General features: G+C 61.4%; 119 protein-coding genes, 1 pseudogene and 1 riboswitch (2 of these 121 only partly in view). Of the genes and pseudogenes, 65 read left to right on the forward strand and 55 right to left on the reverse strand.

Features of this window, described 5'->3' with window-relative positions; genetic code table 11:
• From AC1DZE_RS12670 to AC1DZE_RS12845, 36 genes are all read left to right on the forward strand, one after another.
• Window positions 1–194: the end of a hypothetical protein gene (locus AC1DZE_RS12670; RefSeq protein ID WP_477700126.1), read on the forward strand. 241 nt of this gene lie to the left of the window's left edge; the window shows 194 of its 435 coding nt (coding positions 242–435); its start codon lies off the left edge, out of view; the stop codon is at window positions 192–194.
• A gap of 90 nt (window positions 195–284) precedes the next feature.
• On the forward strand, window positions 285–752 hold the full coding sequence (locus tag AC1DZE_RS12675; RefSeq protein WP_477700127.1) for a nuclear transport factor 2 family protein: 468 nt from the start codon (window positions 285–287) through the stop codon (window positions 750–752).
• Window positions 753–860: 108 nt separating this feature from the next.
• Complete coding sequence (locus AC1DZE_RS12680; RefSeq protein ID WP_477700128.1) at window positions 861–1,109, forward strand: hypothetical protein; 249 nt, start codon at window positions 861–863, stop codon at window positions 1,107–1,109.
• Between the two features lie 325 nt (window positions 1,110–1,434).
• On the forward strand, window positions 1,435–1,941 hold the full coding sequence (locus tag AC1DZE_RS12685) for a hypothetical protein (RefSeq protein ID WP_477700129.1): 507 nt from the start codon (window positions 1,435–1,437) through the stop codon (window positions 1,939–1,941).
• A 17-nt stretch (window positions 1,942–1,958) separates the two neighbouring features.
• Window positions 1,959–2,420, forward strand: a complete 462-nt coding sequence (locus AC1DZE_RS12690) for a methyltransferase family protein (protein ID WP_477700130.1) — start codon at window positions 1,959–1,961, stop codon at window positions 2,418–2,420.
• A gap of 476 nt (window positions 2,421–2,896) precedes the next feature.
• On the forward strand, window positions 2,897–3,640 hold the full coding sequence (locus tag AC1DZE_RS12695; RefSeq protein ID WP_477700131.1) for a hypothetical protein: 744 nt from the start codon (window positions 2,897–2,899) through the stop codon (window positions 3,638–3,640).
• Between the two features lie 76 nt (window positions 3,641–3,716).
• Complete coding sequence (locus AC1DZE_RS12700; protein ID WP_477700132.1) at window positions 3,717–4,031, forward strand: 1-deoxy-D-xylulose-5-phosphate synthase; 315 nt, start codon at window positions 3,717–3,719, stop codon at window positions 4,029–4,031.
• Between the two features lie 130 nt (window positions 4,032–4,161).
• Window positions 4,162–4,614, forward strand: coding sequence for a hypothetical protein (locus AC1DZE_RS12705; RefSeq protein ID WP_477700133.1), 453 nt, complete (start codon window positions 4,162–4,164; stop codon window positions 4,612–4,614).
• Window positions 4,615–4,960: 346 nt separating this feature from the next.
• A complete protein-coding gene (locus tag AC1DZE_RS12710; protein ID WP_477674358.1) occupies window positions 4,961–5,353 on the forward strand; it encodes a hypothetical protein in 393 nt (130 codons plus the stop codon).
• A gap of 78 nt (window positions 5,354–5,431) precedes the next feature.
• The gene (locus AC1DZE_RS12715) at window positions 5,432–5,806 is read left to right on the forward strand and encodes a hypothetical protein (protein ID WP_457279018.1); all 375 of its coding nucleotides are present in this window, start codon (window positions 5,432–5,434) and stop codon (window positions 5,804–5,806) included.
• Window positions 5,807–6,053: 247 nt separating this feature from the next.
• Window positions 6,054–6,563, forward strand: coding sequence for a hypothetical protein (locus AC1DZE_RS12720; RefSeq protein ID WP_477674357.1), 510 nt, complete (start codon window positions 6,054–6,056; stop codon window positions 6,561–6,563).
• An 82-nt stretch (window positions 6,564–6,645) separates the two neighbouring features.
• Complete coding sequence (pyrF, locus tag AC1DZE_RS12725; protein WP_477700134.1) at window positions 6,646–7,341, forward strand: orotidine-5'-phosphate decarboxylase; 696 nt, start codon at window positions 6,646–6,648, stop codon at window positions 7,339–7,341.
• A 209-nt stretch (window positions 7,342–7,550) separates the two neighbouring features.
• A complete protein-coding gene (locus tag AC1DZE_RS12730) occupies window positions 7,551–8,003 on the forward strand; it encodes a DUF3592 domain-containing protein (RefSeq protein ID WP_477674621.1) in 453 nt (150 codons plus the stop codon).
• A gap of 68 nt (window positions 8,004–8,071) precedes the next feature.
• A complete protein-coding gene (locus tag AC1DZE_RS12735; protein WP_477700135.1) occupies window positions 8,072–8,533 on the forward strand; it encodes a hypothetical protein in 462 nt (153 codons plus the stop codon).
• A gap of 32 nt (window positions 8,534–8,565) precedes the next feature.
• Window positions 8,566–8,964 carry a DUF6678 family protein gene (locus AC1DZE_RS12740; protein ID WP_477700136.1) on the forward strand — a complete coding sequence of 133 codons (399 nt, stop codon included), beginning with the start codon at window positions 8,566–8,568 and terminating at the stop codon, window positions 8,962–8,964.
• Between the two features lie 685 nt (window positions 8,965–9,649).
• On the forward strand, window positions 9,650–10,090 hold the full coding sequence (locus AC1DZE_RS12745) for a hypothetical protein (protein WP_477700137.1): 441 nt from the start codon (window positions 9,650–9,652) through the stop codon (window positions 10,088–10,090).
• A 90-nt stretch (window positions 10,091–10,180) separates the two neighbouring features.
• On the forward strand, window positions 10,181–10,495 hold the full coding sequence (locus AC1DZE_RS12750) for a hypothetical protein (RefSeq protein WP_477700138.1): 315 nt from the start codon (window positions 10,181–10,183) through the stop codon (window positions 10,493–10,495).
• An 86-nt stretch (window positions 10,496–10,581) separates the two neighbouring features.
• Window positions 10,582–11,022 (forward strand): tetratricopeptide repeat protein, encoded by a 441-nt coding sequence (locus tag AC1DZE_RS12755; RefSeq protein ID WP_477671191.1) that lies wholly within the window; start codon window positions 10,582–10,584, stop codon window positions 11,020–11,022.
• A gap of 51 nt (window positions 11,023–11,073) precedes the next feature.
• Window positions 11,074–11,703 (forward strand): glutathione S-transferase family protein, encoded by a 630-nt coding sequence (locus AC1DZE_RS12760; RefSeq protein ID WP_477700139.1) that lies wholly within the window; start codon window positions 11,074–11,076, stop codon window positions 11,701–11,703.
• 522 nt (window positions 11,704–12,225) lie between these two features.
• A complete protein-coding gene (locus AC1DZE_RS12765; protein ID WP_477700140.1) occupies window positions 12,226–12,714 on the forward strand; it encodes an SMI1/KNR4 family protein in 489 nt (162 codons plus the stop codon).
• A gap of 144 nt (window positions 12,715–12,858) precedes the next feature.
• The gene (locus tag AC1DZE_RS12770; RefSeq protein ID WP_477700141.1) at window positions 12,859–13,611 is read left to right on the forward strand and encodes a transglycosylase domain-containing protein; all 753 of its coding nucleotides are present in this window, start codon (window positions 12,859–12,861) and stop codon (window positions 13,609–13,611) included.
• Between the two features lie 104 nt (window positions 13,612–13,715).
• On the forward strand, window positions 13,716–14,063 hold the full coding sequence (locus AC1DZE_RS12775) for an iron chaperone (RefSeq protein ID WP_477674432.1): 348 nt from the start codon (window positions 13,716–13,718) through the stop codon (window positions 14,061–14,063).
• 656 nt (window positions 14,064–14,719) lie between these two features.
• Window positions 14,720–15,217 (forward strand): hypothetical protein, encoded by a 498-nt coding sequence (locus tag AC1DZE_RS12780; RefSeq protein WP_477674433.1) that lies wholly within the window; start codon window positions 14,720–14,722, stop codon window positions 15,215–15,217.
• A gap of 85 nt (window positions 15,218–15,302) precedes the next feature.
• Window positions 15,303–15,986 carry a hypothetical protein gene (locus AC1DZE_RS12785; RefSeq protein WP_477700142.1) on the forward strand — a complete coding sequence of 228 codons (684 nt, stop codon included), beginning with the start codon at window positions 15,303–15,305 and terminating at the stop codon, window positions 15,984–15,986.
• A 113-nt stretch (window positions 15,987–16,099) separates the two neighbouring features.
• Complete coding sequence (locus AC1DZE_RS12790) at window positions 16,100–16,492, forward strand: hypothetical protein (RefSeq protein WP_477671184.1); 393 nt, start codon at window positions 16,100–16,102, stop codon at window positions 16,490–16,492.
• Between the two features lie 165 nt (window positions 16,493–16,657).
• Window positions 16,658–17,479, forward strand: a complete 822-nt coding sequence (locus tag AC1DZE_RS12795) for a DUF4261 domain-containing protein (RefSeq protein WP_477671183.1) — start codon at window positions 16,658–16,660, stop codon at window positions 17,477–17,479.
• A 97-nt stretch (window positions 17,480–17,576) separates the two neighbouring features.
• Complete coding sequence (locus tag AC1DZE_RS12800; RefSeq protein ID WP_477671182.1) at window positions 17,577–18,254, forward strand: DUF1444 domain-containing protein; 678 nt, start codon at window positions 17,577–17,579, stop codon at window positions 18,252–18,254.
• Window positions 18,255–18,351: 97 nt separating this feature from the next.
• On the forward strand, window positions 18,352–18,846 hold the full coding sequence (locus tag AC1DZE_RS12805) for a hypothetical protein (protein WP_477671181.1): 495 nt from the start codon (window positions 18,352–18,354) through the stop codon (window positions 18,844–18,846).
• 150 nt (window positions 18,847–18,996) lie between these two features.
• Window positions 18,997–19,536 (forward strand): hypothetical protein, encoded by a 540-nt coding sequence (locus tag AC1DZE_RS12810; protein WP_477674425.1) that lies wholly within the window; start codon window positions 18,997–18,999, stop codon window positions 19,534–19,536.
• 981 nt (window positions 19,537–20,517) lie between these two features.
• A complete protein-coding gene (locus AC1DZE_RS12815; protein WP_477671178.1) occupies window positions 20,518–21,366 on the forward strand; it encodes a DUF1444 domain-containing protein in 849 nt (282 codons plus the stop codon).
• A gap of 104 nt (window positions 21,367–21,470) precedes the next feature.
• Complete coding sequence (locus AC1DZE_RS12820; protein ID WP_477671177.1) at window positions 21,471–22,049, forward strand: pyridoxine/pyridoxamine 5'-phosphate oxidase; 579 nt, start codon at window positions 21,471–21,473, stop codon at window positions 22,047–22,049.
• A 130-nt stretch (window positions 22,050–22,179) separates the two neighbouring features.
• On the forward strand, window positions 22,180–22,623 hold the full coding sequence (locus tag AC1DZE_RS12825) for a DUF4826 family protein (protein ID WP_477673519.1): 444 nt from the start codon (window positions 22,180–22,182) through the stop codon (window positions 22,621–22,623).
• Between the two features lie 96 nt (window positions 22,624–22,719).
• Entirely contained in the window at window positions 22,720–23,157 is a 438-nt protein-coding gene (locus AC1DZE_RS12830; protein ID WP_477671175.1) for a hypothetical protein, read from the forward strand.
• A 34-nt stretch (window positions 23,158–23,191) separates the two neighbouring features.
• Entirely contained in the window at window positions 23,192–23,764 is a 573-nt protein-coding gene (locus AC1DZE_RS12835) for a hypothetical protein (protein ID WP_477671174.1), read from the forward strand.
• Between the two features lie 39 nt (window positions 23,765–23,803).
• Complete coding sequence (locus AC1DZE_RS12840) at window positions 23,804–24,004, forward strand: hypothetical protein (protein ID WP_477646891.1); 201 nt, start codon at window positions 23,804–23,806, stop codon at window positions 24,002–24,004.
• Window positions 24,005–24,051: 47 nt separating this feature from the next.
• Window positions 24,052–24,753: a hypothetical protein gene (locus AC1DZE_RS12845; RefSeq protein WP_477671173.1), complete on the forward strand. Its 702-nt coding sequence runs from the start codon at window positions 24,052–24,054 to the stop codon at window positions 24,751–24,753.
• 33 nt (window positions 24,754–24,786) lie between these two features.
• Here AC1DZE_RS12845 and AC1DZE_RS12850 read toward each other — a convergent pair whose 3' ends face one another.
• From AC1DZE_RS12850 to AC1DZE_RS12860, 3 genes are all read right to left on the reverse strand, one after another.
• Window positions 24,787–25,398 carry a hypothetical protein gene (locus tag AC1DZE_RS12850; RefSeq protein ID WP_477673518.1) on the reverse strand — a complete coding sequence of 204 codons (612 nt, stop codon included), beginning with the start codon at window positions 25,396–25,398 and terminating at the stop codon, window positions 24,787–24,789.
• 164 nt (window positions 25,399–25,562) lie between these two features.
• A complete protein-coding gene (locus AC1DZE_RS12855; RefSeq protein WP_477674194.1) occupies window positions 25,563–25,856 on the reverse strand; it encodes a YciI family protein in 294 nt (97 codons plus the stop codon).
• 64 nt (window positions 25,857–25,920) lie between these two features.
• Entirely contained in the window at window positions 25,921–26,832 is a 912-nt protein-coding gene (locus tag AC1DZE_RS12860; RefSeq protein ID WP_477674195.1) for a LysR family transcriptional regulator, read from the reverse strand.
• A 168-nt stretch (window positions 26,833–27,000) separates the two neighbouring features.
• Between AC1DZE_RS12860 and AC1DZE_RS12865 the strand changes: the two genes are divergently transcribed.
• A complete protein-coding gene (locus AC1DZE_RS12865; protein ID WP_477700143.1) occupies window positions 27,001–27,243 on the forward strand; it encodes a hypothetical protein in 243 nt (80 codons plus the stop codon).
• A 46-nt stretch (window positions 27,244–27,289) separates the two neighbouring features.
• Here AC1DZE_RS12865 and AC1DZE_RS12870 read toward each other — a convergent pair whose 3' ends face one another.
• From AC1DZE_RS12870 to AC1DZE_RS12880, 3 genes are all read right to left on the reverse strand, one after another.
• On the reverse strand, window positions 27,290–28,393 hold the full coding sequence (locus tag AC1DZE_RS12870) for a lipocalin-like domain-containing protein (RefSeq protein ID WP_477700144.1): 1,104 nt from the start codon (window positions 28,391–28,393) through the stop codon (window positions 27,290–27,292).
• Between the two features lie 17 nt (window positions 28,394–28,410).
• A complete protein-coding gene (locus tag AC1DZE_RS12875; protein WP_477700145.1) occupies window positions 28,411–29,490 on the reverse strand; it encodes a PLP-dependent cysteine synthase family protein in 1,080 nt (359 codons plus the stop codon).
• A 71-nt stretch (window positions 29,491–29,561) separates the two neighbouring features.
• A complete protein-coding gene (locus AC1DZE_RS12880; RefSeq protein ID WP_477700146.1) occupies window positions 29,562–29,834 on the reverse strand; it encodes a DUF1127 domain-containing protein in 273 nt (90 codons plus the stop codon).
• A 61-nt stretch (window positions 29,835–29,895) separates the two neighbouring features.
• On the opposite strand from AC1DZE_RS12880, the gene AC1DZE_RS12885 reads away from it, so the two are divergent.
• Window positions 29,896–30,789 carry a LysR family transcriptional regulator gene (locus tag AC1DZE_RS12885; RefSeq protein WP_477671165.1) on the forward strand — a complete coding sequence of 298 codons (894 nt, stop codon included), beginning with the start codon at window positions 29,896–29,898 and terminating at the stop codon, window positions 30,787–30,789.
• A gap of 196 nt (window positions 30,790–30,985) precedes the next feature.
• Window positions 30,986–31,651 (forward strand): glutathione S-transferase family protein, encoded by a 666-nt coding sequence (locus AC1DZE_RS12890; RefSeq protein WP_477671164.1) that lies wholly within the window; start codon window positions 30,986–30,988, stop codon window positions 31,649–31,651.
• A gap of 86 nt (window positions 31,652–31,737) precedes the next feature.
• On the opposite strand, the gene AC1DZE_RS12895 is transcribed toward AC1DZE_RS12890, so the two are convergent.
• From AC1DZE_RS12895 to AC1DZE_RS12905, 3 genes are read right to left on the reverse strand one after another with little or no spacing between them, the layout of a single operon-like run.
• The gene (locus AC1DZE_RS12895; RefSeq protein WP_477700147.1) at window positions 31,738–32,100 is read right to left on the reverse strand and encodes a hypothetical protein; all 363 of its coding nucleotides are present in this window, start codon (window positions 32,098–32,100) and stop codon (window positions 31,738–31,740) included.
• Between the two features lie 56 nt (window positions 32,101–32,156).
• Entirely contained in the window at window positions 32,157–32,834 is a 678-nt protein-coding gene (locus AC1DZE_RS12900) for a glutathione S-transferase family protein (RefSeq protein ID WP_477671162.1), read from the reverse strand.
• 21 nt (window positions 32,835–32,855) lie between these two features.
• Window positions 32,856–33,278, reverse strand: coding sequence for a DoxX family protein (locus AC1DZE_RS12905; RefSeq protein ID WP_477671161.1), 423 nt, complete (start codon window positions 33,276–33,278; stop codon window positions 32,856–32,858).
• Window positions 33,279–33,358: 80 nt separating this feature from the next.
• Between AC1DZE_RS12905 and AC1DZE_RS12910 the strand changes: the two genes are divergently transcribed.
• On the forward strand, window positions 33,359–34,267 hold the full coding sequence (locus tag AC1DZE_RS12910; RefSeq protein ID WP_477671160.1) for a LysR family transcriptional regulator: 909 nt from the start codon (window positions 33,359–33,361) through the stop codon (window positions 34,265–34,267).
• Window positions 34,268–34,284: 17 nt separating this feature from the next.
• Here AC1DZE_RS12910 and AC1DZE_RS12915 read toward each other — a convergent pair whose 3' ends face one another.
• From AC1DZE_RS12915 to AC1DZE_RS12925, 3 genes are all read right to left on the reverse strand, one after another.
• Complete coding sequence (locus AC1DZE_RS12915) at window positions 34,285–34,500, reverse strand: hypothetical protein (RefSeq protein ID WP_477671159.1); 216 nt, start codon at window positions 34,498–34,500, stop codon at window positions 34,285–34,287.
• A gap of 297 nt (window positions 34,501–34,797) precedes the next feature.
• Window positions 34,798–35,250, reverse strand: a complete 453-nt coding sequence (locus AC1DZE_RS12920) for a hypothetical protein (RefSeq protein WP_477700148.1) — start codon at window positions 35,248–35,250, stop codon at window positions 34,798–34,800.
• A 218-nt stretch (window positions 35,251–35,468) separates the two neighbouring features.
• Window positions 35,469–38,057: an ABC transporter permease gene (locus tag AC1DZE_RS12925; protein ID WP_477700149.1), complete on the reverse strand. Its 2,589-nt coding sequence runs from the start codon at window positions 38,055–38,057 to the stop codon at window positions 35,469–35,471.
• A 194-nt stretch (window positions 38,058–38,251) separates the two neighbouring features.
• Here AC1DZE_RS12925 and AC1DZE_RS12930 point away from each other — a divergent pair, with 194 nt between their 5' ends.
• Window positions 38,252–39,223 (forward strand): threo-3-hydroxy-L-aspartate ammonia-lyase, encoded by a 972-nt coding sequence (locus AC1DZE_RS12930; RefSeq protein ID WP_477700150.1) that lies wholly within the window; start codon window positions 38,252–38,254, stop codon window positions 39,221–39,223.
• Window positions 39,224–39,238: 15 nt separating this feature from the next.
• On the opposite strand, the gene AC1DZE_RS12935 is transcribed toward AC1DZE_RS12930, so the two are convergent.
• The 4 genes from AC1DZE_RS12935 to nudK form a co-directional block, all read right to left on the reverse strand.
• On the reverse strand, window positions 39,239–39,886 hold the full coding sequence (locus AC1DZE_RS12935; protein ID WP_477700151.1) for an ABC transporter ATP-binding protein: 648 nt from the start codon (window positions 39,884–39,886) through the stop codon (window positions 39,239–39,241).
• Entirely contained in the window at window positions 39,883–40,857 is a 975-nt protein-coding gene (miaA, locus tag AC1DZE_RS12940; RefSeq protein WP_477674734.1) for a tRNA (adenosine(37)-N6)-dimethylallyltransferase MiaA, read from the reverse strand. Before miaA ends, AC1DZE_RS12935 begins: the two co-directional genes overlap by 4 nt.
• Window positions 40,835–42,076: a multidrug effflux MFS transporter gene (locus tag AC1DZE_RS12945; protein ID WP_477700152.1), complete on the reverse strand. Its 1,242-nt coding sequence runs from the start codon at window positions 42,074–42,076 to the stop codon at window positions 40,835–40,837. The genes miaA and AC1DZE_RS12945 overlap by 23 nt, the downstream gene beginning before the upstream one ends.
• A 77-nt stretch (window positions 42,077–42,153) precedes the next feature.
• A complete protein-coding gene (gene nudK, locus AC1DZE_RS12950) occupies window positions 42,154–42,792 on the reverse strand; it encodes a GDP-mannose pyrophosphatase NudK (protein WP_477700153.1) in 639 nt (212 codons plus the stop codon).
• Between the two features lie 95 nt (window positions 42,793–42,887).
• Here nudK and AC1DZE_RS12955 point away from each other — a divergent pair, with 95 nt between their 5' ends.
• On the forward strand, window positions 42,888–43,646 hold the full coding sequence (locus tag AC1DZE_RS12955; RefSeq protein WP_477672460.1) for a DeoR/GlpR family DNA-binding transcription regulator: 759 nt from the start codon (window positions 42,888–42,890) through the stop codon (window positions 43,644–43,646).
• A gap of 43 nt (window positions 43,647–43,689) precedes the next feature.
• Here AC1DZE_RS12955 and AC1DZE_RS12960 read toward each other — a convergent pair whose 3' ends face one another.
• The 4 genes from AC1DZE_RS12960 to mutL form a co-directional block, all read right to left on the reverse strand.
• Window positions 43,690–44,058 carry a hypothetical protein gene (locus tag AC1DZE_RS12960; RefSeq protein WP_477671150.1) on the reverse strand — a complete coding sequence of 123 codons (369 nt, stop codon included), beginning with the start codon at window positions 44,056–44,058 and terminating at the stop codon, window positions 43,690–43,692.
• A gap of 26 nt (window positions 44,059–44,084) precedes the next feature.
• Window positions 44,085–45,416, reverse strand: a complete 1,332-nt coding sequence (locus AC1DZE_RS12965) for an ammonium transporter (protein WP_477671149.1) — start codon at window positions 45,414–45,416, stop codon at window positions 44,085–44,087.
• Window positions 45,417–45,522: 106 nt separating this feature from the next.
• Entirely contained in the window at window positions 45,523–46,482 is a 960-nt protein-coding gene (locus AC1DZE_RS12970) for an alpha/beta hydrolase (protein ID WP_477671148.1), read from the reverse strand.
• A gap of 32 nt (window positions 46,483–46,514) precedes the next feature.
• Complete coding sequence (mutL, locus tag AC1DZE_RS12975; RefSeq protein WP_477700154.1) at window positions 46,515–48,437, reverse strand: DNA mismatch repair endonuclease MutL; 1,923 nt, start codon at window positions 48,435–48,437, stop codon at window positions 46,515–46,517.
• 190 nt (window positions 48,438–48,627) lie between these two features.
• Here mutL and AC1DZE_RS12980 point away from each other — a divergent pair, with 190 nt between their 5' ends.
• Entirely contained in the window at window positions 48,628–49,281 is a 654-nt protein-coding gene (locus AC1DZE_RS12980) for a DedA family protein (RefSeq protein ID WP_477672462.1), read from the forward strand.
• A 126-nt stretch (window positions 49,282–49,407) separates the two neighbouring features.
• Window positions 49,408–51,258 carry an AMP-dependent synthetase/ligase gene (locus tag AC1DZE_RS12985; RefSeq protein ID WP_477672463.1) on the forward strand — a complete coding sequence of 617 codons (1,851 nt, stop codon included), beginning with the start codon at window positions 49,408–49,410 and terminating at the stop codon, window positions 51,256–51,258.
• Here AC1DZE_RS12985 and AC1DZE_RS12990 read toward each other — a convergent pair.
• From AC1DZE_RS12990 to AC1DZE_RS13010, 5 genes are all read right to left on the reverse strand, one after another.
• Complete coding sequence (locus AC1DZE_RS12990) at window positions 51,242–52,498, reverse strand: ROK family transcriptional regulator (protein ID WP_477671144.1); 1,257 nt, start codon at window positions 52,496–52,498, stop codon at window positions 51,242–51,244. The two genes, AC1DZE_RS12985 and AC1DZE_RS12990, sit on opposite strands and share 17 nt — an antisense overlap.
• Window positions 52,495–52,947, reverse strand: coding sequence for an RbsD/FucU family protein (locus AC1DZE_RS12995; protein WP_477671143.1), 453 nt, complete (start codon window positions 52,945–52,947; stop codon window positions 52,495–52,497). The genes AC1DZE_RS12990 and AC1DZE_RS12995 overlap by 4 nt, the downstream gene beginning before the upstream one ends.
• Before the next feature lie 185 nt (window positions 52,948–53,132).
• Window positions 53,133–53,942, reverse strand: coding sequence for an ATP-binding cassette domain-containing protein (locus AC1DZE_RS13000; RefSeq protein ID WP_477700155.1), 810 nt, complete (start codon window positions 53,940–53,942; stop codon window positions 53,133–53,135).
• On the reverse strand, window positions 53,942–54,898 hold the full coding sequence (locus tag AC1DZE_RS13005; protein WP_477671141.1) for an ABC transporter permease: 957 nt from the start codon (window positions 54,896–54,898) through the stop codon (window positions 53,942–53,944). The genes AC1DZE_RS13000 and AC1DZE_RS13005 overlap by 1 nt, the downstream gene beginning before the upstream one ends.
• Before the next feature lie 85 nt (window positions 54,899–54,983).
• Window positions 54,984–55,973: a substrate-binding domain-containing protein gene (locus AC1DZE_RS13010; RefSeq protein WP_477671140.1), complete on the reverse strand. Its 990-nt coding sequence runs from the start codon at window positions 55,971–55,973 to the stop codon at window positions 54,984–54,986.
• A 118-nt stretch (window positions 55,974–56,091) separates the two neighbouring features.
• Here AC1DZE_RS13010 and AC1DZE_RS13015 point away from each other — a divergent pair, with 118 nt between their 5' ends.
• The 3 genes from AC1DZE_RS13015 (at window position 56,092) to AC1DZE_RS13025 (ending at window position 59,034) form a co-directional block, all read left to right on the forward strand.
• Window positions 56,092–57,102, forward strand: a complete 1,011-nt coding sequence (locus tag AC1DZE_RS13015; RefSeq protein ID WP_477700156.1) for a PfkB family carbohydrate kinase — start codon at window positions 56,092–56,094, stop codon at window positions 57,100–57,102.
• A gap of 118 nt (window positions 57,103–57,220) precedes the next feature.
• Complete coding sequence (locus tag AC1DZE_RS13020; RefSeq protein WP_477671138.1) at window positions 57,221–58,543, forward strand: SRPBCC family protein; 1,323 nt, start codon at window positions 57,221–57,223, stop codon at window positions 58,541–58,543.
• A 29-nt stretch (window positions 58,544–58,572) separates the two neighbouring features.
• Complete coding sequence (locus AC1DZE_RS13025) at window positions 58,573–59,034, forward strand: aromatic-ring-hydroxylating dioxygenase subunit beta (RefSeq protein ID WP_477671229.1); 462 nt, start codon at window positions 58,573–58,575, stop codon at window positions 59,032–59,034.
• Between the two features lie 72 nt (window positions 59,035–59,106).
• Here AC1DZE_RS13025 and AC1DZE_RS13030 read toward each other — a convergent pair whose 3' ends face one another.
• The 3 genes from AC1DZE_RS13030 to tsaE all read right to left on the reverse strand — a co-directional run bounded on the left by AC1DZE_RS13030 (window position 59,107) and on the right by tsaE (window position 61,407).
• Window positions 59,107–59,322, reverse strand: a complete 216-nt coding sequence (locus tag AC1DZE_RS13030) for a glycine zipper 2TM domain-containing protein (RefSeq protein ID WP_477671137.1) — start codon at window positions 59,320–59,322, stop codon at window positions 59,107–59,109.
• Between the two features lie 190 nt (window positions 59,323–59,512).
• Window positions 59,513–60,904, reverse strand: a complete 1,392-nt coding sequence (locus AC1DZE_RS13035) for an N-acetylmuramoyl-L-alanine amidase (protein WP_477700157.1) — start codon at window positions 60,902–60,904, stop codon at window positions 59,513–59,515.
• Complete coding sequence (gene tsaE, locus AC1DZE_RS13040) at window positions 60,901–61,407, reverse strand: tRNA (adenosine(37)-N6)-threonylcarbamoyltransferase complex ATPase subunit type 1 TsaE (protein ID WP_477674090.1); 507 nt, start codon at window positions 61,405–61,407, stop codon at window positions 60,901–60,903. The genes AC1DZE_RS13035 and tsaE overlap by 4 nt, the downstream gene beginning before the upstream one ends.
• Before the next feature lie 15 nt (window positions 61,408–61,422).
• On the opposite strand from tsaE, the gene queG reads away from it, so the two are divergent.
• Window positions 61,423–62,475: a tRNA epoxyqueuosine(34) reductase QueG gene (queG, locus tag AC1DZE_RS13045; RefSeq protein WP_477674092.1), complete on the forward strand. Its 1,053-nt coding sequence runs from the start codon at window positions 61,423–61,425 to the stop codon at window positions 62,473–62,475.
• 80 nt (window positions 62,476–62,555) lie between these two features.
• On the opposite strand, the gene AC1DZE_RS13050 is transcribed toward queG, so the two are convergent.
• Entirely contained in the window at window positions 62,556–63,461 is a 906-nt protein-coding gene (locus AC1DZE_RS13050) for an AEC family transporter (protein ID WP_477700158.1), read from the reverse strand.
• A 109-nt stretch (window positions 63,462–63,570) separates the two neighbouring features.
• Between AC1DZE_RS13050 and AC1DZE_RS13055 the strand changes: the two genes are divergently transcribed.
• Window positions 63,571–64,551, forward strand: a complete 981-nt coding sequence (locus tag AC1DZE_RS13055; protein WP_477671133.1) for a tripartite tricarboxylate transporter substrate binding protein BugE — start codon at window positions 63,571–63,573, stop codon at window positions 64,549–64,551.
• Window positions 64,552–64,640: 89 nt separating this feature from the next.
• Window positions 64,641–65,543, forward strand: coding sequence for a site-specific tyrosine recombinase XerD (gene xerD, locus AC1DZE_RS13060; RefSeq protein WP_477671132.1), 903 nt, complete (start codon window positions 64,641–64,643; stop codon window positions 65,541–65,543).
• 12 nt (window positions 65,544–65,555) lie between these two features.
• Here xerD and AC1DZE_RS13065 read toward each other — a convergent pair whose 3' ends face one another.
• Together AC1DZE_RS13065 and AC1DZE_RS13070 are read right to left on the reverse strand one after the other, a co-directional pair.
• Window positions 65,556–66,830 (reverse strand): class I SAM-dependent methyltransferase, encoded by a 1,275-nt coding sequence (locus tag AC1DZE_RS13065; protein WP_477700159.1) that lies wholly within the window; start codon window positions 66,828–66,830, stop codon window positions 65,556–65,558.
• Between the two features lie 98 nt (window positions 66,831–66,928).
• Window positions 66,929–67,741: a ferritin-like domain-containing protein gene (locus tag AC1DZE_RS13070; protein ID WP_477671130.1), complete on the reverse strand. Its 813-nt coding sequence runs from the start codon at window positions 67,739–67,741 to the stop codon at window positions 66,929–66,931.
• Window positions 67,742–67,891: 150 nt separating this feature from the next.
• Here AC1DZE_RS13070 and AC1DZE_RS13075 point away from each other — a divergent pair, with 150 nt between their 5' ends.
• Together AC1DZE_RS13075 and hslO are read left to right on the forward strand one after the other, a co-directional pair.
• Window positions 67,892–68,416, forward strand: coding sequence for a gamma carbonic anhydrase family protein (locus AC1DZE_RS13075; RefSeq protein ID WP_477674166.1), 525 nt, complete (start codon window positions 67,892–67,894; stop codon window positions 68,414–68,416).
• 158 nt (window positions 68,417–68,574) lie between these two features.
• Window positions 68,575–69,543: an Hsp33 family molecular chaperone HslO gene (gene hslO / locus AC1DZE_RS13080; protein WP_477646843.1), complete on the forward strand. Its 969-nt coding sequence runs from the start codon at window positions 68,575–68,577 to the stop codon at window positions 69,541–69,543.
• 32 nt (window positions 69,544–69,575) lie between these two features.
• Here the strand turns inward: hslO and AC1DZE_RS13085 are convergent, their stop codons facing one another.
• From AC1DZE_RS13085 to AC1DZE_RS13110, 6 genes are all read right to left on the reverse strand, one after another.
• Complete coding sequence (locus AC1DZE_RS13085; RefSeq protein ID WP_477671129.1) at window positions 69,576–70,082, reverse strand: hypothetical protein; 507 nt, start codon at window positions 70,080–70,082, stop codon at window positions 69,576–69,578.
• Between the two features lie 29 nt (window positions 70,083–70,111).
• Window positions 70,112–70,387 carry a septum formation initiator family protein gene (locus AC1DZE_RS13090; RefSeq protein ID WP_477671128.1) on the reverse strand — a complete coding sequence of 92 codons (276 nt, stop codon included), beginning with the start codon at window positions 70,385–70,387 and terminating at the stop codon, window positions 70,112–70,114.
• Between the two features lie 116 nt (window positions 70,388–70,503).
• The gene (gene eno / locus AC1DZE_RS13095; protein WP_477700160.1) at window positions 70,504–71,787 is read right to left on the reverse strand and encodes a phosphopyruvate hydratase; all 1,284 of its coding nucleotides are present in this window, start codon (window positions 71,785–71,787) and stop codon (window positions 70,504–70,506) included.
• Between the two features lie 27 nt (window positions 71,788–71,814).
• Window positions 71,815–72,120, reverse strand: coding sequence for a DUF1330 domain-containing protein (locus AC1DZE_RS13100; RefSeq protein WP_457278940.1), 306 nt, complete (start codon window positions 72,118–72,120; stop codon window positions 71,815–71,817).
• 33 nt (window positions 72,121–72,153) lie between these two features.
• Window positions 72,154–73,011, reverse strand: a complete 858-nt coding sequence (kdsA, locus tag AC1DZE_RS13105) for a 3-deoxy-8-phosphooctulonate synthase (protein ID WP_477700161.1) — start codon at window positions 73,009–73,011, stop codon at window positions 72,154–72,156.
• Window positions 73,012–73,013: 2 nt separating this feature from the next.
• Window positions 73,014–74,705: a CTP synthase gene (locus tag AC1DZE_RS13110; RefSeq protein WP_477700162.1), complete on the reverse strand. Its 1,692-nt coding sequence runs from the start codon at window positions 74,703–74,705 to the stop codon at window positions 73,014–73,016.
• A gap of 280 nt (window positions 74,706–74,985) precedes the next feature.
• Between AC1DZE_RS13110 and coaBC the strand changes: the two genes are divergently transcribed.
• The 4 genes from coaBC (at window position 74,986) to AC1DZE_RS13130 (ending at window position 77,873) form a co-directional block, all read left to right on the forward strand.
• Entirely contained in the window at window positions 74,986–76,275 is a 1,290-nt protein-coding gene (gene coaBC, locus AC1DZE_RS13115; RefSeq protein ID WP_477700163.1) for a bifunctional phosphopantothenoylcysteine decarboxylase/phosphopantothenate--cysteine ligase CoaBC, read from the forward strand.
• A complete protein-coding gene (locus AC1DZE_RS13120; RefSeq protein ID WP_477700164.1) occupies window positions 76,272–76,697 on the forward strand; it encodes a hypothetical protein in 426 nt (141 codons plus the stop codon). The genes coaBC and AC1DZE_RS13120 overlap by 4 nt, the downstream gene beginning before the upstream one ends.
• A gap of 3 nt (window positions 76,698–76,700) precedes the next feature.
• The gene (gene dut / locus AC1DZE_RS13125; RefSeq protein WP_477674353.1) at window positions 76,701–77,147 is read left to right on the forward strand and encodes a dUTP diphosphatase; all 447 of its coding nucleotides are present in this window, start codon (window positions 76,701–76,703) and stop codon (window positions 77,145–77,147) included.
• A gap of 216 nt (window positions 77,148–77,363) precedes the next feature.
• Window positions 77,364–77,873, forward strand: a complete 510-nt coding sequence (locus tag AC1DZE_RS13130; protein ID WP_477671121.1) for an outer membrane lipoprotein — start codon at window positions 77,364–77,366, stop codon at window positions 77,871–77,873.
• A gap of 83 nt (window positions 77,874–77,956) precedes the next feature.
• Here the strand turns inward: AC1DZE_RS13130 and AC1DZE_RS13135 are convergent, their stop codons facing one another.
• Complete coding sequence (locus tag AC1DZE_RS13135) at window positions 77,957–78,481, reverse strand: FKBP-type peptidyl-prolyl cis-trans isomerase (RefSeq protein WP_457278933.1); 525 nt, start codon at window positions 78,479–78,481, stop codon at window positions 77,957–77,959.
• A 14-nt stretch (window positions 78,482–78,495) separates the two neighbouring features.
• Here AC1DZE_RS13135 and AC1DZE_RS13140 point away from each other — a divergent pair, with 14 nt between their 5' ends.
• The 3 genes from AC1DZE_RS13140 (at window position 78,496) to AC1DZE_RS13150 (ending at window position 80,736) form a co-directional block, all read left to right on the forward strand.
• Window positions 78,496–79,725 (forward strand): JmjC domain-containing protein, encoded by a 1,230-nt coding sequence (locus tag AC1DZE_RS13140; RefSeq protein WP_477671119.1) that lies wholly within the window; start codon window positions 78,496–78,498, stop codon window positions 79,723–79,725.
• A gap of 30 nt (window positions 79,726–79,755) precedes the next feature.
• On the forward strand, window positions 79,756–80,271 hold the full coding sequence (locus AC1DZE_RS13145; protein ID WP_477671118.1) for a hypothetical protein: 516 nt from the start codon (window positions 79,756–79,758) through the stop codon (window positions 80,269–80,271).
• Window positions 80,272–80,490: 219 nt separating this feature from the next.
• Window positions 80,491–80,736: a hypothetical protein gene (locus AC1DZE_RS13150; protein ID WP_477671117.1), complete on the forward strand. Its 246-nt coding sequence runs from the start codon at window positions 80,491–80,493 to the stop codon at window positions 80,734–80,736.
• 105 nt (window positions 80,737–80,841) lie between these two features.
• On the opposite strand, the gene AC1DZE_RS13155 is transcribed toward AC1DZE_RS13150, so the two are convergent.
• The 6 genes from AC1DZE_RS13155 to AC1DZE_RS13180 all read right to left on the reverse strand — a co-directional run bounded on the left by AC1DZE_RS13155 (window position 80,842) and on the right by AC1DZE_RS13180 (window position 86,666).
• Window positions 80,842–81,615 (reverse strand): MBL fold metallo-hydrolase, encoded by a 774-nt coding sequence (locus AC1DZE_RS13155; RefSeq protein ID WP_477671116.1) that lies wholly within the window; start codon window positions 81,613–81,615, stop codon window positions 80,842–80,844.
• 48 nt (window positions 81,616–81,663) lie between these two features.
• On the reverse strand, window positions 81,664–82,809 hold the full coding sequence (gene bamC / locus AC1DZE_RS13160; protein ID WP_477671115.1) for an outer membrane protein assembly factor BamC: 1,146 nt from the start codon (window positions 82,807–82,809) through the stop codon (window positions 81,664–81,666).
• 31 nt (window positions 82,810–82,840) lie between these two features.
• Window positions 82,841–83,725 carry a 4-hydroxy-tetrahydrodipicolinate synthase gene (gene dapA, locus AC1DZE_RS13165; protein WP_457278927.1) on the reverse strand — a complete coding sequence of 295 codons (885 nt, stop codon included), beginning with the start codon at window positions 83,723–83,725 and terminating at the stop codon, window positions 82,841–82,843.
• Window positions 83,726–83,830: 105 nt separating this feature from the next.
• The gene (locus tag AC1DZE_RS13170) at window positions 83,831–84,442 is read right to left on the reverse strand and encodes a class I SAM-dependent methyltransferase (RefSeq protein ID WP_477700165.1); all 612 of its coding nucleotides are present in this window, start codon (window positions 84,440–84,442) and stop codon (window positions 83,831–83,833) included.
• Window positions 84,442–85,254, reverse strand: a complete 813-nt coding sequence (locus AC1DZE_RS13175) for an SDR family oxidoreductase (RefSeq protein ID WP_477700166.1) — start codon at window positions 85,252–85,254, stop codon at window positions 84,442–84,444. Before AC1DZE_RS13175 ends, AC1DZE_RS13170 begins: the two co-directional genes overlap by 1 nt.
• Before the next feature lie 191 nt (window positions 85,255–85,445).
• A complete protein-coding gene (locus AC1DZE_RS13180; protein WP_477671112.1) occupies window positions 85,446–86,666 on the reverse strand; it encodes an MFS transporter in 1,221 nt (406 codons plus the stop codon).
• A gap of 192 nt (window positions 86,667–86,858) precedes the next feature.
• On the opposite strand from AC1DZE_RS13180, the gene AC1DZE_RS13185 reads away from it, so the two are divergent.
• The 3 genes from AC1DZE_RS13185 (at window position 86,859) to parC (ending at window position 92,192) form a co-directional block, all read left to right on the forward strand.
• A complete protein-coding gene (locus AC1DZE_RS13185) occupies window positions 86,859–88,829 on the forward strand; it encodes a DNA topoisomerase IV subunit B (protein ID WP_477700167.1) in 1,971 nt (656 codons plus the stop codon).
• Window positions 88,829–89,704, forward strand: coding sequence for a lytic transglycosylase domain-containing protein (locus AC1DZE_RS13190; protein WP_477700168.1), 876 nt, complete (start codon window positions 88,829–88,831; stop codon window positions 89,702–89,704). The genes AC1DZE_RS13185 and AC1DZE_RS13190 overlap by 1 nt, the downstream gene beginning before the upstream one ends.
• Window positions 89,705–89,834: 130 nt before the next feature.
• Window positions 89,835–92,192: a DNA topoisomerase IV subunit A gene (gene parC / locus AC1DZE_RS13195; protein ID WP_477673461.1), complete on the forward strand. Its 2,358-nt coding sequence runs from the start codon at window positions 89,835–89,837 to the stop codon at window positions 92,190–92,192.
• A gap of 94 nt (window positions 92,193–92,286) precedes the next feature.
• Here parC and AC1DZE_RS13200 read toward each other — a convergent pair whose 3' ends face one another.
• From AC1DZE_RS13200 to AC1DZE_RS13220, 5 genes are all read right to left on the reverse strand, one after another.
• The gene (locus tag AC1DZE_RS13200) at window positions 92,287–92,799 is read right to left on the reverse strand and encodes a 6,7-dimethyl-8-ribityllumazine synthase (protein ID WP_477673460.1); all 513 of its coding nucleotides are present in this window, start codon (window positions 92,797–92,799) and stop codon (window positions 92,287–92,289) included.
• A gap of 127 nt (window positions 92,800–92,926) precedes the next feature.
• Window positions 92,927–93,088: riboswitch (FMN riboswitch) on the reverse strand.
• A 113-nt stretch (window positions 93,089–93,201) separates the two neighbouring features.
• The gene (locus AC1DZE_RS13205; protein WP_477700169.1) at window positions 93,202–93,921 is read right to left on the reverse strand and encodes a hypothetical protein; all 720 of its coding nucleotides are present in this window, start codon (window positions 93,919–93,921) and stop codon (window positions 93,202–93,204) included.
• A gap of 4 nt (window positions 93,922–93,925) precedes the next feature.
• Window positions 93,926–94,378, reverse strand: coding sequence for a RidA family protein (locus AC1DZE_RS13210; protein ID WP_457278917.1), 453 nt, complete (start codon window positions 94,376–94,378; stop codon window positions 93,926–93,928).
• Window positions 94,379–94,602: 224 nt separating this feature from the next.
• Window positions 94,603–95,568 (reverse strand): tripartite tricarboxylate transporter substrate binding protein, encoded by a 966-nt coding sequence (locus AC1DZE_RS13215; RefSeq protein ID WP_477671107.1) that lies wholly within the window; start codon window positions 95,566–95,568, stop codon window positions 94,603–94,605.
• Window positions 95,569–95,610: 42 nt separating this feature from the next.
• The gene (locus AC1DZE_RS13220; RefSeq protein WP_477700170.1) at window positions 95,611–96,807 is read right to left on the reverse strand and encodes a pyridoxal-phosphate dependent enzyme; all 1,197 of its coding nucleotides are present in this window, start codon (window positions 96,805–96,807) and stop codon (window positions 95,611–95,613) included.
• An 81-nt stretch (window positions 96,808–96,888) separates the two neighbouring features.
• Here AC1DZE_RS13220 and AC1DZE_RS13225 point away from each other — a divergent pair, with 81 nt between their 5' ends.
• Window positions 96,889–97,863 (forward strand): LysR substrate-binding domain-containing protein, encoded by a 975-nt coding sequence (locus AC1DZE_RS13225; protein ID WP_477671105.1) that lies wholly within the window; start codon window positions 96,889–96,891, stop codon window positions 97,861–97,863.
• On the opposite strand, the gene AC1DZE_RS13230 is transcribed toward AC1DZE_RS13225, so the two are convergent.
• The 3 genes from AC1DZE_RS13230 to AC1DZE_RS13240 all read right to left on the reverse strand — a co-directional run bounded on the left by AC1DZE_RS13230 (window position 97,829) and on the right by AC1DZE_RS13240 (window position 105,332).
• Complete coding sequence (locus AC1DZE_RS13230) at window positions 97,829–98,743, reverse strand: transglutaminase family protein (RefSeq protein ID WP_477673096.1); 915 nt, start codon at window positions 98,741–98,743, stop codon at window positions 97,829–97,831. The two genes, AC1DZE_RS13225 and AC1DZE_RS13230, sit on opposite strands and share 35 nt — an antisense overlap.
• Before the next feature lie 18 nt (window positions 98,744–98,761).
• Entirely contained in the window at window positions 98,762–101,551 is a 2,790-nt protein-coding gene (locus AC1DZE_RS13235) for a circularly permuted type 2 ATP-grasp protein (RefSeq protein WP_477671103.1), read from the reverse strand.
• Window positions 101,552–101,726: 175 nt separating this feature from the next.
• A complete protein-coding gene (locus AC1DZE_RS13240; protein WP_477700171.1) occupies window positions 101,727–105,332 on the reverse strand; it encodes a transglutaminase family protein in 3,606 nt (1,201 codons plus the stop codon).
• A 262-nt stretch (window positions 105,333–105,594) separates the two neighbouring features.
• Here AC1DZE_RS13240 and AC1DZE_RS13245 point away from each other — a divergent pair, with 262 nt between their 5' ends.
• Window positions 105,595–106,488: a ComEC/Rec2 family competence protein gene (locus AC1DZE_RS13245; protein ID WP_477700172.1), complete on the forward strand. Its 894-nt coding sequence runs from the start codon at window positions 105,595–105,597 to the stop codon at window positions 106,486–106,488.
• Window positions 106,489–106,557: 69 nt separating this feature from the next.
• Window positions 106,558–106,983 (forward strand): hypothetical protein, encoded by a 426-nt coding sequence (locus AC1DZE_RS13250; RefSeq protein ID WP_477700173.1) that lies wholly within the window; start codon window positions 106,558–106,560, stop codon window positions 106,981–106,983.
• Window positions 106,984–106,985: 2 nt separating this feature from the next.
• Here AC1DZE_RS13250 and AC1DZE_RS13255 read toward each other — a convergent pair whose 3' ends face one another.
• The 3 genes and pseudogenes from AC1DZE_RS13255 to AC1DZE_RS13265 form a co-directional block, all read right to left on the reverse strand.
• On the reverse strand, window positions 106,986–107,462 hold the full coding sequence (locus tag AC1DZE_RS13255; RefSeq protein ID WP_477700174.1) for a hypothetical protein: 477 nt from the start codon (window positions 107,460–107,462) through the stop codon (window positions 106,986–106,988).
• Between the two features lie 267 nt (window positions 107,463–107,729).
• Window positions 107,730–107,831: pseudogene (locus AC1DZE_RS13260) on the reverse strand (hypothetical protein); the annotation flags it as partial.
• A gap of 22 nt (window positions 107,832–107,853) precedes the next feature.
• Window positions 107,854–108,103 carry the 3' portion of a hypothetical protein gene (locus tag AC1DZE_RS13265; RefSeq protein WP_477700175.1) on the reverse strand. The gene runs 17 nt beyond the window's last position, so only the last 250 of its 267 coding nucleotides appear in the window; its start codon lies off the right edge, out of view; its stop codon occupies window positions 107,854–107,856.

Below are 108,103 nucleotides of genomic sequence, written 5' to 3' on the forward strand. Positions count from 1 at the left end.
GCACCGGGAAGCTTATCCGGCTGACATACGAATTGCCGGAAGAAGATTACTCCCGGGAAAAGTCTTCCTATAAATCAATTTCCGGTTACGTCATCGCACCCATTGGGCATGTTCAGATTTCTGCTTACTTTGATACGCCTGCCGCTCGCACCCTCGGGTACAAGATCATTCATTCAGTGCGCAATGTTGCTTAACCCTTCCTTTATGCGCACGTGCCCCCGGCGCGCCGCTTAATTCAAACGTTAGGCGCCGCAAGATGCGGCGCGTTCATTCGGAGGTTCCAAATGTCTCTCACTTTGTCTGCATCTGACTTGGCCACGCGCCTGGCAGTCGAGGACGCCGTCGTTCAGATGTTCGTTGCCACCGACGAACGAGACTGGCCAGCGCTGGAGAGTTGCTTTACCAGCCCCTTTACGCTCGACATGACCTCCATGGTCGGTGGAGCGCCGACCGAAATGACGCCAAACCAGGTGGCTCAGGCATGGGCTGCCGGATTCAAGCCGCTCGACCACGTTCACCATCAGATTGGCAACCTTCGAACCGAGGTCAGTGGTAATCAAGCGCTTGTCAGATGCCACGGCGTGGCCTTCCACCACCGGGGCAAAGCAATCGGCCTGAAGAGCCGCATCTTCGTGGGTACGTACGAACTGCAGTTGCTGCCGTTCCCTGACAGATGGCGCATCTCCCGGCTTGTCTTCAAGCTCAAGTTCATCGATGGCAACCTGGAACTTGAGAAGTCGGCATCGCTGTGAGAACGACGCATACCCTCTGTCGAGCGGACGTCTTGCCCGTCACTTCGCGTCGGTCAGGACGCCCCTCATGTCAAACGTTAGATTTCACACAATCCTCAGGGGAAAACATTGATTCCATTGCACTTTCAGCCATCCGTCGAAACAGTAGATGGATATGCCAACGATGCCATTCGGATGACGCAAAAGATCTACGCCGTCGACATTTCCTCCTTTGCCCCATCCACACTGCGCCGAGTCGACTCCGTTCTGGAAGAATGGAAAACCGGCGGTGCCAAGATGGAACAGGTAGCAAAGTCCATCTATGCCTTCGGTTCGTTTGCTGGTGAGGTTTTGCTTAAGGCCAGGCATGGCGAGTAGTTTAAGCCAGATCAACCCTCAAATGACGAGGACTTCTTCGACTATCCGTTCCTGGCTGTTCGCCTGACAGGCGGAGCAGTTTGGCGCCCCATTAATCTTGGCTTTCAAATGATGGACTCAGTGCCAAACTCAAGCTATTGGAACTCAATCGTCGATCTTCTTGGAAGAGTACCAGGTGAAGCCTGACCTATCAATCGACACGGACCCACAACAGCAGGAGGCGGCCTCGCCGCGAAGTGTTGTGCGCCGGTTATCTAACGGCCGGCTATCTAACGTTAGGCGTCACAAGGCGCATAGCCGAACTGCTTACACTGGGAGATCCTGAATGAGCTATGACTTGCTTGTCTTTGCACCCGCTAAGGCGCCGAATGAACGCGAGGCATTTCTTTCCTGGTGGGAAGAGACATCCGAATGGTCCGAGAATCACAGCTACGACGATCCAAAGGTCTCTACACCAGAGCTTCAGGCTTGGTTCCTTGAGATGATCAAGTCGTACCCGGCAATGAATGGCCCCTTCTCTTCGGAAGAGTTTCCAGAAGATGATTCGGCTGTCACTGACTATAGCGTCGGGAAGGAAGCAATCTACGCCGCGTTCGCCTGGTCCAAGGCAGAAGCCGCATATGAGCAGGTCTTTAGCCTTGCAGCCAAGCATCAACTTGGGTTTTTGATGCAAGCTCAGAAACCGGGGCAGTGTGGCTACCGGACGGGAAAGGTGGGCTCAAGCTTTCTCATCAAGGTGAGTCATCAGACACTGACGACAGTGACGCCTAGCCCTTCCATCGAGAGAACGTGGCCCGGCAAGCCGGGCGCCCCCTCTCATGTCAAACGTTAGACCTCAGAGTACAAGCTATGCGCGCCCTAGAACTCAAGATCCCACCGCCGCTCGTGGCGCTAATCATCGCGGTCACCATGTGGATCGCTAGAAATGTTGCGCCGACGCTTGAACTGTCGCCCGCCACTCGTATCGTCGCAGCCGGCGTCGTCGCGGTCATTGGTGGCTACTTCAGCATCGCTGGCACTGTCGCGTTTCGGCGAGCCAGGACCACGGTCAATCCGTTGAAGCCGGAGAGGGCATCGTCACTCGTCACGTCTGGTGTCTATCGGATCACTCGCAATCCAATGTACGTCGCACTCGCCTTGCTTCTGGTGGCCTGGGGCTTCTACTTGTCTGCACCTGCGCTCCTGGCCGGCTCTGCGCTCTTCGTTCTCTATGTCACTCGCTTCCAGATCCAACCCGAAGAGAGGGTACTGCGGCGCATGTTTGGTAACGAGTACACGTCATACACACAGAGGGTGCGAAGGTGGCTGTGAGACCTAACCCTCCTTCAGGCGGACTTGCCCTCGGTGGGCGCATAAGTCAAACGTGAGTGTGTCCATGAGGCCGACAATAGCTGCATCCTGGAAATTTCTGACGCTAGCCGTCTTATTCGGCCCTATGGCGCTCGGCGTATGCGTGCTGCTCCTTCCCCGGTTTCGCTCGTTGCATGGCACAGTTGCCGAATGGATACTCCTGGCCGTACTGTTACTGCTTCCGTTTGTCGGCGCGTTCGGCCTGATCAAATACATGCCGTGCTCGCTCAGGGTTCGAATTGCAATCGCCGTGGCTTACATATTGGCCATGGCTATGCCGGTGCTGCTCACAGCCATCTTCATCGGATGTTCATGGGCGGGCACGTGCTTCTAGGCGCATGCTCTAACATGCTGGGCGATACGGACGCCCAAGGGCGTCCGCGCTTACGGCGCTCCTGTTCTCTGGTCGCTGGTCCTCTCCAACGTTAGGTGTCAATATGCGCTCACCACCCAGAACACCCAAGCCTCTGCGCGACATTCGGTACCTCGAGAGCATCGATCCCCCTCAGCTCGATCTTCCCATGCCGCACTACGCATCGAAGCTCTATGGTTTCCCACGCGCATGTGTAGCTCTTGGCCAGCGCGTCGGAATGAAGTGCGAAGAACTTGGAATGTCTATCGGCCACGCTGATCATCTCTACCTGTGCTTTACACCATCTCTGCCCGATGGGGCAGTCAGGATGACCGAATACGCCACGGAGCATTGGCATCGATTCGTGCTCTGCGGAATGGATCCAGCGTTCAATTCCCTGCCGGACGAAAGAAAACTGGCTGTAGTTACCGAGGCAACGTTTTCAGCACTGCGCATGCTTGCGCCAACCGAGGCGCCAGCGCTTGAAGTGCTTCGACACTCGGTCGAATCAGAAGGCGAGGCGCTCAGAGTGTGCCTTAAGGTCAAAGCGACGAAGCAATACCGTGTACGCGTCGAGCAAACGGTTCCCGTGCATCCACAACCCGCCGAAGTATTCGTTGAAGTCACAAATCTGAGAACGCAGCGCTCGAAGATGATTAGAGTTGCGGAGGTGAAGTTCTACGATGATGCGCCAAGCTTGGTCGATCGCATTGCCATCGTTGATCACAAGCTCACGATCCATCCTCGAAAGTCCTTTCGAGCCAGCCTCATTGGCGCGGACTACCAAGTTCCAATTCAACTTGGCTTGACCGACCTGAGTGGCGCCTAATCCTTCCTTCAAGCGAACCTGCTTGCGGCGGTCCGTTTAAGTCAAACGTTAGACATTAAGAGTAGAGAGCCGGAGCATGAAGCGCATCATGTACATCGAGAACAAATCAGGTGGTTTGAGCGGTTCCGGCCGCATTGGCTGGGTGGAGATGTCGCGCTCGACGCGCTCGTACACGTACGCCGGGAGGCGTTTTCTGAAAACGAAGTCCGGCTACAAATACAACTGCATCGAGGAAGAGACGGGAGCGCGTTACTGGATCTCTGGTCCCAAGAAGAAAGGTGGCGACACGATGTACGGCGGTATTATCGACATTGATGACGATGCAAGGCTTGAGTACTGGGCCAAAGTCCGAGGCCAGCCGGAGTGTATTCATCTAAAGCAAACCAGGTAACCAGACATGTCTGACATTCCGCTTGGCTCGGACACGCAGCAGCAGGATGCTGCTACGCGGCGCTTGCTGCGCACCGGGAAGCCCGAACGTTAAGCCGCATCAGCGGCGCATCTTTCATCATCAAACAAGCATGACAGCACTTCGCGAAATTCACAGGCACAAAAGTACCTTGCAGTTGGCACGCAAACTCCTCACTGCGGCAATAGTGCTTCAGCTCCCGTTTCTGATCGAGATCGCGCTCAGACAAGCCGATTTACTGCTTCACCTGAACATCCTGGGCGACAGGCAAATGCCGGCAAAGGCGTTTTGGTTTTTGAGCTTCACGGCGTCCGCCCTGGCGATCTTCGGGTTCACAATCGTTTGTCGCCAGCTATCGCTATGGGAAGGCGATCTGGAAAACACCGAATTTGTGCAGCGAACCCGGCTACTTGGATCAATGAAAATTGCTGCTGGCATTCAACTCTTCTTCTATCTCGTCTTTCTGCTTCCACTGTTCAGCCTCATTCCAGTAGTTTGGGCCAGGTCGAAAGCCACCGCCGCCATTCAAGATCTTGAGGTCTTGATGCCTGCTCGTCGGCGCTAGGCGGAGGAGCAGTAAGGATGCATATGCCTTCATGTCGCGCGGATGCGTCATGTGGCCGTTCTGACCATGCCAGCGGACAAAAATCGGACCCAATACAGGTAAGTTTTCTCGGTGCCAAGGCTATAGTGCAAATACCGAACCCGCTCCCGGACCTGATCCAGCAAGCGGGCAGACTGCAGTGGGGGATTGCGGGGTTTCGCGGAATTTTTATAACAGTATGAATTTCAGAGCATTGCCTTGAAATCCAGCGTGCAAGCGGCTTACCAAAGGTTCTGATGTCCAGATTAGATTGCAAGCGTCAGGTTATGTCGCAGGTTTTACGAAATACATTACGTTAGGCAGTGCAATGGCTGAGTTTCGTCGCATCACCAAGCGAGACAACAAGGCGAAGTTGTCTGAAATGGCAGTCAAGTACGAGGCGTTACTCTCTGAGGCGCTGGAATTTGCCAAGCGCAAAGCCGAATCGAAGCCACAGGCCGTTCGCGACATTCTCGCCACGGGCACCGTCGAAGGCATTGCATCAAACCTGAACGCCAAGGTGGCTGCAGTGTGCTATCGGGCAGAGCAGTACAGGCGTACGTGGCACAGTCTGACTCCCTGGCAGTATCTTGAGCACACAACCGTCGAAGAACAAGCCGACTCCATGCTCCAGACTGTCGAGGACAACCTCCATATGACGGAAACAAACTCCTGGCCTTCGCCCCCGTCGAATCCCAAACGGACCAAGGCAACTCCGTGAGCGGCGCAGCGCTGCCTAACCTCTCCGTCAAGGGGACGTCCCGCAAGCGGGCCGCTCCTTACGTCAAAGGGTAGGCAAATGCAAACAATCTTGAGTGTTGCGTTCGGCTTCATGGCGGTGTTAGCTGCCACGGCGATTACGGTGTTGGCAGGTTCCCCGTCCGCTGGACACCCAGCTCAGTACGCCGCAGCATTTATAGTCGCGGGGGTGATGCTGTCCGTGCCATTTGCCCTTGTATCCCTTTGGCTCGCTTTGGCTGACCGAGGCATCGAACGTGGCGAGAGGCTACGGATTCTGGGGATCACGCTTTTGGTGATCGGGGCGGCCCGGTGGCTCGGAATCCTCGTGGCGATCGGCCCCGTGTTTGCGGAAGGAAGTCTTCTGCTCATGGCACTTGGCGGGGCCTTTCATATTCGGAGCAAGCAGCTAACCAAAGGGACGGGCAATGCATAACATGGCAGTCGACACGGACGTCCTCGAGGCACGCTGTCGCGCATATGGTCTGCCGATCACTTCTACGTTAGGCCGCAGCAAACTCCCTAGCCCCCAGCACAGATGACATCCCAAAAAAAACATGCCTAGTTTCACCATTGCCGGTCGCTTGGGCCCTGCACTCCTAGGCGGAGCCCTCGTTGCTCCGCTTGGTTGGGTGTCCTTCGGATCACTCCTGCCAGGTGCTGCGGCGCCTGTTGGCGCCTGGATGCTCGCTGCCGCCGTAGCGTTTGGCGCGCCGAGTACATCCAAGGCATGGCGTAGGGTTCTGCTCCTGGCAGGGCTGCTTTCATTTGTGGCGGCCTGGGCAATGTGGGTTGCGGTTTTAGGCGGCACGCAGGGTGCCGTTCAGGCCACACGCGCAGAAAACGCGCCAGGCTTCTCCCTTCTTGTCCTGGTTGGCGCCGTGTTGTTATTGTTCCTTGGACCTCCATTCTTCATCTTGCTCGGTCTGGGACTCATCGTACTTGCCCACTTTGTGGGCCGAGAAGAGACTCTTGACGAGAACTATAACGATGGGTCTTACTACAGGGCCAGCAACAATTACTTGACGAAAACTGCCATTCATTCACGCCACACGGGCAAGAGGCACAAGGACGTCAACGTTCGCCTCAACGGCTTTCCGATACTCAGATTGCAAGGATTTGACTGTTCGAACCGTGGCTCGTCTGATTCGACCGTCCACATTGACGAAAACTTCAAAGTGCAATCCCGATGAAGGGCAAGACAGCTAACAAATCGACCCGATGGCGACGATCTGCGGCGGCGTTTGGCCTCCACCGTTAGACTCCATTTCACATATGCCATCGCCAGTCATCATCGCGCTTGACCTCGAATCCTCGGCTGAGGCGTTGGCGTTGGTCAGTCGGCTCGGCCCCGAAGCCGATCACTACAAAGTTGGCCTTCAACTGCTCACAGAGGCTGGACCGCAGGTAGTTCGAGAGCTGGTGTCAGCAGGCAAACAGGTCTTCCTTGATCTCAAACTTCATGAGATACCGAACTCCGTAGCCAATGCAGTCAAGGCCGCTGGCAAGCTTGGAGTTTCAATGGTCACGGTCCATGCGTCGGCGGGTTCGACCGTTCTACGAGCGGCTGCCAGTGCTGCCGAGTCATACCCCAATCTAAAAGTTCTTGGCCTTACGGTCATCACAAGCCTTTCCGACGCCGAGCTCCCAGAGATCGGGCTCGCACCATCAGTCAAAGACCAGGTTTTCCGCCTCGCTTCGCTGGCTTGCAAGTCAGGCTGCCACGGTATCGTGGCTTCCGCCCAGGAGGCCGCCTGCTTGCGTGGTTCCTTGCCTGCCGGGGTACTCATCGTCTGCCCCGGCATTCAGCTTTCCCAGCCGGCAGCCACAGACCAGGTGCGCATCTCCACTCCTGCTGCGGCGGCCAGGGCAGGCGCCACTCACATCGTCATCGGCCGCGCCATAGCAGGTGCTTCGGAGCCACTGGCCGCGTATCGGACAGCAGTCGAGTCGTTTAGCAATGGCGTCTAACCCTTCAATGAACCGGACATACCCCGGCAAGCCGGCATCTTGTTTTTCGGCGTCGTCCTGGCTACATTCCTGGTTTGGGTAGCATATGAAGTCGCGACACGCCACGCCGCATAAGATATCAACCGGCGCGGAGCCACAACAGCAGGACGTGGGTCCGCCGCATTTGTTGGTGGTCCGATCATTTTTACGTTAGGCCTAAGGAGCCACCGATGTTTCGAATCTTAGGTAGCCGAGTTGTCGCGATCTGTCTTGTTGTGTTTGGCATCTTTCTCATGTATGCCGGTCACAGGAACGCCACCAAGTTTTCGGCATTGCGCGATCACGGCAAGACGACAAAAGCCGAGGTAACCAAGCTGGAGTGGAAGGAGAAGAAGAATAGCCATGCTGACAGCCTGTACACAGCGCATGTTCGCTTCACGACGGAAGACGGTCGCGAAATTCGGACTGAAGTCGGCGTTGCTGCGGAGCTTGGCCGTGCCTTGCGCAGCAACTCTGTCCCATCCACCATGACGGTCCGCTACCTGCCTGAAGCACCCAGCACGCTTCAAGACATCAACCAGGACGACTCCTCTGATGCCCAGAAGGGAGTTGGTCGCTATATGCTGCTTGCGGGACTGGCAATGCTGGTCATCCGCTTCTTCTTTTCAGGGCGTGCGAAATGATGCCTGGCCCTTCCTTCAAGCGGACCTGCCTGCGGCGGTGCAGTTAAGTCAAACGTCAAGTTGCAGAGATGTCTCGTCCGTTACCTCAAATTTCGCCAGCGCAGAAGCAGAATCTTGCGAACCTTTCGCGAGCGCAATCGCATGATGAAGCCACAAGACGAAATCTTGAGGCCATGGGCGAGGAGTTGGACCGGAGCTTCGCCGAGGCCAGGGAGCAACTCGATAGAAATTCGGAAAACCTTGCCAGGCATTACGCTTGGTCTAATCGATACGGACACTGGCTTGCACGAGTGGCACTGATTCCAATTCTTGCTTTGGCAATCGGAATGGTCGTGGTCGTCGTTTTTGGCCTTTGGACTGGCGAAATCAAGGAGCTTCAAAAGTTCAGCAAGCTCTATGTGACTCGTACTGGCAATCCCATTGGCTATTGGGCATCTGTGATTTACCACAGCGCGCTCGCAGCGTTCATTGCGTGGCTCACCGTGGTTGTGTTTCGGGCCGCAAAAATTGGGCGAAACAATGCAACTTAACAGCTTGCTCGGCGTGGACACACAACCAAACAATGCCGCTTCGCGGCGCTGGCTGCGTGCCGGGTAACGCCCACATTAGAGGACAGAGCATGCATCCGGTGATGAACGACACAAAATGGGAGGAGATTCGCCTCGCCATGTACAGCCTCGGTGAGCTTGCTCCGCGCTGGAGAACGCTCGATTTGGAGAATGGGCGTGTTTCCGAATGGGACGGAGAATGGTTTTATCACTTCAGCGTAGGAGGCTATCGGTTCATTGAGTCGCTCGAAATCACTGTTGTATCGCATGCCCAGAAGGAGGCTGTCCTGAGTGCGTTGATTCGAATCCGTGTTCCTGGCGAGCACGCCGAGTACGGGTTTAAGGTGTTCGGCTACGTCGCGGACGGGGCCGCAGTTGACTACCTGGAGCGCTCCGACAGGTCGGAACACTGAAGCTCGGCCTTCCCGCCCCACTGATCCATGTCGGAGGCGACCGTCCTGACGAGGAGAAGCTGCTTGGTACTGGCGGCATCATCATTGGTGGGTATGTCGGGTCGCCAGGTTGTGAAAGGTAGTGCAATGCAATGTAACTGGTGGGCCAACACGGACCCGCAACTGCAGGAGGCGGCTTCGCCGCAAGTGTTGCGGTCCGGTTGCTTTCAACGTTAGGCGTCAGGAGTCCGTGTGCAAGGCAACGAAAGACATCCTCTCAATGTTCCGGGTGACTTCTATGTCCAGGACGGTTGCTGCGTCTCTTGTTTGGTGCCATTCGAGGCTGCGGGAGACATGCTGCGCTTTGACGATGAAGTACGCCACTGCTATGTCTGTCGCCAACCGGCAAGCTCCGGGGAAGAACGGTCTATGGCAGAGGCAATCGGTCTGTCTGAGGTTCGATGCATTCGATACGGCGGCACAGATGCATCAATCCTGAGATTGCTCTCTCAAGCTGGTGAACAAGACCAATGCGATGCAATTTCAAACATCGCCAGCTCACTGCACAATGCCCAAGATCCGAGGCTCAAGAGTGAGGGCGCTCCCGGCAAACGAGTTTGGTGGCTTCGGTGGCGCAAATGACGCCTAACCCTTCCTTCGAGCGCACCCGCCTGCGGCGGTCCGGTTTAGTCAAATGTTATGCCTCATGAAAATGCGATCTCCTCACCTGGCCATTGAGCATATCTGGGAAGACGAATGGATGCTCGAGTTGCGCGTTTCCGCTGACGATGGCTTGTTTTCCGGCGTGACTCAGGTCTATACGACCTGGGAGAGTCTGCGAGACCTCCGGAGCCGGCTTCGAGGCTTTCCTCGCTCGACGAACGACGTAGTTGATGAACTAATCGGTGCGCCTGGGGGGTATTCTTATCTTCGGTTGCGGTTTCATTGCATCGATGGATCCGGACACGCGAAAGTGGAGGTTGAATTGCAGAAAAGCGAGCAGCAGGACGGTGCACTAGACTGTCGGCCACAACTCAAGACATACGTACTTTTTGAACCTGCGGCAATGGACAACTTCGTTTCTCAAATCGACGTCATGATTAGTGCGAAGGGCGGGGCGGCAAAGCTGGTAGGTCATGATGCATAACTTGTCAGTCGACACGGACCCACAACAGCAGAAGGCGGTATCGCCGCAGATGTTGATGGTCCGATCATCTCTACGTTAGAACGTCCCTCAATGTTTCGCTCTGCCACCATCGCTGAAGTCACTGACCTTTTGGAAGACGGCCTTCGCAGGTTGCATCCAGAGCATCGGGCAGCTTTAGGGAAGGCCTGCATAGCTCCGCGTGAGCTGTCGATCGCGGATTCACCGGGTGAGTATGTCGTTGCCGTCGCTGCTTTTGGCGATAAGCTGCTGTACTGGTCCGACGTAGAAGAGGGGTGGGAGCTCGAACGCCCAGACGACGAGGGCGGCATTGCGTCGCGTGGCTGCAACCAATTTGAGCTAATTCATGTCATGTATCAAACGCTGGGAGATCCCGATGCGGTCTAACTGGTCGGCCAACGCGGATCCGCAACTGCAAGAGGCGGCTCCGCTGCAAATGTTGTGGTCCGGTCACCCTCTACGTTAGGCATCACGTGACGGCCGCCGAGGACATTTATTACGATCTGGCGCCCGAAGAGGCGCGGGAACGGCTGCTCGAACTCGCCGGAGATGGGGACCACGAGGCAGAGTTTTATCTTGGTCACTTGGCGGACGAAAGCTCGCCCAGGAACCCGGTCGAAGCACTGGTCTGGTACAAGAAAGCTGCCGCCGGCGGCCTGTTGGAGGCAAAGCATTGGGTTGCGAGCTTCACGTATCACGGCATGGGCACAAGTCAGGACGTCTTGGCTGCCGTCCGCCTTCTCCGTGAATGTGCGGAGGCGGGGCTGGATTCATCCCAGTGGAAACTCGGCCAGCACCTTCTGCAGTTCCCGGAGAACACAACCGAGGCTCTCCGGTGGTTGACGGCGGCGGCAAGCCAGGGGCACACGGGGGCAATCGAGTTGTTGGCTGAAGCCGGTCAACTTCAACGTTAGGCGTCACTTGAAGCACTTCCTTGCATCGTCAATTCAAAATTGAGAGGTCACATGCTCACGCTTTACTACACCCCCAATACTTGTGCGCTGGCAACGCATCTGGCGCTGGCTCATGCAAATGCAGAGTACGAACTGGTACGGATCGACTTTTCGAAGAACGAACAACGGGCGGCCGGCTATCTGAAGGTCAATCCGAAGGGCCGGGTTCCAGCGCTGGTGACTGCACGCGGGGTTTTGACGGAAACACCGGCCATGCTCATGTTCATCGCCCAGACGTACCCGGACGCGCATCTGGCTCCGCTTGATGACACGTTTCGGTTTGCGGAGATGAACGCTTTCAACAGCTATTTGTGCTCCACGGTTCATGTCGCCCACGCCCACCGAATGCGAGGTCACAGATGGGCAGACGAACCTGAAGCGTGGGACGCCATGCGAAGGAAGGTTCCTCAATCTGTGGGTGATGCCTTCTCACTTATTGAGAGTGAGTATTTGCGTGGGCCGTGGGTTCTGGGAGAGGATTTTTCTGTGTCAGATCTGTATCTTCTAACCCTTGCCCGTTGGCTGGAGGGTGACGGGGTGGACCTCTCCCGCCTTCCCCGAATCCTCGATCACCGGGCGCGAATGCTGGCGCTTCCTCTCGTCGAAAAGGTCATTGCTCAAGAGGAGGGGTCGCCGAAATGACACATGACTCTTCCGCCGGGCGGACCCTCCAGAGGTCGCTTCGTGCGTCCTTTGACGCGCCTTTCATGTCAAACGCTAGAAGGCATCAGCATGGGTTTCGATAGCACATGGCAGTTCCTCGGAGGTATCGCAATTGGGCTCGCGGTGGTCGGGTCGTTGTGCCTTCGCGCTGTCGCGTCGTATGTGCTCGAGCGCTGGGGCCGCAGCACGAAAGGTGCAGTGGTACGTTCAGTAGAGAGGAGTGACGTGTACGTTGTGTTTTATGAGTTCACAGCTACTTCGACCTCCGGTGCGCCTCAGATTCAAGCGGGGAAGCAGACGACCCGCTATAGCTTTCACGCCAGGGACAGTGTTGCCGTTCGATATTGGCCGAAATGGCCGAAGCTCAACCGAATTGCGGAGCGCGCCGTCTGAAGGCGGCAAGGACACGGGAGATGCCGTCTAACATATCAATCGACGCACACCCACAACGACAGGATGCGGCTTCGCCGCAATTGTTGATGGTCCGGTCATCTTTACGTTATGTCGCAAACGCCACCGCCTCCTGACGTCGGCAATCTCTGGCAGCGCGTGCACAAGCAATGGCGCGACGCTGGAGTGGGCGTAAGCGCTGGCGCAACTGAGGAAGCGATTGCGGAATTTGAGCGCCGGTACGAAGTAGCTTTGCCTGAGGATGTTCGAGCCTATTTCGTTGCTGAAAACGGAACTGGCCATGAGATGGATGATGTGTATTTCCGCTTTTGGCCGTTGGCGGAGATCAGGCCCGTGAAAGACGAACTGGATGATTCAGGCGGTGTCATCTATCCGGATCGCTTCTCGTATCCCGACTGCTTCGTGTTCGTTGATCATCTTATGAACAGTTGGCTCTACGCCGTCCGACTTACGAGCGACCGGAATCAACTCGCCCCGGTGTACCGCGTCACAGCCTCAGACGAGGGTGGGGAACAGATGACCCCAACATTTCGTCTATTCATGAGCCGATACGCGGATCGGCCGGAGAGCATTCTTTGAGGCCGTTGCGACATAATCTGTCGTTCGAAACGGACGCCCAGCGGCGTTCGCTCCCTTCGGTCGCAGCTTTGCCGGGTCGCCAGTCAACGTCGCGTTAGGCGTCACGAATTCCCTCGCACATCACCCTCCGAGATCAGCCACAACATGAAGATCGGTCAAGCAGTCATTCGCACGATCCTGGGGCTCTCAGGTGCAGGTGCACTTGCCCTGGTTCTCGCAGCCAGCTACTACGCCAACGAAGTGAGGGCTGCCAGAGTTGCAACACCATCTCTGGTTTCCGAAACCTGGAAGCGCTTTGGGGCGCAGCTGAAACCCACAGACTTGTCGAAAGACAGGCAAGCGATGTTGTTGGCAATCGAAGACCCGGCGTTCACCCGGCATCACGGCGTCGATCTTGAAACCCCAGGCGCAGGAATGACGACCATCACGCAAGGTTTGGTCAAGCTCATTTACTTCCCGGACGGGTTCAAGCAAGGTATCGCCAAAGTTCGCCAGACGCTGATCGCGCAATACGCTTTGGATTCGCTGGTTTCCAAAAACGATCAAATGCAGCTGTTCCTGAATATCTGCTACCTGGGCAGCAAGAATGGCCAGCCTGTTCATGGTTATGCGGCCGCCGCACAGGCATATTTTGGCAAGAGCTTTGCTGAACTCACTGACGAAGAATTCCTGTCGCTCGTCGCGATGCACATAGCCCCCGATAACCTGAAGCCCGGGACGCCCGAAAACACCCAACGCGTTCAACGTATTCACGCCTACCTCTCTGGCAAGTATCGGCCTGCGAGCCTGCTGGATGTTGAGTACAACGGAAAGCAACACGGAACACTGGCGGAAGAAGCCCTCATGTCATTCTTGCGGCTTGTCACTGACGCAAGGCCTGAGCGCGCTGGCAGCTAACGCACTTGACTTGCCGTGGTGCCCAGCCTTTTAATTGAGAGAACGCGTCCCGGCAAGCCGGGTCACGCCTCACATCTCAAGCGTTAGGCAACACAAATTACGCCATGGCTTTCGCATCACATGAAGAGTACTTCGCGAGCGTGCCCGCTGACTCGCGCCTTCTGCTTCAATCTATTCAGAAAAAGGCTGAAGCGCTGGTGCCTGACGCCTCGCGTTGCATAAGCTACAACATGCCCGCGTTCAAGCGCGGGCGGGTGTTCTTTTACTTCGCTGCATTCAAGAAGCACATTGGCGTCTATCCGCCCGTCACGCAAGATGCAAGCCTCATGCAGGAGCTCGCGCCATACCGTGGCGAAAAGGGCAACTTGTCCTTCCCGTTGAAGGAGGAACTTCCAATCGAGCTCATTGGCCGGGTTGCCCTGGCGCTGTCGCGAGAGTACGGCTGCAAGTGAGCGGCGAGCGTGGTCTCTGACCTTTCGTTGCTTCCTGGAGTTCCCCACGCCGCAGGTAGGGCAGTGTTGTCCGCGCCGACGCTGCAGCATGCGCGCGTCGAAGCCGGCCTCTGTATGAGCTGGAACAAAGACTGCGCCTTGTTCGTCGTCTTTGCTTTGCTATCAAATCAGTAGCTGCTTGCGCTCATCCGCATTGGTCTGGGGGCCTGTTTCGCATATGAAAATGCCCAAAAACAATTGATTTTGGCGCTGCCATACCTCGCAAAAGACCCTGTAGTGGCCTCCAAAGGGCGGTTTTGACCTCTTTTTAAGCATAAAAACTGGCTGTAGCCCAATGTGGACAAGCGCAAGCAGCTATTAAATCAATAGCATTTCGAGCGGGAAGGGGGCTTATCTGACGACCGGACTCGTGCGCACGCCTGTGCTTGTCTGTCGCATCCACGCCATAGATTCCAAAGCGTTCTTGGCGAGGTCGATTCTCATGGTGATAATCGCCGTGATTTGCCTTCCCAGGTGAACTGATGAAGCCGCAGGTCTCACGACCGGAGGCCCGCCTGGGATGGGGATCCTCGCATTCATGCGAGACAAGCGGCGAGCACTGGATAAGGACCCCGTGCGTTCGTCACTGATGTACTTCTGATATTGGGGGGATTGCTTTGAGCCTGACAAAGATTTCACTTGTGCTGTTCATTGGGGGCCTGGTATGGCTCGGTGCCGAGTATGCGGAGGACCGCAAGCGCCCGTCGCGCCACAAGGTCCCTTCTGAGGCTGAATTGAGCACTGCCACAGGCAAAGCCCTGAGCGCCCGCGTTGTCGAGCGCAAGACCAAAAAGGGTGTACTGGCGAGCCGCTATGCGGAGCTGGACATACAGACCTCCGCAGGCATCGAGACTGTGCGCGTGGGCGAGCCGAATTCTGAGCGCGCGCTGGACGGGCTGGGCGGCGAAACCGTGACAGCCAGGTTCGATCCGAAGGATGAGAAGTCGGTGTTCAGTCTGAGCACCCCAAACCGCCAGGTAATCGCGTACCGGGATACAGCTGCGTTCAAGGCCAAGCTTGTCGAGGGCAACAGCGGCGGCTACACCATTGGCTGGATCGCAGTAGCGTTGGGCGTTCTTGGCTTCTGGTTCGGCCGTAAGGTGGCCGCGAGTTGACCAGAAGTGCAGTGTCTTGGTCGGGGCCGCGCAGCTCAAACGGGGGCACGGTATTTCTGCTACTCAAAACAGCCACCCCAATCTCATGAGTCATGTCGCCGAGCCCATTTCTCCCCAGTTCGCAGCGAGCGCGCTGCGGAATTTGCTGGCGCCGGCGTTCGAACCCCTTCAGGGCTGGAAGGGCGGACGCGGCCACAGCTGGTTCACGAGCTCCACCAAGCTGTTCAAGCTTGAGTTCTACGGGCGCGTACCCAGTTGGTCGTTCGAGTTCGCATTGAATCTACGCCCCAGGTATCCGGCCCCTATGAAAGCCGCTGTCTCGTCGATGGCGAGCTTCGATCTGGAGATTGACCTCAAGCGATTGGCCGACGCGCGCAACCTGCCATTGAGCCTCACTGGCGTGCTGCCGGGTGGCGAGAACCAATACACCATGGCGATGAACAACGGCCCGGCAACGGAGCACGCCGCGGCTGAGCTTGCCGCTGTGCTGGCGCATGCACTGCCGTTGCTGGCAGGGATCGACAGTTGGCAGGCGCTGGACCATTGGGCCAACCGCGTACCGGATGCCGACTGCCCGTTTCGGTTCTTGCGTCGGCCCACCACCTGGACACCCATGAACCACCATGCCGACCTCGCCATCGCCAGGGCAGCAGATGCGCCTGACTTTGCCGCCCGGGCATCGGGCAAGCTGTCTCGCTACCGCGAGCGCGGCACGCCGATGGTTGGCTTTCTGGAAACGTTTATCGCCGCATGCGGCCTGCCCACATGAGCCGGCGTGGCGCCCGGAACCCTCCATTCAATGGTGTAGCCGCCATTGTTGGCCTTGGCCGCCTCGCCAAGCAGGGTTGTACCGGGTATCTCAAACCTTAGGCGTCACCGGCCATGCAAAAACTTCTACTCGTCGGTGCGTGCTGGGCCTTCTGGCTGATTTATGTCGTCGCGACCGTCAAGACCGATCTGAGAGCCGGCATCTCCTTGTGGCCATTCGTCAAGATGGCAGTCGCTGCCGTTGTTGCCGGATACGTCAGCTCAGTCCTTCTGCGCCCTTCGACCGAAGCTCAGGATGAAGCCGAAGAATCCCACTGGCGGCCCATGCCGCTGTTGATCAGGGTTGTCCTGGCCGTCGCAATCTTCACTGGAGGCCTTGGGCTGATCGCCATGAGCCTGGCTACCTCTTTGTTCGGTGTCATCGGAGTGGTGATCGGGATTGCCTGCTTGCCCATAGCGCTCTACTTTCTTGTCGCCGGCAAATACAATCCGCACGATGTGCCTTGAGTACTCTAAAAAGGGCACTGAACCCTTCTATCGGGAGGTGCTGATCGGAAAACCGGTCAGCACGGCCCTTCCAAAGCGTTAAGCTGTGCACGTGACGGCAATTCCACTCTTGCTATCTGACGCGGACCACAGGCTTAATACGCGGAAAGCATCACACACAACACCATGCGTTCACTTTTAGCCCTGCTTGCGTTTGTCATCACCTCAACACTCGCCACGGCTGCAGAGCCCAGCAAGGTCAGGACTAGCTCGTTTGTACTTCTTGCTGAATCAAGGCTTCCCGATGCAGCGGCCTTTCGTGCACAGCTTGAGGTGCGGCTCAAGGGAAGGGTCAAGATTGATGACATGGAAACAGACGGCCAAAAGGTCATTCTTCTTCGATCGCGGGGTGGCACCGTGATGATTGGGCTGATCGATGCGCCCCTGCCAAAAGGCCAGATTGACGACTTGTGCCAAGGCGCCTGGTACTGGAGGAGGGCCTGCGAAGAGACTGCCCGGCACAAAGCCCATGTCTACGTCAGTATTCTGGACACGAATCTCGATCAGCTGGACGCTTATCTCTTGCAGACCGATGTGGTGGCCACGCTGATGGACCAGAATGCCATCGCAAGCTATTGGGGCGCGAGCCTGCAGTCCCGAGAAGCGTTCCTGAAACAGAGCGGGCAGGCCAGTCGTGCGGGGCCGCCCGTTTGGCTCTGGACTAACTTTCGTATCTCAACCGATGTGGAGAAGGGGTTCTCGCTGTCCACACAAGGAATGGAGAAGTTTGACCTGCGGGAGATCGAAGCCAAGGACGTGAACCGAAATGGCCTGGAAGTTTTCTCCCTGCTCATGAACATGGCCCAGTATCTCGTCAGCAGCGGACCGGTGATTAAAGACGGGGAAACGATAGGCGCTTCACCAGCGTTGAACATCAGGGTTCACCAGGGACCGTCCTACTGGCGGGAAGGTGTCACAGTCTACAGAGTGACGTACCCAAAAGAATGATTTGATGTCCGGATTAGATTGCAAGCGCCAGGCTATACCGCAGGGTTTGCGGCATACATTACATTCGGCGTCACTATCTAACTTTGCGTACCCAGTCATGATTCGAAAACTCCTGTCACTTCTCATCTCCTTTGCCGCATCTTCCGTCGCTTTCGCACAACCGGCTCAGTCGTTCGACAACAGCTCCTCGAACCTCATGGTGGTGTTACGGGAGTCTGTTGGTTCGAACAGGCAGGACGAATCGCTGGTGCCAATGGGTAAAACCAAGGTCAAGCTTGCGGACGGCAAGGAAATCGAAATCGAAACGGGATGGTACTCGTACATCGGAGACATGCACGTTCGTTTTGTCTTCGATACACCCACGTCAATGCCGAACGCCTCTCCGAAAGACCTGGAGCGCTTGAGGCTCACGCCGGAGGCCGCGCTCGAGCTTGCGGTCAGCAACATCAAGCGTGTGTATGGAGAGCCCAAGGCGACTCCCTGGAACGATCTCATGCAGGTCAAGGGAACGTCGCCCGATCTCGACAGCAGCTATTTCCTCGACCGGGAGTTTTGGCTGGGTCTGCTCAAACAACATCCTGAAGGTGTTGTTGCCCTCGTTGCGAAGCGTGGTGGGTTACTCTACTCACCCTTGTCGGACCAAAAGGCCGTCGAGGGAATGCGAAAGGGAGTTGAGTATTTGCACTCCAGCAGCGAACGTCTTCGTGTCTCTTCTGCGCTGTATCTTTTCAAGGACGGAAAGTGGTCAGTCTTCCAGGCTCCAGTGGCGAGGTAGTGGAGCGCCGCGTGACGCCTAACCCTTTCAGCGGGAGGGCGTTCAACATTGGGCTTCGCCTGCTGTCGGCCGCCTCTCATGTCAAACGTTAAGCCGCATGAAACGCTTTACCATCACCCTCATCCTTTGTATCGCAGCGTCTGGTGCATCGACCCATCAAGACAGACGACTTTCGCTGTCTTCGGGAGGAGCAATTCCCGAACTGCCTCCCCGGTATGCAGCAACGCGCGTTCAGATCGAGTTCTCGAAGGGCAGAGCAGGAAGGCTCACGAAGCTGACACTAACTTCCGTCGGAAAGAGCACTGTCGTAAAAGGCTGCTTGCTCGAACTTGTCCCTGCCAGTTCGCGGAAAGGAGTTGCCCTGGCTGGGTCCTGGTATCACGACAAGCAATTCCTGCCCGACTACATCCAGGTTCTGTTCAAGACGTCGCCATCACCTCGCGGCCTTCCAGAAGAGCCTGGCGTCTTGTTCCTATTCAGCCTGGAAGACGCACGACTACTTGAGGTCAAGAAGATAGTTCCGCTTCCCCAAGAACACGCGGTCGAGTATCAAGAAATCGCGCTACATGATGGTTGCCCCGGCAAGCCGTAGGCCACGTCGCCGTATGCGGCCTAACCCCTTGCTCAAGCGCCGACGCGCTACGGCAAGCCGTCTCGCCTCCGCGCGTGTCTTTGCTCAAGCGTTAGGCCTCACATGACTATCTGGCGATTCATCTTGCTTGGACTCGCATGGGGCTTGGCCATGTTGGCCTTCTTTCTTTATGATTTTCGAGGCGGTTCGAATCCAGTCCTCACGCTTCTTCTGGTGACGGGCCTATTTTTGATTGGTGGCATCCTGTTTGGTGTTTCCATGTTCCTCTTAACGAAAGTCGCAGCTCGTGTTGCCGGTTTCGACATATCGAAGACTCAAAAGACCAAGCTTGGACTTCGGAACTCGATTCTCATCGCTGCGGGTATCGTGCCTTCTGTGGCAATCATCGGGGTCGTATTCACGCTTCAATACGAATTCTTGTGGGTAGCACTGGCGGCATGCTTGGGGCCCACACTTGTTCTCTTGCCGGGCTCGGCCAAGTCAATCAGTGGCCGATTGCTGTTCGTTCGATGCATTGGTTCGGTGACAGTGGGTGCACTCGCCGCCGCTACAGCCGGTGCATTGTTCATGTCCTTCGAGTTGGCTCCGGTGTTCATGTTGACGTGCGTTGCGTATGCGGCGGCTTGGACTATCGCTCAAGTTATTTCTATATTGGTTCGTCCGCATTTCAGTCAGGAGGCAGGGCAGTGACGGCGAAATCCAACATGTCGCTCGATGCCGACCCACAGCTGCAGAAGGCCGATTCGCCGCGAGTATTGCCGTCCGGTCAGCTCCAACGTTGTCCAGCATCGATCCGCAGCGCAGGCATGCGAACCGAAATGGCATGAGAGCTTCGACCTGGCTTCGGTGCGTTGGCTACTCTGTCGTAGTCATTGCTTTACTGCTGCTTTTGAGGGTTGGCGACCTGTTGCCATTTGACCTTTCTCTTTGGTTTCAAGTTCTCTGGTCTGGCGCTTCGACTCCGCGCTACATGCGTGTCGTTCCCACGAGGGAGTCGAGTATGCTCGCGTGGGGTTTGCTGGCATTTGGCCTCATCCTGATTGCGACGGGTTGGGCGCTAAAGCCGAAACGAGAGGAGAAGTGACTTATGGTGACTTATGCATAACATGTCAATCGACACGGATCCACAACAGCAGGAGGCGGCTTCGCCCCGGGTTTTGGTGGTCCGGTCATCTTCACGTTAGGCTCCTTCTTCCCTACCTCATGCTTGCAAAGCTATTCGCAGCACTCCTGGCACTCTCTGGAGTACTGCTGGTCCTTGTCGGGAGCGCGGCTATCATCCAGGCCGAACCCAACTCACCCATGTTCTTTGGAATGCTATCTGCCATCGTCGCGTTCGGAGTGGGCTGCCTCATCGCCTCCATCGGTGTCTTCAGAATGCGGCGATACGGCTTCGTTTTATGCATTGGCCTGGGCGTAAGTGCCGCCGGCCTCGCGCTTATCGTTTCTGAATCTGCAGGCCAGGGAGTACTCTGGCCAATCTTTGCGTTCATGACGGCCAGCGGCGCTGCCGGCTTGTTTGTAAAGTCAGGCGCCGATGTTGCGGGATGAACCGCGCCGTGACCAAGTGTTCAATTTTCTTGACGGCATATTGCCTTCGCTCTACAGCCTGACAGCTCACGTCGAACTTTCGGCGTCTTTCAGCGTCATCAATTTGCAAGGGAGCTAGTTTTGAACAAAGCATGTGCAGTATCGGCAAGTTTGTTGGCCTTCTTCTCAGTTGAAGCCGCAGCCCAAGCCATACCAATGGAGGAACAGACATTTACTGAATTTGCCGCACAAGCAGTACGGCGCGAGGTTGGCGACACGCCTGTCTCAATAAAGGGGCCACTTACATTGTCGGTTGGCGCCTCGCAGGCCAATCTAGAGAGGGTTTTCGGTTTTTGCCGCTCTAATAATTCTGGTTGCGTATCCGAAATCGACCGGTATGCCAAGGGTGTGGCGCAAGTGCTAAAACAACAGAATGCGCCGGTAGATAAAAGCTCAGTGCGCCTCGTTGTCCGGTCAAGCGAATATATCAAGCGAGCGCAGGAATCTTTGGGTAGTGATGGCCCGACGCTTCAGGCGAAACCACTCGTTGAAGGGCTGGTATCGGTAGCCGTGCTCGATACGCCGCGCGCGGTGAGACCGCTTGATGATCGCGACCTGAGAAAGCTCAACATATCACAGAATCAGCTATTTGAACTTGGTGGTGAGAATCTGCAAGCCACACTGAAACCTCTCGCTGACAGTGCGAAGCCCGTCGGAAACGGGCAGATTGGAGCTATTCCAGGTAGTGTGTATGAGGTCGGCCGCGTCGCCATTCTTTCTCAGTGGGCATCTCTTGCAAATGCTCAGCAAGGTCTCCTTGTTATAGCTCTGCCAACAACGGATATGGTCTTGTACATATCGGAATCCACTCCGTCAGCAATAGATGCGCTTCGGGCGCTCTCCAAAGACACCGCTGCAAAATCATCCAATCCTCTTTCGCCAACCACCGTACTCAAATGGACCGCTGAGCGATGGATGCCAGTGCAGTGAGTGCCAAGGTGGCCGCATCAATGCCTGACCCTTCCATCAAGAGGGCGCACCCCGGCATGCCGGGTCGAGCCGCTCATCTCAAACCTTAGACGTCAAGAGAAAATATGCGCAGTCCCATTGAGCGTTTCAAAACTGTATGGCTCGACGCCAGGAGCCGTGGGTCGTCCAAACACAGGAACGCTGTTTGTGTTTCCACCATCGATGCGGATGGATACCCTAGTTCGCGATTTGTCGATTTGAAGGAAGCGGAAGAGACGGGTTTCGTCTTTTGCACGCATTTGGACTCTGGCAAGGCCCTGGACATCGCTCGCAACCCCAAGACCGGCATTACGCTGTGGTGGGAGCATATCGCCACGCAAGTACGCATCAAAGGCGTTTGTACGGTAATACCGGAACAGGAGGCCGAAGTACATTGGGCTGGCCGTCTGCGGGATGCCCAAATTGCCACAGCGACATTTCAGCAGAGCCGCCCGCTCGCAAGCCTCGAGTCGCTTTCGGATCAATACGGACGCGCCGTAGCTGCGTACGATGGCAAGCCAATCCCTCGCCCCGCGAACTGGGGCGGATTCAGGCTCCAGGCGGAGCACATTGAGTTCCTGGAGTTCAAAGAGAGCCGCCTGCATGCGCGCACGACCTATTCCCGCATTGGTTCCCGCTGGGAGCAAGCGTTCCTGCAACCTTAGGGTATCTCGCCGGGAGTAACCCATCATCTGAGCGGACCGCAACAGCAGGCCACGTGACACCGCGCTGTTAGTTCCGGTTCCGCGCGGCCTGCTGCTACAGTCCACTCAGCTCAAATGTTAGGCCCTAACAATGCCCGATTACGACAACCCCGAAGTTGAAGCCCAGTGGTGTGCAGAGCGCCGTGCTGAAGTATCCGAATACTTGCAACGCGAAGGCTTGGTGCATGGCCGAATCGGCTTAGAGCCTGCGTGGCACCTTGCCCCCTATGTCTCAATTTGGACCGTCGAAAGCCTTGAGAGCCCTGGTTCAGTGGGCTGGTGGGCTATCTCTGGCGATATGCCGAACGACTATGTTTCCTCAAGCAAGGCTGGAACTCCGCGGGAGGCGGTACATGCCATCGCTTCACTCTGGCAGGACGCGGCTCGATGCATGGCGCGTGGGGAGCGCCACCCAACGTTTGTCATTGGTACGGGAGAGAACATGGAAGAGCTCGCCCCCATGCTTGCATCGAGGGCCGGGTTACTGCTGGAATGGGCCGATGACCCTGCGGTATGGGAAGAAGATGAGCTTTAACGCGCTTCAAGTTTTTTCTCTAATGACCTCGGTCTGCTCGCATCACAGGCCTGAGCCTTGCTTCGGGTGGGTACACAAACCTTAAGTTCTTCGCATATGCCATCAACAACTCAAGCCCTGTTCATTTTTCTCGCGTGGTCTGGCGTTCAGGCCGTATTGCTTCTTGCGTCGCTACGTTCCAGGCAACCTTTGCCGGAATTGCTCGCAGCTGTAGAGACAGTCGAGCCTTCGATGGCGCCGGCGGAAAAAGGTGACATGGCCAGAGGATTCCTCTGGATCAGCGTTGTCTGGTTCGCCCTGGCCACAACCATTGCGGCGGTTTCTTTCAGTTCGGCATCAAAAGGAAGCCTGTGGGGCCTGGCCGTTTTTACCGCCATAGGTGGCTGGTCGCTCTACGACGCAGCGTCAAGCCCTGTCGTTCTGGGCCGCATGTACCCGGGGAGCATTAAATGGACAAACTGGCTTACAGCTGTGTTGAGCTCAACGGTCTGGTTATTGCTCTTTGTGATGCTGGCCATTCAATGGCTCTCCTGATGCCACCTGGCTCTCATCTCAAACGTCAGGCGTCATGATGACCATTTATGCAACAAGTAAGGTCGTACACGCTGCGCTGAAGCGCGCGCTCAGTCCGTGGTTTACGGCCAACGGCTGGAAGCGGCGGCCCGGTTACTCCTGTGCGTTTATTCGACCTGCCGGGCCGGGTTATTGGTGTCTGTGGTTTCAGGTCAGTTCCTGGGGAGGCCAACTCTCGGGAAGTTCATTCACACTGAATCTGGTTCATCAGGAGTCTGCGGAATCGTCACTCTGCAGTGGGCCAAATGCCCGCGTGCTGCGTACCCTGAGTGCAGCTGATATAGAGCTCGGCTTTTCCATCGCAGCGGAGCTGTCGAAACGCATTCCAGAGCCCGCGGCATCGGATCCAGTACACGAATGGGCAAAACTTCCGGGCTATCAGGGCGAGATGTGGCGCAAGAGAATCGCTGATCTTCAGAAAGTGAATCCTGACGCATGGAAGCCGGATGTCGATGTCTGGCTGCCGTATTACGCGGTGGCTGACCTGGCTCTTTGGGTCGATTTTCTGCTTCCGAGGTTTCCGCACCTTCTGCGCCAGAGCCAAGGGCAGGATTTCACCGCACAATGACGCTCATCATCCATACGCCTCCAACTACCCGGTTCACCCATGGAATCTCCCAAACTCAGAGTCGGTCAACCAATTACGCCTGAACAGTTCGACGAACTCACGGACGCGCAGCTGTCACGGCTCGTTCCCAAGGCGTATCGCGAATTTTTCCCCGGCAAAGATTTTTGTGCCGATGGGTACTTCTATCTTCACGACGGAACTGCCTGGAGCTTTTACCGAGGGGATTTTCTTGATGAATAGTGTTTGCCCGTCGCTGAGTGGCTTGGCAAACCTTTAAGGCGCCACAAATGCCGTTTCACCATAGAAGATGGCTCGTCCTGGTCGCGTTCCAGCTCGCCGTCACGCCGGCCCTGGCCATGGACTTCAATCTCATTGGCGAAACACTGATCATGTCCGGACCGGTTGTTGGCGGCGACGTTGCCCAGCTTAAGGATCAGCTTGCCACGAATCAAGTGAAACTCGTTTTGCTGCACAACAGCCCCGGGGGAGATCTCTGGAATGGGCAAGAACTTGCAAGGCGCATTCGGGATGCAGGCCTCGACACTGCAGTCTCAGGAAAATGCGAGTCCGCATGCGGCCTTGTTTTTCTCGGAGGGGTACACCGCTATTACAGCGACGGCACTCCTCTGGCGAAAACCATGATTGGCCTGCACGGGGCGCACAACAAGGAAACCAAACAGGCGATCCCGCAACTTGGGGCCCGGATGGCCTATCTCATCAGGGAAATGACCGAGAAGAAATTTCCGGACGATCTTCTGGATCGCACCGTCTATCCAAAAGATCCCTCGGATCTCACCTACATCTTTCATCCTGCGCGTTTCAAGGTGGATGGCAAGTCTCGTGGTGTCATGGAATGCAACAAACAGGCGGATGCGACTTTCAAATGCACGATGGTCGACGGCCTGGACGCGATATCTGTCGGGGTGACAACAAGCCCGGAGGTTCTTCGCCTCAGCGAGGAAGTGAAAGCCATGGTTGCAAGACCGTGAGGCGTCGTGCGTGAAAGTGCCTCACACGCTTATTTATCTGCCGCCGCTGATCAGCACGCTATAAGCCTCACGCGTCTCCGGCGACACCGACTCCACCAGTTGCGCATGCGGCGTCTTGTGACGCACCAGCACGCGGGCTGAGGCGATGGCTTTTGATTTGCAAAACCAGTGGCAAGTGTGCTGCATCAGGAAGAGTTCGGCTGACATCGTGAAGGCCTTGGCCTTGGGGCTGAGCCCGGCCGCGTTTTGGGCCACGCGCGCAATACCGGCGGCGTGAATCGCCAGCGCAATGCGCATGTCGAAGCTCATGGCCGGCAGGATCAGGGTCGCAAAGGGAAAGCTGATGGGCAGCCGGCTGACGCGGGCCTCGGGTTCAGGCACCCTGGCAAACTCCGTCGCAAATTTGCTGAACTGTACGGCCAGTTGCGCTTCGGAGTTGGCCAGTTGTTGCCAGATCTGTTCGCGGCGCTCGGGTTCTTTTTCGCCGAGTGCCCGCAGGTAGCCGTCGGCCAGGATTTCCATGAGTTTTTCAATCTGGTAATTGCCCAGATGGCTGCCCAGCAGCGCTATGCGTTGGCGTTCTTCCCTGGCTTTCAGGAGGTAGGTGCCGATGGCGACAAAGGTCACCAGGAGAAAAAAGTCCATTTCAGTTCCGTTTGCATGTGTCAAGCGCTGGCAGGGTTCTTGCCAGCTTGGGTTGAGTGTAGTCACGCAACCCTTTCCCGCGCTGACTGCCGCGTAACACCCCTGGCTCCTGATTCCCTTCTGTCGTTGACAGTGAAACCGGTGCAACGATTCGTGGTTTCTGCTTACAAAATCACCTGCCTGTCGGCCAATGCCTTGCCCCAGGCCAGCAGCCGGTAGCTGCGATGAGCCGGTACGTAGTAGGGGTCACTTTCGACCAGCTCCGCGGCACGCGCCCTGGACGCAACCTCCATCACCCAGAGGCCTCCTACAAAGCTTTCGCCGGGCGTTTCACGCAAACCGCCTGCGATGAGGATTTCGTCCTGGTGTTGCCGAAGGTAGGCAAGATGAAGGGGTTCACGCTCCTGCCGGATCGCCAGCATGGCGGGTGTGTCGTCAAATAGGGCTATCCAGCGCATTGGGCCATCCTGATTGAAGTGATGAATGAAGTGGTGAAGATGAGGGACTTGGGGCTGTGATGTATCACGATGAGGGTTGTTTGCCCTTGCCGGGAGCCTTTGCCGGCTTGGCAGTGCGCACCTTGCCGCCCTGGCTTCCCGCCGCGGCTTGCCTTAAGCCTGCCAGGGCGGGCTCCAGTACTGTCATGTCTGCGTTGGCTGCGTAGACGGCATAAGCGGGGTACAAAAACTCCGGCTTGCCTGGCACGCGAAACAGGCGGCCTTCCTTGATGTGGTTGCTCACCACGTTTTGCCGGAAATAGCCGGCGCCGCCCACTGCAAGCAGGTACTCCAGCCCCAATGGCCCCAGGCTGGAGGAGACCCCGACGCTGGAAAGCTCCGGGAACGCCAGGCTATGCTGTGCCGAGAATTCGCGCCCCCAGTCCACGTAGACGTAGTCGGCGGGCTGCGGCATCTCGAGCCTGGGCGAGGTGGTGACCAGCACCAGCTTTTCTTCGATCAGCAGTTCGATCCTGAGGCCGGGGCGCTGCCGCGGTGCATAGGCAATGACGATGTCCAGTGTTCCGTGGGCGACGCGTTCCAGCAGGTCTTCTGCAACACCCACCTCGGTCCGCAGGGCCAGGTCGGGCGCGTTTTTTCGCATCCAGAACAGCCAGTCGAGCATCAGCGGTTGCCAGAGGCTGATTTCACAGCCAACGGTCACCAGCGCGCGGCGCCCGGGTGGCACGGCCATCTGGTGGCGGGCGCGCTCCCAGACTTGCACCAGCGTCATGGCGTGCCGTACAAACTGCTCGCCTGCGGGTGTGAGCGACGCGCCGGCCTTGTTCCTGACGAAGAGCGTGCGTCCCAGCAGTTCTTCCAGCGTTTTCACACGAGCGCTGACCGCGGTCTGGGTAACGTGCAGCCGTTCTGCGGCCTGGACAAAGCTGTGGCAAGACACGATTTCCAGGAAGGTGCGGGCGAGGTTGATATCCATGGCGTGTCTCCCATTTGTCCGGCCTTAGAGGCCGTGCTCTAAATGCAATTTTTCTGCATTCAAACGCAATATAAGTCGTTTTACTTTTATACTCGTAAACCCTATATTCTCGTCACGACCTCTGTTTTGGCAATCGTTGCCGCTCACGTCACTTCGAAAGAACCTTCCATGACACGCACCGCATTTTTCACTGAGACCGCTTCCGCCACCCCCTCTGTCGGCGGCCGTTCGTTGCAGGCTTCTTCCTCGTTGTCTTCCTTGCTGCGCAAGGTGATGGATGCTGCGCAATTTCTGCTGCCCGGTGCACCATCTGTCGCCGCTGCGCCTGGCCAGCCCTACCCATGGTTGACGGCAAATATCCGCCGCAACATGAGCCCTCGTGCCCAGCGCCTGATCCGCGCCGACTATTGATCCCTTTGGGCGCTGCGCCGCAACTGCGGCCGGCGTCAGGCTGGCGCTACATCTTCAGGCGCTGCGCATACCCCGTCATCTCCAGGTAACCCATTCCCACGCGCTTGCCGTTGCTGTCGATCAGCTCGCTCAAGCCTTCCCAGTAAATCGCACCCGTCGACTGGCGGCTGTCCAGCTCCTGGTTGTCGATGACGGCGCGTACGGTATAAAAATCAGCCGGTGTTCGCACTATCCATTCCACGGGATAAGTGGCTTGCGTCAGTGGGCTTTTCCAGTGGCGTACGGGTTTAAAAATGACCTCGCCACGGCTGAAGGTGTACAGCCCTCCCTTGGTTGAGCGGAACGAGCCGCCATCCCACAGCGTGTTGCCGTCTTTGCCGCGCAGCCTGAAAGCGGTGAGGGCGCTGCCGTCCAGCAGGTTCATGCCTATCCAGTCCCAGCCCGTGGCGTCTGAATGCAGGATCTCTTCGCTCCACTCGTGGTCCAGCCAGGCTGTTCCGGTAACGGCAAAGCTTTTTCCTTTGACTTGCAGGCTGCCGCGCGTGGCGAGCTGCGGCTGGCTGTAGTAGTAGCTGGCCTGCTTTTCGTCAGGCCCTTTGCGCGACAAGCCCTTGTTGCCTTGCAGCAGCACCCCTTGCGTTTCTTCAAACTGCAGCTTGAGCGCAAAGTCGCTGGCCGGTAGCTCTGCGGTGTACCTGGCGCCTTCGGCTTTCAGGGACCAGTCGCGCAACTTGACGGCCATGTCCTGCTCGCTGGCCATTGCAACGCCAAAACCTTCCCGTGCGATGCGCTGGTCGTGCCAGAGTTTGTTGCCCTGCACATCGGTGATGGCGGCATGCGCAAAAACCAGCTGCCTTGCGGCGAATTTTGACGACATGCCCTGCGTATCGTCCACGCGTGAACGGAAAAAGGTCAGCTGAAAGCCGAAGAGGCGCCCACCCGCTGCACCACCCGCAGCGCTGGCCGTGGCCTGGCCGGTGATGTACCACCACTCGGTGCGAAAGCCGGGATGGGCACCGCGGTCGCGTGGGAACGCCAGTGTTTTGGCCGGCAGGGCGTGGGCTTCCAGGCCAGCCAGGCTCGCCAGGCCGGCCGCGCCTCCCAGCAACAGCTGGCGTCTTGGCAAACCGGCGGGCAGGGGCGGGCGCATGCAGGCTCCGGGGTTCTTCAGGCCGGCACCGGCCGCATCAAGCGGTTGATCTGCTCGTTCGCTGCCGTGCAGTCCCCCATTTTTTCAGCGACCCAGCTGGCGTTGTAGTACGTGGGCAGGTAACGCTCGCCGGAGTCGCACAGCAGCGACAGGATAGAGCCCTGTTCTCCGCGCGCCAGCATTTCATGCGCCAGTGTGAGCATGCCCACCAGGTTGGTGCCGGTCGAAGGCCCGACCCTGCGGCCCAGCAGCTGCGACAAGGCCTGCATGGCGGCCAGCGAGTCCACGTCGGCCACTTCCACCATGCGGTCTATCACCGTGCGGATAAAGCTGGCTTCCACGCGCGGGCGGCCAATGCCTTCAATGCGCGAGCCTGCGCCGGTGAGGCCGGCATCGCCGGTGCGGTGATAGGCGCTGAAAACAGACCCCATCGGGTCAGCCACGCACAGCTGGCTGCCGTGACGCTGGTAGCGCACGTAGCGCCCGATGGTGGCGCTGGTGCCACCCGTGCCGGCGCCCACCACAATCCAGCGTGGCACCGGGTGCCGCTCGCGGGCCATCTGGCTGAACATGCTTTCGGCGATGTTGTTGTTGCCGCGCCAGTCGGTGGCGCGTTCGGCATAGGTGAACTGGTCCATGTAGTGTCCGCCGGTCTCGAGCGCCACCTTGCGCGCTTCGTCGTACACCTGCACCGCGCTTTCCACCCAGTGGCAGCGCCCGCCATAGAACTCAATCTGCGCCACCTTCTCGGGCGAGGTGCTGCGCGGCATCACCGCGACAAAGGGCAGGCCCAGCAGCCGCGCGAAGTAGGCTTCGCTGACTGCGGTGGAGCCACTGGACGCTTCAACGACAGTGGAGTTCTCGTGGATCAACCCGTTGCACAGCGCATACAAAAACAGCGAACGTGCCAGCCGGTGCTTGAGGCTACCGGTGGGATGGGTGGATTCGTCCTTGAGGTAAAAATCAATGCCGCGCGCAGCGAACTCCGGCAGCGGCAGCGGAATCAGGTGCGTGTCGGCGCTGCGCAGGTAGTCGGCCTCAATGCGGGCGATGGCGGCGCTGAGCCAGGAGCTGCTGGAAGTCTGGAGGGAAGTCATTGCCTGATTCTCGCAGCAAGACCTGTTGGCGTAAAACGTCTTTTACCGGCTTGCCGGCCGGCGCAGGGGCTTCAGCGCCATTCCCAGTGGCGGGGCCCAAGGTCATTCATCAGGCCGGGAATTTCACTGCGGCCAATGCCGATGTCATTGAGCTGGTGGTCGTTCATCAGCCGCAGCTCATTCAGGTTCCGTCGCCTCTGCGCGTTTTTGCGCAGGGCGGCCAGAAACCTTTGGCCCAGCTCTGTGACTGGAAAGCTGGGCAGGGCTCCCGGAAAAATTCTCATTGTCTTCGTCAGCATTTCGCGCACTCCTGGTAGGAAGTGCCCTATGGTGCTGAAAATCATGATATTGTGGAAGTTGAATTTTCTGATCGAAATTATCAGGATTACTGATAGATACACTTCCATGCGCGAACTGAACCTAGACCAATTAAGAACGCTGGTGGCCATTACCGACCTGGGCACCTTTTCTGCCGCAGCGCAGGGCCTGCACCTGGCGCAGCCCACCGTGAGCCTGCATGTGAGCGAGCTTGAAAGCCGTTTGGGCACGCCGCTGGTGGTGCGCGGCGGTCGGCGCGTTGAGCCCACACCGGCAGGCGCCGTGCTGGTTGAGCGGGCCCGCCGCCTGCTGCGCGACGCCGACGATGCGGTCGATGCGGTGAAGCGCCACGTCGAGGGCCGCACAGGCCGGGTCCGGCTGGGCACCACCACCGGCGTGCTGGTGTACTTTTTGCCGCAGGTGCTCAAGGCCATGGAGCAAGCCCACCCCGACATCGATGTCGAGGTCAGTATTCTTGGTTCCGCCGACACGCTGCAGCGATTGCTGGACGGCACGCTCGATGTCGGCCTGGTCGCCACACCGCCGCCTGCGCAGCGCGGCATGGTGATCACCCACTGGCGCAGCGACCCGATGATGGCGTTTGTACCCAAGCGCTGGAAGGCACCCAAACATGCCACGCCCGCATGGCTGGCCACCCGCCCGCTGATCTTCAACGAAACCCCGACCCACATGTACCGCATGACCATGGCCTGGTTTGCCGACGCGGGCTTCACGCCGCGCGCACGCATTGAGCTCAACTACTCAGAGGCCATCAAGAGCCTGGTGGCCGCCGGTTACGGCGCTGCGGTGCTGCCGAGGGAACAGTCGCTGGAAGAATCCAACGTGCGGCATGACGTGCAGCTGGTGCCGCTCAAGCCCGCACTGACTCGCCACACGGCCATGGTCCACAGGCCGCTCGATACGCTCGACGGCGCCACCCGCAACCTGCTCAAGACACTGGCGAGTTTTCGGCAGGCCTGAGCAGGGGCGTGGCCGCGACAACGGGACGCTGCTGACGGCACTCAATTTCGCCTTTTTTTCAGAGTTCACAAAAAAAGTTGCGCCAGGATGTCGATTGGGGACTATCCCGAACGTCGTGAGGTAGGTGACCGGTCAATCGCATGTCCGGCATCAACAAAACACTCAACCAGGCATCTCAGCAAAAGGAGAAACCACCATGACCCTTCCGACGACCCCTACCATGACGGCCTTTGAGCGTTCGCCCGACCGCGGCCGTGGGCTGGCGCGTGACATGCGCGTTCGCTGGGCGCTTGAAGAAGTGGGGCAGCCTCACGAGGTTCGTCTTGTTTCGTTTGCGGCGATGAAGGAGCCCGCGCATCGCGCGCTTCATCCTTTCGGGCAGATTCCGACCTATGAAGAAGGTGATCTCGCGCTGTTCGAGTCAGGGGCCATCGTGTTCCATATTGCTGAGCGCCATAAAGGCCTGCTGCCAGACGATGCAAATGCCCGCGCTCGCGCCGTCGCATGGATGTTTGCCGCGCTCAACACGGTAGAGCCGCCCATCATTGACCGCTCAATGGCGGTGCTCTTCGAGCGTGACAAGCCCTGGTATGCGGACCGCCTGCCCGCCCTTGAGGACAGCGTCCATGCGCGGCTGGGCGACCTTTCCAGCCGGCTGGGCAATTCCGACTGGCTTGACGGTGCATTCAGCGCAGGAGACCTGCTGATGGTGACGGTGCTGCGCAGGGCGGCCGTATCGGGGCTGCTGGAGAAATACCCGAACCTTTCGGCCTATGTGGCCCGTGGTGAAGCGCGGCCAGCGTACCAGCGTGCTTTTGATGCGCAATTGGCGGTTTTCACTGGCGGGTCATCGGCCGCCTGAGGAGGGTCAGCCTTTGGGGCCGGTTGTTTTACGGGCTGATGAGAAAAAGCGCTTCCGTTTGGGTCATTGCCGACACTGCAGCAAGCTCATTTCATCTTGGAAAAGTATTCCCAGAATCTTCCGGTGTGGATCCAGTAGAGCGTTGGGCTTAAAAAATGCAGGTGTTGCGCTGTTTCTTCACCGATGCGGCCAAACACAACAACCATGCTTGTTTCTGACTTCCAAATAACCCGATACGGTGTGACGGACTTGGCGTCCTCGAACATCGAGGTGAAGCGTGTTGGAGTGAATAGCAACTCTGTCTTGCCGAGTGTCCGAAGCATAATCGCCTGAAACTCTATAGAGCCTGGGGGATGCTTACCCCATCCGTCAACGGTCAACCCTTTGTCAGAGCGCCAACGGCCCAGCAACCAATCGGCGGGGCCGGAGGAAGGCGTTTTGGATGGCATCGATTGAGGTGACGAATTTCGACTTCTGGCCAAAAGCGGCCATCCGCTTTATAGCATCAGGCTCTACTTTCACACCCCGCAATGCGACGCGAGAGTTCGGAGCTGCGGGCCAGGAAGAAGCGATGCAGCTCGCGGGCATAGCCGCTGCCCACCGCTTGCTGGACAGAGGGACGCGCAGCGAGAGCGGCGCGCCAGGCCTGCACTTTTGGCAAATGTTCAAAGAATCCTGTTTCGCCCACGTCGTCCAGCACATCGAAATAACGAAACACCGGACCAAACACCGCGTCCACCATGCTGAAGGATGCTCCGGCGAAATAAGGGCCTCGATCCGGCAACACCGCCTCAAGCTGGGCAAGCCGGCGCCCAATATCTTCACGGTGCCGCGCCAGCGACGCCGCATCGGCCGCGTTGTAGAACGCGCCTATCGCATTGAGCAAGGCAGATCCGAACTCCATCCAGGCACGATGCTGTGCGCGCTTGAGGGCATCCGCGGGATGCAGGCGTGGCAACAGGGTGTCGTCCAGGTATTCGCAGATCACGGCCGATTCAAAAATCGCATCGTCATCTACCCGTAGCACCGGCGTCTTGCCCAGCGGCGAGATCGCCTTGAACCAGTCGGGCTTGTTGGCGAGGTCGACGTTGATTCGCTCGAAGGCGACGCCTTTTTCCGCGAGCACGATGGCTGCGCGCTGCACGTAGGGGCACAGGGTGTGGCTGATGAGGGTGAGCTTCATGGTGATGTCTTTCAGCGCAGATCAGCGCAGCACCAGCAGGCGGCTGCGGCGCGCGGCCCAGGCGCCGTCACCCAGCAGCCATTGGGCGAGCGAGGCGACCAGCAGAAAGAGCGGGTATTCCCAGCCGCCCTTGGGGCTGGTAAACACCCAGCCGTTGGGCCAGTGCACCCAGACGACCACCAGCAGCACCGGCGCCAGCAGCAGCGATGCCTGGCGGCCATAAAAGCCCAGCAGAAGCGCCGCGCCGCCGGCCAGCTCCACTGCCACGACAACGTAGGCCATGAAGCCGGGCAGGCCGACCGATTCAAAAAACAGCGCCGTGCCGGGCAGGGTGAAGACGAAGATTTTGAGCAGCGCGTGGGTGACCCACATGGTGCCAAGGGCCAGGCGCAGCAGGGTGGCGCCGTGGCTGGCGCTGGAGGTTTCGGAGGTTTCGATGGTCATGGTGTAAAGCCCGGCGAAGGGCGTAGCGTTGAAGGAGCCGCCACTTTACGATTGCAAAAATACAATGTAAATTGGCAATCATGAAACCATCTATTGCAAAAACGCAATACGCGCTGACGGCCTCTGACCTGGAAATTTTGCTGGCCATGGTGCGCGGCATGACGCTGGCCGAGGCCGCGCGGCGGCTGGGCGCGGATGCGTCCACGGTGTTCCGCTCGGTGCAGCGCATCGAAAAAAATCTGGGCCAGCGGCTGTTCGAAAGGTCGCGCCTGGGCTACCTGCCCACAGAGCCCATGCTGGGCCTGGTGCCGCATGCGGAGCGCGTGGAGGCCGAGCTTGAAGCGGTGCGCGCCAGCATGCAGCGGCCGCATGAAGGCGTTTCAGGCCTGGTGCGCCTGACCACGACTGACGCGGTATTGCGCGGGCTGGTGCTGCCTTCGCTCAAGCCGCTGCTGGCGCAGCATCCGCTGCTGCAGCTGGACATGCGCACCGGCAATGAACTCGTGAGCCTGAGCCGGCGCGACGCGGACCTGGCGCTGCGTGCAACACGCAAGCCACCCGACCACCTGGTGGGCCGCAAGCTTGGCACCGTGCGCTTTGTGCTGTGCGGGTCCAAAGCGCAAGCGAAGATGGCGTCGTCCAAAAAAATCCCCTTGCTTGATGCGCTGGCGAAACTGGACTGGATAGCGCCTGATGAATCGCTTCCGGAACACCCCTCGGTGCTGTGGCGGCGCAAGCAGTTGCCCAAGGTCACGCCGCGGCATTATGCGGACGGCATTGTGGCGGTGATGGATGCGATCAAGGCGGGGTTGGGGGTGGGCATTGTGCCGCGCTTCATGCTGGCGGGAGAGCCCGGGCTGGTGCCGCTGGCGGACACCCTGGCCGACTGCGAGTCAGACCTGTGGCTGCTGGCGCACGCGGAGTCGCGCCACCTGCGGAGAATTTCCGTGGTGTATGACCACTTTGCAAACAGCATCAGGCTGGCCTGATGCGGCGGGCCCCGGCGTCAAAACGCTGAAGTCCGGAAGACGACTTCCCCGCTGGGAACGTGCACGACGCGCACTTCCTGTCGCGTGGGGTCGGCCACACTTTTCACGGCCACCGCCACGGCCAGCGAATAGTCGGCGAAAAGATGGTTCGAGCTCGACGGCAGCAGGCTGCCTTCGGCCGGATCGACATTTTCAATGCGGTAGTCGTGCGGCGGTGCTTTAGCAGGTCTCATGATGCAAGCCCTCTCTGGTGAATGCCTCCATGGTAGGAGTTCATCCCGGCGCTGTGATGACAATCGCGCGTCAGAAACGTGACCATGAGTAAGCAAACGAAAACGCCTTTCGGCGTGGTCGCCTGCATTGGAGAAAGCTAAAAATGGGAAGGCGGCAGGTGCTGTACCGTGCAGCGTGGAGGCCCTGAATTCATTGGCCAACCCGCGGAGCGCCTCGTATCAAGATGTACAGCACGATAAACAGGATGAGACGAGGCTCGCACAGGGAAGCGGCCATTGCCTGGCAGGCAGCAATTCTCAGTGCAGGTCGCGCCTGGGATCGCGGTCGGAGAGCTCCAGGTTTTTCATCTCGACGGCCACCGACTTCAGCATGTCGAGCGCGGTCTCCGGCGTTTGCACAATGCCCAGCCAGCCGAACAGGTGGTGGCGCAGGAACAGCAGGATCTTGCCGGTCAGCGGGTCGCAGGCAACCCAGTGCCGCGGGCTGTAGCTGGGCTCCAGCGCACTCAATGGCGGGCAGTCCAGCGGGTAGGGCGGGTCCATGTCGGCGCGCAAGCCGGCAAGGCTGGCGACGAGTTCTTCGAGTTCTTCGGCCTGCAGCCTCAGGGGCTGGTTGAGTGCCAGGGTCACGCTGCCGTCGTCATTGCGGGTGAGCTGCAAGCCGTGGGACGGCGGGGAGGAGGCATGCCGTGCGAACTTGCCTGTCGGGTTCGCGTCGGCGCCGGTCAGGGGGCTGGTGTTGGTGGTCATCGCGTTCTCCGCAGGCATTTGAAAGAGAAAAAGGGCGTGGGAGACAAGGGCTGGCAAAACACCTGCGCACTTGACGGCCACCGCATGAGCCACAGTGTGATGCCGGGAGCGGCCGGATGGCGTCGGAAACCGGCCTCCACGCCTGTAGGACGGTGCACGGGCACCCCTTGCGCGTGGCGCACCTTTTCGCGGCAGCGCTGCAAAGGGGCAAGGAAGGCTTACCAGTCTTCTTTCACCGCCAGCACGGCGTCCCGGCCTGCGGCCGCGCGGCCCGCCAGCCAGGCCGTCACGGTGCCGGCCACCACCACCGCGGCGCACAGCAGGGCCAGGCGCAGCCAGGGCACCATCAGGTCCATGGTCCAGTGAAAGCTTTGTGGGTTCACCACGTACACCAGTACGGTCGATACCGCGAGTCCCAGGGCCAGCCCCGCAAGCGCGCCTATCACCGTCCAGGCCGCGCCTTCGCCGGCCACCACGGCCAGGATTTGCCGGCGTGTCAGCCCGAGGTGCGCCAGCAGGCCAAACTCCTTGCGGCGCGCCAGCACCTGGGCGCTGAAGCTGGCGGCCACACCGAAAAGGCCGATGGCGATCGCCACGCCCTGCAGCCAGTAGGTGACGGCAAAACTGCGGTCAAAAATCCGGAGCGATGTGGCGCGCAGCTGGCTGACGGAGGCCAGCTCCAGCAGCGCGCCGGCGCCGGACTGCTGTTCGGCAAGGCCGCGCACGGCCTGCTGCACCTGGCTGTCGCTGGCGCCTTCCTTCAGCCACAGCGCGAGGTCGTTGGTGCGCCGGTCACCGGTCAGGCGTTCGAAGTCCGCATGGGCGATGGCGATGGCGCCGAACTGGCGTGCGTAGTCGCGCCAGACGCCCGCCACATAAAACACGGGCGTCCCGGATCCCACCTTGCTTGCTATCAAATCAGGAGCTGCTCGCGCAGACCCTGATTGGGCCAGAGCCATAAAAGCTTGCGAAAGTGGGCGAAAGACGGTGCCTGGGCGTGCCCCGTACAGGTCCACCATCGGCTCGCTCACGTAGATGCCGATGTGCCCGGGCGGCACCGGCAATGCCTGGCCCACCAGCGGCAGCGCGGTGGCCGGGTTGTCCAGCGGGCGGGCGATCAGGGTGACGCTGGGCCTGGCGGTATCCAGCAACAGCTGCGTGGTGCGCAGGCTGCCCACCCGCGCCACGCCGGGCAGGCGGCCCAGCGCGTCCACAAACTCCGGCGAGAAATACGCCGTATCGCTGGCGGAGGTTCCCAGCGCCGTGCGCACATACAGGTCTGCCGGCAGCACCACGTCCAGCCAGTGCGTGACAGACTCGCGAAAGCTGGTCACCATCACCGTGAGCGCCACGGCCAGGCTCAGTGATGCCACCACACCGCTCACGGCCACCGCGGCGCTTTCGCGCACGCGGCGCGCACGCTCCACGGCCAACAGCGGCAGCAGCCGGTGGGCCACCCGGGGGCTGAGCCGGTTGTAGATCAGCGAAATCAGCCAGGGCAAGGCGGTGATGCCGCCGACCAGCAGCAAGCCCACCGACACGTAGGCCGCCAGTGGAATGCCAAACAGCGGTGGAACCAGCGCCAGCAGAGCGCCGGCAGCTATCAAAATGATACTGAACCAGTGGCCGCTGCCGGTGCCTGCCGCGGCGCCGAGGCCCTTGAGGGTTTGCGCGGGCGGCAGTTTTTGCGCCGCACGCGCTGGCCACCAGCCGCCCACGCCGGCGGCGGCAATTCCCAGCGCGCCGTAAGTGAGTGCGGCCCAGCTGTTCCACTGCAAGGTGGGTGCGACGCCGGAAAAGTAGCCGCCCCCCAGGTCGCCGCCCAGCAGCCGCAGCGCCAGCGCGGCCAGGCCGGTACCCAGCGCGATGCCCAACACGCTGCCGGCCACGCCCAGTAGCAGCGACTCGGCCAGCACCAGCTGCAGGCGTTCGCGGCCGGTGAGGCCCAGCACGCCCAGCAGCGCGAATTGCTGCGCACGTTTGGCCACACTCAGCGAGAGCACCGAGAACACCAGGAAGGCGCCCGTGAACAAGGCCACCAATGCCAGCACCGTCAGGTTGACGCGGTAGGCGCGCGACAGGTTGCTGACGCGTTCGGCCGCGTCCCCTGGCGCTGTGGCGGTGATGTTGGACGGCAGCTGCAGCGACTCGATCACACGGCGCGCATCGGCGCCTGCGCTGAGCCTGAGGTCAATGCGGGAGAGTTGTCCGGCCTTGCCGAAGAGCTCCTGCGCGGCGGCAATGTCCATCACGGCCAGGGGCCCGCCACCGGCGCCGACGCTGCCGGCCACAGAAACCCTGCGCAGTTCAAGGCCGCTTTGTAGGCGCAACTCCGGCGAGTGCAATGCTTGCTGCGCGGCGGGGTTCAAGAACACCTTGCCAGGCGCAAACAGGGCGAAGCGTCCCGCGTCGGAAGACGGCACCGGCATCAGCGACGGCGCGATGGCGGCCACCGCCAGCGCGTCGATGCCGATGATGCGCAGCGGCAGGCGGCCGGTGGGGGAGGTGCCGTCCAGCGCATACGTGCTGATTTCAAGCACCGGGCTGGCCAGCGCGACTTGCGGATGGTTGGCCACGCGCGCGTACACCGCCTCGTCAAAGCTGCCCTGCACGGCACGCAGCTCCAGGTCGGGTTGACCGTTGACCGCGCGCACCGCCTGTGAGAACTCACTGAGTGCCGACGCATTGATGAGCTGTACTGAAAACGCCAGGGCCACGCCCAGCATCACGGCCACTACGGCGGCGGCGTTGCGCCAGGGGTGGTGTTGCAATTCCCGCCAGGAGAAGCTTGAGAGCAGGGCGCGCATGCGCTCATTGTGCCTTTCAGCGCCGCAGCGAAATCAGGCCCTGGGCAGATGAACGAACCCGCCATCTGTATCGGTACAGAATCAGGCTTTCTGGCTCTGTCGGGAAAACGCCTGGTCATTTAAGCTTGCGGTCTTCCGGATGCCCTGGACCCGGATCTTTCTGATTTCTCACCCGGAATGAAAGCGTATTCACCATGCAACTTCCTACTTACGACGACGTCACCGCCGCTGCCGCGCGGCTTGAAGGCCATGCGCACCGCACGCCCGTGTTGCGGTCCAGTACGGCCGATGCCCGCTGGGGCGCGAATTTCTTTTTCAAATGTGAAAACTTCCAGCGCATGGGCGCTTTCAAGTTTCGCGGCGCCTTCAATGCGCTGTCGAAGTTCGACGCGGCGCAGCGCCGGGCCGGTGCTATCGCGTTTTCGTCAGGCAACCATGCGCAGGCGATGGCGCTTTCGGCGAGGCTGCTCGGTATGCCCGTGGTCATCGTGATGCCCAAAGATGCACCCGCTGCCAAGCTGGCCGCCACGCAGGGCTATGGCGCGGAAGTGGTGCTGTACGACCGCTTCACCGAAGACCGCGAGGCCCTGACGAAACGGCTCGCCACCGAACGCGGCATGACGTTGATCCCGCCTTATGACCACCCCGACGTGATCGCCGGCCAGGGTACGGCAGCGAAAGAGCTGATCGAAGAAACCGGCCCGCTGGACCGTCTCTACATATGTCTGGGCGGCGGCGGGCTTACCAGCGGCTCGGCGCTTGCAGCCCGCGCCCTGTCGCCGCAGTGCAAGGTCTATGGCGTAGAGCCTGAAGCGGGGAACGACGGCCAGCAGTCGCTGCGCGCAGGCCGCATCGTGCATATTGAAACGCCAAAAACCATTGCCGACGGCGCACAAACCCAGTACCTGGGCGAGTACACCTTTGCCATCATCCGGCGCGATGTGGACGACATCCTCACGGTAAGCGATGCGCAGCTGGTCGAGTCCATGCGCTTTTTTGCCGAACGCATGAAGATGGTGGTGGAGCCGACAGGCTGCCTGGCGTTTGCCGGGGCATGCGCCGCGCTGCAGGCCAACCCGCCGGCGCCCGGTGAAAAAGTGGGCGTCATCATCAGCGGCGGAAATGTTGATTTGACGCGCTACGCAGAGTTGCTCGCCCGGGCCTGAGCAGGGGAGCGCAGCCTACGGAAGAATCCCGTCAGCGCTCAGATGCAGTCGGCGGTCTGCGCGTGCGGCGGCGGCTTCCGAATGGGTGACCAGCACCAGCGAGGCGCCGTGTTCGCGGGTCTGGGCAATCAGCGCATCCATTACTTTGGCGGCCGTCGTTGGGTCCAGGTTGCCGGTGGGTTCATCGGCCAGCAGCAGGCTGGGCCGGTGTACCAGGGCACGGGCAATCGCCACGCGCTGCAGCTGGCCGCCGCTGAGTTGCTGGGGCAGCCGCCCGCCCATGCCCGACAGGCCGACCGCATCCAGCAGTGACTGCACGCGCGCGTCGTCCGGCTCGCCGAGCAGCAGCAATGGCAGGGCCACGTTCTGCGCGACATCCAGGTGCGGCAGCACATGAAAGGCCTGAAACACAAAACCCACATGGCGGCGGCGTAGCAGCGCACGCTCGTCGTCGGTCATGGCACCCAGGTCCTGGCCGTTCAGCAGTACCGTGCCTTCGTCCCAGGTATCGAGCCCGGCCATGCAGTTGAGCAGCGTTGATTTGCCGACGCCTGATTCGCCGATGATGGCGACGAACTCGCCGGGCTCAACATCCAGCGTGACATGGCTGAACACGGCGGTTGTGCCGTAGCGCTTGGCGAGGTTCCTGAGTTGAAGGCTCATGTCGTCTGCCCAACAGAAGCGTCAACCAGTGCAAGCACCTGCTGCAACGCATCGGCCGCATCGCAGGCCACGACCTGGCGCTGCGGCATGGAGCGCAGCCAGGTGATCTGGCGCTTGGCCAGCTGGCGCGTGGCGAAAATGCCTTTGTCGCGCAGCTCGGCCAGCGGGTAGTTGCCGTCCAGTGCTTCCCACGCCTGGCGGTAGCCGACGCAGCGCATCGAAGGCAAGTCGGGGTTGAGGTCGCCGCGTGCGCGCAGGGCTTTCACTTCGTCCATAAACCCGCCGGCCAGCATGGCGTCGAAGCGTTGGGCAATACGCTCGTGCAGCCAGCTGCGGTCTTGAGGTTCAAGGGAAATAAGGGCTGTAGCCATTGATGGCTGTGCGCCAGCAGCTATGGTTTTTGTAGCGTTTTGCTGGTGGAAGAACGACAGCGGCTGGCCTGACACGCGGAAAACCTCCAGCGCACGCGAAATGCGCTGCGAATCGTTCGGTGCGAGCCGGGCGGCGGTGACCGGGTCCACCCGGGCGAGTTCGGCATGCAGAGCCGGCCAGCCGTTGGCGGCTGCTTCGTCGGCTATCACGGTGCGCGCGGCGGGGTCGGCTTTGGGCATGTCGTCCAGCCCGTCGAACAGCGCCTTGAAGTACAGCATGGTGCCGCCCACCAGCAGCGGCAGTTTGCCGCGTCCGCGGATGTCTTCCATCAGCCGGTTGGCGTCGGCCACAAACTCGGCCGCGCTGTAGGCGTGCAGCGGGTCGCGGATGTCAATCAGGTGATGCGGCACAGCGGCCAGCTCGGCCGCTGTGGGCTTGGCAGTGCCGATGTCCATGCCGCGATAGACCAGTGCGGAATCGACGCTGATGATTTCCACCGCGTGGCGCTGTGCAATCGCCATGGCGGCGGCGGTTTTGCCGGAGGCCGTCGGTCCGGCCAGTGCGATGCCGCGCATGTCAGGCCCTGGCTGCGGCCTCATGGGCAGGCTCTCCGTATTTCTGGATCACGGTCCAGGCCGTGGCGGCGATCAGCGCGCTCCAGAACCAGACGCCGTTGGTCAGCGGCCGCACCGTGCCGTCCATGTGGGTTCCCAGCCAGCCGCCCATGCCGAAGGCCACGACCATCATGAGAAATCCGTTGAGGGCCGAGGCAGCGCCCGCCGCCTGGGGGAAGGGACTAACGGCGCCGCTCTGCCCGCAGGGCTGGTGCACGCCATGCCCCAGCATGAACAGGTAGTAGGGCAGCATGATGGCCCAGACGTTCTGGATGCCGGCCCAGGCCAGCACGCCCATCAGGGTTCCGCCGGCCAGTGTGAGGCAGGCGGCCACGGCCACCGAGCGCCGCACGCCAAAGCGCGGCAGCAGCCGACGACAGATGAAGGTGCCGGTGAGGTAGCAAAAACACATCGAAAACATGATGAGGCCGTAGTGTGTTTTGGTCAGGCCCAGCACCTTGATAAACACGAACGACGAGGTGGCCAGAAAGGTGAAGAGGCCGCCGTAGGAGGCCGCGGTCAACACCGAAAACGCCAGGAACGTGGGGTTGCGAAGAATATGGACCCAGGTGCGCAGCAGTGTGGCCGGCTGCAGCGCACGCGGGTTTTTCTGTGCCAGGGTTTCTTCAAACCGCAGTGAGATGAGGGCCAGCGTGGCCGCGCCGAACACGGCCAGCGCCATCAGTGCCATGCGCCAGCCGAAAAGCTCCGACAGCAAGCCGCCCAGCGGTGCACTGATGCAGGCCAGCACGCCCAGGCCGCTCAAGCCTTTGGACATGGCGCGGGCGCCTTCAAGCGGCTGGTACAGGTCGCGCACAATGGCGCGCGCGCACATCACTGCAGCGCCCATGGCGGCGCCCTGCACGATGCGCCAGGTGATCAGCAGTGTCATCGACGATGCGAGCGTGCTGCCGACGGAAGCGAGGGTGTAGGCGCACAGGCCCCAGAGCAGGATGGGACGGCGGCCGAAGCGGTCCGACAGCGGGCCCCAGATCAGCTGGGAGGTGCCGAAGGCCAGCAGCAGGGCGCTGAGCGTGAGCTGCGCCTGCGACATCGGCGCGCCGAAACCTTCAGTCAGGGCGGGCAGGGCGGGCAGGTAGAGATCGGTCGTGACCGGCTGGATGCCCAGCAGCATCGACAGGACCAGCACCACCATGCCGGGCGACATGGCAGGCGCCGCGGTCTTCGAAACAGGAACATCCATTGAGCTGAGCGTATCAGACAAAACGCCTGCTGCATCGCGGTACTGGCATGGCCCGAGGGGCCGTTTCCAGAATCAATTCAGGACCCGGAAGAAGGGGGCAGAGGGAGCAGGCGGTCCAGGCCGGTGATTTTTGCGTGCTGCAGCAGCATGATGGTCTTGGCGTCTTCAATGGCGCCGCTGCGCACCATGGCCAGCGCTTCTTCCAGCGACAGCTCGATCACCTCGATGTCTTCACCTTCATGGGCGATGCCGCCGCCTTCTCCTGCCCGGTCTGAACTTTCGTAGGAGGCTACGAAGAAGTGCAACTTTTCAGTGACCGAACCCGGGCTCATGTAGGCCTCGAACACCTTGTGCGGCGCCTGGATGCGGAACCCGGTTTCTTCGGCTGCTTCGCGGCGGATGCAGGTCTCGGGGTCGTCGCCATCGAGCAGTCCGGCGCAGGCCTCGATGAGCATACCGTCGGCGCAACCATTGACCCAGGCCGGCAGCCGGAACTGCCTTGTCAGCACCACGGTTTGCCGCCGGACGTTGACAAGAAGGATCGCTGCGCCGTTGCCGCGGTCATAGACCTCGCGTGTCTGCTGCTGCCACGTGCCGCCGCGGCGGCGCAACTCGATGGTGAGTTTGCGCAATACATACCAGTTGTCGGACAGGCGTTCGTCGCCGAGCACGCGCACGTGTGGTGCGGGCGGTGGAGTCAGGAAGGAAGGGCGCATTCGGGTTGGTTGATTTCGTGTAATATCGTGCATTATTATGAAATTTCGTGCAGTTGTCCAGCTTCACGCCAGATAGAAACCGGAGCCGAAACCCCATGCTGACCAGCCAACGCAAACACCTGCTGCTGACGCGCCTTGACCGTGACGGGCAACTGGTTGCCAAGGCCCTCAGCCAGGAGCTGGGTATTTCGGAAGACACCATCCGGCGCGACCTTCGCGAGCTGGCCCAGGCGGGCAAGCTCCAGCGTGTCCATGGCGGGGCCTTGCCTGCTTCACCGGCCGTCGGCAATGTGGCGGTGCGTGAGCAAATTGCGCCGCTGGACAAGCAGGCCATCGGCCGGGCGGCGGCGGCCATGGTCCAGCCAGGGCAGGTGGTGATCATCGACGGCGGCACCACCGCGCTGCAGATGGCGCGGCACCTGAGTGAAGACCTTCATGCGACGGTGTTTACCCACAGCCCGGCGGTTGCCATGGAACTGGCTCGCTGTCCCCACCTCGTGATTCAGCTGCTTGGCGGGCGGCTCTTTCGGCACTCCATGGTGGCCATGGGGGCCGAGTTGATGGAGCAGCTATCCCGCCTGCGGGCCGATGTGTTTTTCATGGGGGCGACCGGCGTGCATGCGTCGGCGGGCGTGACCACGGGAGATTCCGAAGAAGCCGCCGTCAAGCGGGCGCTGCACCGCTGCGCCTCGGAAACGGTGCTGCTGGCATCGGGCGAAAAACTTGGCGCGGCTTCGGCCTGCCGCATCATGGCGTTGGCCGATGTGTCGGCGGTGGTGGTTCACCGCGACGCGCAGGCAGCGTGGATCAGCAGCGCCAGACGTGCCGGCGTGCGTGTGGTGAGGGCGGGCTGATCAAGCCTGGGGTATCAGGGCGCTGTCGGGGCGGCCAGGCTGTTCAGCGCAGGCCTGACTTGTACCGGGCAATGGCCTTGGCCCGGAGGTCTTCGCTGATTTCTGTTTCACTTGCGGCAGGAGCGGCCGCGACGGCGCGCGACGGTGCGGGCGATGCAGCGGACGCTGACAGCAATGGTTCGCTGCCGCTGCGGGGTCCGAAAATCTTGGTCTGCGCATAGGCCGCATAGCTGCGCAGGCGCTCGTCCTTGCTGTTGAGCGCTTCCTGAATTACTTCAGTGGCGTACGGCAGGTCATGCAGGAATTGATGGACATTCAACGAACGGCCGAACTCCCGCTTCATGGGAATGACCATCCGCACCGCGTAGGCCATGAGATCGGAGTCGTCAGGCGGCGTCATGGTTAACAGCATGGTTTACGTGTCTTGATGGGGGGAACTCAAGCACCTGAAATCATCTCGCCGTGCTGGGCAAGGTCAAGGCCCAGTTCTTCCTCTGCCGTGGTTACGCGAAGGCCTGCAAGGGGCTTGACCACCAGCAAAATCAGCCAGGTCGCGACGCCTGCGTAAGCTGCAACGGCGCAGGCTCCCACGAGGTTGGTAAACACGGTGGCGGTCACGGGTGCAATTTCCTTGAGCGCAAAGACCGGGGTCAGGACCGTGCCGATGATGCCGCCCACGCCATGCAGGGCAAATACGTCAAGCGAGTCGTCAATTCCTGTGGCACGCTTGAAGCGGGTCACGGCCAGGAAGCAGCCGACGCCGCCCGCAAAGCCCAACACCGATGCGCCCATGACGCCGACAAAACCGGACGCCGGCGTGATGGCGACGAGGCCGGCAATGGCGCCAGTTGCCATGCCCAGCACGCTGAACTTGCCGCGCTGGACATATTCGCAAATGCCCCACATGAACGCGCCAACGCAGGCCGCCACCTGGGTGGCCAGCAGGGCGCCCACGGCGCGCGAACTGGCTTCAAAGGCCGAACCGGCATTGAAGCCGAACCAGCCCGCCCACAAGAGCCCGGCGCCGATGATGGATATCAAGAGGTTGTGCGGCACCATGGGTTCGGTTCCGAAACCCTTGCGCGGACCCACAACCTTGGCCGCCACCAGGCCGCTGACGCCGGCCGCGATGTGCACCACTGTGCCGCCCGCAAAGTCCATGTGGCCCATGCTGGCGAGCCAGCCGGTGGGTTGCCAGATCCAGTGCGCCACAGGGGCGTATACCAGGATGGTCCAGAAGGCCGCGAAGAAAATGGTGGCGCTCAGGCGCATTCGCTCCACAGTGGCGCCGATGATCAGCGCGAAGGTAATGATGGCGAATGCCAGCTGGAACAGGAAGAAAGCGGATTCCGGCACGGAAGGCGCTGAAACGTGCGCGCCGACTTTTGCGCCCAGCAGGCCTTCGCTCAGTGCCCGGCTCATGTCGCCGATCCAGGGGTTGCCGGGCGTGAAGGCCAGCGAGTAGGCAATGCCCGCCCATACCAGCGTAACAACTGTGGTGGCCGCAAAGGTGTGCGCCACGATGGAGAGCGCATTTTTGGCCCGCATCATGCCGCTGTAAAACAGCATGATGCCGGGAATGGTCATCAACAGCACCAGGACGGTCGAGATGAGCATCCAGGCGGTGTCTGCGCCATTGAATTTCGCAACGGCAGGCGCCGCGGCGGCGGCGGCGGTCTGGGCATGAAGAGGGGCAGACGCCAGAAGCGCCAGCACAGGGGCCAGCACATTGATGGCAGACGGCCTGCGGATAACCAGGACTTGGCTCATACATTCCCCTCTCGTTGTTTTAGCTGCTATCAGCTGCTATGCGGTACGAGGGATGTTACATCCGGCTACATGTATTGGGTAAGTAAAAAATACCTGTTTTTGGGCATTATTCCTTGTTCTGTAGCATTTCGGCTTGTTTTGGGGCGCGTTTGCCGCCGGCCACCTGCAATGCCTCATTCTGCTGCGCACCGTCAGCAAGGCTCCTGTCCATCTGAAACAGCTGTGCCAGTGCCTGCCGGTATTGCGGCTGGCCGACCAGGTTGGTGTCGTGGTGCGAGCCACCCGGCACCAGCAGGAAGAGCTTGGGCTGCGCTGCGGCGTCATAAAGTTTGCGCCCCAGGTCCGGCAGGATGAGGCGGTCTTCGCCGCCATGCACCACCAGCAGGGGGGAGCCGATCTTGCCGACTTTTCGGACGGCCTCGAAACGTTGGGTGATGAGCAGCGACACCGGCATCCAGCCCCACTGGGACGTACTCACCACATCGGCGATGGAGGTGAATGTGCTTTCGACAATCGTGCCGCTTTCATCGGCCACTTCAGTGGCCAGGTTGATGGCAATTGGCCCGCCCAGCGAGTGTCCGAAGATGTAACGGGGGCGGCCGGGGTACTTTTTGGCCAGCCAGTCCCACGCGGCGCGGGCGTCTTCGTAGGCCGATGTTTCCGACGGCAGTTCGTAGGTGCTTTTGCCAAAACCGCGATAGTCGATCCCCAGGACCGAGAAGCCGAGCTCCTGCATGCGGCGCATGCGCGGCGCGGAGCCGGTAACGTTGTAACGCGCGCCATGCAGGTACAGCAGCACGGGGGTTTTGCTTGCGGCATCGGGCTCGTCTGCCGGCAGCCACAGGCCGTGCAGGCGGACGGGGTGGTCGCCGTCACTGCCGTTGCCGCCAGCGGCGTTGAAGTCAATCCAGACGTCTTCCATGCCAACAGCGGCGGCAGCGCCCCCGCTCCAGGTGCGGTCGCTGGGCTGGAAGATCCAGGCCCGCTGCTTTTCGTCAAGGGTGGCGCAGCCCGCCAGCAACGCCAGCGTCATCAGGAAAGAAGTAAAGAGGTGCCAGCGTTTCATGCAAGTGAATGATTCGCCGGGCGCCGGAAAGTTCAGCGTCCGCGCATGAAGAGCGTGTCAAGCTCCCGGATGCTGACCTGCCGCCAGGTGGGCCGCCCGTGGTTGCACTGGTCGGAGCGCTCAGTGGCTTCCATCTGGCGCAGCAGGGCGTTCATTTCGTCAAGCGTGAGCTTGCGGTTGGCGCGCACGGCGCCGTGGCAGGCCATGGTCGACAGCAACTCGTTCTGGGCCCGCTGTATGACGGTGCTGGCGTCGTGCTGGGCCAGTTCGGCCAGCACGCTGCGGGCCAGCTCCACCGCATCGCCCTGCGCCAGGCTGGTGGGCACGGCGCGCACCGCCAGGGTTTTGGGCGAAAAAGGCGTGATTTCCAGGCCCAGCGTTGCCAATGCCTGGGCGTTGGCCTCAGCCGTGGCCACTTCCTGGGGGCTGGCGGCAAAGGTGGCCGGAATCAGCAGCGGCTGGCTGATGATGCTGGCACCATCGGCGCCATCGGCACCGTCCATCTGGGTTTTCAGGCGTTCATAGACGATGCGCTCATGGGCAGCGTGCATGTCCACAATGACAAGGCCCTGGGTGTTTTCGGCCAGCACGTAGATGCCCTGCAGCTGGGCGATGGCGCGGCCCAGCGGCCAGTCGCCGGAGGGCAGGGCGCTTGCGCCTTCAGGCACGCCAGGGTTTGCCATGCCATTTCCGGCTGGGGGAATGGTGACGTACAGGGCATCCTCGCCAGATTCCCGCGGGCTGGGCGCGACGGCTTGCGATGACGGCCACATGGCGTCAAAGTCGGAGGCCCTGTGGCCGCCGTTTGCTACAAAATTGATAGCTGGTTGCGCCCATCCCTGTTGCGCAAAAGCCTTGTTTTGTTCAAGAAATCCGGTGGGCGTGACAGCAGCGTCTTCCGTGCCGGCCTGGACAGCTGCCATGGAGCGCGGAACGGCCAGCGCGTTTTCGGTGGCGTGGCGCACGGCCTGGTGCACCTCGCGGCTGTCGCGAAAACGCACTTCGATCTTGGTCGGGTGCACGTTCACGTCCACGCGGGACGGGTCGATCTCGACATACAGCGCATAGACCGGCTGGCGGTGGCCGTGCAGCACGTCCTCATACGCGCTGCGCGCGGCGTGGGTCAGCACCTTGTCGCGTACGTAACGGCCATTGACATAGGCGAACTGCTGGTCGGCACGCGAGCGGGCGGCATCCGGAATGCCGGCGACGCCCCAGACGCGCACGGCCGGCAGGCCGTCGGCGCGGCGGGCCGAGCTTTCGTAACTGACGGCGACGGACTGTTCGACAAATTCGCTGCCCAGCACGTCGGCCAGGCGCTGCTGGTGGGCGTTGTCGCCTGTCGCCGCACGCCATTGCTCGACCAGCTTGCCTTCGTGCCAGATGGCAAAACCCACATCGGGCCGCACAAGGGCATGGCGGCGTACGGCTTCAATGCAGTGGGCCAGTTCGGTGGCATCGGTTTTCAGGAATTTGCGGCGCGCGGGCGTGGCGTAAAACAGCTCCCGCACTTCCACGCTGGTGCCGCGGCTGCGCGCGGCGGGCTTCAGTTCGCCGGTGCGGCCGTCAAGCTGCCATGCGTGTTCATCCGCGGCGATCCTGGACAACAGGCTCATGTCGGCGATCGAATTGATCGCCGCCAGCGCCTCGCCCCGAAAACCCATGGTGCCGACGGCTTCGAGATCCTGCAACGACGCAATCTTGCTGGTGGCATGGCGCCTCAGGGCGACGGGAAGTTCTTCGCGCGGGATGCCGAAGCCGTCGTCTTCGACCACGATGAGCCGCACGCCACCGGCCAGCAGCCGCACAGTTACCTGCGTGGCGCCGGCATCCAGCGCGTTGTCCACCAGTTCGCGCACGACGGACGCTGGGCGCTCCACCACTTCGCCGGCCGCAATCTGGCTGATCAGTTCATCGGGAAGTTCGCGGATCGGGCGGCGGGCGGGCAGGGTCATTGCGCAGATTTTACGGGTTTGGCTGTTGAGGGACATGCCGTAAACCCCCTGCGTCCTGAGGCTTTCCCGCACTGGTTCAATCAGCAACTTGTAATAGTCTGTTGGCGATTTGCAAGGTTTGGGGCATGCCATGAAGCTCATTGGCCATCCCTGCAGGCCTGCTGGTTTCATACCTGTCAAAATTGCCGGCATGGAACTAGTCACCTTTCTCATCGATTTCATTCTTCATGTCGACAAGCACCTGGAGGCCTTTGTCGCCAGCTACGGCGCATGGGTGTATGCGCTGCTGTTTCTGATCATCTTTGTGGAAACCGGCGTGGTGGTCATGCCCTTTCTGCCGGGTGACTCGCTGCTGTTTGTGGTGGGCGCCATGTGCGGTGTCGGGCTGATGAATTACCCGCTGTCCGTTGGCCTGCTGTTTGCCGCTGCTGTGCTGGGCAACCAGTCCAACTACACCATTGGCCGCTATTTCGGGCCCAAGGTGTTCCAGTGGGAAGACTCGAAGTTCTTCAACAAAAAGGCCTTCAACCAGGCGCATGAGTTTTACGAGCGTTATGGCGGCATCACCATCGTGGCGGCGCGTTTCATGCCTTTCCTGCGGACTTTTGCGCCTTTTGTGGCGGGTGTGTCCCAAATGACGCGCAGCAAGTTCACCCTCTATGACATTGGCGGCGGCGCGCTCTGGGTCGGCGGTATCGTCACCATTGGTTATTTTTTCGGCAATATCCCATTTGTTAAAACCCATCTCGACAAGATCATCTGGGCCATGATTTTGATTCCCGGCCTGATTGTTATTTTCGGCGCCTGGAAGGCCAGGCGCAAAGCAGGTAACGCCGGCGCCTGAAGGTGCGCTGATACGCATCCGCCCAAAAGGCCTGTTGTTGAACGGGCTTGATGCAACGCCGCCACGCGCAACTGCGCACGTGATAAAAAATGACAGTGCCGCCTTTCCGGCTGGCAGGAAACCTGAATGAACATCACCCCCCTGGACCTTGCCGCAGTGCACACGCTGCCGGAATTACTGGCCTTTCGCGTGGCACACAGCCCCGAGGCTGAGGCTTACCGTGAATTTGATGCCGTCACCGGGCAATGGTGCAGCACCTGCTGGGCTGAGGCCAGCGAGCGGGTCGCGCGGTGGCGACGCGCGCTGGCGGCCACGCAACTGCCGGCCCATGCAAGTGTCGCGATCCTCTTGCCTAACGGCCTTAATGCGGTGAGCATTGACCAGGCAGCCCTGTCGTTGGCGCTGGTGCCTGTGCCGCTGCACGCCATTGACAATGCCGGCAGCACTGCCTACATCCTGGCCGACTGCGAAGCTTCCCTGCTGATGGTGTCATCGCTTTCGCAGTGGCAGGCCATTGAGGCTGTCGGAACGCCCTTGCCGGCGTTGCGCTGCGTGGTGGTCGCCGCGCCTGAAGCGGCATTGAGCGGGGCGGGTGGACCGGTGGCTGTTGTGCCGCTGGCCGACTGGCTGGCGGCGGGGGAAGGGTACGCCGGCTTGCTGCCCGCACCGCAGGAGGACGACCTCGCGGCCATCGTCTACACCTCCGGCACCACGGGAAAACCCAAGGGCGTAATGCTGACGCACCGCAACATCGTGTCCAACGTGCGAGCCATCCTGTCGCTGGTGGTGCCTATGGTGGACGATGTGTTCCTGTCGTTCCTGCCGCTGTCGCACACGTTTGAACGGACTGCCGGTTATTACCTGCCCATTGCCGCCGGAAGCTGTGTGGCTTATGCGCGTTCCGTGCCCTTGCTGGCCGAGGACCTGAAAACCGTGCGTCCCACTGTACTGATTTCGGTGCCGCGTATTTACGAGCGCGTATTTGCCAAACTGCAGGAGACACTGACGCAGTCGCCGCTTAAAACACGCCTGTTTCTGGCGGCGCAGTTTGTCGGCTGGCGGCGGTTTTGCCGCGCACAGGGATTGCTTTTGGCGGAAAGCGAAAAAAGTCCGTGGGCATGGCTGGATCCCCTGGTGTGGCCCCTGCTGGAGCGGCTGGTGGCCGGAACCCTGCGGGCGCAGTTTGGCGGGCGCGTGCGGGTGGCGGTGAGCGGTGGTGCGCCCTTGTCGCACGCGGTGGCACGCTGTTTCCTCGGGCTGGGCCTGCCGCTGCTGCAGGGCTACGGCATGACGGAGACATCGCCCGTGGTGTCGGGCAATGGTGTCGACGACAACGACCCGGCCACGGTGGGCAGGGCCTTGCCGGGTGTCGAGGTGCGCATCAGCGCCAACCAGGAGCTGCAGGTGCGCGGCCCGCTGGTGATGAAGGGCTACTGGAAACGCCCCGAAGACACGGCCCGCGTGCTGACGGAAGACGGCTGGCTGTGCACAGGAGACCAGGCCGTGATCGATGGCGGGCGTATCCGCATCATGGGGCGCCTGAAGGAAATCATCGTGACGTCGACCGGCGAGAAAGTACCGCCTGGCGACCTCGAGGTGGCGATTGCCGCCGACTCCCTGTTCGACCAGGTCTTTGTGGTCGGTGAAAACCGCCCCTTCATCGCCTGTGTGGCAGTGGTCAACCCGGCCGAATGGCGGCGTGTGGCTGCGGCGCTGGCGCTGGACCCCGAGGACCCGGCAAGCCTGCACCTGCCGGTTGTCCACAAGCTTGCGCTGGAGCGAATGGCAACCCAGACGAAGGACTTCGCACGCTACGCGACACCGCGTGCCGTGTACCTTACGCGGGAACCGTGGACGCCCGAAAACGCCCTGATGACCCCGACGCTCAAGCTCAAGCGCAATAACCTGATGGCTCGTTATGCGCGCGAAATCGAGGCGATGTACCGTCCCGAAGCGCGGATCAGCGGCCACCCTTGAGAAACAGGTCGCGGTCAGGTGCGAAATTGGCATGCAGGGGCAGCATGGCACCGCCCAGCGCGCGAGCGTCGGAGCCAATGCTGCCGGCGATCACCTGGGCGGGCCAGAGGCCTTCCCAGTTGTAGCGGCCGAGTGCTGCGCCCGTGGCTTCAATCAGGCGCTGCAGCAGCGGGCGGCAAAAGGAGCCATCCATCACCACGGCATCAATATCCAGCAGGGCCGTTGCGCTGACCACGCTGTGGGCCAGTGCATTGGCGGCGCTGGCCACCCAGGCCTGGGTGTCGGACTCGAACGGCGGCTGCAGGGCGCGTTCGTCATAGGCTGCAGTCGGATCAAGCCCGCGCGCCTTGAAACACTGCTCCAGTTCCCAGAGCGAAGCCTGGCTGACCAGCTGTGGCGGCGCGCCGGGTGGCCGGGCCGCCTGCAATGGCAGCGACGCCACGGCGCCGGCGTTGTTGTGGATGCCGGCGTGGAGTTGTGAATTGATGACCAGGCCGCCCCCCACAAAGGTGTCGACAAACAGGTAGAGAAAGCTCTTGAGGTCGCGCCCACGGCCCGACACCAGCTCGGCCACACAGGCCGCCGAGGTATCTTTGGCAAAACTCACAGGCAGCTCGGTCATGGCTTGCACTTCGGCGCTGAGGTCGATGTGGTTCCATCGGTCCGACTGCTGCGCTGACAGCCCCAGCATCCGGTGCCAGCCACCGAGCTGGAAGGGAGCGGCCACCCCCACACCGACCAGTCGCGGAGCCAGTGCACCGAGTTGCTCGCGCAGGATGCGCAGGTTCTGGCCGATCACGGGGAGCAGTGTGTCGGCATCTGGGAAGGCATAGGCCAGCGACAGGCGTTGGCGGACCTGACCGGTGAAGTCGACCAGCAGCCAGTCGGTGCTGCGCCGGCCAATCTTGATCCCCACAGAGAAGGCTCCGTCGGGGTTCAGCGCCAACGGCACCGAGGGCTGGCCAATGCGCCCGCGCACGCGATCATGCCGGATCAGCAGGTCGTCTTCTTCCAGCCGGGCAGTGATCAGCCCGATGGTCTGTGCGGTCAGGTTGGTCAGGCGGGCCAGTTCGGCTTTCGGTACGCTGCCGTGCAGGCGGATGGCCTGCAGCACCACGCGTTCGTTGAACTGGCGCATACCCACGTGGTTGGAGCCGCGCTGGCGCAGCCACACAGGTGTGGCTGCTTCGGATTCCGCAGGGGTAGCGGGAGTGGCGGCGGTGACAGGAGATTCGGTCATGGACGCAGATTTTCGCCGATGACCCCTTTGCGCAGGATGAAGTTGCCAAAAGGCTGCAATTCACCCGTCACCACAATGGCATAGGCCTGGCGTACCCGTTCATAAAACGCGTAGCGCTCAACGGCCTCGGCCTGCTGGTGCGGCAGCCAGCCCGGGGCCAGCAGCGCCAGTACCTCGCGCTGTAGCTCTGAACGGTAGGGTGCCTCGGTACCGCTGACCTGCATGTAAGCCACCGGATGATCCACATCTTCAGCCAGAGGCAGCAGCGACGCCACGGCCCGCACTGTCCGCGCCATGCCATGGCCAGGCAGGCGCAGCACGGGCTTGCCCGCACCCACACTCATGGCCGTGAAGTTGGCGTCGGCCAGCAGCAGCGCATCGTCATGGCCCATCTCGGCCAGCAGCTTGAGCAAGTCGGGCGTGAGTAGAGGGTCAATGCCTTTAAGCATGAGCGGGCCTCACGCATTTTGGAGTGACAGTGCCCCCTCGAGCGGCAGCAGTACGCGAAGCGATAAGCGCGGGGGGCCCCTCTTTACCAGCCGGGGCCGCGGATCTGGCTTTGCCAGTCCGCAGGCGCAGCGCCCCCTCGGGGGGCAACGTAGTACACGCAGTGACAAGCGTGGGGGCCAATATGTCAGGCAAGCGCGGACTCCGGCAGTTCTTCGGCCGTCTTGGCGCCCGTCATCACGGCCACGGTGTCGCTCATGCTGATGGTCTTGGGATTGACGACCGCCGCACGGCGGCCCAGGCGCTGGATGTGGATGCGGTCGGCGATTTCAAACACATGCGGCATGTTGTGGCTGATCAAGATGACGGGCAGTCCCTTGTCGCGCACCCGGCGAATCAGCTCCAGCACCATGTTGCCTTCTTTCACGCCCAGGGCGGCCGTGGGTTCATCCATGATGACCACATGCTGCGCAAAGGCAGCGGCGCGCGCCACGGCTACGCATTGGCGCTGGCCGCCGGAGAGTGTTTCCACGGCCTGCGTCATCGAACGAATCCCGACCTTGAGTTCCTGCATGCGGGCAATGGCCTGCTCCAGCATCTTCTTCTTGTCGAGCAGGCGCAGCCAGCGGCCCAAGGGGCCGGGCTTGAGGAGTTCGCGGCCCAGAAACAGGTTTTCCGCAATGCTCATGGCAGGGGCCACGGCCAAATCCTGGTAGACGGTTTCGATCCCGGCACGGCGCGCATCGATAGGAGACTTGAAGCGCATCGGCTTGCCGTCGAGCAACAGTTCGCCTTCGTCAGGCACGGTGGCGCCCGACAAGGCCTTGATCAGCGAGGATTTTCCGGCGCCGTTGTCACCGATCACGGCCAGGATTTCGCCGGCGCGTAGTTCGAAGTCGGTACCGTCCAGTGCGGTGACCTGGCCGTAGCGCTTGACCAGTCCCTTAGCCTGCATGATCAGAGGTGCGGAAGTGGGGAGGGACGTTGAGGTGTTCATCAGCGGGGCCCTTTGCGCGACATCTGGTCGGCCGCGACCGCCAAGATCACCAGAATGCCGGTAATCAGTGTCTGGTAGACGGAGGCAACGCCCATCAGGGTGAGACCGTTGCGAAACACGCCCACAATCACCGCGCCGACGAGCGTGCCGAGGATGATGCCGCGTCCGCCAAACAGGCTGGTGCCGCCCAGCACCACGGCGGTGATGGCATCCAGGTTTTCGGTTTGCCCGGCATTCGGGTCGCCGACGCCGGTGCGCGCCACCGACAGGAGCGCGGCGATGCCGTAAAAAAGACCGGCCAGCGCGTACACGGCCACCAGTACGCGGTCGACCCGGATGCCGGTCAACCTTGCTGCTTCGGCGTTGTTGCCCACGGCATACAGGTGCCTGCCCGGCGCGGTGTCCCGCAAGACAAACCACGCCAGCAGATACAGGCCAATCATGGTGACCGTTCCCAGGCTGACTTCGGTGCTGCCCAGGTCGAATGTGTTGCCCAGCGCGGTCAATTCCGCCGGGAGGTTGGGAACGATTTGCGCGTTGGAGTAGATCTGTGTGATCGCAAATGCGATGTTCAGGGTGCCCAGCGTCACGATGAAAGGGGGCAATTTGATACGGGTGACCAGCAAGCCATTGACGAGGCCGAAGCCGGTCGTGACCGCCAGGCCGCAAGCAATGGCCAGGTAGGGGTTGATGCCGTAATTCACGGCGAACTTGGTCATCACCATGCCGCCCAGTGCCATCACCATGCCACAGGACAGGTCGATGCCGGCCGTCAGGATGATCAGGGTCTGTCCAATGGCCAGGACACCGACCACCATCACCTGCTGCAGCACCAGGGACAGGTTTGCACCCGTCAGGAAGCGGTCTGACTGGGTGGTAAAAAAGATGCAGGTGGCCAGCAGGGCCAGCCAGGGGCCGAGGGCCCCCCACGGGATGTGGCGCGAAGACAGGTTCATCGGTAAAGATCCAGGATGGAGAAAATGATGTTGTCATCCTGCACCGGACCTGGTGCAAGATGACAGGCGGCAGGCGTCTGGCCGATTACTTCGCACCCCAGCAAAGGTTCAGTCCCGTTTTGGTGTCTTTGCTGTCTACACCCGGAAGGGCTTTTGCCGAGACCAAGGTCACGCCGGTGTCGGTGTAACCCGAAGCCTTTTTGCCGCCCTTGGCGTAGCTGACACCTGCTGCCACGCCCAGCGCCGCCATGGTCAGGGGGTATTGCTGCGACGTTGCGGTGATGATGCCGGCTGCCGTGTCCTTGATGCCCTGGCAGCCGCCATCGACCGAGACAATGGTCACGCCTTTTTCCTTGCCGGCCTTTTTCAGCGCATTAAACGCACCCGCGGCCGCAGGCTCGTTGATGGTGTAGACCACATTGACGTCGGGATTTTTCTGCAGGCAGTTTTCCATGGCCGTCTGGCTCTTGGCCTGGTCACCAAAACCATCGGCCATGCAGACCACGGCCGCGTCTTTGGACAGCTCGTTGGATTTCGCGTCTGCCGCAGGCAGGCCGAAACCCTTCATGAACCCATTGTGACGTTGCGCCCCCACCGGATGGCCTGGGAACAGGTCGATCGTGACAATCCTGGCAGGTTTGCCGGCCATGGCCGCCTTCGCATACTGGCCGATCAAAACGCCGGCTTTGTAGTTGTCGGTGGCGAACAGGGCATCGGCACCTTCAAAAGGGCTGTCCAGTGCAATCACCTGCACGCCTTTGGCCTGGAGTTTTTTGACGGTAGGGCTGATGGCGTCGCCGCTGGCGGTGATCAAAATGGTTTTGGCGCCGCCGGCAGCCATGTTTTCCAGTGCGGTGATCTGGCCTGCTGTGTCGCCGTCGGATTTGCCGGCGGCGGTCAGCAGCTTGGCGCCGAGTTTTTTGGCCTCGGCTTCAGCACCTTCCTTCATCTTGACGAAGAAGGGGTTGGTTTCGGTTTTTGTAATCAGGCCGATCACGGGTTCGCCCGCTGCAAAGGCCGATGTGGCGGCCAGGGCGAGGCTGGACAGTGCCAGGAGGGCGGTGGTCTTTTTCATGAAATGGTCTCCTTGTTGAATCGACATTCAGGCCCGGGTTCGCGGGAAAGTACCCATAAGTGATGGGTGTTGGTGAACTATAGTGGCGCTTGAGTTATTAAATCAAGTTGTTTTAGTTATGGATTACCCTGAGAAAAACCCTGAAAAAGTGCTGCAAGTTGCAACCGCTGGTGAGGCATTGATTGACCTGATCGTTCAACCGGACGGACGTTATGAACCTTGCCCGGGTGGCGCTGTTTTCAACCTGACGCGTGCGCTGGCCCGGCAGGGCGTCAGCACCCTGTACCTCAACCCTTTGTCGCGCGATCGCTTTGGCCGCCAGCTGGCTGCCGCGCTGACCGGGGATGGTGTGCGGCTGGCCTGCCCACAGCCTGTGGCACAAAGCACCTCACTGGCCGTGGTGGGGCTAAATGATGCAGGCCATCCCGACTACGTTTTTTACCGGCAGGATGTGGCGGACCGTGCGGTCACGGCGGACAGCCTGATCCAGTCGTGTCAACGCGTCCCCGCGCTCGAGATGGTGTATACCGGTGCCCTGGCACTCGCGCCCGAGGATGCGGGCCGCTACCTGCCATGGCTGCGTGCCCAGCATCAGGCGGGCAGCATGGTGGTGGTGGATGCCAACCTGCGGCCGTCGGTCATGCCGGACCTGCAGGACTACAGGCGCAACGTGCACGCTGCGTTGCAACACGCCGACGTCGTCAAGGTCAGCGATGAAGACCTGGAAAGCCTGGCGATACCTGGCGCTGATGTATTTGCGCGGGCGCAGCATCTGCTGGATACGAGCGGTGCCGGCTTGCTGGTTCTGACCCTGGGGCCGCACGGAGCCTGTCTGTTGACACGCGATGGCCGGCGGTGGCGCGCCCGCGAATCCCGGCCGTTGGCGGTGGTGGATACCGTGGGTGCAGGCGACTGTTTTCTCGCCGGTTTCATGGCCGCTTTGCTGGCGCGAAAAAACGGTGTGACTGGCACTGCTGACCTGCTGGCACTACCGGATGATGTGGGACGCAGCTTGCTGGCCCACGCCATGGCCAGTGCCAGCTTGTGCGTGATGCGACGCGGCTGTGTGCCCCCGACTGGGGCGGAAGTGCAGGCCAGGATTGAACAGGCAACCTGCGTATTTGACTGACGGCCGCTACCGATGCCTTACTGAAAAGATCAGGGAAAGAAGTCGGAAATCGTAAGTAAGCGTATTATCTGTCCGAAATCCTGTGCGCAGGTACGCTGCAGGACCCGGAGACACTCAGATGAACGCACCTCATACCCTGTCACGCTGGAGCGACCCTGGCTCCAGTCGCGTGCCCTTTTGGGCCTACACCGATGCGCAGCTGTACCAGCGCGAGCTGGAAAAAATCTTTTACGGCACGCACTGGTGCTATGTGGGCCTGGAGGCCGAGATTCCCAATGTGGGCGACTACAAACTCAGCCATGTCGGTGAACGACAGGTGCTGATGGTGCGGGATCGCATCGCACCCAAAGACCGTGCCACCGACCACGGCATACGCGTTGTTGAAAACCGTTGCGCCCACCGCGGCGTGCGCTTTTGCCAGAACCCGCAGGGCAATGCGCGCAGCTTTGTCTGCCCGTATCACCAGTGGACCTACAAGCTCAATGGTGACCTGGCGGGGCTGCCTTTCAAGGACGGCGTGAAAGAGGGTGATTGCGTCAACGGCGGCATGCCCGAAGGGTTCGATCTCAAGGACCATGGGCTGACCAAGTTGCGTGTCGCAGTGCTGCACGGCCTGGTGTTTGCCACTTTCAGCGATGACACCGAACCGCTGGAAGACTATCTCGGCCCGCAGATCACGCCGTGGCTGGACCGCATCTTCAAAGGCCCCGACGGAGCGCGCAAGCTGACGCTGCTGGGCTACAACCGCCAGCGCATTCCGGGCAACTGGAAGCTGATGATGGAAAACATCAAGGACCCTTACCACCCTGGCCTGCTGCACACGTGGTTTGTGACCTTCGGCCTTTGGCGTGCCGATCAGAAAAGCCGCATGGTGATGGACGGCGAGGGCCGCCATGCCGTGATGATTTCGCGCCGCAACGAGGGTGGGCAGAACGACGCCGTGACCGAAGGCGTGACCTCGTTCAAGGCCAACATGGCCCTGCATGACGACCGCCTGCTGGACGTGGTGCCCGAGCCTTGGTGGAAGATGCCCGACCCATCCAGCCCGGGCGGCGACATCACGCCCACCGTGACCATGATCACGCTGTTTCCCAGCCTGATCATCCAGCAGCAGGTCAATTCGCTGAGCACACGCCACATCGTGCCGCGTGGGGAGGGTGAGTTTGATTTCATCTGGACGCACTTCGGCTTTGCCGACGACACACCCGAAATGACGCAGCGCCGCCTGCGCCAGGCCAACCTGTTCGGACCGGCCGGTTTCGTCAGTGCGGATGACGGTGAAGTGATCGAGTTCAGCCAGGCCGGCTTTGCACAGGCCTGCGACACCGGCTCAACACTGTGCGAGCTGGGCGGCACCGGCACCGAGATGACGGAGCACATGGTCACCGAAACCCTGATCCGCAGCATGTATGCCTACTGGAAGAAAGTCATGGGTCTATGACGGCGAGTGAACAGGGACTGCAGCGCCTGATGCTGCAACTGGAGGTGGACCAGCTCAACGCAGCCTACGCGGCGGCGCTGGACGAAAAGCGGTTTGATGCGTGGCCGGAATTCTTTGTGGAGGAGGGCAATTACAAGGTGCAGGCCCGCGAGAATTTTGACCGCGGCCTGCCGCTGGCCCTGATGGCGCTGGAAAGCCGGGGCATGATGAAGGATCGGGTGTATGGCGTCACGCAGACGATCTATCACGGGCCTTACTACATGCGCCACATCGTCAGCCCGGCGCGCATCCTCTCGGAAGAAGGCGATGTCGTCAAGGCCGAGGCCAACTACGCGGTGTTTCGCACCAAGCCGGGTGGGGTGAGCGAGGTCTACAACGTCGGGCGTTATATCGACGAGATCATCAAAAAAGACGGCGTTCTGAAATTCAGGAGCCGTCTTTGTGTGTATGACAGCGAGATGATCCTCAACTCGCTGATCTATCCGGTATAGAGGGAATAGAAATAGCCGGCGCAATCGGTACCCACCCGGCAGGTGCCGAGCCCGCGTTGTCTGGCGTTTCTTTTAGCGCCTCTTCCCGACTTCATTACCGATCAGGGCGCCCGCTGCTGCGCCGCCTACGGTACCCAGGGTGCTGCCGAAAACGGCATTGCCCACGACACCACCTGCGACTGCACCAACACCGGTGCCTATCTGTGCATTGGTCGGGCTGGTGCTGCAACCACCCAGGCCGATCAGTGCCGCCGCTGCTACTGCTGACATCATCAATTTCGTATTCATCTTGTCCACCTTTGCTCAGAGTTTCAGGCTCTTGCTGGGGTATTCACATCGTGAAGTCCTGACCTTGCCTGTGATTTCACTGTAGGGGGACGGATATTTGGAGGGTGTAGGAGAAGGTTGCCGCGGCATGTCGGCTTGCCGCGGTCTTTGGTGGTAATTTTCGGCGCATCAATGTGCGCCGATGCGGTGCTTAAACGGCGCGGTTGCGCGCCAGTGGCGGGTTGCGCGCGAAGTAGCGCGTGATGCCGCGCATCAAGGCGTCGGCCAGCTGTACCTGGTATTCGTCGCTGCGCAGTTTGGCTTCTTCGTCGGGGTTGCTGATAAAGGCGGTCTCCACCAGCACACTGGGAATGTCAGGCGCTTTCAGGACAGCGAAGCCGGCTTGCTCGACTTTCGGTTTGTGCAGCTTGCCGACATTACCGATCTCGCCCAACATGGCGCTGCCGAGCTTCAGGCTGTCGTTGATCTGCGCCGTGGTGCTCATGTCGAGCAGAGCTTTCTGTACCTGGGCGTCCTTGGCCTTGACGTTGATGCCGCCCACCAGGTCGGCCGAGTTTTCCTTGTCGGCGATCCAGCGCGCGGCGCTGCTGGACGCGCCTTTTTCGCTGAGCGCGAAGACGCTGGCGCCCTGTGGACGCGCCGTAAAAAATGCGTCGGCGTGGATGCTGATAAAGAGGTCGGCCTGCACGCGACGCGCCTTCTGCACGCGCACATGCAGCGGCACAAAGAAGTCGGCATCGCGCGTGAGGTAGGCGCGCATATTGGGCTGCTGGTTGATGCGGTCGCGCAGGCGGTGCGCGATCTGCAGCACCACGTCTTTCTCGCGCGTGCCGCCGGGGCCGACGGCACCGGGGTCTTCTCCGCCATGGCCCGGGTCCAGCGCGACGATGACGAGGCGGTCGGTCTTGTTCTTCGCAATGACGGCCGCTTCGGGCGAGGTCTTGGCGCCGCCGGGGGTGGCAGGGCCGGTCGTTGGCCCGTGGGTCTTGTCCTTGTCTTTTTCCGCGACGACTGCCGGCGGTGGCTTGCCGTCGGCCTGCTTGCCCGACTGCCGTGCGATCAGGTCGGCAATAGGGTCATTGGCAGGCGCGGGCGTTGCGCCTGGTTGCCTGTCGGCGAGCTTCTCGGCAATCAGGGCTTCGAGCGGGTCGGCGACCTGCGTCGGGTACAAGTCAAACACCAGCCGGTACTGGTAGGCGGCCACAGGCGGCAGGGTGAACACCTGCGGCTGTATGGGCTGCTTGAGGTCTATCACCAGCCGCACCACGCCAGGGGCGTTTTGCCCCACGCGTATGCCCGAGATATTCGGGTCGTCGGATTTCACCTTGGCGACCAGTTCGCGCAGCGCGGGAATCAGGTCTATGCCTTCCATGTCGACGGCAAGGCGCGGCGGGTCGGCGATGAAAAATTGTTTTGCCTTGATTTCGCCGTCGGACTCGATGGTGAGCCGCGTGTAGTCTTTGGACGGCCAGACACGTACCGCCACGATGGTTGCGCCGCGCGCGATGTGCTGCACACCCAGCAGAAGCACCAAGCTGCCCAGTTGCAGGGCGCTGCGGCGGTTCAGGGTCCGGCGCTTCATGCCAGCAGCTCCACGCCCGTGGGCGTGTGGGCTGTCAGGGTGACGGCACGCGTTTCATCAGGCAGGACTTCCAGCTGCAGCAGCAGGTCGGGCTGCGGCAGATGCGGGCCAGCGTTCTCGGGCCATTCGACGAGCTTGAGGCCCGGGCTGGCAAAGATGTCGCGGAATCCGGCTTCTTCCCATTCGCGGGGATCGTTAAAACGGTAGAAGTCGAAGTGCCAGATGTTCAGGCCGGCGTGCCGGCTGGACGCGGGCAGGGTGTAGGGCTCAACCACCGCATATGTCGGGCTTTTGATGCGGCCCTCGACGCCCAGGCTCTGCAACAGGTGACGCACGAAGGTCGTTTTGCCGGCGCCCAGGTCGCCCTGCAGTTCGACCAGTGCGCGCCCGATGGAGGGATGCCGCGCCAGTGCCTGCGCGAAGGCTGCCGTGGCCGCTTCGTCCTGCCAGGCAATGTTTTTTACAATCAGCGGGTGCCCGCCAGCAATTCTTTGAACAGTCATCAATTCGTTTCTCAAATTCAAACTTGGGCGCGCGAGCTTGGATTTTCGCAAATTGGCGTGGCCGGTGTGGATTTATCGTCGGCCGAGCCTGGATTATCAGCCTGGCTCGCTGCAGGCTTCCATGGTGACATGCATTACATGGCGGCGCACGGGCTCAAACGGGCCCGGCCGGCCGAGCTGATTCCGGGCACCATCAGCGTCATCACGGCACGCATGGACTATCTGCCCGCATCGACGGCTGCCGCCCCGGGCGAATGGCAGGCCCTTGAGTTCAGCCGGCTTGAGCGGCCTGCGGAAGGCATTGTGTCGGTGTATGCACGTGGCCGCGACTATCACAAGATCATGCGCGCGCGCCTGCAAAAACTCAGCGAACGCATCTCCAGCCACGTCGGTCAGCTCGGCCATCGGGCTTTCACCGACTCCGCACCTGTGCTGGAGGCCGAACTGGCAGCGCGCAGCGGCCAGGGCTGGCGTGGCAAACACACCTTGCTGCTCAACCGGGAAGCGGGCTCCATGTTCTTCCTGGGGGAAATCTACGTCGACATTGCCCTGCCGCCCAGCGAGCCGGTGACGCCGCACTGCGGCACCTGCCAGGCCTGCATTGACGTGTGCCCGACGCGGGCGATCATCGCACCCCACAAGCTCGATGCACGGCGTTGCATCTCTTACCTCACCATCGAACACGTGGGCCCGATCCCGCTGGAGCTTCGTCCGCTGATGGGTAACCGGATTTATGGCTGCGACGACTGCCAGCTGGTCTGCCCGTGGAACAAGTTCGCCCAGCGTAGCGCCTTGCCCGACTTTGACGAGCGCAGCGGCTTGACCGGGCAGCAACTCGTCACTCTGGTCGGCTGGACGGAGGTGGATTTTTTGCGATTCACCGAAGGCAGCCCGATACGCCGTATAGGCCATGAACGCTGGCTGCGCAATATTGCGGTGGCCATGGGCAATGCCCTGCGGGTGCTCGATCCTGAGGCGGGAACGCCCCTGCGCGAAGCCCTGCAAATGCATGCCGCTTCTCCCAGCGAGCTGGTGCGGGAACATGTGGCTTGGGCCCTCGGTCAATAAATTTGAATGAAATTGGCCTGCAGCCCTTTAAGGGTGTGCGCAAGCAGCTATTAAATCAATAGCAATTTGCCGGCTTCTCCCTAACGCAGAACACCCAGCGCAAACGGCAGGCTGACTACGCCCAGGATGGTGGACAGCGTCACCAAACCCGCCACGTAACCCCCGTTGTACCCCATGCGCGCCGCCAGCACGTACGCGCTGGAAGCCGTCGGCAGGGCAGAAAACGCCAACAGGATGGTGCTTTGCACCGGCGACAGCCCGAAGGCTTTACACAGGCCCAGGGCCATGACCGGCATCAACAGGTGCCGTATCGACAGCACGGCCACTGCCAGCGTTTTGGCTTGCGACAGGTGGCCGAACTRCATGCCGGCGCCTGCCGCCATCAGGCCCAGTGCCAGCGAGGCGGCTCCGATGCGGGTCACCGTGGGTTCGAGCCAGACAGGCAGGGTAAAGCCGAGCAGGTTGGCCACCAGGCCTGTGGCCGTGGCAAGGATCAGCGGATTGCGCACCAGCTCGCCCATGAAACCGCGCTGGGCATGCCGCGCCATGGGCCACACCGCCGCCACGTTGAAAAGCGGCACGCACACACCAATCAGCACGGCGATCAGCTGCAGGCCCTGGCTGCCCGCCAGCCGGTCGGCCAGGGCCAGCGCAATGAAGGAGTTGAAGCGAAATGCCACTTGCGCGCTGGCGGCGTGCTCACGCGAGTCGATGTGCCTGCCCAGCCATGGCAGGTGCGGCAGGCTGTAGGCCATCGCAATACCGGCAACCCCCAGCAGGATACCGGCGCTGATGAGGCTGGAGGCGGCGCCCAGGTCCAGCGGGCTTTTGACGATTGAATGAAAAAGCAGGACCGGAAACAAAAAGTAATAAACCAGGCTCTCCACCTGTTCCCATACGGTGCGGTTGAGGGCGGTGTAGCGGCAGACAAGGTAGCCGCAAACAATGAGGGAAAAGTCGGGAAAAAGAAGCTGCGCGTAGTTCACTCGCCGAGAATAACCGCAATCCCCTCGGGTTTGCCCTTATGCGTAATCCACAACTGCGGGGCATGAATGTTGCGATTACCATTTCTGCTGTTTTATTGAAGGACTGAACATGCAACGTCGTTATCTGTTTGCCTATTCCGTGGTGTCCGCGCTTGCGCTGGGCACCGCCGCAGGCCCCGCATTGGCACAGGGTTATCCCAACAAGGTGGTCAAGCTCGTGGTGCCGTTTGCACCCGGTGGCACCACTGATATCGTCGCCCGCGTCATCTCCGAGCCCCTGGGCAAGGCCTTGGGCCAGAGCGTGATCGTCGAAAACCGGGCCGGCGGCGGCGGCGTGGTGGGCGCACTCGAGACATCGCGCGCCGTTCCCGATGGCTATGCGCTGGGTGTGGCCACGGTGTCCACCACCGCGGCCAATCCCGCCATCAACCCCAAGATCCCGTACAACACGCTGACGGACTTCACGCCCATCATCAATATTGCGGCAACGCCCAACATCATTGCGGTTCACCCGAGCTTTCCGGCGCGCAACTACAAGGAGTTTGTGGCTGAGCTCAAAAAGAACCCCGGCAAGTATTCCTATTCATCCTCGGGCACCGGCGGCATCGGTCACCTGCAGATGGAGCTCTTCAAGAGCATGTCGGGCACCTTCGTGACGCACATTCCCTACCGCGGTGCAGGTCCGGCCCTGAACGACACGGTGGCGGGGCAGGTGCCCATGATTTTTGACAACCTGCCGTCGGCCCTGCCATTCATCCAGCAAAAACGCCTGATCCCCATTGTGGTGGCCGCGCCCCAGCGCCTGGCCGTGCTGCCGGATGTGCCCACCTTCAAGGAAGTCGGCCTGGAACCTGTGAACCGCATGGCCTATTACGGCATCATCGGCCCGAAGGGTTTGCCAAAGGACGTGGTCGACAAGGTCAGCGCCGGCGTGAAGAAGTCGCTGGAAGACCCGGCGATACGCAAACGGATCGAAGACACCGGCTCCCTGATCATTGCGAATACGCCTGAGCAGTTCACGGCGCAGATCAAGGCCGAATTTGATGTCTATAAAAAGGTGGTCGATTCGGCCAAGCTCAAGCTCGAATAAGGCTGGGAATCCGGCACGACCGGATGCGAAGCTACCCGTAAGCCGCCGTGCATTCAAATGTGCGGCGGCTTTTTTGTTATGGTCACCCCATGCAGCCAGAAAGCCAGTCCAGTATTGATGGGTTTATTGACGCCTTGTGGCTGGAAGACGGGCTGTCCAAAAACACGCTGGCGGCTTACCGCCGCGACCTGTCGCTCTACGCCGGTTGGCTGGCTGCCAGGGAGCAGGGAGGGCGAAGACTTGACGAGACGGCGGAGGCCGACCTCAACAGCTACTTTTCGGCCCGGCACGCTGCGACCAAGGCAACATCCGCCAACCGGCGCCTGACGGTGTTCAAGCGCTACTTTCGCTGGGCATTGCGCGAACACCTGATTGCTGCAGATCCGACGCTCAAACTCCAGTCGGCAAAGCAGGCGCTTCGGGTGCCCAAAGTCATGAGCGAAGCCCAGGTTGAAGCACTGCTGGCCGCACCCGACGACGACACGCCGCTGGGCCAGCGCGACCGCGCCATGCTGGAGCTGCTGTACGCCAGCGGCCTGCGTGTGAGCGAGCTGGTGGGCCTCAAGACATTTCACCTGGGACTGAACGAAGGGGTGCTTCGCGTCATGGGCAAAGGCAGCAAGGAACGGCTGGTGCCCTTCGGCCAGGTGGCGCGGGAATGGATTGTGAAATACCTGGCGGACGCCCGTCCGGCCATCCTGGGCGGGCAACAGACCGACGACCTGTTTGTCACCGGCCATGGCAAGGGCATGAGCCGCGTGATGTTCTGGATGCTGGTGAAAAAATATGCACGGCTTGCCGGCATCAACTCGCCGCTGTCACCCCACACTTTGCGCCACGCGTTTGCCACACACCTGCTGAACCACGGCGCCGATTTGCGCGCGGTGCAGATGCTGCTGGGGCATGCAGATATTTCCACCACCACGATTTATACCCATGTGGCACGTGAACGGCTGAAGGCGCTGCATGCGCAGCATCACCCTCGAGGTTGAGCGGTGGAGCCCTCAAGGGGCGGCGCTGTACATATAGTTTCGGCTGAAGGGATAGCTTGATTGGGCGCCGGTGACGGCGGTGTTGTGCACATCGCCCGAGGGCCGCGCCGCCAGCATCTGGTGCAGCGAAATCCAGCCCTGCTCAAAACTCATCGCACTGCCCGCCAGGTAAAGACGATAAGCCCGGAGCGTCTTCTCGGCGCGCTCGGCGCCGCCATCCGCAACCAGCACCTGGCGCGCCTCGTCCAGCTTGGCTTCCAGCGCGTCTGACCAGTTCCACAGCGTGCGGGCATAGTGCGGGCGCAGGTTTTCGGTGTCCACCATCTCCAGGCCCGCGCGTGACATATGCTCCAGTACGGCGCTGACATGCATCAGCTCGCCGCCCGGGAAGATGTACTTTTCGATGAAGTCACCCATGCCGGCGCCGAGCTGGCGGTTTTCCAGGCCGCCGGCGGTGATGCCGTGGTTCATGACCAGCCCGCCCGGTGCCAGCAGGCGCATGATTTTCTGGAAGTAGCCGGTCATGTTGGCGTGGCCCACGTGCTCGAACATGCCCACGGAGGACACCTTGTCAAAGGGCTGATCCTCCGGCATGTCGCGGTAGTCGCGTAGCTCCATTCGCACGCGCCCGCCCAGGCCTTTTTCCTCGATCAGGCGCTGCACATGCGCATGCTGATTTTTCGACAGCGTGATGCCGGTGGCGTCCACGCCGTAGTGCTCAGCGGCCCACAGCAGCAAGCCGCCCCAGCCGGCGCCAATATCAAGAAACCGTTCACCGGGCTTGAGCATGAGCTTGCGGCAGATATGGTCGAGCTTGGCTTCCTGGGCCTGGGCCAATGTCATGGCGTTGTCGCTGTAGTAGGCGCATGAATACACCCGTCGGGGGTCGAGCCAGAGCGCATAGAAGGCATCGGACACGTCATAGTGGAACTGGATTTGCGCTGCATCCCGGCTTTGGGTGTGGGCGGCCAGGGACTTGGCGCGGTGCAGCAGGCCGGACCACCAGCCTGTGTCGCTTTGCACCGGATTGCCGGGAAGCAGCTTGGTGACGGCGCGCATCACGTCGCGCATGGCGCCTTCCAGTTGAAGCTTGCCTTCGACATACTCTTCCGCCAGGGCGCCGATCTGGCCGGCCTTGAGGCGGGCGATGGAGGACCAGTGCGAAAACGCGAGCTTGACGGGGGCGTTGGGCTCTCCGAGACGCTGGCMCTGCGGCAGCTGCAAGGCGATGTCCGCGGGCAAGCCCGGCATTTGCGAAGGGATGTCTGGGACGAGATGCCGGATCATGCGCAAACTCCTTTTCAAGAGTTTTGCAGTCTAGCGCTGTTCGAAAATCCCTGCCGTGACTGTATGTGTAGGAATTCGCCGCGTCCTGGCGTCTGTTCCTAGACCAGAAGCGCCAGTTCCACCTCGTCAAAACCAGCCCGCCGGCGGGCGTCCAGGTTCAGCGGGCCCTTCAGGCGAGGCGCCCCATACTGCCTGGCTAGCACCGGATAGGTCGCCACCGGGTCCAGCCCCCGCTGGGCGCACAGGTGGCGATACCAGTGGTTGCCGATGGCGACGTGGCCGATCTCGTCGGCGAGGATGATGTCCAGGATGTCGACGGCCCGAAGCGCTTCGGGAGAACCGACCTTGCGCAGTTTCGCCTGCATGGGCGGGGTGGCGTCCAGGCCGCGGGCCTCCAGGGTGCGTGGCACCAGCGCCATGCGCGCGAGCACATCGCCTTCGGTTTTGGCGGTCATGTCCCACAGGCCCGTGTGTGCGGGGAAATCGCCGTAGTCGTAACCCATGGCCTGGAGATGGGCGCGCAGCAGGCTGAAATGGTGGGCTTCTTCGGCCGCCACCTGCAGCCAGTCCAGGTAGTAGGCCCGCGGCATGCCGGCAAAACGCCAGATGGCGTCCAGGGCGAGGTTGATCGCGTTGAACTCAATATGGGTGACGGCATGGAGCAGGGCCGCCAATCCTTCGTGAGTGAACGGTGAGCGCTTGGGGACGTCGAGGTGGGACCGCAGTTCCGGCCGTTCCGGGCACCCGGGCAAGCTAGGCACCGCGGGAATCACCAGCTCCGTTGCTATCAAAACAGTAGCTGCTTGCGCGTGTGCCTGTTGGGTCAGGAGCACTTTTTGTTCCGGATTTGTGGCGAGCAGGGCCTGCAGCGCTTGCTGGCGCAGTTCTGCAGGGGCCGGTAGGTCCGTCATGAATCCATTGTCGTTGATACCTCGGGGATGTCTGGATTGGTCGCCGGCGGCCTGCGCCGGATGGCAGGGGGATGCCTCCTTACAATCAGTGCATGGCTGCCGCGCTCTTTCCTGCCTGTGGCCTTTGGCTTTAATTTCGAGTGAGAACGCATGGCTATTTACCAATTGGACAAGCTGACCCCCACCGTTCCTGCATCTGCCTGGGTGGCCGACAACGCCCAGGTGATTGGCGATGTGCGGCTTGGCGAAGACTGCAGCGTCTGGTTTGGCGTGGTGATCCGGGGCGACACCGAAACCATCACGGTAGGCCGGGGTACCAATGTCCAGGACAACAGCGTGCTGCATGCCGACATGGGCGTGCCCCTCACCCTCGGCGAAGACGTCACGGTCGGCCACCAGGTCATGCTGCACGGCTGCACCATCGGCGATGGCTCGCTGATCGGCATCCAGGCGGTGGTGCTCAATCACGCGAAGATCGGCAAGAACTGCCTGGTAGGCGCGGGCTCCGTGGTCACCGAAGGCAAGGAATTCCCGGACGGCTCCCTGATCATCGGCAGCCCCGCCAAGGCGGTGAGGCAGCTTTCCCCCGAGCAGATCGAGGGTTTAAAAATGATCGCGAAGCACTATGTAGAGAATGCCCAGCGCTACAAGGCCGGACTCAAGAAAATCGCCTGAACACCCAATGACCAAACCACCAAATACATGCAGAGCGTTAACGTCAGGGCTCCCCTTCAAGCAGGGGCCGCGGAACCGGCTTCGCCGGGCCGCAGGCGCAGCGGCCCCCTCGGGGGGCAGGGAGCTACACGAAGTGAGCGACCGTGGGGGCCTGTTTAATGTCTGAGTTGCATAAATTCATCTTTGAAGGCCTGCCGGTTCGCGGCATGCTGGTCCGCCTGACCGATTCCTGGCAGGAAATCCTCAAACGCAGACAGGCGGCCGGCGGCTACCCGGCCGAGGTCATGCAGCTGCTGGGAGAAATGACCGCCGCAGGTGCGCTGATGCAGAGCAACATCAAGTTCAACGGTGCGCTGATTCTTCAAATCTTCGGCGACGGCCCGGTCAAGCTGGCCGTGGCCGAAGTGCAGCCCGACCTGAGCTTGCGCGCCACCGCCACGGTGACGGGTACGGTCGATGCGGGCAGCTCACTGAGCCAGCTGGTCAACGTAAGCAATCAGGGCCGCTGCGCGATCACGCTGGACCCCAAGGACAAGCTGCCGGGGCAGCAGGCCTACCAGGGTGTGGTGCCGCTTTTTGGCGACCAGCGCGAGAAGATTGAGAACCTGGCGGAAGTGCTTGAGCATTACATGCTGCAAAGTGAGCAGCTCGACACCAAGCTGATTCTTGCAGCCGACGGCAAGGTGGCTACCGGTCTGCTGATCCAGCGGCTGCCGGTCAAAGGCCAGGGGAACCTTGAAGGCCAGATCGACCGGGACGCCAATGAAGACCAGATCGGCGTCAATGAAGACTACAAACGCATTGCCATGCTGGCCGGCACGCTCAAACGCGAAGAGCTTTTAACCCTCGATGCCGACACGATCCTGCGCCGCCTGTTCTGGGAAGAGCAGGTTACCCGGTTTGAACCCGCCACTCCCAGTTTTGCCTGCAGCTGTTCGCGCGACCGTGTGGGCAACATGCTGCGCAGCCTGGGGACAGACGAAATCGAAAGCATCATTTCCGAACGCGGCAAGGTCGCGGTTGGGTGCGAATTTTGCGGCGCACAGTATGAGTTTGACCCGGTGGATGCGGCGCAGCTTTTCACCAGCCAGACCAACCAGCAGCCACCCACGTCCACCGTGCAATAGTTTCGTGGGCCGCGCTGCGGCAGGGCAATGCCTCAAGCGGTTGCTGCAGCGCGCTCCGCCAGCAGGTCGCTGAGCAGGCGGTGCTCACAAGCAGGATCGCTGCACTTTTCGCAGACCCACACCCAGGCCTTCTTGCTTTTTTGGGGGCTTGGTATTGCACCGGGCGTGCTTCGGGTGAAAGCTGGAGCACGGGGCCGCAGGCTTTGCGCGGCCTCCAGCGCCCGGGTAAGGCGCTGCTCCGCGGTCCCGTACATGACGCGATAGGGAATGCCCGCTTGCGACAGGGCTGCACGAATCGATTGGTCGGCGTTGTGTTGAAGGTGCCGGCATTCATCGGCCGTTTTGGCCGCTTGCAATGGCGCTTCTTCCAGTCCCATGAGCAGCGTCAGCCCAAAGCTGGGGAGGTCGGCAGGAAGGGGGGCGGCATCAGTCACGGCTACGGTGGCTTCGTGCCCCGAGATTTTCAGGGCGTTGTCCAGCGCAGCGGCAAGCTGTCTCTTTCCGGTAAGTGGAGCGCCGGTAACGGCAATTTTCAACACGGGCACTTTCGCAGGATGGATGCCAGGGCTTACTTGGTCACCTGCACGAAGATTTCATTCGGCTTGACCATGCCGAGTTCGATCCGGGCTTTTTCTTCGACCATTTCGAGGCCTTCCTTGAGGTCCCGGACTTCTGCAGCGAGCTGGTCATTGGCGGCCTGTGCCTGGGTGTTTTTGGCGAGTTGTTCGGTCAGCCGGTGCTGCATGTCGCGCACGCTGGGAATGCTGCCCCGGCCAATCCAGAGTTGCGCGTGGAATATGGCCAGGAGCGCAATCAGGATGGCGGGAACGAGCCGGTTTCCCATGCCTATGCTTGAGCGTGATGATTAAAGGGCAGGGTTTTTTCGCCGGGCCGCACCAAGAAAAAACGCACCCCCCCGGGGGGCAGCGAAGTACGCGAAGCGACGAGCGTGGGGGCCATTTACCGGAGGTTATAGAAGGCCGCGCGGCCCGGGTAGGTGGCGATGTCACCCAGGTCTTCTTCGATGCGCAGCAACTGGTTGTATTTCGCCATGCGGTCCGAGCGCGAGAGCGAGCCCGTCTTGATCTGGCCGGCATTGGTGCCCACGGCGATGTCGGCAATCGTGGAGTCTTCGGTTTCGCCCGAGCGATGGCTGATGACGGCGGTGTAGCCGGCGCGCTTGGCCATCTCGATGGCGGCAAAGGTTTCGGTCAGGGTGCCGATCTGGTTGATCTTGATCAGGATGGAGTTGGCAATCTGCTTGTCGATGCCTTCTTTGAGGATCTTGGTGTTGGTGACGAACAGGTCGTCGCCGACCAGCTGCACCTTTTTGCCCAGACGCTCGGTCAGGGTCTTCCAGCCGTCCCAGTCGCCTTCGGCCATGCCGTCTTCGATGCTGATGATGGGGTATTTGTCGACCCAGGTGGCCAGGATGTTGGTCCACTCGGTGGCATCCAGGCTCAGGCCTTCCGCGCCCAGGACGTATTTGCCGTCCTTGTAAAACTCCGATGCTGCGCAATCGAGGCCCAGGGCGATTTGTTCACCGGCCACATAACCGGCGGCGTCGATGGCTTCCAGGATCATCTGGATCGCAGCTTCATGGTTGGCCACATTGGGGGCAAAGCCGCCTTCGTCGCCGACGGCCACGCTCATGCCCTTGTCGTGCAGAATTTTCTTGAGGGCATGAAACACTTCAGCACCGTAACGCACGGCTTCGCGAAAGCTGGGCGCGCCGACAGGAATGATCATCAGCTCCTGCAGGTCCAGGTTGTTGTTGGCATGCGCGCCACCATTCACCACGTTCATCATGGGAACAGGCATTTGCATGGCGCCGCTGCCACCGAAATAACGATACAGGGGCAGGCCGGCTTCTTCAGCCGCTGCGCGTGCCACGGCCATGCTGACAGCCAGCGTGGCGTTGGCGCCCAGGCGCGATTTGTTGTCGGTGCCGTCCAGGTCAATCAGTGTGCGGTCCAGGAAGGCCTGTTCGCTGGCGTCCAGGCCCAGCACGGCTTCGGAGATTTCGGTGTTGATGTGTTCGACGGCCTTGAGCACGCCCTTGCCGAGGTAGCGCGACTTGTCGCCGTCGCGCAGCTCAATGGCTTCACGCGAACCGGTGGACGCGCCCGAAGGCACTGCGGCGCGGYCCATGACGCCGGACTCCAGCAGCACGTCGCACTCAACGGTAGGGTTGCCACGGCTGTCGAGAATTTCGCGGCCGACGATATCAACAATTGCGCTCATTAGGTTCCTTTTTTTGTAGAGAGGGGATCAGACCGGGGCGGCAACGCCTTCGACCAGGACCATATTGAAAAACTCGGTGGCGCCAGCACGCTTGGCACGTGCGGCGCGGTACATTTCGTCGTCATAAAAGGCCTTGGCCTTCTCGTAGCTGGGAAAGCGCAGCATGGCGACGCGTGCAGGTTGCCAGGTGCCTTCCAGCGCCTCAAACTTACCACCGCGCACCAGGTATTCACCCCCAGCGGCTGCAACCGCGGCGGGCGCGGCCGCCATGTACTGCTTGTACTGCTCGGGGTCGGTGATCTTCATGTCGACAATGATGTAGGCGAATGTCATGGCTTGTGTAGGCTTGCGGGATGGATCGCTGGCTCAGGCGCTGAAGTTGTTTTCGAGGAAGCCGTTTTTCTTGGTGACACGATCCAGCTCGAGCAGTGTTTCCAGCAGCGCCTTCATGTGCTTGAGCGGTACGGCATTGGGGCCGTCGCACAAGGCCTTGGCCGGGTCCGGGTGGGTTTCCATGAACAGGCCAGAGACGCCGACGGCCACTGCGGCACGCGCCAGCACCGGCACCATCTCGCGTACGCCGCCGCTGCTGGTGCCCTGGCCGCCGGGCAGCTGCACCGAGTGGGTCGCGTCAAACACGACCGGCGCGTTGGTCTCCCGCATGATGGCCAGGCTGCGCATGTCGCTGACCAGATTGTTGTAGCCAAAGCTGGCGCCGCGTTCGCAGGCCATGAAGTTGTCTTCCGGCAGACCGGCTGCCTTGACGGCCGCGCGCGCCTTGGTGATGACGTTCTTCATGTCGCCCGGGGCCATGAATTGGCCCTTCTTGATATTGACCGGCAGGCCGGACAGTGCGACGGCGTGGATGAAGTCGGTCTGGCGGCACAGCAGGGCCGGTGTTTGCAGCACATCGACGACTTTGGAGACCTGGGCGATCTGGTCTTCGGAATGGATGTCGGTCAGCACCGGCACGCGAATTTCCTTTTTGACCTTGGCCAGAATCTCCAGTCCTTTTTCCGTGCCCAGTCCACGAAAGGCCGTCTCGCTGGTGCGATTGGCCTTGTCGAAACTGCTTTTGAAGATGAAGGGAATGCCCAGCGAGGAAGTAATTTCCTTGAGCGTGCCGGCAGTGTCCATTTGCAACTGCTCGGACTCCACCACGCAGGGGCCGGCGATGAGGAAAAAAGGTTGGTTCAGACCAATGTCGAATCCGCAGAGTTTCATGGTCAGGCTACCGCCTTGAGAGGCTTGGCGGCCGCTTTCGGGTCCTGGCCTGCCGTGGCGCGCTGTTGGAGTACGGCCGCGATATAGGCATTGAACAGCGGGTGGCCATCCCAGGGCGTGGACTTGAACTCGGGGTGGAACTGCACGCCGACAAACCAGGGGTGGACGTCTTGCGGCAATTCGACGATCTCGGTGAGTTGCTCGCGCTGCGTCAGCGCGGAGATGACCAGGCCCGACGCACGCAGGGCATCAAGGTAGTTGACGTTGGCTTCATAGCGGTGGCGATGGCGCTCCGTCACCACGTCACCATAAATCTTGTGGGCCAGTGTGCCGGCTGCGACGTCCGAGCTTTGCGCACCCAGGCGCATCGTGCCGCCCAGGTCGGATTTGGCATTGCGTGTCTTGATGGTGCCGTCGGCGTCTTTCCACTCGGTGATGAGCGCGATCACCGGGTGCGGGGTAGCGGGGTCGAACTCGGTGCTGTTGGCGTCCTTGAGTCCTGCCACGTGGCGCGCGAATTCGATGGTCGCTACCTGCATGCCCAGGCAGATACCGAGATAGGGCATCTTGTGCTCACGGGCAAAACGGGCGGCGCAAATCTTGCCTTCAACGCCGCGAACGCCGAAGCCGCCGGGCACCAGAATTCCGTCAAAGCGTGCCAGGCGCAAGACATTGTCCTGCGTGATGGTTTCGGAGTCGACATATTCGATGACCACCTTGGCGTGGTTTTTCATGCCGGCGTGGCGCAGGGCTTCGTTGAGAGACTTGTAGCTGTCGGAGAGGTCCACATATTTGCCGACCATGGCGATGTGAACTTCGGTCTGGGGGTGCTCGGTCTCATAGACCAGGTCGTCCCAGCGCTTGAGGTTGGCCGGTGGCGTGTTCAGGCGCAGCTTGTCGCAGATCAGGCCGTCCAGGCCCTGTTCGTGCAGCATGCGGGGCACTTTGTAAATGGTGTCGACGTCCCACATCGAGATCACGCCCCATTCGGGAACGTTGGAGAACAGCGAGATTTTTTCGCGCTCTTCGTTGGGAATTCGGCGGTCGGCACGACAGAGCAGCACGTCGGCCTGGATGCCGATTTCACGCAATTGTTTGGCAGTGTGCTGGGTCGGCTTGGTTTTGAGTTCGCCGGCGGCAGCGATCCAGGGGACGTAGCTCAGGTGCACGAAGGCGGTGTTGTTGGCGCCCAGGCGCAGGCTCATCTGGCGCACGGCTTCCAGGAAGGGCAGGGACTCGATGTCGCCGACGGTGCCGCCGATTTCGACGATGGCCACGTCGACCGCATCAGCCGTTTCGTAGCCGGCGCCGCGCTTGACGAATTCCTGGATTTCGTTGGTGACGTGCGGGATGACCTGCACGGTCTTGCCCAGGTAGTCGCCGCGGCGTTCTTTTTCAAGCACGCTTTTGTAGATCTGGCCGGTGGTGAAGTTGTTGGCCTTGCGCATGCGCGTTTCGATGAAACGCTCATAGTGGCCGAGATCCAGGTCGGTCTCTGCGCCATCGTCGGTCACAAAAACTTCGCCATGCTGGAAGGGCGACATGGTGCCCGGATCCACATTCAGGTAGGGATCGAGCTTGATTAAAGTGACTTTGAGGCCTCGCGATTCGAGGATCGCAGCTAAGGAGGCTGAGGCGATTCCCTTGCCCAGGGAAGACACCACACCGCCGGTGACGAAGACAAATTTGGTCATGTCAGGTACGAACCGCAAGTTCGTAGAGGTGGTAAACGGAGATTATACGGGTTGCCCGCCGGGTTACCTCTTGCAGGGGATACTGAATTTCAGCCCACAGCTGTTCGGGCTTGCACGGCGGCTCGCAGCCCACGTAAGGCTGGCCGGTGTTGACCAAGCAAGCCGGGGCCGCGGAACCGGCTTAGCCGGGCCGCAGGCGCAGCGCCCCCTCGGGGGGCAGCGCATTACGCGAAGCGAAAAGCGTGGGGGCCTTTCCTCCAACTGAGATACATTGCGGAACATGACGAATCAAGTGAATCCTATGGGAAGCGGCCCGGACGGCAATGAAGCCCTGGACCTGGCCGGCAGACACATCGTGCTGGGCCTGTCGGGTGGCATTGCCTGCTACAAGGCCGCTGAACTGTGCCGGGCGCTGATCAAGGCGGGTGCCACGGTGCAGGTGGTCATGACCGAAGCTGCCGAGCAGTTCATCACGCCCGTCACCATGCAGGCCCTGAGCGGACGGCCGGTCTACAGCAGCCAGTGGGACAGCCGTGAAGCGAACAACATGGCGCACATCAACCTGTCGCGTGAATCCGATGCGATCCTGGTTGCGCCCATGAGCGCCGATTTCATGGCCAAGCTGCTTCATGGGCGTGCCGACGACCTGCTGAGCCTGATGTGCCTGGCCCGGCCCATCGACAAGGTCCCGCTGCTGGTGGCCCCGGCCATGAACCGTGAGATGTACGCGCACCCCGCCACGCAACGCAACTTTATTCAACTGGATGCTGATGGTGCCACGGTACTGGGTGTGGGCAGCGGTTTCCAGGCTTGCGGCGAGACCGGCGACGGACGCATGCTGGAGCCAGAGCAGATCCTCGAAGACCTGATTGCCTTCTTTGCGCCCAAGGTGCTGGCTGGGCAGCATGTGCTGGTCACGGCCGGCCCGACCTATGAGGCCATAGACCCTGTGCGCGGCGTCACCAACCTGTCGAGCGGGAAAATGGGTTTTGCCATTGCGCGGGCTGCGCACGAAGCGGGGGCTGAGGTCACCCTTGTTGCGGGTCCGGTCGGGCTGCCCACGCCACGCGGGGTCACTCGCGTTGACGTCAAATCTGCACAAAATATGCTTGAAGCCGTTACAGGACGTGCGCAAGCAGCTACTATTTTTATAGCAACGGCGGCCGTCGCCGACTGGCGGCCGGCAGCGCCTTCAACGCAGAAGATCAAGAAAGACGGCTCCGGCCAGACGCCGCAGCTGGTGTTTACCGAAAATACGGACATCCTGGCCACTGTCGCGCAGTCGCCTGCAGCCCAGGCCGGCCAGCTGTTTTGCGTGGGCTTTGCGGCTGAAAGTCATGATCTGGCTGACAACGCAGAAGCCAAGCGCCTGCGCAAAAAAGTGCCGCTGCTGGTCGGCAACATTGGCCCGGATACCTTCGGGCAGGACCACAATGCTTTGCTGCTGGTGGATGCGCAAGGCAGCACCGCGCTACCCAGGGCTTCCAAGCTCTCACTGGCGCGCCAGCTGGTGGCAGAGATCGCAACCCGGATGGCGCCGCCGTCCAACGGGAAAGCGGCTGCACCATGAACCTTCCCTCGAACACGCCGCCTGACGGCGATTTCGTCAGCTATGTGGAACGCCTGACAAACGCGAACGCGCCAGGCGTCCATAAAGACCGGCTTGAGCCGCAGGACAAGATTTCGCTCCGCGCCCCGTCTTCGGCGAGCACCGCTACGCCCCCGTCCAAACCCGTGGCCGTCGTGGCCACCGGCGCCGCCTTTCTAACCCACGTCAAATGGGTCGTCATCCTTTGGATCGCAACGCAGGTGCTGTCCGAGGTGATGCCCGGCGCCGGATTCCTGTTTCTGCCCGCGCTGCTGGTGTACGGGGCGTGGGCGGTCTTCCAGGCCAACCGTCATTCATCCGGCGCACTGGTGCAGCGTCTGCGTGAGCTCGCCCGGCAAGCAGCCGAAGAAGCCCGGAAAAATCAACTACCCAAGAAAAAATAGTTCATGCAAATCGACGTCAAAATTCTCGATCCCCGCCTTCAGGGCAACCTTCCCGCCTACGCAACGCCCGGCAGCGCCGGCCTGGACCTGCGTGCCTGTCTGGACACGCCGCTCACGCTGACCGCCAACGCCTGGCAACTGGTACCGACCGGCATTGCGATTTACCTGCACGACCCCGGCTATGCCGCGCTCATCCTGCCGCGTTCGGGGCTGGGCCACAAGCACGGCATCGTGCTGGGCAATCTGGTTGGCCTGATTGACAGTGACTATCAGGGGCAGCTGATGGTCAGCGCCTGGAATCGCAGCGACGTGCCATTCACCATCGAGCCGATGGAGCGGATTGCGCAGCTGATGATCGTGCCCGTGGTGCAGGCGCAGTTCAATGTGGTGGCGGAATTTCCCGCCAGTGAGCGTGGCGAAGGCGGGTACGGCTCCACGGGCAAAGCCTGAACGGCTGGCGGGCAAAAGGCGTCAGGGAGGGTGTTTTCCTACAACCCCTGCGACACGGCTCCCACGCCGCGACAGCTCTAATCCCCACCTTGTATTTGCTGCGGCGTGCCCTTAATGGGTCATGGGAGTCTCCGCGCTCCTGGTATCGGCTTCTCGCTAGCGTGAAGCCGATGACAGGGGCCGGGAAGCTCATGAACTTATTAACAGGAGAGACTCATGCAAAACACATTCCGCTTTATTTCCTCGGCTTCTGCCGTGCTGGCACTGGTGGGCTTGGCCGCTTGCGCGCCCATGAGCCCGAGCGGCGATTCGTCCTATCCGGCCACCACTTCAACCTATCCTGCTTCTTCGTCCTACCCTGCCAATCAGCAAAATAACTATGTAGAGTATGGGCGGGTCATCAATGTGGAAGCCATCCAGACTACGGAAAAAGGCCGCGGCTCTGGCGTGGGTGCTGTGCTGGGCGGTGTGGCGGGTGCTGTGGTGGGTCACCAGATCGGTGGCGGCAGCGGCAAGGATGCGGCAACCGTGGTGGGTGCGGTGGGCGGTGCGGTGGCCGGTAACGCCATTGAAAAGAACCGCAACGCGACCATTCGTGAGAGCTATCGCGTCTCCGTGCAACTGGACAATGGCAGCTCACGCGCCTACGACGTGCCCAGCTACGGCAACCTTCGCGTGGGAGACCGCGTAAAGATTGAAAACGGCCAGATCAACCGGATCATGTAACGCTGCGGTTCATCCGCCTTTAAAGAGCCGGCTACTCCCGCAGGGGATGGTCGGCTTTTTTTACGTCCGGAATCACACCTGTCTCAGTGCAGCGTGCCACTTCCCGGCGTGATCGGCTCAAGTTTAAAAAAACCGGTGCCAAGTGATCCCTGGCCGATTTCCTCTTCGCTGGCTTCGCGCACGGCTTCAACCTTGAGGTTCAACCGGATGGCAATGCCCGCAAGGGGATGGTTGCCATCGAGCACGACGTGATCGGGGTAGATCTCGGTCACGGTGTAAATATGATCATGAGGCGCTTGCCCGCTGCTTCCTGGCGGAAGGGCCATGCCGTCGAAGGTCATGCCTTCTTCCAGTTCGGCGGGAAAAATCTTGCGGGGTTCGAGGAAAACCAGATTCTCGTCGTAGTCACCGAAGGCATTTTCGGGCTCAAGGTGCAGCTCAAGCTTCTCTCCGGCTTCATGGCCTTGCAGTGCCTCCTCGATCTTCGCGAGGAGGTCATCGCCGCCGAGTAAAAACTCGATGGGTTCGTCCAGCTCGTCCAGCACATCGCCCAGAGTGTCTTTCAGCGTCCATGTCAGGGCTACGACGCATTGCGGGGTGATTTTCATCCGACAATTGTCCCATGGATGTAAATCAATCTCTAGAGCTCCTCGCCGGCCTGAGCCCGGCGCAATTCATGCGCCGGCACTGGCAAAAAAAGCCGCTTCTCATCCGCCAGGCGCTGCCGGGGCTGCAACCTGTGCTCAGCCGCGCAGCACTGTTCAGGCTCGCGTCGCGTGAGCAAGTCGAGTCCCGGCTGATTGTCCAGCAGCCCAAGGGATGGCGGATGAAACAGGGGCCTTTTGCCGCGCGAAGCCTCCCGCCGCTGAGCCAGAAAGCCTGGACCTTGCTGGTGCAGGGGGTGGATCTGCATGACGCCGGCGCGCATGCGCTTTTGCAGAAGTTCCGTTTTGTGCCTGATGCCCGGCTCGACGACCTGATGATTTCGTTTGCTACGCCCGGCGGCGGCGTTGGGCCGCACTTTGACAGCTATGACGTGTTCCTGTTGCAGGCCAGCGGCCGGCGGAGATGGAAGATCGGGCGGCAGAATGACCTGACGCTGCAGGAAGATGTGCCGCTGAAAATCCTACGGAATTTTGTTCCTGAGGAAGAGTTTGTACTGGAGGCGGGCGACATGCTCTACCTGCCTCCGCGCTATGCCCACGACGGCATTGCCGAGGCGTCGCTGCAGGCCGATGGAAAACCTGCAGATTGCATGACATATTCCATCGGATTCAGGTCGCCTGCACAGGGAGAACTGGCCGCGGAACTGCTGCATCGCCTGGCCGAGTTCACTGAGGACGAGCGCCATGAGGGCGATGAATCTGCCGCGGAAGAAATCGGCCGCAAGGCACGGCCCCGCCTGTACCGCGATGCGGGGCAGGCCGCAACCGCAACACCGGCTGCCATGCCGTCAGAGCTTACGGCCTTCGCCGGCCAGGCCGTTCTGGACGCGTTGAAAGATCCCCTGGCCGTGGCTTGCGCCCTGGGTGAATACATGACCGAACCCAAGCCCTCGGTATGGTTCGATGAGGTGGAGTGCGAGTGGAACGCCGATGCGGCGCGGCAGGGGAGTGCCGGCGTGCATCTCGACACACGCACGCGGATGATGTATGACAGCGACCATGTGTTTATCAATGGCGAGAGCTATCGCGCCAAAGGTGCCGATGCTGCCCTGATGCACCGCCTGGCCGACCAGCGCAGCCTGGCCCCCCGGGAGCTGCGCAAGGCTGGCGCATCGGCCATCGCGCTGCTGGGCGACTGGCACGACGCGGGCTGGCTGCGGCAGACGCTGCCTGCGGAAGACGACTGACCTGCTTGCCAAACAGCCTGGAGACGTTTTATGGATACGGAAAAAACCAGTTCTGCCCTGCCGCCTGCCTTGCTGGAAGGCCGGTTTACTGGCCGCAGCGATTTCACGGAGTTGATCAGGCAGTCGCTTTCAGCGGCAGCCGCACAGGGTTGGCGCGAAATCATTGTGTGCGATCCCGATTTCGAAGACTGGCCCCTGGGAGAACGTGCAGTCGTTCAGGCGCTGAATGATTGGTCCATGACGGGCCGGAAATTCACGATGCTGGCCAAAAACTACGATGAAGTGGTCAGGCGGCACGCCCGGTTCGTCACCTGGCGGCGTACCTGGGCGCACATTGTGGAATGCCGCGCCAATACGTCGGGCGCGGCGGACGATATGCCCAGCGCCTTGCTCGGCCCCGGCTGGGTCTTTGAGCGGCTGGATGTGCAGCGCTGCACTGGCATTGCCGGCTCTGAGGTTGCCAGGCGGGTGGCGTTGAGGGAGCGGATCAATGAGCGTTTGCTGAAAAGTTCGCCGTCGTTCCCCGCCACCACGCTGGGGCTTTAAGGCGGGCATTTGTGCGTCTGAGGGCGCTAAGGGCCTGTAAAGGCTGGCTTAGGGTTTTCCGGCTTGCGTTCCCATTTGTAATATCCGGCATATAATTTAAAGCTGGGTAGAAAGAGCTCGAGTCCTTTCCCCGGTCAAAAATAACTTGAATTCCGGTTTGGGTTTTCTTTTGGCAATTTCCGGAAATTGTTTTCTTAAATATCATCAAGGATCGTAAAAATGAACAAGTCACTCGTTTTGGCAGCTATCGTTGCCGCTGTTGCTCTGGCTGCTTGCGGCAAGAAAGAAGAAGCTCCAGCACCGGCACCAGTTGCTGCACCAGCTCCAGCTCCAGCCCCTGCTGCTGACGCATCGGCTCCTGCCGCTGCTGCATCCGCTCCGGCTGCTGCCGCCTCGGCACCTGCTGCTGACGCCGCTGCCGCTGCAGCCGCTGCTACGGCCGCTCCAGCCAGCGCTGCGAAGTAATTCTTCAGCGAGTCGAAAAAAGCCGCCGCGAGGCGGCTTTTTTATGGACGCTTGTTTGCCGCGATGGACGGCATGCACCCGCATTGCAGGGCCCACGACCCTTCCTCAGATATGGATCCAGCGTGTGCCGACGTCGGGCCTGGCCACAATGATGTCTTCCGCGTCCCAACCCACGGCTGCGGCCATCAGGTTTTGCACCAGCTCCGGCCGGTTGTTTTGCGCGCTGAGATGGGCTGCCACCAGGTAGCGTAGCCCCTGATGCATGACGCCGCGGGCGACATCCGCTGCGGCCGTATTGGAAAGATGCCCAAATTGGCCGCCCACCCGCCGCTTCAGGAATGCGGGATAGGACGATTGGGCCAGCATGTCGGAATCGTGGTTGCACTCCAGCATCAGGGCGTCGCAGCCCCCAAGGTTTTCCAGTACATGCGAAGTGGCATGACCGAGATCAGTGAGGATGCCCAGCTTTGCCGATCCGTCGGTACAGCTCAGTTGCAGGGGTTCCCGGGCATCGTGGGGCACCGTAAAAGGCGTCAGCTGCATGCCGCCGAGGTCAATGGCTTTACCGTCGCGCGCCTTGTGCAGCAACCCGTCAAAATCCGGTGCCCCTATGCCTGCGTGGGTGCCATGGCTCATCCAGACCGGGATCCGGTAGCGAAGCGACAGTGACCGGGCGCAACCGACGTGGTCACCGTGCTCATGGGTGATGAACACGGCGTGAATGTCTTCGGGTTGCAGGCCCGCCTCACCGAGCCTGTAGAGCAGGTGCTTGAGCCCTAGCCCGCAGTCGACAAGAACGCGAAGCGGCGTGATTCCTGACGCTTCAACCAGTGTGGCATTGCCTGAACTGCCACTGCCCAGACTTTTGAACCTCAACACACCGGTATGGAATCGTCAGTCGGGATGAACAGGGTCACGAACCGGGATTTATCGCAGATCGTCGGCAATCACCTGGATGATGCGCTGGGCATTGGCCGATGCTTCAGGGGCGCCCTGGGCATTGAGGACCGATACCGTGGTGCTTTCACCCTGGCTCTTGACGGCGATACGGTACTTCAACGGCGGCACGGCGGCTGGCGAGCCGCTGAACAGCTTGCTGAAGAAACCGGGCTCGGTTTTGTTCACGATGGGCTCGACGTAGCGCACGAAGTAGGTTCCCTGGCTGCGGTCGCGATCTTCAACCGTGAAGCCGGTGCGGTCCAGTGCCAGGCCGACGCGGCGCCATGCACGTTCAAAGCCTTCGTCGATCTGCACGACGGGCTGGCTGTTGACAGTGGCGATCCGCGAGGTCTGTTTGTCTGCACCGGCGGCCACCAGGGCCTTCGATTGCTCTTGCGTGACACCCAGCTTGACCATCAGGCGCCGCAGGAATTCGGCTTCCAGCTCCGGGTCGGCAGGGCGCGGTTGCCACATGGTGCTGTCGCCGCCGGTTTGGCCGGCTTTGACGCCGGTCAACACCTCGACCATGCCGCGGTGGCTGACATAGATTTCCGTGCCGCCATCAGGACGGCGCTCCAGCCGTGTGCGGAACTTGTCGCGTTCACCGGTGGAGTAAAGGCTGTCGAATACTTTGCCGATGGTGTTGCGGATGAAATCCTGCGGGAGCTTGGCGCGGTTTTCAGCGTAATCGGTTTCCATGATGCCGAGGTTTTCCTGGTCCTGGGACAGCAGGAAGCCGCTCTCCAGCCAGAAATCACGCACGGGCGTCCAGAGCTTGTCTGCGGGCCGGTTCACCACCAGCCAGCGCTGGCTTCCCGCGCGCTCGATGCGAACGTCGCCCACGGTCACAGCGGCTGTCTGCACGGCCTGGGTTGGCTGGCCTACCTGGTAGCTGCTGGCGGACACCGCGGTGCCGGGCACCACATAACGGGTTTCGCGGCTCAGTTGTGTGAGGTCGGGAGGGATCGCCAGGGAAGGGGCTTTGGCGCCGCTGCTTTTGTAGTCGACGCGTTCGCCTTCCATCACATCCCTGATGGAGGAGCAGCCGGCGAGCAGACCGAGGGCAACCAGTGCAGACACGGTGGCGGCGCTCCGGGCTTTGGAAAATGCAGGATGTGTTGGCAATATCTTCACTTGGGTTCCCTTAAAAATCAGATCAGGCAAATCAGACCAGGCCGCAGATGCGCAGGGCGCTTTCCACGGCGGCTTCGTTCGATGTTTCCAGCGGCGTCATCGGCAGGCGCAATGTGCCGCCGCAAAGGCCCATCCGGGCCATGGCCCACTTGACGGGAATCGGGTTGGCTTCGACAAACAGGTTTCGATGCAGCGGCAGCAATTTAAGTTGCAGCTCCATGGCGCGGCGGGCATCGCCGGCCACGGCGGCCACGCACAGCTCGTGCATGAGGCGAGGCGCGACGTTGGCCGTCACGCTGACATTGCCCTGGCCGCCGCAAAGCATCAGCGCCACGGCGGTCGGGTCGTCGCCTGAATACACGGCAAAGCCCTTGGGCACTTCCTTGATCAGCCACTGGGCGCGCTCGATGTTGCCGGTGGCTTCCTTGATGCCGACAATGCCGGGCACCTGGGCCAGGCGCAGCACGGTGGCATGCGCCATATCGGCGACGGTGCGGCCGGGCACGTTGTAAAGCACGGTGGGGAGGTCGCCAACCGCTTCCGCAATCGCCTTGAAGTGCCGGTACTGGCCTTCCTGGGTGGGCTTGTTGTAATAGGGAACGACCTGCAGCTGGCAGTCCGCGCCGACGCCTTTGGCAAATTTGGCCAATTCGATGGCTTCGGCGGTTGAGTTGGCGCCGCAGCCGGCCATGATAGGCACGCGCTTTTTGGCTTGCTCCACCGACACCCGGATGATTTCGCAATGTTCTTCGACATTGACGGTTGGGGATTCGCCGGTGGTGCCGACCACGCCGATGCAGTCGGTCCCTTCGGCAATGTGCCAGTCAACCAGCTTGCGCAGGGTGGGGTAATCTACGCTGCCGTCTTCGTGCAAGGGCGTTGCCAGTGCAACGATGCTGCCAGTAATGGGTTTCATGCTCTGCTTGTAAACGTTCGCGGCCATGCAGGTATCTGGGGTGTTCCGGCCTGAACAGCTTCAAGCCGGCCCCGGAAAAGGCCAATCCTGCATTCTACCCAGAGCCTAGGTCAGTCTATAGCGGGGTGGAGCCCCCTCCGCGGTATGAAGGGGGGCGGATAAACCCGCAGTGGTGGCTGATTCGCGGACGGCGGCGATGCGCTGGACAAATCGTGGCGGACGCTCCTCAAAACCCTCCTCGAAGGCCACCACTCTCAAGCCCTGGCAGACCTGCAGCAATTCACCGGGACGCAGCAAAAAGTCGGGGCGCGAGGGTTTGCCCACCGTTTCATTGCCCTGCGTAAAAGTTTCGTAAATCAGCACGCCACCCGGCGCCAGACTGGCCAGCAGCGCGGGCAGGAGCGGGCGCCACAGGTAATTGGTGACGATGACGGCCTCAAACTGTCGTCCTTCAAAGGGCCAGGGACCCTCCTCAATGTCGGCCACCACGGCTTCAACGGTTTGGGCGGGGCGTGTGGGAAGAGCTGATGCTATGAATTCGATAGCTGCTTGCGCACGGTCTACAAGGGTCAGAGGATGTTCTTTCTCATGAAACCAGCGCGCGTGGCGGCCATGGCCGCAGGCCACGTCCAGCACCATGCCACCCTGGGGCACCAGGTGCGACCAGCGCTGCACCCAGGCGGAGGGTGGTTCCGTGCCATGCGCATTGTTTTCCATCAGTAGGGTCTTACGTCATCTTTGAGCGCGGCGTGCGCCATCGCCTCGACCCGGCTCGGCGCGATCAGCTTGAGCCAGCGGCCCAGCTTGCCCTTGGCCGTCATGACCACCTCGCGTTCCCGGCGCTCCATGCCCTCAAGGATGAGCCGCGCGCATTCCTCGACACTCATGGCGTCGTCTTCTTTCAGGCCGCTGGCACCTGCCGCCACGCCGGCCGCGTTGAAGCCACGGTGGCGGATGCGGGTGGCGACCACGCCCGGGTAGGCCGTCGTTACGCTGACACCGGCCGTTTTAAGCTCGGCCCGCAATGCCTCGAAGAAGCCCGTCATGGCGAATTTGGTGGCGCTGTAGGCGGTGCGGCCGGGCACGCCGATCAGGCCTGCCAGGCTGGAGACCGCCACGATGCTGCCGTGGCGCACTTTTAAATACGGCAGTGCGGCATGGGTGCACCAGACGCTGCCCCAGAGGTTGATGCGCATTAACTGTTCGTACCAGGCCAGGTCCTGGGCCTTGACGTCTTCAAAAAGGGCTTGCGCCGACATGCCTGCGTTGTTGATCAAGGCATCGATTTGCCCGAACCGGCCGATGGCGGCGGCCACCAGTTGGCGGCATTGGTCCTCTTGCGACACATCGGTTTTGACGGCCAGGGTCAGTGCCCCGTGGGCAACGCATTGGCCCGCAACCTCATTGAGCAGTGCTTCATTGCGCGCGGCCAGCACCAGCGCCACGCCGGCGCCGTGGGTTTTGGCCAATTGCCGCGCCATTTCAGCGCCTATGCCGTCTGAGGCTCCGGTAATTACTATTGTTTTCATAGCTGCTTGCGCCCGTCCTGATTGGGCCGCAGCCCAAAACACACATAAAACCCCCAGGCAGGGCCTTGCGCTAGAAGCAGGCCCAGACCTGGTTGGCGAGTGTGAACAGGAAATCCGGCCGTGTGTAGAGGGCAAACACCCCCAGCGACGCGATGATCGCAAGCGTCCACAGGCCGATTCTTTTGGCCACGTCAGGCCCCTTGGGGCACGGCCGCGCGTGCAATCGGTGATTCACGAACCGGCAGGTTCACCAGCGCGGCAAACACGCCCAATGCAATCGCGATGTACCAGACGATGTCGTAGCTGCCCGTGCGGTCATATAAATAGCCGCCCAGCCAGACGCCCAGGAAGGAGCCGATCTGGTGGCTGAAGAAGATAAAGCCACCCAGCATCGACAAGTGCTGGATGCCGAAGATCTGCGCCACGACGGCATTGGTCGGCGGGATGGTCGACAGCCATAGCAGGCCCATCAGGCTGGCAAAGATGTAGACGCTCAAGGGGCTGAGCGGTGCCGCCAGGAACACGGCGATCACGATGGCGCGCGAGAGATAAATCGTCGCCAGGATCTTGCGCTTGGCAATTTTCTGGCCCAGCGAGCCCGCAATGTATGTGCCGAACACATTAAAGAGGCCGATCAGCGCCAGCGCGTAACTTGCGACTTGGGGCGACAGGCCCTTGTCCTTGAGGTAGCTGGGCATGTGGACGCCGATGAACACCACCTGGAAGCCGCAGACAAAGTAGCCCGCCATCAGCAATTGAAAGCTCGGGTACTTGAAAGCCTCGCGCAGCGCCTGAAGGATAGTCTGCTCGCGTTTGGCAGGCTGCCCGCCGGTGAAACCGCCTTCGCGCAGGCCCAATGCCAGCGGCGCAATCAGCAGCACGGCGCCGCTCAGCACCAGTAAAGCCTCTTTCCAGCCCAGGCTGCTGATCAGGAAACCTTCGGTCGGCACCATCAGGAACTGGCCGAATGAGCCCGCCGCCGCGGCCACGCCCATGGCCCACGAGCGTTTATCGGCCGAAATATTGCGCCCGATCACGCCATAAATCACGGCATACGTGGTTCCGGCCTGCGCGGCACCAATCAGCACGCCGGCTGTCAGGGTGAACAGGAAACCGGTGGGCGACAGCGCCATGCCCACCAGGCCCAGCCCGTACAGCAGGGCACCGCCCACGATCACGCGGAAGGCGCCAAAGCGGTCAGCCGCCATGCCGGCAAAAATGCCGAACACCCCCCAGGACAGGTTTTGCACCGCCAGCGCAAAGGCAAAAGTCTCGCGCGTCCAGCCCTGCGCCTGCGTGATGGGCTGCAGCCAGAGGCCAAAACCGTGGCGAATGCCCATGGACAGCGTGACGATGGTGGCGCCGCAGATCAGCACCTGCAGCATGGAGAGTTTTTTGGTTTCGGTGGTCATGGGCGAGTCGCCGCGAGTGGCGAAAAAAAGGAAAGGCCTGAGGCGGCCGGAAGGCTCTTTGCCGACTGTAACGAAAATGGCGGAACACTGCCCGGGCCGCACTTCGTTCCCTGTCTCAAATCAGGTTGGCTGTATATTTATACAGTGACTTTGCCGGCCCCGACTACAATTGCGGCAATTCTTTCATCTGCCATGGCTGACAAACTACCCACCGAATATTCCGAAGGCTCGATCCGCGTGCTCAAGGGCCTGGAGCCCGTCAAGCAACGGCCGGGCATGTATACGCGCACCGACAACCCCCTGCACATCATCCAGGAAGTGCTGGACAACTCCGCCGACGAGGCCCTGGCCGGCTACGGCAAGAAGATCAAGGTCACGCTGCACACCGACGGCTCGGTGAGCGTCGACGACGACGGCCGAGGCGTTCCTTTCGGCCTGCACCCTGAAGAAAAGGTACCGGTCATCGAGATCGTCTATACCCGGCTGCACGCGGGCGGCAAATTTGACAAAGGCAAGGGAGGCGCCTACAGCTTCTCGGGTGGCTTGCACGGCGTCGGCGTGAGCGTGACCAATGCACTGTCCAAGCGGCTGGAAGTCACCTCTTACCGTGAAGGCATGGTCGCCCACCTGGTGTTCTCGGGCGGTGACGTCATTGAAAAGCTGCACCTGCGCAAAAACGGCGATGGAGACCGCAAGACGGGTACCACCGTCCGCGCCTGGCCCGATTCCAAATACTTTGAATCGGCCGCGCTGCCCATGGCCGAGCTCACGCACCTGCTGCGCAGCAAGGCGGTGCTGATGCCCGGCGTCACGGTAACGCTGACCAACGAGAAAACCAAAGATACCCAAACCTGGCTCTACAAGGGCGGCCTGCGCGATTACCTGATGCAGACGCTAACCGGCGACCCGGTGATCCCGATGTTTGAGGGCGAAGGTTTTGCCGACGCTTCGCACGAGAGTTTTGCCGAAGGCGAGGGCGCGCAGTGGTGCGTGGCCTTCACCGAAGAGGGGCAGCCGGTGCGCGAAAGCTACGTCAACCTGATTCCCACCAGCGCCGGCGGCACGCACGAAAGCGGCCTGCGCGACGGCCTCTTCAATGCCGTCAAGAGCTTTGTCGACCTGCATTCGCTGCTGCCCAAGGGGGTCAAGCTCTTGCCGGAAGACGTTTTTGCCCGCGCCAGCTATGTCCTGAGCGCCAAGGTGCTCGATCCACAGTTCCAGGGCCAGATCAAGGAACGCCTCAATTCACGCGACGCGGTACGGCTGGTGTCCAGCTTTGTGCGGCCCACGCTGGAGCTTTGGCTTAACCAGCACGTCGATTACGGCCGCAAACTGGCCGAACTGGCCATCAAGGCCGCCCAAACCCGGCAGAAAGCCGGCCAGAAGGTCGAAAAACGCAAGGGCTCCGGTGTGGCCGTGCTGCCCGGCAAGCTGACCGACTGCGAAAGCCGGGATTTGGCGCACAACGAAGTCTTCCTGGTCGAGGGTGATTCGGCCGGCGGCAGCGCCAAGATGGGCCGCGACAAGGAAAGCCAGGCCATCCTGCCGCTGCGCGGCAAGGTGCTCAATACCTGGGAGGTCGAGCGCGACCGCCTGTTTGCCAACACCGAAATCCACGACATCGCGGTCGCCATCGGGGTCGACCCGCACGGCCCGAACGACACGCCAGACCTCTCTGGCCTGCGCTACGGCAAGGTTTGCATCCTGAGCGACGCCGATGTGGACGGCTCGCATATCCAGGTGCTGCTTTTGACCCTCTTTTTCCGCCACTTCCCCAAATTGATCGAATCAGGTAATGTCTATGTGGCCCGGCCGCCGCTGTACCGGGTGGATGCGCCGGCGCGGGGCAAAAAGCCGGCTTCAAAGGTGTACGCCCTTGATGAAGGCGAACTGACCGCCATATTGGACAAGTTACGCAAGGATGGCGTAAAAGAAGGTGCCTGGAGCATCAGCCGCTTCAAGGGCCTTGGCGAAATGAGCGCGGAACAATTATGGGAAACCACACTCAATCCTGACACCCGCCGCCTGTTGCCCGTGCAACTGGGCAACCAGGATTTTCTGCAAACCGAGAGCCTGATCACCAAGCTGATGGGCAAAGGCGAGGCCGCAGCGCGCCGCGAACTGATGGAATTGCACGGTGACGCCGTGGAAATAGATATTTGATGAATTCTTTTTTGAAGTTGCCGTCAACCTTGCCGCGCTTTGCACGCCTGTTGCGTGCGCCGGCATTGCCTTCGCTCGTTCTGGGGCTGGCGGCGCTGTTCGCGGCGCCCGCCCGGGCTGACATCTGGGGTTACGTCGATAAAGAAGGCATTGCGCATTTCTCGGCCGTACGGCTCGATGAGCGTTATGAGCTTTTTTTCCGCGGCGCAGAAAGCTTTAGTGCAGGCAACAGCGCTGCCAAAAGCGGCAAGGCGGTTGGCAATGGCGCCAATCAGGCCACCGGCGTGGCCAATGCGCCGCCCAAGCTGCTGGCCTACTTTGATGTGTCGCCTAACTACAAGGCCGTCAAGCACCTGCTGCGCGAGGCTTCTGCCAAGCACGGCATCGACTACGAGCTGCTGCAGGCACTGATCGCCACCGAATCCGGATTCAACGCCCAGGCCGTTTCGCCCAAGGGTGCGGTCGGGCTGATGCAGCTGATCCCGCCGACAGCGGAGCGCTATGGCGTGCGGGCCACCAAGGATTCCACCATCCACAAAAGGCTCACCGATCCCAAGACCAACATCCGGGCCGGCTCCAGCTACCTCAGTGACCTGATTGCCATGTTTCCCGGCCAGCTCGAATTGGCCATCGCTGCGTACAACGCCGGCGAAGGCGCCGTTCAGCGTGCCGGCAACAAGATTCCGAACTATCCCGAAACCAAAAACTACGTCAAGACCGTGATGCAGCTCTATAACCACCTCAAGCCACCCAGCATGGCGTCCGGCGGCCGCGTTCGCATGGAAATGATGGGCGGGGCCACCGGCCGCGGCAACATGGTGTCACCCACGGTGGTGTCCACCGCCACGCCAGAGGCCTTGCCCGAGCCGTACTGAGACCATGCACCTGGCCTTCTGCCGCAGGCAGTCTGAAGCGACTTCCCCCGTTTTCTTTTCATAATCCTGTACCGGCCGCGCCTGTGCGCACCGGACCGGCATAACTTGACCTAGCCCAAGCAAATTCACGATGGATGATCTCTTCACACCGGACGCAGTAGCCCCGATCCCCGAACCCGCAGACCAGGATTCCCTGGCCGCGTACGCGCAGCGGGCTTACCTTGAATATGCCCTCAGTGTCGTCAAGGGCCGCGCCTTGCCCGACGTTTGCGATGGCCAGAAGCCGGTGCAGCGCCGCATCCTCTTCAGCATGTCGCGCATGGGCCTGGGTTTTGGCGGGGCGAATGGCGCGAGCGGTGCCAAGCCTGTCAAGAGCGCGCGCGTTGTCGGCGACGTGCTCGGTAAATACCACCCGCACGGCGACCAGGCGGCGTATGACGCCATGGTGCGCATGGCGCAGGACTTCAGCCAGCGCTATCCGCTGGTCGATGGCCAAGGCAATTTCGGCAGCCGCGACGGCGACGGCGCAGCGGCCATGCGATACACCGAGGCTCGGCTGGCCCGCATCACGACGCTGCTGCTCGATGAGCTTGATGAAGGCACGGTCGACTTCGTACCCAACTACGACGGCTCTTTCGAAGAACCGCGCCAGTTGCCGGCACGGCTGCCGTTCACGCTGCTCAATGGCGCCAGCGGCATTGCCGTGGGCCTGGCCACCGAAATCCCCAGCCACAACCTGCGCGAAGTCGCCGACGCCTGTGTGGCGCTCATCAAGACGCCCAAGCTTGCCGACGAAGAGCTGTATGCGCTGATCGCCGGGCCCGACTACCCGGGTGGCGGGCAAATTATTTCCAGCGGCGCGGAAATCGCGGCGGCCTACAGCACGGGCCGCGGCTCGCTCAAGGTGCGCGCCCGCTGGAAGATCGAAGAACTCGCGCGCGGCCAGTGGCAGCTGGTGGTGCAGGAGCTGCCGCCCGGCGTCAGCACGCAGCGTGTGCTCGAGGAAATCGAAGAGCTCACCAACCCGAAAATCAAGGCCGGCAAAAAAGCCCTGAGCCAGGACCAGGTGCAACTCAAGCAGACCATTCTGGCCGTGCTCGACGTGGTGCGCGACGAATCCAGCAAGGACGCCGCCGTGCGCCTGGTGTTCGAGCCCAAGACCAGCAAGATCAGCCAGTCCGAACTCATCAACACGCTGCTGGCCAACACCAGCCTGGAAAGCTCCTCGCCCATCAACCTGACCATGGTCGGGCTGGACGGCAAGCCGACGCAGAAAAACCTGCGCCAGATGCTGGCGGAATGGATAGAGTTCCGCCAGACCACGGTGCAAAAGCGCTCGCAGCACCGGCTCGACAAAGTGCTGGCCCGCATCCACATCCTCGAAGGCCGCCAGCTGGTGTTGCTCAACATCGACGAGGTGATTGCCATCATCCGCCAGTCGGAAGAGCCCAAGCCGGCGCTGATCGCACGCTTCAAGCTCAGCGAAATCCAGGCCGAGGACATTCTTGAAATCCGCCTGCGCCAACTGGCACGGCTTGAAGCCATCAAGATCGAGCAGGACCTGAAAAACCTGCGCGAAGAGCAAGGCCGGCTTGAGGAAATCCTGGGCAGCCCGGCGGCGCTCAAACGCCTGCTGGTCAAGGAAATCGAGGCCGACGCTAAACAATTCGCTGATGCGCGCCGCACGCTGATCCAGGCCGAGAAAAAAGCCGTGCTCGAAGTCAAGGTGCTCGACGAGCCGGTGACCGTGGTCATCAGCGACAAGGGCTGGGTGCGCGCACGCAACGGTCACGGACATGACCCGGCAGGCTTCGCCTTCAAGGCGGGCGACGGGCTGTACGGCACCTTCGAATGCCGCACCATCGACACGCTGCTGGCCTTTGGTTCGCGCGGCCGCATTTATTCGGTGCCGGTGTCATTGCTGCCCGGTGCGCGCGGCGACGGCCAGCCGCTCACCACCCTGATTGATCTGGAGTCGGGCACGCAGCTGGTGCATTATTTTGCAGGCCCGTCCAATGCCGCATTGCTGCTGAGCGCCAGCGGCGGCTACGGCTTCCTCGCCACGGTCGAGAACATGACGTCGCGCCTCAAAGCCGGCAAGGCCTTCATCAGCTGCGCTGAAGGTGAAACCATTTGCAGGCCTTCGCATGCCGCTTTCACCAGCGCAGCGGCGCCCTTGGTGCCGGCCACGCATGTGGCTTGCGCCTCGACCGGCGGCCGCATCCTGACGTTTGAAATCGCGGAACTCAAGATGCAGGCCGCCGGCGGGCGCGGCCTGATGCTGATCGACCTCGAAGCCAAAGACACTTTGGCTGGTGCCGCCGCTTACACGCGCAGTGTGAAGATCGAAGGTATTGGCCGTGGGGGCAAGGCACGCGAGGAAACGCTGGAAATCCGCAGCTTGAACAACGCCCGTGCGGCGCGCGCGCGCAAGGGCAAGGCGGCCGACCTGGGCTTCAAACCCACCGGCATCAGCCGCGTTGAGTAAAACTGACTGAAGGCCATAACTGGCGGGCGCAAGCAGCTATTGATTTAATAGCAATATGCTGCGCTCGCCGGTCTGGCCGGCAGTTATTTAGCAATCAAGCTGCCAGCAACAAATCAAGCTTCTTGAGGCCGGCCACCGTCTCCAGGCAGGCTTGCGCCACTTCCTTGCCCTTGGTCAGGAAATGTTCCGTGAAGAACTTGCGGTGTTCCTCATGCTCATGAAAATGCTGCGGCGTCAGCACCGCTGAAAACACCGGCACGCCGGTTTCCAGCTGGATGCCCATCAATGCGCTGATCACCGCGTCAGCTACAAACTCATGGCGGTAGATGCCGCCATCGACCACCAGACCGCAGCAGACCACGCCTGCATAACGGCCCGACTGTGCGAGCTTTTTCGCGTGGAGCGGAATTTCGAACGCGCCGGGCACTTCAAACGTGTCGATGGATTCAGCGGCGACGCCTTGCCTGGCCATCTCAGCCAGGAAAGCGCCGCGGCCCTGGTCCACGATGTCTTCGTGCCAGGACGACTGGATAAAGGCGAAACATGCCTTGGTGGGTGTGCCGCCCGAACGGGAAGCCGAAGGTGGGGAAATATCTGTCTGACTCATGGATGCCTTTTTGCCAGGTGTTACCAGAATCAGGGCGCACGAGCCTGCGGCCAGCACGTGGGAGAACGAACAGCCGCTGCGGAGAACCCGCACCCAGCCATAGCCGCCCACGGCACAGCCGTAAACATCGCGCTCTCTTTCATCCGGACTGTGACCGTCGGCTTCGGGGTTGAACCGAATCTGCTGACCCTGGTTGCCGTATGAAGCACGGCAACCAGGCGCTCGCGGGCTGATGCAGTTTCCTGCAAACACCGCCGGTGGGGAATTTCACCCCGCCCTGAGAACGCTGCCCCGGCAAAATGGCCGGGACGGGTTGAGTTTAATGGGAGCTCGCAGACTCCGCCGCCGGTCTGTCGTCGCCGCCCTGCTGCGTGCAGGGGGAACATTGCAGCGCGAAGAGCGTCAAGGTGATTTGGGCTTTACCTTGACATAGCGAAACTCACGGCCTGGCCCGAACCCTGCTCCAGGTGGTTTCATCCGCAGGCTGTCACCGTCAATGGCCAGGCTCAGTTTGTCGAAGCGCACAAAGCCGTAGTTGCCTAAGGTGGCGCCAAACACAAAGTGGTTGTGGCTGGAGTCTTTGGGGCGATGCTCGACCACGGGATAGTTGCGCATCGCGCCCAGGTAAGACAGGCTGACTTTGCTGACCGGCACGTCGAAGCTGTCCGCCTCCAGGTTGCCTGAGCGCGTCTGGCGAGCCGGAATGGAAAGTCCGTTGACCGTGAAATCGACTTGCGCCAGCGCGGCCACCTTTTGCGCATCCGGACCTTCGAAGGTGACTTTGGCGGCGGCTCCGGGCTCTTTATTGGAGCGCAAAAAGGTGAATGTGGGGGCTTGCGGCGTTGCGGTGGATTCAAGCAGCACGTTCGAATTCTCGATGCGCCAGCGGCCCTGATCGAATTCATCAACGGAGCCGACTATCAGGAAAAAACGGTAAGTTCCGTCACTGCTCAAGCGCATGCCGGAGCCGGTTTCCATCACACCTTGCAGCATGTAGTCGCCGGCCATGCTTTCCTGTGAGGGCGACTGCGCGTACGACGTGCAAACAAAACCCATCGAAACAAGGACAAAACCGGCTACCCGCCGCGAGACAGAAGTGGCGGACCGGAACGGGTTGTTCACGCGTTTACTCGACTTCAGCAACCAGATCGATCTCCACACAGGCGCCCATGGGGACCTGCGCCACGCCAAATGCGCTACGCGCATGTTTGCCAGCGTCGCCGAAGACTTCTGCAAACAACTCGCTGGCGCCGTTGGTCACCAGGTGCTGCTCGGTGTAGTCGCCGGTGGAGTTGACCAGGCTCATGAGCTTGACGATGCGCTTGACCTTGCCCAGGCCGACGGCGGCTTCGAGCGTGCCCATCAGGTCGATGGCGACCGAGCGCGCGGCGGCCTTGCCTTCTTCTGTCGTCATGTTCTTGCCGAGCTGGCCGACGAGGGGCTTGCCGTCCTTCTTGGCGATATGGCCGCTCAGGAACACCAGGTTGCCGGTCTGCACGAAGGGCAGGTAAGCTGCCAGGGGCGTTGCCACGGTGGGCAGGGTGATGTTCAGTGCTTTCAGCTTGTCGTAGGCGCTCATGGTGGTCCTTTTGGTGAAGAAAAATGGTTCCAGCCCAATAGGAACGAGCGCAAGCAGCTATGTTTTTGATAGCGAAGGAGGCTGCGTGACCGGCTGGCAGTGCAGGGAATTGTAGGATGGTGCGCGGGTTCCGGAGGCCTTTGGGGTCATGAAAGGAAATGATGGAACGGCGCCAGGGCCTGCGCGGCTTGTTCCGTGCTCTTTCAACCTTCCACATGCCGGCGTCACTCGGGCTTGATGCCGGCCTTTCGCACCACAGCACCCCAGCGGTCTACTTCGTTGCGCATGAAGGCACGCAGTTCGTCGCGTGTCGAGCCTTTCAGGTCAATGCCCAGGGTGGTAAGGCGCTCGCGTGTGGAAGGGTGCGCCAGCGCCGCCACCGCTTCGCTGCGCAGCCGCTCGACGATCTCGATCGGCGTGGTGGCCGGCGCCACCAATGCCCACCACTGGTTGAACTGCATGCCCTCAATGCCGGCTTCGTGCGCGGTCGGTACGCCGGGCAGGGCGGCGAGGCGCGCATTGCCGGTCACCATCAAGGCAGAGATCCTGTTCGCGCCGAGCAGCGAACTGCCGCTGGCCAGCGTGGCGAAATGCGCGTCCACCTGGCCGGCCGCAACATCGGTGAGCGCGGGCGCAGAGCCGCGATAGGGAATGGCGTTGACCTTGATCCCGGTGGCGCTGGCGAACAGTTCGCTGGAGAGGTGGCTGATGGAGCCATTGCCGCTGTGGGCCAGCGCCAGCGGCACCTTGCTGCTCCGGTAGTTTTTGAGGAAGCCCTTGATGTCGCCATTCTTGTACTGCGCGCCGCCGGCAAACAGCAGCAGCGGCGAGGTGCCGACCATGGACACCGGCGTGAAGTCGCGCAGCAGGTCGTAGGGCATCTTGTTGAACACGGCCGGCGCAATCGCATGCGGCAGCTCGACGATGGCGAAGGTGTAGCCGTCGGGCGCGGCCTTGGCCGCGGCTTCGGTGCCGATGCGCCCGGAAGCGCCGGAGCGGTTGTCGACCACCACGCTTTGCCCCATGGTCTCGCCCATGCGCTGGGCAATCGCGCGGGCGATGGCGTCGGTGCTGCCGCCCGGCGCCCAAGGCACGATGAGGCGGATGGGTTTGTCGGGGTAGGCGGCATGGGCGGTTCCCGCCAGAGTGGCGCAGGCCAGAAGCAGGGTGGTGAGCAGTCGGGTCTTCACGGTGAAATTTCCTTTGCGGGCTGAAGAAAAGGGGGCGTGCGGTCAAGGGATGGGGTTAAAGGTGTCACGGTCGCCTTTGGCTGTGAGCAGCAGCAAGGCGTGTTCTGATGCCTGCACCTGGCCGAGCGCGCGAAGGCGGGCCAGCGCACTGAGGCAGGCGCCGGCGCAAAGCTCCACCCACAGGCCTTGCGCCGCGAGCCGGGCGCTGCCCTGGATGGCGCCGGCGTCATCAATGACCACGGCGCCGCCGCCCGACTGCTGCACGGCCAGTTGCTGTTGCAGCGTGACGGTGCTGCCGCCTGTCGAAAACTGCGTCGTCTGGCCGTTGAATTCCGACTGCAGCGGCGCGCCCTCGAGCACACGGGAAAGGCGGGGGAACGGCTCAACGGCCCATAACCTGGGCATGTGCCCAATGAGTCCCGCCCGGTGCAAATCACGCAGTGCGCTGTAAATGCCCCAGAGCAGATCGCCACGGGCGGTGGGTACCAGTACATGGTCCGGCACGCAACCGCCGGCGACAAATTCGAGCGCCACGGCGCGGTAGCCTTCCACGCCAAAAGCAGGGCTGCCGACCGCCGGCACGCTGTAGTTGGTGAGGGCAAAGGCCCCGTCCTGCTCGACCCGCCGTCGTACATGGTTCCAGCGCTCAAAGCCGTGGTCGAACTCCATGCGCCGGGCGCCCAGGTGATGGAGGGCCCGCGCGAAGGGCGCCGGCATGTCGCGGTAGGTGGCGATTTCGCAGGGCAGCCCGGCCGCGGCGCAATAGGCTGCTGCCGAAACTGCTGCGTTGCCGCTGGAGGCCAGCACCACGGTCTGCGCGCCTGCGTCCAGCGCCCGGCTGACGGCCTGTGCCGACATGCGGTCTTTGTGCGAGCCAGTGGGGTTCATGCCCTCATGCTTGGCGCTGAGCTGGCACAGGCCAAGCTCGCGCGCCAGGCGCGGCAGGTCCAGGCAAGGCGTGTTGCCTTCACCCAGGGAAACGCCGCGGGTGTAGGGCAGCCAGTCGCCCCACTTATAACCTGTGCTGRCTGTTTTCAGTGTTTGGGGCAACCCGGTGTAAACGGCTTCCAGGCTGGCGGGCGTGCCCTGTGCCGCGCAGTGCGGACAGCCGGCGGGTAAATCTTGCAGCGGGTATTCACGGGCGCAGAGGATGCACCGCAGCCTCATCAGTCGGGGGTTGCGGCTGATGGCGTTCCATGCCGCAGGGTTTGGAAAGGATTCGGGGGAAACAGAATTCATGGGCAGATGGTACGAAGACGATGGGCTCTCATGCATCGCATGTTTGCGATTTAAAATAAGTAAAACTTATAGGAAACCGCCATGGCCGAAGCCAGTGCACGTCAGATTGAAGTGTTCCGCATGGTCATGCGGCTGGGCACCGCCAACCGCGCGGCGGCGGCGCTGCACGTGAGCCAGCCGGCCGTCACGCAGCTGCTGCAGCAGCTCGAAGCGCGCGCCGGGCTCAAGCTGTTTGACAGGCCCAAAGGCAAGCTGACGCCCACGCCGGAGGCGCACGCGCTGATGGAAGAGGTCGAGCGGGTCTACGAAGGCCTCGAAGCCGTGCAGCGAAAAATCGTGGCCCTGCAGTCGCATGAGGACACCGTGCTGCGCATCGGTTCACTGCATGCTATGGCTGCCAGCGTGATGCCCTGGGCGCTTGCCGAGTTTCAGCGAAGCTACCCGCGCACGCGTTGCCTGCTGCTGGTCGACAGCTCGAAGGTGCTGCGTGAGGCCTTGTTCCAGGGGGCGGTGGACCTGGCTTTCCTGGGCGACGAGGCGGACACCAGTGGCCTGGTGTCCTCGCTTTTTTACCAGGTGCCCGCGGTGTGCGTCATGCCCGCGGCCCACCCGCTCGCTCGCAAGCAGGTCCTGCAGCCCAGGGATCTCGCAGAAGTGCCGCTGGTCGGCCTGTCTGCCTCGGATACGGCCCAGCGCCGGCTGGAAGCCGCGTTCGCACAGGCGGGTGTGCAGCCGCGCTTTGTGATTGAAACGCCTTACAGCGCAACGCAGTGTTCGCTGGTGCTGGCCGGGGCCGGGCTGGCAGTTACCAATCCGCTGGTGGCGCGTGAACATGTGGCGCTGGGCCTGCGCAGCGTTCCGCTGGCGGCTGATGTGTCGTTCCGGGCCTTGCTGGCTTTCAAACCGCGCCAGGCCCAGTCGGGCGCCGCGCAGGAATTTGTGAGCCTGTGCCGGCGCTGCCTGGCACGCAGCCTGCCTGAGGGCTCGTTGCTGGAAGAGCTGCCAGCGCCGCCGAAGCCGCTCAGTCCCCGGCGCTTGCCACCGGCTCCACCGTAACGGCCACGTCGAGGATGTGTTGCGCACCGCCGCGGATCACACCGCGCATGGGCGATACATCGAGGAAGTCGCGGCCGATGGCCAGTGTGACGTAATCTTCACCCGGCGCGCGGTTGTTGGTGGGGTCGAAGTCGAGCCAGGCGCCCAGGCCGGGGCAGTACACCGAAGCCCAGGCATGCGAGGCGTCGCTGCCCACCAGCCGTGGCTGGCCGGGCGGTGGCGTGGTGAGAAGGTAGCCGCTGACATAACGCGCCGGCAGGCCCATGGCGCGGCAGCAGGCCACCATGATGTGCGCGAAATCCTGGCACACGCCTTTGCCCAGCTTGAGCGCTTCGAGCGCCGGCGTGTTGACTTCGGTGCTTTCGCTCTCGTAGGTCATGGTGCTGTGAATGCGATCCATCAGGTCGCGCGCTGCCTCGGGCAGTGGCCTGCCCGGCAGGAAGCTGGGGCGGGCAAATTCAATGAAGGCATCGTCGCGCGGCACATAGGGCGAGGCGAAGAGGAATTCGGAGGCGCTGTCGTAGGCCGCGCCGGCGCGGTAACGGAACTGTTCGCGCACCTGCTCCCAGGCGGGCGATGCAGGCTTGCCGGCGGACAGGGTCGCTTCTGATTGCAGCGGGTTGAGGGCCGACGTGGAGACGATGCTGTCAGCCACCACCGTCAGGCTCTCATGCGCCGCCTGCAGGGAAAAGTAGGTGCGCGTATTGCCGTAGACATCTTCGGTTTCGCGCAACTGGACCGGTTCGGGGTTCACCCGCAACGCATAGTCCAGCAGGGTCTGGCCGTTTCGGCTGGCGGGCTTGAGGTGCACCACATGGTGCGCGTTTTCCACCACCGGAGCATAGCGGTAACGGGTTTCGTGAACGACGTGAAGCAGCACGGAAAAACTCCTGGGGCCTCAGGCGCCCAGGCTCTGGCTGGCAGAAGCCGCGTGGCTGAAGTAGCGGCGGCTCAAGGTGTCTGACAGTTCCAGCGCGGCATCGCAGCACTGCTCGAGCAACTGCACCAGCCGCCCATCATGTTGCCCGCCGTTTTCATCTTCGCCATCGCCGGTGCTGGCCTGGGCGTCCTGGCACAAATCAGCCAGGGCCCAGCTGCCGGGGTCGGGCAGTTCCATCGCCAGGTCGGGCATGTCGCCCGGCGCGCTGCCCGCCAGCTTGGCGAGGCGCCCGCGCAGGGTCTGCACCACCCAGCCGAGGGAGCGCGGGTTGTCGCGGTCCAGCACCAGCAGATCGAGCAGGGCCGGGATGTCGCGGCGCTGCTGGTACTGCGCGTGGAAGGTGATGGTGCTGTCGAACAGCGCCACCATGGCGTTGAAGCCGCCTTCTTCAAAAATCGATCCGGTTTCAAAGCCGCGAATCAGCGCGCCGGCCAGGGTGTTGAGCCGTTCAATCAACCGGCCCACGCTCAGGAGGCGCCAGCCGTCGTCGCGGGTCATGCGGTCGGTTTGCGCACCCGTCATGGCCGAGAGGAAGCCGCTGGCCGACTCCAGCGCCCGCAGCGCCTCGACGGAAGAATATTCGAGCAGGTATTGGCTGGATTGGCTCTGGCTTTGCCCGCCCTGGCTTTGGGTCTGGCCCACCGCGCTGAACGATGAGCAGCGCTGGAAGAAGTCGGTCTCGGTGCGCACGATCATGTGCCATTGTTCCTGCGACAGGCGTTCGCGCACGGCAGATGCGGCGCTCTTGAGCGCCCGCAGGTTAAAGCCTACGCTGGCGGCCTGTTCGGTGTCGGCCAGGTTGGCGATCAGGGCGCGTTCGAAGACGCGGCGCGCATGTGTGGCCGGCGGCACGGTGTCCAGCACCAGCGCGTTGCCGACGGCCATGCTGGTCAGCCAGGCCAGCAAGGGCTGCGAGGTCTGGTCTTCGCCGCCCAGGCATTGCAGCGTGATTTGCGCCAGCCGCGTGGAGTTTTCGGCACGCTCGGTGTAGCGGCCCAGCCAGAAAAGGTTTTCGGCCGCGCGGCTGGTCACGGGCGGGCGGTGGCGCAGCGGCGCTGCGGCCCAGACAGGCGCCGGCTGCTCGGTGCGCGATGCGGTGGTGTGTTCGGCCATCGCCTTGGCTGCCGAGGGGTCGCCCAGCACCCACACGTCGGCACTGCTGCCGCCGTGCTGCATCGACGACATGTTTTCGTTCTTGCCCGCCAGCCGTGCCAGCCCGCCCGGCAGCACCTGCCAGGAGCCGTTGCCATCGGCCACCGCAAACACGCGCAGCATGGCCGAGCGCGGGGAAATCCGCTCACCCTGCCAGGTCGGCGTTTGCGGCAGAGGCAGGTAAGCCTGCACGGTGAAGTCTTCGCCCCGGCGAACAATGCGGCCAGCCCATTCGTCCAGTGCACGGCGCGACAGGGTATGGCCGATGACGGATTCCATGCCGGTGCCCGGATAGGTCGGCTTGATCACGCAGGTCTTGAGCTGGCTCAGCACGTCCTGCATCACTGCCTGCTCGCCGCACCACCAGGTGGCCAGCGAGGGCAGGGCCAGCGTTTCACCAAGCAGGTGCTCGGAGAGCGCGGGAAGAAAGCCGAGCAGCGCACTTGATTCGAGGAAGGCCGAGCCCGGCGTGTTGACCACCAACACATTGCCCGCGCGTATCACCTGCAGCAGGCCGGGCACACCCAGTGTGGAGTCCGAGCGCAGTTCCAGCGGATCGAGGAATTGGTCGTCCAGGCGCTTGAGCAGTCCGTGCACCCGCTCCAGGCCGCGCAGGGTTTTCAGGTAAAGCTTGTCATCGCGCACCAGCAGGTCGCTGCCCTCGACCAGTGTCAGGCCCAGGAAGCGCGCCAGGTAGGCGTGCTCGAAATAGGTTTCGTTGTAAGGCCCCGGCGTCAGCAGCACCACGCGGCTTTCCTCGTTGCTGTCCGTCGGGCTCATGGCCTTGAGGCCATCCACCAGCGCCTTGTACGACGCGGCCAGCCGCTCGACCTTCATTTCGCGGAAGGCTTCGGGAAACAGCAGTGAAATCGTCAGGCGGTTTTCCAGCAGGTAGCCCAGGCCCGAAGGCGCCTGCGTGCGCTGCGACACCACCGACCAGCGGCCGTCGGGGCCGTGCGCGATGTCGAAGGCGGCAATGTGCAGATAGGTGCCGCCGGCCGGCTGCACGCCCTGCATGCCGCGCAGGTAACCCGGGTGGGCATGCACCAGCGCGCTGGGCAGCAGGCCTTTGGAGAGCAGCTCCTGCGGGCCGTAGATGTCGGCCATCACGCGGTCCAGCAGGCGGGCGCGCTGCTGGATGCCGGCCTCGATCTGCGCCCAGTCGGCGGGCGAGACCATCATGGGGAACAGGTCCAGCGACCAGGGCCGCTGCGGGCCGTTGGCGTCGGCGTAGACGTTGTAGGTCACGCCGTTGTCGCGGATCTGGCGGCGCAGGTTGGCGGTGCGGTGGTTCAGGTCGTAAAAGCCGTCGCTGCCGAGGAAGTTGAAAAAGCGTGTCCAGTCGGGCGACAGGGTGTCGTCCGTCCCGGCCGCCGGGGCTTCGGGCCGGGCCGGGGCTGTTTCAGGGGGGCTGCCCGCGGCCCGCAGCGCGGGCTGTGCCGGCGCGGCCGCTTCAGCGGGCGCGGGGCCTTCGGACACACGGCCCCGCAACTCATCGAAATGCCCCGCCGCCGCATGAGGCGCCAGCGCGGCAGCCAGTGCGCAGGGGGATTCAAGCGACTGGGCGGCAAAAAGTGACTGGGTGTTATTTTCCACGTGGGTGCAAGTATGCCTGTGGCCCATCCCCTGCAAGGCTCAAGGCGGGTTCAATGCGCGGCCAAAATGGCTATTTATGCCGCTTGCGCATGCAAATGTTGCAGCCATAAGACAGCCGGGGAGGCGCTTCGCCCGAGGACCCTCAAGCTCCCGGGCGGCTGTCGCCAGCACGGATTCAACGCAAATCGAGCGTGAACGGGAACTCCCGGCTCGGCTGCGCCGGCGCGACGCGCATCTTGCCGGGTGTATGGCCCATGCGGAAAAAGCGTGTGAGGCGGCGGCTTTCAGCCTCGTACGAATTGACCGGCAGCGTGTCGTAGCTGCGCCCGCCCGGGTGCGCCACATGGTACTGGCAGCCGCCCAGCGAGCGTTCCATCCAGGTGTCGACGATGTCAAACGTGAGCGGTGCATGCACGCCGATCGACGGGTGCAGGGCCGATGGCGGGTTCCAGGCCTTGTAGCGCACACCGGCCACATATTCGCCGACGCGGCCGGTGCTTTGCAGCGGCAATGCACGGCCGTTGACGGTGACGACATAGCGGTTGTCGTTCAGGCCCGTCACATGCACTTCGACGCGCTCGAGCGATGAATCCACGTAACGCACCGTGCCACCGGCCGAGCCTTCCTCGCCCATCACATGCCAGGGCTCCAGCGCGCTGCGCAGCGTCAGCTCAATGCTGTTGGCCTTGACCTGTCCGATCAACGGGAAGCGGAACTCGAAGTGAGGTTCGAACCAGGCCATGTCGAAGCCGTAGCCGGCTTCGCGCAACTCGGTTAGCACGTCTTCAAAATCCATGCGGATAAAGCCCGGCAGCAGGAAGCGGTCGTGCAGTTCGGTGCCCCAGCGCGTGACACGGCCGTGGTAGGGCTTGTTCCAGAAGCGCGATACCAGCGCGCGCAGCAGCAATTGCTGGGCAATGCTCATGCGCGCATGCGGCGGCATTTCAAACGCGCGCAGCTCCAGCAGGCCCAGGCGCCCGGTGGCGGAGTCGGGCGAATACATCTTGTCGATGCAGAACTCGCTACGGTGCGTGTTGCCGGTGACGTCGACCAGGATGTTGCGCAGTGTGCGGTCAACCAGCCAGGGCGGCATGTCGGCACCGTATTTTTTGCGGTTGTTCTCGATCTCGCGCAGGGCGATTTCCAGTTCGTACAGCTGGTCGTTGCGGGCCTCGTCCACACGCGGCGCCTGGCTGGTCGGGCCGATGAACATGCCCGAGAACAGATAGCTCAGCGACGGGTGGTTGTGCCAGTAGGCGATCAGGCTGCCCAGCACCTCGGGCTTGCGCAGGAAGGGGCTGTCGGCCGGCGTGGCGCCACCCAGCACAAAGTGGTTGCCGCCGCCGGTGCCGGTGTGGCGGCCGTCGGTCATGAATTTCTCGGCCGACAGGCGCGTTTCATGCGCAATCTTGTAGAGGAACTCGGTGTGTTCCACCAGCTCGCCCCAGTTGTAGGCCGGGTGGATGTTGACTTCAATGACGCCCGGGTCAGGCGTGACCTGCAGCATCTTCAGGCGCGGGTCGCGCGGTGGCGGGTAGCCTTCGAGCACGATGCTCACGCCCAGCGACTGCGCCGTTGCTTCCACCGCGGCCAACAGGTCGAGGTAGTCTTCGAGCCTTTCCATGGGCGGCATGAAGACGTAGATCGCACCGGTTTCGCCACGGCCCGACTTGTTGGCCTTGCTGTCCGGGTCGGCCTTGGGTTTGTCTTTGGGGCCGTTGGCGCGCTGCGGGTCGCGCACTTCCACACAGAGGGCGGTGCGCGTGAGCCAGGCGGCCGATTCGAAGGGCTTGGGCGCGCGATCGTCTGCTGCGGTTGCGTCTTCTGCGGCCGGCGCACCGGCCGGTTTGCCGTCTGCGCCGCCGGCGCCGTTATTGCCCAGCGGACGGAACTGCAGGATGCGGCTGGCTTGCGACAGCGCGGTGTTGCCCGTCATGTAGCGCGCCATGTACTGCGCCAGCGAACTGGCGCTGCCGCCCGCGGATGCGGCCGCCGGTGTGGCGCCGCGGGCTGCGCTGAAGCTGCCGTTGTAGCGCGCCGCCAGTGCGGAAGCCGCCGGCAGGTCCTGTCGCGGGGCAAACGGATCGGACTCGATCATGTAGGGGTAGTCGGTCTTGGACACCCAGGGCACCGAATCCAGCGGCAGGCGATAGCCCATGGGCGAGTCGCCCGGCATCAGGTACATGCGTTCTTCGCGGAAAAACCAGGGGCCGGTGGTCCATTTGGGCCCACTCAGCGCGGGCGAGGCGCCTGCGTTTCGTTGCTTGAGTTGCTCCTTGGTTTGTAGCGGCAGCACGTAGCCCACCACCGAATCCAGGCCCTGCATGAAGACGCGGCGCAGGCGTTCGCGCTCCATGGCGTCGTCCAGCTTCGAATCAAACGGGTCGACGTTGACCGGCAGCCGGCGCTCGCGCCAGAGGTAGTACCAGGTATCTTCATAGCCTGGCGTGATGTAGGTGGTGGCCAGGCCCAGCTTGCCCGCCAGTGTCTGCACAAAACGCTGCGCGTCGGCGCTGGTGTAGTTGCAGGGCTGACGCTCGTCGGCGAAGAGGCTCGGGTTCTGCCAGATCGGCTGGCCGTCCTTGCGCCAGAAAATGCTGAGTGCCCAGCGCGGCAATTGCTCGCCCGGGTACCACTTGCCCTGGCCGAAATGCAGGAAACCGCCTTCGCCATATTCGGCGCGCAGCTTTTGCACGAGTTCGGTCGCATAGCCTCGTTTGGTCGGGCCCAGCGCGTCGATGTTCCATTCGGCCGCGTCGCGGTCGGTGGTGGCCACAAAGGTCGGCTCGCCGCCCATGGTCAGGCGCACGTCGCCGGCCGCCAGGTCTTCATCGACCTTTTCGCCGAGCGCCAGCACCGCTTGCCATTGCTCCTCGGTGTAGGGCTTGGTCACGCGTGGTGACTCGTAAATGCGCTGCACCGCCATGTGGTGCTCGAACTCGACTTCGGATTTGTCGACGCCGCCTTCGACCGGCGCTGCGCTCGACGGCTCGGGCGTGCACGCCAGCGGAATGTGGCCTTCGCCGGCCATCAGGCCCGAGGTCGGGTCCAGGCCGACCCAGCCGGCACCGGGCAAAAACACCTCGCACCAGGCGTGCAGGTCGGTGAAATCAGCTTCCGCACCGCTGGGGCCGTCGATGGATTTGACGTCAGCTTTCAGCTGGATCAAATAGCCCGAGACAAAGCGCGCGGCCAGGCCCATGTGCCGCAGCAGCTGCACCAGCAGCCAGCCGGTGTCGCGGCAGGAGCCGCAGGCCAGGCGCAGGGTTTCTTCAGGCGTCTGCACGCCGGGCTCCATGCGGATGGAGTATTTGATGTCCGACTGCAGGCCCTGGTTCAGGCCCACCAGAAAGTCGATGGTGCGTTTGGGCGTGTGGTCGATTTTTTCAAGGTAGCGCTTGAGCAGCGGCGTGGCCGGCTGGGTGGCCAGGTAGGGCGCCAGTTCGCGGGCCTGCAGCGCGTTGTAGGTAAACGGGAATTCCTCGGCGGCGGGCTCCAGGAAGAAGTCGAACGGGTTGAACACCGCCATTTCCACCACCAGGTCCACCGTGACCTTGAACTCGCGCGTCGGCTCTGGAAACACGAGCCGGGCCTGGTAATTGGCAAACGGGTCCTGCTGCCAGTTGATGAAGTGGCCGGCGGGCTCAACCCTGAGGGAATACGACAGTACYTGTGTGCGGCTGTGCGGCGCAGGCCGCAGGCGGACGACCTGGGGGCCGAGTTTGACCAGGCGGTCGTATTTGTAATGCGTGATGTGGCTCAGGGCGACGTGGATGGACAAGGCAACCTCGCTTTTAAAGGAACGGGCGTGCAATCACGCCCTCAGGAAAATACGTTCAACAGACCGCCACATCTTGCGGTCTCAGGAACGCCGTGTAAACAGCTTACCCGGATTTGGTGGCATTTCTGAAAGCAAGAGCTGCGCCACGTGGTCTCTTGAGTGTGAACCGGCTGTTTGGCGCTGTTTGTTGTTTACCTGCCGCGCTTTCCCGTTAAGCTCAAAGCGGTCAGTGCATAAAAACAGTTCAAAGGGGAGGCGGGGTTTGAATCGACCTGTATCGGCCGGGGCACGGCTGTATGCGGCAAGCCCGGGGCCGGTGTTTGCCGGTTTTATTGCGGGTGTTGCCTTGCAGTTGCAGCAGTCCGCCTTGTGGCCGCAACCGGTATATGCCGCCATGGCACTGCTGGCCTGCACCCTGGCTGGCCTGTACCTGCGCTTTGGCAGGCTGCGCCTTCCTTCGTGGGGCAGGGTGGTTTCGGCCTTTGCCCTCGCTGCCTTGCTCGGTGTGGGCCTCACGGGCTGGCGTGCCGGCGTTTTCCTGACTGCGGCGCTCGATCCGGCGCTGGAGGGCCGCGATATCGAGGTCACGGGTCAGGTGCTGGCGATGCCGCAACCCGGAGAAGACGGCGTGCGCTTTCGCCTGGCCGTGGAATCTGCCCGCCTCAATGGTGGCAAAGTCACCTTGCCGCCGCACGTCATGCTGGGCTGGTATTCGGGCTTTGCCGGGCGCGAGCCCGCCGTGCCGGCCCAAGACGCCGACCCATTCGAGATAGCGCTGGCCCTGCAGCGTCAGCCGCAAGTCCTGCGCGCCGGCGAACGCTGGCAGATGACGGTGCGGCTCAAGGCGCCGCACGGCAACAGCAATCCTTTTGGTTTTGACTACGAACTCTGGCTGTGGGAGCAGGGCATCCAGGCCACCGGCTATGTACGTGCCGGCCCGCGCGACACACCGCCGGCGAAACTTTCCAGCAGCTGGCAGCACCCCATAGAACAGATCCGGCAAGCCGTGCGCGAAGCGATCTTTCAGCGCATCGAAAACCGCCAACTGGCCGGTGTCATTGCCGCACTGGTGGTCGGCGACCAGGCTGCCATAGAGCGCGCCGACTGGGATGTGTTTCGTGCCACGGGCGTAGCTCACTTGATGAGTATCAAGTAACTACCAAAACATAATAATCCAAAGAACCCAGGATGTACATTCGATCAATAACACAACAAAGGAGGCGGGATGGAAGCAATCTCAAAACGGAACTTAAACAAATTCATAATCAGACTATTGGTGATTTGCGTATTGGCAAATTGGACCGTGTTGGGGCTCTACTTCTGGAAGTTCGCTCCTGGTCATTGGTTTGAACTCTCCTCAAGTCAAGAAGTCTGGGCGCATTTCGGTGATTTTTATACCGGCCTCTTAAGCCCATTCTTGGGGTTCCTGGCGTTTATTGGAATTTTGTTCACCGTCGTACTGCAAAGCAAGCAACTTGATCTAGCGCACAAGCTGGCAGCGGATACAAAGGCGCAGGCAGATGTTGAAGAGATACAGCGCCTAGTGGCAAATCTCTCCGCAACGATTGACGCGGCACTTGCACGAGCCCCGACCTTTTACGCGGCTATGCACGTGCAGTACATGCGCCAGAGGGCAGCAAAATCCGCTTGACGCTACGGTTTGAAGTTGAAGCCGTGCAGTGGATTTTCGTCTGACACTACAGGTCCTGCATGCAGACGCTTCGTGATGTAGGTCACTAGCCCATCTTCATCTTCAGGGCGATATGTCAGTTTTGTTCCGTCATTCAACGAAACCTCAATGACAGGTTTCTTTCCATCGTCGTCGTACTCATCAAAGTACAGGTACGACAAGTGGTGCGCCCAACCATCTCTTATTTTCAGGCGTACAGCGCGATATTCAACCTCTTCATTAGGGCTCCTCGCTCCCGCCTTGGCTCTTAGCGCTTCATGGCGCGCGTACAGTTTTTTAGTCAGCGCAACTGGATCAGTGCCTGGTAACTCGGGAAAGAGCGGGTAAGTGGCAGCATCCATGACGTGAAAGATCAGCGACTCAATCTGCCCATAATCCCATTTCAATTCCGCGTGGTGTTTCTGGTAGCTGCTTCCCTGCGCCTTTAGTTGGGCTTCCATGTCTGATGTTCCTGGCTCCCAAGCAGTCAGACAAACTAAATGTGGAGGATTCTTGTCACTGTGACCAGCCCGCCATTTCAATGTCTGCATGCATTCTGCGCACTTGCACACATCGGTCAATAAGTTGTTGACCTCGTCGTCCGTATCTGGATCACCCTTGGCAGCGGATTCAGGCAGTTTCCTGGCCCACTCAAACGCATTTTCGTGAACGACTCGCGGGTAGTCGTCCGTGCCTAGTACATCCCGATTCTCAAGCAGTCGATTAACGGAGCGTCTATCCCACGTGACTCCGTTAAAGGTCGGTGCGTCATTCAGTTGATTCGCTATCGCTTGATCACTGAAGCCCGTATTGCAGGCAAGATCAAAGATCTTCCTGACAGTTGCCGCGTTCTCATTGCTTCAGCGCGTTTAAGGTCTCTTCATTCAACTCACCGCCGCTGTAGTCGGCGTTTGCCCTCATCCGTAGGCGTTCAGCCAGGTCAACGAGATTCCGGCCCAGCCAGATGTAATCCTTGGCATACGTCATGCGCTGCTTGTGCAGCGTTGCTGACAATGGGTCCCTGTTGCCAAACTGGCGAGTCACATATTCCGTACCGTCAGACATGCCACCCGGCAATAGTGGGCGGCTCATGAGGTTGTCA

This window comes from Polaromonas sp. P1_F1 (assembly GCF_056405795.1).

Bases quoted from the DNA above. Each gene is read 5' to 3' on its own strand.
- AC1DZE_RS12700 (WP_477700132.1), top strand. From the start codon at position 3,717: ATGAAGCGCATCATGTACATCGAGAACAAATCAGGTGGTTTGAGCGGT.
- AC1DZE_RS12795 (WP_477671183.1), top strand. From the start codon at position 16,658: ATGCGTTCACTTTTAGCCCTGCTTGCGTTTGTCATCACCTCAACACTC.
- AC1DZE_RS12925 (WP_477700149.1), bottom strand. From the start codon at position 38,057: ATGCGCGCCCTGCTCTCAAGCTTCTCCTGGCGGGAATTGCAACACCAC.
- AC1DZE_RS12900 (WP_477671162.1), bottom strand. From the start codon at position 32,834: ATGAAGCTCACCCTCATCAGCCACACCCTGTGCCCCTACGTGCAGCGC.
- AC1DZE_RS12760 (WP_477700139.1), top strand. From the start codon at position 11,074: ATGCTCACGCTTTACTACACCCCCAATACTTGTGCGCTGGCAACGCAT.
- AC1DZE_RS12885 (WP_477671165.1), top strand. From the start codon at position 29,896: ATGCGCGAACTGAACCTAGACCAATTAAGAACGCTGGTGGCCATTACC.
- AC1DZE_RS12955 (WP_477672460.1), top strand. From the start codon at position 42,888: ATGCTGACCAGCCAACGCAAACACCTGCTGCTGACGCGCCTTGACCGT.
- AC1DZE_RS12965 (WP_477671149.1), bottom strand. From the start codon at position 45,416: ATGAGCCAAGTCCTGGTTATCCGCAGGCCGTCTGCCATCAATGTGCTG.
- hslO (WP_477646843.1), top strand. From the start codon at position 68,575: ATGTCTGAGTTGCATAAATTCATCTTTGAAGGCCTGCCGGTTCGCGGC.
- AC1DZE_RS13210 (WP_457278917.1), bottom strand. From the start codon at position 94,378: ATGAGCGCCTACGACAAGCTGAAAGCACTGAACATCACCCTGCCCACC.
- AC1DZE_RS12960 (WP_477671150.1), bottom strand. From the start codon at position 44,058: ATGCTGTTAACCATGACGCCGCCTGACGACTCCGATCTCATGGCCTAC.
- kdsA (WP_477700161.1), bottom strand. From the start codon at position 73,011: ATGAAACTCTGCGGATTCGACATTGGTCTGAACCAACCTTTTTTCCTC.
- AC1DZE_RS12835 (WP_477671174.1), top strand. From the start codon at position 23,192: ATGATGACCATTTATGCAACAAGTAAGGTCGTACACGCTGCGCTGAAG.
- AC1DZE_RS12920 (WP_477700148.1), bottom strand. From the start codon at position 35,250: ATGACCACCAACACCAGCCCCCTGACCGGCGCCGACGCGAACCCGACA.
- AC1DZE_RS12870 (WP_477700144.1), bottom strand. From the start codon at position 28,393: ATGCGCCCGCCCCTGCCCGCCGGTTTGCCAAGACGCCAGCTGTTGCTG.
- AC1DZE_RS12930 (WP_477700150.1), top strand. From the start codon at position 38,252: ATGCAACTTCCTACTTACGACGACGTCACCGCCGCTGCCGCGCGGCTT.
- AC1DZE_RS12850 (WP_477673518.1), bottom strand. From the start codon at position 25,398: ATGGACTTTTTTCTCCTGGTGACCTTTGTCGCCATCGGCACCTACCTC.
- AC1DZE_RS12685 (WP_477700129.1), top strand. From the start codon at position 1,435: ATGAGCTATGACTTGCTTGTCTTTGCACCCGCTAAGGCGCCGAATGAA.
- AC1DZE_RS13070 (WP_477671130.1), bottom strand. From the start codon at position 67,741: ATGACGGACCTACCGGCCCCTGCAGAACTGCGCCAGCAAGCGCTGCAG.
- AC1DZE_RS13145 (WP_477671118.1), top strand. From the start codon at position 79,756: ATGGATACGGAAAAAACCAGTTCTGCCCTGCCGCCTGCCTTGCTGGAA.
- AC1DZE_RS12690 (WP_477700130.1), top strand. From the start codon at position 1,959: ATGCGCGCCCTAGAACTCAAGATCCCACCGCCGCTCGTGGCGCTAATC.
- AC1DZE_RS12695 (WP_477700131.1), top strand. From the start codon at position 2,897: ATGCGCTCACCACCCAGAACACCCAAGCCTCTGCGCGACATTCGGTAC.
- AC1DZE_RS12980 (WP_477672462.1), top strand. From the start codon at position 48,628: ATGGAACTAGTCACCTTTCTCATCGATTTCATTCTTCATGTCGACAAG.
- AC1DZE_RS13225 (WP_477671105.1), top strand. From the start codon at position 96,889: ATGGCCGAAGCCAGTGCACGTCAGATTGAAGTGTTCCGCATGGTCATG.
- AC1DZE_RS13000 (WP_477700155.1), bottom strand. From the start codon at position 53,942: ATGAACACCTCAACGTCCCTCCCCACTTCCGCACCTCTGATCATGCAG.
- dut (WP_477674353.1), top strand. From the start codon at position 76,701: ATGCAAATCGACGTCAAAATTCTCGATCCCCGCCTTCAGGGCAACCTT.
- AC1DZE_RS12735 (WP_477700135.1), top strand. From the start codon at position 8,072: ATGTCTCGTCCGTTACCTCAAATTTCGCCAGCGCAGAAGCAGAATCTT.
- AC1DZE_RS12745 (WP_477700137.1), top strand. From the start codon at position 9,650: ATGAAAATGCGATCTCCTCACCTGGCCATTGAGCATATCTGGGAAGAC.
- AC1DZE_RS12910 (WP_477671160.1), top strand. From the start codon at position 33,359: ATGAAACCATCTATTGCAAAAACGCAATACGCGCTGACGGCCTCTGAC.
- AC1DZE_RS12865 (WP_477700143.1), top strand. From the start codon at position 27,001: ATGACACGCACCGCATTTTTCACTGAGACCGCTTCCGCCACCCCCTCT.
- AC1DZE_RS13020 (WP_477671138.1), top strand. From the start codon at position 57,221: ATGAACGCACCTCATACCCTGTCACGCTGGAGCGACCCTGGCTCCAGT.
- AC1DZE_RS12845 (WP_477671173.1), top strand. From the start codon at position 24,052: ATGCCGTTTCACCATAGAAGATGGCTCGTCCTGGTCGCGTTCCAGCTC.
- AC1DZE_RS12820 (WP_477671177.1), top strand. From the start codon at position 21,471: ATGCGCAGTCCCATTGAGCGTTTCAAAACTGTATGGCTCGACGCCAGG.
- mutL (WP_477700154.1), bottom strand. From the start codon at position 48,437: ATGACCCTGCCCGCCCGCCGCCCGATCCGCGAACTTCCCGATGAACTG.
- AC1DZE_RS12875 (WP_477700145.1), bottom strand. From the start codon at position 29,490: ATGACTTCCCTCCAGACTTCCAGCAGCTCCTGGCTCAGCGCCGCCATC.
- AC1DZE_RS13075 (WP_477674166.1), top strand. From the start codon at position 67,892: ATGGCTATTTACCAATTGGACAAGCTGACCCCCACCGTTCCTGCATCT.
- xerD (WP_477671132.1), top strand. From the start codon at position 64,641: ATGCAGCCAGAAAGCCAGTCCAGTATTGATGGGTTTATTGACGCCTTG.
- AC1DZE_RS13120 (WP_477700164.1), top strand. From the start codon at position 76,272: ATGAACCTTCCCTCGAACACGCCGCCTGACGGCGATTTCGTCAGCTAT.
- AC1DZE_RS12830 (WP_477671175.1), top strand. From the start codon at position 22,720: ATGCCATCAACAACTCAAGCCCTGTTCATTTTTCTCGCGTGGTCTGGC.
- AC1DZE_RS12995 (WP_477671143.1), bottom strand. From the start codon at position 52,947: ATGCTTAAAGGCATTGACCCTCTACTCACGCCCGACTTGCTCAAGCTG.
- AC1DZE_RS12985 (WP_477672463.1), top strand. From the start codon at position 49,408: ATGAACATCACCCCCCTGGACCTTGCCGCAGTGCACACGCTGCCGGAA.
- AC1DZE_RS13175 (WP_477700166.1), bottom strand. From the start codon at position 85,254: ATGAAAACAATAGTAATTACCGGAGCCTCAGACGGCATAGGCGCTGAA.
- AC1DZE_RS13015 (WP_477700156.1), top strand. From the start codon at position 56,092: ATGGATTACCCTGAGAAAAACCCTGAAAAAGTGCTGCAAGTTGCAACC.
- AC1DZE_RS13200 (WP_477673460.1), bottom strand. From the start codon at position 92,799: ATGAGTCAGACAGATATTTCCCCACCTTCGGCTTCCCGTTCGGGCGGC.
- AC1DZE_RS12775 (WP_477674432.1), top strand. From the start codon at position 13,716: ATGGCTTTCGCATCACATGAAGAGTACTTCGCGAGCGTGCCCGCTGAC.
- AC1DZE_RS12715 (WP_457279018.1), top strand. From the start codon at position 5,432: ATGCAAACAATCTTGAGTGTTGCGTTCGGCTTCATGGCGGTGTTAGCT.
- AC1DZE_RS12855 (WP_477674194.1), bottom strand. From the start codon at position 25,856: ATGCGCTGGATAGCCCTATTTGACGACACACCCGCCATGCTGGCGATC.
- nudK (WP_477700153.1), bottom strand. From the start codon at position 42,792: ATGCGCCCTTCCTTCCTGACTCCACCGCCCGCACCACACGTGCGCGTG.
- AC1DZE_RS12720 (WP_477674357.1), top strand. From the start codon at position 6,054: ATGCTCGCTGCCGCCGTAGCGTTTGGCGCGCCGAGTACATCCAAGGCA.
- AC1DZE_RS13010 (WP_477671140.1), bottom strand. From the start codon at position 55,973: ATGAAAAAGACCACCGCCCTCCTGGCACTGTCCAGCCTCGCCCTGGCC.
- AC1DZE_RS12945 (WP_477700152.1), bottom strand. From the start codon at position 42,076: ATGGATGTTCCTGTTTCGAAGACCGCGGCGCCTGCCATGTCGCCCGGC.
- AC1DZE_RS12915 (WP_477671159.1), bottom strand. From the start codon at position 34,500: ATGAGACCTGCTAAAGCACCGCCGCACGACTACCGCATTGAAAATGTC.
- AC1DZE_RS13135 (WP_457278933.1), bottom strand. From the start codon at position 78,481: ATGAAAATCACCCCGCAATGCGTCGTAGCCCTGACATGGACGCTGAAA.
- AC1DZE_RS13030 (WP_477671137.1), bottom strand. From the start codon at position 59,322: ATGAATACGAAATTGATGATGTCAGCAGTAGCAGCGGCGGCACTGATC.
- AC1DZE_RS13140 (WP_477671119.1), top strand. From the start codon at position 78,496: ATGGATGTAAATCAATCTCTAGAGCTCCTCGCCGGCCTGAGCCCGGCG.
- AC1DZE_RS12990 (WP_477671144.1), bottom strand. From the start codon at position 52,498: ATGACCGAATCTCCTGTCACCGCCGCCACTCCCGCTACCCCTGCGGAA.
- AC1DZE_RS13180 (WP_477671112.1), bottom strand. From the start codon at position 86,666: ATGACCACCGAAACCAAAAAACTCTCCATGCTGCAGGTGCTGATCTGC.
- AC1DZE_RS12705 (WP_477700133.1), top strand. From the start codon at position 4,162: ATGACAGCACTTCGCGAAATTCACAGGCACAAAAGTACCTTGCAGTTG.
- AC1DZE_RS13035 (WP_477700157.1), bottom strand. From the start codon at position 60,904: ATGAAGCGCCGGACCCTGAACCGCCGCAGCGCCCTGCAACTGGGCAGC.
- miaA (WP_477674734.1), bottom strand. From the start codon at position 40,857: ATGAGGCCGCAGCCAGGGCCTGACATGCGCGGCATCGCACTGGCCGGA.
- pyrF (WP_477700134.1), top strand. From the start codon at position 6,646: ATGCCATCGCCAGTCATCATCGCGCTTGACCTCGAATCCTCGGCTGAG.
- dapA (WP_457278927.1), bottom strand. From the start codon at position 83,725: ATGAAACCCATTACTGGCAGCATCGTTGCACTGGCAACGCCCTTGCAC.
- AC1DZE_RS12840 (WP_477646891.1), top strand. From the start codon at position 23,804: ATGGAATCTCCCAAACTCAGAGTCGGTCAACCAATTACGCCTGAACAG.
- parC (WP_477673461.1), top strand. From the start codon at position 89,835: ATGGATGATCTCTTCACACCGGACGCAGTAGCCCCGATCCCCGAACCC.
- AC1DZE_RS12765 (WP_477700140.1), top strand. From the start codon at position 12,226: ATGTCGCAAACGCCACCGCCTCCTGACGTCGGCAATCTCTGGCAGCGC.
- AC1DZE_RS12785 (WP_477700142.1), top strand. From the start codon at position 15,303: ATGAGTCATGTCGCCGAGCCCATTTCTCCCCAGTTCGCAGCGAGCGCG.
- AC1DZE_RS12860 (WP_477674195.1), bottom strand. From the start codon at position 26,832: ATGGATATCAACCTCGCCCGCACCTTCCTGGAAATCGTGTCTTGCCAC.
- AC1DZE_RS13255 (WP_477700174.1), bottom strand. From the start codon at position 107,462: ATGGAAGCCCAACTAAAGGCGCAGGGAAGCAGCTACCAGAAACACCAC.
- AC1DZE_RS13110 (WP_477700162.1), bottom strand. From the start codon at position 74,705: ATGACCAAATTTGTCTTCGTCACCGGCGGTGTGGTGTCTTCCCTGGGC.
- AC1DZE_RS13170 (WP_477700165.1), bottom strand. From the start codon at position 84,442: ATGGAAAACAATGCGCATGGCACGGAACCACCCTCCGCCTGGGTGCAG.
- AC1DZE_RS13250 (WP_477700173.1), top strand. From the start codon at position 106,558: ATGGAAGCAATCTCAAAACGGAACTTAAACAAATTCATAATCAGACTA.
- AC1DZE_RS12800 (WP_477671182.1), top strand. From the start codon at position 17,577: ATGATTCGAAAACTCCTGTCACTTCTCATCTCCTTTGCCGCATCTTCC.
- AC1DZE_RS12805 (WP_477671181.1), top strand. From the start codon at position 18,352: ATGAAACGCTTTACCATCACCCTCATCCTTTGTATCGCAGCGTCTGGT.
- AC1DZE_RS12750 (WP_477700138.1), top strand. From the start codon at position 10,181: ATGTTTCGCTCTGCCACCATCGCTGAAGTCACTGACCTTTTGGAAGAC.
- AC1DZE_RS12890 (WP_477671164.1), top strand. From the start codon at position 30,986: ATGACCCTTCCGACGACCCCTACCATGACGGCCTTTGAGCGTTCGCCC.
- AC1DZE_RS12740 (WP_477700136.1), top strand. From the start codon at position 8,566: ATGCCGCTTCGCGGCGCTGGCTGCGTGCCGGGTAACGCCCACATTAGA.
- AC1DZE_RS13100 (WP_457278940.1), bottom strand. From the start codon at position 72,120: ATGACATTCGCCTACATCATTGTCGACATGAAGATCACCGACCCCGAG.
- coaBC (WP_477700163.1), top strand. From the start codon at position 74,986: ATGACGAATCAAGTGAATCCTATGGGAAGCGGCCCGGACGGCAATGAA.
- AC1DZE_RS12730 (WP_477674621.1), top strand. From the start codon at position 7,551: ATGTTTCGAATCTTAGGTAGCCGAGTTGTCGCGATCTGTCTTGTTGTG.
- tsaE (WP_477674090.1), bottom strand. From the start codon at position 61,407: ATGACTGTTCAAAGAATTGCTGGCGGGCACCCGCTGATTGTAAAAAAC.
- AC1DZE_RS13090 (WP_477671128.1), bottom strand. From the start codon at position 70,387: ATGGGAAACCGGCTCGTTCCCGCCATCCTGATTGCGCTCCTGGCCATA.
- AC1DZE_RS13005 (WP_477671141.1), bottom strand. From the start codon at position 54,898: ATGAACCTGTCTTCGCGCCACATCCCGTGGGGGGCCCTCGGCCCCTGG.
- AC1DZE_RS13190 (WP_477700168.1), top strand. From the start codon at position 88,829: ATGAATTCTTTTTTGAAGTTGCCGTCAACCTTGCCGCGCTTTGCACGC.
- AC1DZE_RS13130 (WP_477671121.1), top strand. From the start codon at position 77,364: ATGCAAAACACATTCCGCTTTATTTCCTCGGCTTCTGCCGTGCTGGCA.
- AC1DZE_RS13185 (WP_477700167.1), top strand. From the start codon at position 86,859: ATGGCTGACAAACTACCCACCGAATATTCCGAAGGCTCGATCCGCGTG.
- AC1DZE_RS13025 (WP_477671229.1), top strand. From the start codon at position 58,573: ATGCTGCAACTGGAGGTGGACCAGCTCAACGCAGCCTACGCGGCGGCG.
- AC1DZE_RS12675 (WP_477700127.1), top strand. From the start codon at position 285: ATGTCTCTCACTTTGTCTGCATCTGACTTGGCCACGCGCCTGGCAGTC.
- AC1DZE_RS13150 (WP_477671117.1), top strand. From the start codon at position 80,491: ATGAACAAGTCACTCGTTTTGGCAGCTATCGTTGCCGCTGTTGCTCTG.
- AC1DZE_RS12895 (WP_477700147.1), bottom strand. From the start codon at position 32,100: ATGCCATCCAAAACGCCTTCCTCCGGCCCCGCCGATTGGTTGCTGGGC.
- AC1DZE_RS12905 (WP_477671161.1), bottom strand. From the start codon at position 33,278: ATGACCATCGAAACCTCCGAAACCTCCAGCGCCAGCCACGGCGCCACC.
- AC1DZE_RS12710 (WP_477674358.1), top strand. From the start codon at position 4,961: ATGGCTGAGTTTCGTCGCATCACCAAGCGAGACAACAAGGCGAAGTTG.
- AC1DZE_RS12935 (WP_477700151.1), bottom strand. From the start codon at position 39,886: ATGAGCCTTCAACTCAGGAACCTCGCCAAGCGCTACGGCACAACCGCC.
- AC1DZE_RS12770 (WP_477700141.1), top strand. From the start codon at position 12,859: ATGAAGATCGGTCAAGCAGTCATTCGCACGATCCTGGGGCTCTCAGGT.
- AC1DZE_RS13055 (WP_477671133.1), top strand. From the start codon at position 63,571: ATGCAACGTCGTTATCTGTTTGCCTATTCCGTGGTGTCCGCGCTTGCG.
- AC1DZE_RS12880 (WP_477700146.1), bottom strand. From the start codon at position 29,834: ATGATTTTCAGCACCATAGGGCACTTCCTACCAGGAGTGCGCGAAATG.
- AC1DZE_RS12970 (WP_477671148.1), bottom strand. From the start codon at position 46,482: ATGAAACGCTGGCACCTCTTTACTTCTTTCCTGATGACGCTGGCGTTG.
- AC1DZE_RS12810 (WP_477674425.1), top strand. From the start codon at position 18,997: ATGTTGGCCTTCTTTCTTTATGATTTTCGAGGCGGTTCGAATCCAGTC.
- AC1DZE_RS12790 (WP_477671184.1), top strand. From the start codon at position 16,100: ATGCAAAAACTTCTACTCGTCGGTGCGTGCTGGGCCTTCTGGCTGATT.
- AC1DZE_RS12825 (WP_477673519.1), top strand. From the start codon at position 22,180: ATGCCCGATTACGACAACCCCGAAGTTGAAGCCCAGTGGTGTGCAGAG.